We start from the raw sequence: 114,190 nt of genomic DNA on the forward strand, positions 1-114,190 counted from the left end.
TCAACATTCTCGCCAGAAAGCTGGCCAGGATCGCTTGGGGCGTCTTCAAGAGCGGCCGGGACTTTGACCCGGCCATGCTGAAAGTGGGTCAAACCTGCTTCCAGCAGGCTTGACCACGAACATAGGATCTCGGCTCTACAGCAAGCAGGTCCCGCGAGCAGATCACTCCGCGCCATGCGTGGATGCATGCGTGCCAACCGAGGTTGGCACCTGCCTGAGGCGGTGGCCGTGGACGCCGGGGCATCACGCCCCGGATTCATCGGGCTTCACCCGGAACCACGCCGCGTACAACGCCGGCAGGAACACCAGGGTCAGCACCGTACCGACGATCAGGCCACCCATGATCGAGATCGCCATCGAGCCATAGAATGCGCTGCGCGACAGCGGAATCATCGCCAGCACGGCTGCCAGTGCGGTCAGCACGATCGGGCGGAAGCGGCGCACCGTGGCATCGATGATCGAATGCCAGCGGTCATGCCCGGCATCGATGTCCTGCTGGATCTGGTCGATCAGGATCACCGAGTTGCGCATGATCATGCCGGCCAGTGCGATCGTGCCCAGCAGCGCGACGAAGCCGAACGGCGCCCGGAACAGCAGCAGGAACAGCGTCGCGCCGATGATGCCCAGCGGCGCGGTCACCAGCACCATCGCTGCACGCGAGAAGCTGCGCAGCTGCAGCATCAGCAGCGTGGCCACCACCACCAGGAACAGCGGCATGCCGGCCTTGATTGAGTTCTGGCCACGCGCCGAATCCTCCACGGTACCGCCGGTTTCCAGCAGGTAACCACTGGGCAGCTCGGCACGGATGCCGTCCAGTGTGGGCAGGATCTGATGCACCACGTCCAGCGCCTGCATGCCATCACTGATGTCGGCGCGCACGGTCACCGTCGGCAACCGGTTGCGGTGCCAGATGATGCCGTCCTCGAAGCCGTACTCCATCGTCGCCACCTGCGACAGTGTGATGCTGCCACCGTTGGCGGTGGGCATCGACAGGCTGGACAGCAGCTCCAGCTGGTTGCGCTCATCGGCCGGCCCGCGCAGCAGCATCTCGATCTGGCGATTGCCCTCGCGATACACGCTTACCGATTGCCCGGCCAACGAACTGGACAGGAACTGGCTGACCTGGGCGCTGCTCACGCCCAGCGCGCGGGCGCGCTCCTGGTCGACCACCAGGCGCACCACCTTGCTCGGCTCGCTCCAGTCCAGGTTGACGTTCATCACGTGCGGGTTCTCCCGCACCTTGGCCTCGACCTGGCGCGCGATCGCCTGCACCTTCTCGATGTGCTCGCCGGAGATGCGCATCTGCACCGGATAGCCGACCGGCGGGCCGTTCTCCAGGCGGGTCACGCGCATCTGCACGTCCGGGAACTTCGGGATCACCTCGTGCAGCAGCCAGTCGCGGGTGCTTTCACGCGACGTGATGTCCTTGGCCAGCACCACGAACTGGGCGAAGTTGGTCGCCGGCAGCTGCTGGTCCAGCGGCAGGTAGAAGCGCGGCGAACCGGTGCCCACATAGGACACGTAGTTGGCAATGCCCTCGCGGCTGGACAGCAGCTTCTCCAGCTTCTCGGCCTGGGCCTGGGTCGAGCGCAGCGAGGCGCCCTCGGCCAGCTCGATGTCCACCATCAGTTCCGGCCGGGTCGAGTCCGGGAAGAACTGCTGCGGCACGAAGCGGAACATCATCAGCGAGAACACGAACAGGCCGATGGTCGCCGCGATCACCCACCAGCGATGCCGCAGGCAGGTATCGAGGAAGCGACGGAAGCTACGATAGAACGGGCGCTGGTACGGATCGTGGTCGTGCCCGTGCTGCGGCGGCGCGATCAGATTGGCCAGCGCCGGATAGCGGTCGGCCCACTGCTGGCGCTTGGCGTGCCAGCGCGCGGACAGGCTGCCCGGCTTCGGCGGCTGCGGATTGAACAGGTCCGGCAGCATCTTGTCGCCCAGGTAAGGGATGAACAGCACCGCTGCGATCCACGACACCACCAGCGCGATGGTCACCACCTGGAACAGCGAGCGGGTGTATTCACCGGTACTCGATGCCGCAGTGGCAATGGGCAGGAAGCCGGCCGCGGTGATCAGGGTGCCGGTCAGCATCGGGAACGCGGTCGACTCCCAGGCGAAACTGGCGGCGCGCAGGCGGTCGTAGCCCTGCTCCATCTTGGTGGCCATCATCTCCACCGCGATGATCGCATCGTCCACCAGCAGGCCCAGCGCCAGCACCAGTGCACCCAGCGAGATCTTGTGCAGGCCGATGTCGAAGTAGTGCATGACGAAGAAGGTCATCGCCAGCACCAGCGGAATGGTCACGCCCACCACCAGGCCGGTGCGCAGGCCCAGCGAGAAGAAGCTGACCAGCAGCACGATCACCACCGCCTCGGTCAGCACCTGCACGAACTCGCCGACCGACTCTTCCACCGATTGCGGCTGGTCGGACACCTTGCGCAGCTGCATGCCGGCCGGCAGGGTCTTCTGCAGGCGCTCGAACTCGGCATCGAGGTTGGCGCCGAGCTTGAGGATGTCACCGCCATCCTTCATCGCCACCGCCAAGCCGATCGCCTCTTCGCCCATGAAGCGCATCTTCGGCGACGCCGGATCGGCGAAGCCGCGCTTGACCTCGGCGATGTCGCCCAGGTGCACGGTGCGGTCGCCGGCGCGGATCGGGAACTGGCGGATCGCTTCGATGTCGTTGAACTGGCCGGTCACCCGCAGCTGCACGCGATCGGTGGCGGTCTCGAAGAAGCTGGTGCCGGTCACCGCATTCTGGTCGGCCAGCGCCTGCTGCACCTGCTGCATCGACACACCCAGCGTTGCCAGCCGGGTGTTGGACAGTTCGATCCACACCTTCTCGTCCTGCAGGCCGACCAGGTCGATCTTGCCGACATCGGGTACGCGCTGCAGTTCCAGCTGGATGCGGTCGGCGTAGTCGCGCATCACTGCGTAGTCGAAGCCCTTGCCGGTCAACGCATAGATGTTCCCGTAGGTGTCGCCGAACTCATCGTTGAAGAACGGGCCGACGATCTCGCGCGGCAGCGTCGGGCGGATGTCTCCCACGCGCTTGCGCACCTGGTACCACAGGTCCGGGATCTGCTTGGAACGCAGGCTGTCGCGCGCCATGAAGATGATCTGCGATTCGCCCGGGCGCGAGTACGAGCGGATGAACTCGTACTCGCCGGTATTCATCAGCGCCTTCTCGAGCGGCTCGGTCACCTGCCGCGAGACCTGCTCGGCGGTCGCCCCCGGCCACAATGTGCGCACCACCATCGCCTTGAAGGTGAACGGCGGGTCCTCGGACTGGCCCAGGTGCTTGTACGACCATGCGCCGATCAGCGCGAAGGCCAGCATCGCAAACAGCACCAGCGGGCGGTTGGACAACGCCCACTCGGAAAGATTGAAGCGGCGCACCGGCTTACTCCCTGGCCTTGGCGGCAGCGGCCGGCGTAGCCGGCTTCAGCACGGGACGGTTCTGCCGGTCCACGGCGATCACCGGCTGACCGGCCCGCAGCAGGTGGCCACCCGCAGCAACCACCCAGTCACCCCCGCTCACGCCCGACAGTACCGGTACCGTCTCGCTGCCAAACGCACCGGTGGTAACCGTTGCGGCCTTCAGCGTGCTGTTGGCCGGATCGACCACCCACACGCTGGCGGCACCATTGGCACCGCGCTGCAGCGCGCCGAGCGGCAGCTGCAGGGTGCCGTGGCGGCCGGCGCTGCTGTAGACGCGGGCACTCTGGCCCAGTTCGACGTCGGCCAGCGTATCGGCGGGCAGGCTCACCCGGGTCGCATAGGTGCGTGCCTGCGGATCGGCAGCGGCGGCGATCTCCCGGATCGTGCCCGGCAGGCGCTGGCCGGGGCGGTTCCACAACTCCACCTCGACCGGCTGGCCCACCGCATAGTCGCGGATGGTGGCCTCGGGCAGGTCGATCAGCACTTCGCGGCCACCGTCGGCGGCCAGGTTGAAAATGGTCTGCCCGGCGGACACCACCTGCCCGGCCTCGGCCTCGCGGCTGGCGATCACACCGTCGGCCGGCGCACGCAGCTGTGCGTAGCCGGCCTGGTTGCGCAGCACATCAAGGTTGGCGCGAGCGGCATTGGCCTGGCCCTGCGCGGCCTTGAACGCGGCGGACTGCTGGTCCAGCTGCGAGCGGCTGACCAGCTGCTGGTCGGCCAGCACCTGGTAACGCTTGAGGTCATCGCGGGCGCGCACCAGATCGGCTTCGGCTGCCGCCAGCTGTGCCTGCGAGGCACGGGCCTGCAGCGCGAAGTCGGCCACGTCCAGCTCGGCCAGCACGTCGCCCTTCTTCACCCGTTGCCCGGCATCGACGTGGCGCTTGACCAGGTTGCCGCCAACGCGGAACGACAGCGGACTTTCCTGTCGCGCACGCACCGTACCCGGGAACGCCGCCGGCGCCTGCCCGGCCTGCTCGCCGGGGTGAACCACCAGTACCGGCACGGCCGCCGCCGGCGCCTGTTCCTGCCCCGAACAGGCTGCCAGCGCAGCCATCCACACCATACCGCCCATCCAGCGCACGATCTTCATCGGTCAACGTCCTGAAAACGCAGGGTTGCAACTTAAGGAGGGAGCCGCGACTGCCGGCCCAATTTAATAAACCGGTCGGTATAGTATAAATATCGAACCGCTTGGTCTAGTATTGTCGCGATGAGTTCTCCCACTTCCCGCAAGCCGTCGGCCAAGCCCGCTGCCAAGGCCGCCGGACCCGGGCGCCCCAAGGACCTCGGCAAGCGCGCGGCGATCCTTGAAGCAGCCAAGGCACTGTTCATCGAACAGGGGTATACCGGCGTGAGCATGGACACCATCGCCGCTCAGGCCGGCGTCTCGAAGCTGACTGTGTACAGCCACTTCGGCGACAAGGAAACGCTGTTCTCCGAGGCGGTGCAGTCAAAGTGCATTGAAATGCTGCCCGACGCGTTGTTCGTAGCCGACGCGGACGGCCCGCTGCGCGACCAGCTGATCGGCATCGGTCTGGCCTTCTTTGAACTGATCACCTCCGACGCGGCGATCTCGATCCAGCGCATGATGATGGCGCCGGAGACCGACGAACGCCTGCGCGCGCTGTTCTGGAAAGCCGGCCCCGAGCGTACCTGCGAGGCGCTGGCCGATTTCCTGCGCGCCCGCGCCGAGCGCGGCGAACTGGATATCCCCGACTGTGCTCTGGCCGGCGAGCAGTTCCTGACCCTGGTCAAGGGCGAAGTGCACATGCATATGATGTGCGGCATGCCACTGTCACCCGTGGAATGCGACCCTCTTGCCCACGTGACCGCCAGCATCGACTTCTTCCTGCGCGCCTACGCGCCGCGAGGGGCCGGACCGGCTGAATAACCAAAACTGAACGAACCGGAGGTCGCGATGACTTCCGGCACTGCGACCCCGGCCCCCGGCAGCTGATGCTCTGGGCGCGCCGCCGGCCTCCGGCACCGGTAAAATGGCCGGCCCACTGCGCTGGATTTGAACCTCATGACGATTGATTACGCCCACGCCCGCGAACTGATGGTGGAACAGCAGATCCGTCCCTGGGACGTGCTGGACATCAAGGTGCTCGACGTCCTGGCCCGCCTGCCGCGCGAGGCCTTTGTCGCCGACGCACACCGGGCACTGGCCTACGCCGATGTCGAACTGCCGATCGGCCACGGCCAGAAGATGATGAAGCCGGTCATCGAGGGCCGTACCCTGCAGGCACTGGACCTGCAGCCGGGTGACGAAGTACTGGAAATCGGCACGGGCAGCGGCTTCCTGTCGGCCTGCATCGGCGCGCTGGCGCGCGATGTGCTGAGCCTGGAAATCGACCCGGAGCTGGCCGCCGCTGCGCGTGCCCGCCTGGACGCCTCCGGCCTGGGCAGCAACGTCCGCGTGGAAGTGGCCGATGCCCTGTCCTGGCAGACCGAACGCCGCTTTGACGTGATCTGTGTCACTGGTGCGGTCGACGTGGTGCCGTCACAGTTCGCCTCGTGGCTGCGTCCGGGTGGCCGCCTGTTCGTGATCCACGGCCGCTCGCCGGCGATGGAGGCCCTGCTGGTCAAGGCCGACGGCAGCTCCGAGTCCCTGTTCGAGACCGATATCGATTACCTGCGTGGTGCCGCCCCGGCCCCCCAGTTCCACCTCTGAGTCCAAGGAAGCCGCAATGATCCGCCGATCCCTCGCTGTTGCGCTGGCCACTGCCCTGCTGCCGTTGTCCGCCCATGCCGCCGACCTGCTGCAGGTCTACGAAATGGCCCGCAACGGCGATCCGCAGCTGTCGGCCGCCGAATCGACCCGGCTGTACGACAAGGAAGGCGCCGTGCAGGCGCGTGCCGCCCTGCTGCCGCAGATCAACGGCCAGGCCGCGCTGAACCGCACGCGCAGCGAGCCGAACGCCGACGCCAACTCCGGCTCGTTCACCAACAAGCGCCGCACCTACACGATCGACGGCAGCCAGACGCTGTTCAACTGGACCCAGATCAACAACCTGCGCTCGCAGCGTGAGCTGAGCAAGGCGGCGGACTTCACCCTCGAATCGGCCAACGACAACCTGATCGTGCGCACCTCGGCGGCCTACTTCAACGTGCTGGTGGCGATCGAATCGCTGAACGCCGCACAGACCAATGAAGCGGCCGCGAAGAAGCAGTTCGACTTCGCCGACAAGCGCCTGGAAGTGGGCCTGGCGCCGATCACCGACGTGCACGAAGCACGCGCCCAGTACGACCAGGCGCGCGCCAACACCATCATTGCGCAGAACACCCTGGCCGATAACTACCAGGCCCTGACCGAACTGACCGGCCAGCCGGTGACCAACCTGCGTGGCCTGCCGACGGACTTCCGCCCGGAAGTGCCGGCCAACCGCGGCAACATTGACGAGCTGGTGCAGCAGGCCACCACCCAGAATCCGGCGCTGAAGGCGCAGGAGCTGAAGGTCAGTGCCGCCGAAGCCGGCGTGCAGGCTGCCCGTGGTGGTCATTACCCGACCCTGTCGCTGGGCGGCAGCTGGGGCAAGAGCGCCACCTGGGGCGACAGCACCGGTGCCGGATCGCTGTCGCCGGATGCGCGCACCAACAGCATCGGCCTGACCTTGAGCGTGCCGATCTTCTCCGGTGGTGCCACCCAGTCCGGCGTGCGCCAGGCGCTGGCGCAGCGTGACATCGCCCAGGACGGCTACGAGCAGCAGAAGCGTGCCCTGGATCGCAATACCCGCAATGCCTACCAGACCCTGGTGCAGGGCATCAGCGAGGTGGAAGCGCGCCGCCTGGCGGTGGTCTCGGCGCAGAGCGCGTACGACGCTTCGCAGGTCGGCCTGGAAGTCGGTACCCGTACCGTGCTGGATGTGATCCAGAACCAGCGCATCCTGTTCTCGGCGCAGCTGGACTATGCCCAGGCCCGCTACACCTTCCTGCAGAACCGCCTGCTGCTGAGCCAGTCGCTGGGTGCGCTGGACGTGGCCGAACTGCAGGACGTCAATCGACTGCTGACCCAGGACGCGGGCAACCCGGCCACGACCACGCACTGAGTCGTCGCCCCTGCAACGAAAAAGCCACCCGCGAGGGTGGCTTTTTTGCAGGTGGTGCATCCACGCGCTCGTCCCCGGCGTGGCCCCACGAACCGTCAGCCCGGCCATGCGCGCAGGCGTTCCAACGCCGCAAGCACGCACAGCGCGGCTGCCAAGGGGGCCAGCATCGACATCATCAGCCCGCAGCCGGCTGCGCCTTGCCGGGTGTCATCCCGACGCCGCAGCACCGCCAGGCACAGCGCCGCCATCACCACCAGCGTCGCTGGACCCGGCAGCGCCGGCAAGGTGCCCTGCGGCAGCCACAGCACCAGCATCACCGCCGGCAGCCCAACCACCATTGCGCTCAGGCGCGTGCGGGATCGTCCCGCCGCGTCAGCTGCGCGGAGCCACAACGATGTGGCCAACCGGACGGCCAGCATCAGCAGTACCAACTGCAGGGCGGCCAGGCCCGCTGCACCGGCCAGGGGCAACAATGGCAGCATCCACTGCAGCTGGGGATGCACCTGCAGCGCCACGGCCAGTGGCCGGGTACTGGCGAGCGCGGAGAACTCGACCAGCCCGGCCTGCAATGCTGCCAGCACGATCAGCAGCAGCATCGCCAGCAACGAGACCAGCGCCAGCACCGCCGGCTGCCACATCGCGCCCTGGCGGCGCAGCGCAGGAAAGCCCAGTGCCAGGCCCACGCTGGCAAATATGCCCAGCAGCGGCACCGCAGCCGCCAGCACCCCCCCCAGCCCGAAGCGATATGGCGCCGTCGCCGGAGGCAGCCAGGGAACCCAATGCCCGTAGTGCACGTGACGCGCCGCCAGCGCCAGCAGCAGCACCCCCACACCGATCTTCACCGTCAGCAGCGCACAAGCCGCCAGGGCCACACCCCGCGGCGGCAGCAACGCGAGCGCGGTCAACATCAGCAGACCCACGGCCGCCGCTACCTGCACGGGCAGCCAGTCGTTGGCATGGAGGCCTCCGGTAGCCAGCACGGCATGTACATGGCGGGCCATGGACTGTGCCGCGCCCGCCGTGGTCGCCATCAGCTCAAGCAACAGGATCGCGCCCAGAACGACGGCCACCCGTGGCCCCCAGCTGGCGGCCAGCAGCCCGTACAGGCCATTGGCCACCGGCAGTCGCAGCACCAGATCCTGCAGGCAGCACAGCACCAGGCCAGCCCCCAGTGCGGCCAGCAACAGGCTCAGCACGATGGCGGGGCCCGCCTGTGCCGCCGTGTGCTGGCCCACCAGCGCGATCACACTGCCGCCCACCAGCAGCGTCAGTGCCACCACAGCCAGGTGGTCCATCCCCAAGCGCGCCCCACCGGTGCCGTCCCTGCCCCTGTCGCCGTCCATCGCAAGTTCCCTTGATATCCGCCCAAGCGCGGTCGACAGCAGGCTGGCAGCCTGCGTCGTCCTGCGGAATCGGAATCGGTGCTGCGTGCGCCACGATGTGATGGCAGGCACGCTGCCATCGGCAGGGTCGGTCCAGCAACGACAGAAAAATCGTCGCTAAGCAGAATTGATGAAGTTGATCACGACAACGCTGCGCAGCGCCGCCGACGCAGCAACGCCGGGATCACTCGCGCGGTGGTGGCAGATGCGGTGCGACCAGCGCAAGCGTGCGCTGCAGCGCGCCACGGCCATTGCTGACCAACGTGCAACCCGCACGCGCCATGTCTTCGCGGGCCTGCGCATCTTCAAGCAGATGCTGCAGCAGGTCGCCCACCGCCTGCGCATCTTCGCCGATCAGCAGCGCACCGGCCTCGCGCATGCGCCGGGAGATTTCCGCGAAGTTGTGCAGGTGCGGGCCGGTCACCGCCGCGGTTCCCATCGCAGCGGGCTCCAGCAGGTTGTGGCCACCGATGGCCTGCAGGCTGCCGCCGACGAAGGCGACCTGGGCGCAGGCGTAGAACGGCATCAGCTCGCCGAGGGTATCGATGACGAACACGTCTGTGGCGGCGTGCGGCCACTGGTCCACGCGGCGGGTCGCCACGCTCCAGCCCTGTTCGCGCGCCAGCGCTTCCACCTTCGCGAAACGTTCGGGATGGCGCGGTGCCCACAGCAGCAGCAGATCCGGATGCTGCTGGCGCAGGCGCCGGTGCAGGTCGATCACCGCCTGTTCTTCGCCATCATGGGTACTGGCGGCGATCCATACCGGGCGCGCGCCCGGCACCCGTGCATGGAACTGTTCGACGAAGCCCTGCACGTCCGGCGTGGTGATGTCGAACTTCAGGTTGCCCAGTGCCTGCACCTGGCCGGGCTCCGCCCCCAGCTGCACGAAGCGCTCGGCATCGTCCTGCGACTGCGCGGCCACGCAGGTGACGGTGCGCAGGGCGCGGCGGATCAATGCGGCCAGCAGCCGGTAGCCGCGCAGCGAACGCGCCGACAACCGGGCATTGAGGATGTAGACCGGAACACCACGGTCACGGCAGCCGAACAGCATGTTCGGCCACAACTCGGTTTCCAGGATCAGCGCCAGGCTGGGCTGGAAATGGCCGAGGAAGCGGTTGACGCTGCCCGGCACGTCGTACGGCAGGTAGACATGGTCCAGCGCGTCGCCCCAGAGCGCACGCACGCGCTCGGAGCCGGTCGGAGTGATGGTGGTGATGACCCAGCGGATGTCCGGGCGCTGCTGGCGAAGGGCATTGACCAGCGGCGCGGCGGCATTGACCTCGCCCACCGAGACCGCGTGCAGCCACACCCGCGGCTGGCCGGTCGGCTGCGGATAGGAGGCGTAGCGTTCGTCCCAGCGCCGGAAGTACTCACGGACCCGGAAGCCGCGCCAGACCAGGTGGTACACGGTGATCGGCAGCAGGATGTAGAGCACGACCGAGTACAGGCCGCGCAGGATCCATTCGACAGGGTCTTTACGCATGCGGCAAGGATACGGGAGCCCCCCGGGAAAGACACGCGGCCGCCTTGGTAGAATGGCCCCATGTCAGATGCCTCCACCGCCGTCCGCCCGTCGCTGCGCGATCCGCGCAACTGGCCGATGTTCGCCGCCATGCTCGGCGCCTTCGCCATCGCCCGCCTGCCGTGGATGCTGCAGCGCGCGCTGGGCCGGGGCGTCGGCTGGATCACCTGGCGCCTGCTCGGCAGCCGCCGCCGCGCCGCCGAGGTCAACCTGCAGCTGTGCTTCCCCGAGAAGGACGAAGCGTGGCGGCAGCGCCTGGTGCGCGACAGTTTCGATGCGCTGGGCGTCGGCGTGTTCGAGTGCATCCGCGCCTGGTGGGGCAGCATCGACAGCATCCGCCCGCAGGTACGGATCGAAGGCCTGGAACACCTGCGGCAGATGCAGGCCGAAGGCCGCGGCGTCCTGCTGGTCTCCGGCCACTTCATGACCCTGGAAATGTGCGGCCGCCTGCTGTGCGACTACGTCGATCTTTCAGGCATGTACCGCAAGCACAAGAACCCGGTGTACGAGTGGGCGGTGAAGTTCGGCCGCCTGCGCTATGCCAAGGCGATGTTCGCCAACGAGGACATCCGCGCGACCGTGCGCCACCTGAAGAAGGGCGGCTTCCTCTGGTACGCGCCAGACCAGGACATGCGGGGCAAGGACACCGTGTTCGTGCCGTTCTTCGGCCACACCGCTTCGACCATCACCGCCACCCATCAGTTGGCACGCATGACCGGCTGTGCGGTGATTCCGTACTTCCACCGTCGCGAAGGCGGAAAGTACTTCCTGAAGATCGGCGCGCCGCTGGAGAACTTCCCCAGCGAGGATGTGGAAGCCGATACCACCCGGGTCAACCAGGCCATCGAAGCGATGGTGCGAGAGGCTCCCGACCAGTACCTGTGGATCCACCGCCGCTTCAAGCGCCAGCCGGGCGGCCGGAGCGATTTCTACAAATAGCCGGATGCGGTGGAAGGGCCGGCGTCCTCGCGGTAGTCGCCAACCTTGGTTGGCGCCGGATGAACCGAGGCCGGTCCCGGGGAGCCCACCAAGGTTGGCAACTACTGCATCGGCGGAGATTCGTCCGATTCGCGGGCCAGCAGACTGCCGGCGAACAGGGCCGCCAGCAGCACGGTCAGGCCGCCCCAGAACGCGGAATAGAACGCCAGGTGCGTATTGAGCGGGAACACCGTGACCGCCAGCGCCAGCATCGCCGGTCGGGCCCGATCACGCGCAGCCGCCGGAGCATAGCGCCAGGCCCGCCAGGCCTGCGCCACCGCCGCCAACCACAGCAGCAGGCCCAGAACGCCGGTCTCGGCAAGGATTTCCAGCACGATCTGGTGGGCGTGCAACGCCGGTTGGTTGCCCCACACGGCGGGGCCCTCATCTGACACGCAGGCCGGATACGCATCGCGGAAGCCGCGCGCACCGACACCGTTGACCGGATGCCCCTCGATCATGCACACCGCCGCGGTCCAGATGCGCGCGCGGCCCGAAAGCGCCTCGTCAACGCCCTGCCCGTCTTCGTTCCATGCCTGTGCCGTGCGCGCAACACGCTCGCGCAGCTGCGGCACGCCCGCTGTCAGTGCGGCCGTGCCCAGCGCTGCCACCAGGGCCAGCAGCAGCAGCCGCTTCCAGCCGAACTGGCGCACGCCGCTGTAGGCCAGCACCAGCACAAAGGTGATCCACGAGGCGCGCGAGCCTGCCAGCAGCAGCACGCATCCCAGTGCGGCAGCGGCCAGCAACCACCCTGCATTGCCGAAACGCCGTGCCATCGGCAGCAGCAGGAACGGTGACAGGCTGGCCAGCACCTGGCCGAATTTCAGATTGCAGGGCCCAAGCGCGCCACTGAGGCGGTCGGCCAGTGCGGCTTCGTCGGCCGGGCACAACGCGTGGCCACTCACGGCCAGCTTCAGGTGTTCCAGCGACCAGAACCACGGGCTGGTGCCAGCCAGCGCCTGCACCAGCGCATCCAGCGTCCACGCGCCGGTGATCAGCGCCAGGCCACCGAAGGTCAGGCGCCGCCGTTCCGGCGTGGCCACCGCGATCGCCACCAGCCACATGAAGGGCAGGTAGCGCAGTCCGGCGGCCGCCTTGGTCCACGAGGCCGAAGGGTCGATCGCATCGATGGCCGAAAACGCCTGCGGCAGCCAGTAGCCGAGGAACAGGATCGAGGTCAGCGCCCACGCCGCCGTGCTCAACAGGTGCGGGCGGCGCTGCAGCCGGCGCATCACCATGCGCGCGGCAGCATAGAGCGCGCCAAGGCCCAGCACGGTTTCGGCAATGCCCGGCAGCGGCCACATCGCCACGTACGCCAGCACCCACCAGGGCGCCCAGCGCCCGGCACGGTCGTCGCGCACGATGGCAGCGGGGTCAGCCGGCGAGATCGGCATAGAGGCGGAGGGTATCGCGCTGCATGGCCTGCAGGGTAAACGGGATGCGGGTCGGCAGGGACGGCGGCTGCGCCAGCAGGGCCAGCGCACGTTCACCCAGCGCGCGCGCGTCGCCGAGCGGCACCGCACCGTTGGGCTGCAGCTGCTGCAGCAGTTCGCCGACGCCACCATGGTCCCAACCCAGCACCGGGCGGCCGACCGACAGCGCCTCGACCACGGTGCGGCCAAAGGCTTCCGGCTTGTCCGACAGCTGCAGCACCAGATCGCTGGCGGCGTAGGCCTGGGCGATGCGGACGGTAGGCGTGCTGATCTGTACGGCCTCGGCCACGCCCAGTACCGCGGCCTGGCGGCGCAGGTCAGCCACGTAGGCCTCGCGCCCGGGTTCGTCGGTGCCCAGCATCCACAGCTGGGCAGGCACGCCGGCGGCACGCACGTCGGCCAGCAGCTGCAGCGCGTGGGCGTGCCCCTTCAGCCGGGTGCCGCGCCCCGGCAGCAGCAGCAGCGGGCCTTCGACCTGGGCCAGCCACGGGTAGTCGGCCGCCAGGGCCAGCCGCGGGCGGCGGTCGGCGCGCGCCACGCGCGGGAACTGGCCGACATCCACACCCCGCGGTATGACCTGCAGGTTGTCTTCCGGCACCGTCGGGTAATGGCGCTGCACGTAGGCGCGCACGGTGTTGGAGACGCAGATCACGCGTTCGCCACTGGTCATCACCGCGCTGTAGCGGCTGGGCGAGTTCAACCCGTGCACGGTGGTCACCCAATGCGGGCGCTGTGCGGCGGGCATGGCGCGGATCGCGTACAGGCCCAACCAGGCCGGCAGCCGCGAACGGGCATGCACGATGTCCGCGCCCACTTCGGCAAACAGCCGACGCAGGGTCGGCAGATGGCGCAGGGTCAGCACCGACTTCCGGCCGATGTCCAGGGAGAGGTGCTCGGCACCGCTGTCCAGCAGCGGCTGCACCAGGCGGCCACCGGCAGACACCACCAGCGCGCGATGGCCGGCGGCAACCAGGGCCGCAGCGATTTCCAGGGTCGAGCGCTCGACACCACCGGAGTGCAGCGCCGGCAGCAACTGCACCACGGTCAATCGGCGCATCGAAGGGGCCGCCGTTTAGTCGGCCAGCACGAACACGGAACCGCAGTACGGGCACTGCGCTTCGCCGTTGGGCTCGTCTTCGATCGGCAGGTACACGCGCGGATGCGAGTTCCACAGCGCCATTTCCGGGGTCGGGCAGCTCAACGGCAGATCGCTGCGGTGCACGGTGTAGCGCTTCTCGGCGTTGGCGGGCGCGGTGGCGGTATGGCTCATGGCGGATTCGGTGAACGGGTTGCGAGGCCCGTGATTCTAGCATCTGGGCCGCAACGACATTGCGCCGCAACGGGCCTCTACGCGCTCCTGCGAAGGTCGCGTAGCTGCGCGCGGCACGCGGCGCGATGGCCGCCACGGGAATTCTGCGGCTGTTCCGGCAGGTGGGCTCGCCAGAATCGGCTCCAGCGATATTTCCCGCATTTGGATCGAACTAAATGGCACTTGCCAGCGCGCGGCGGCTGTTGCAGGATCGGGCCAGGTCGCACCCCGACCCACCCAATCCAACCCGATCGCATGGCCCGCCCCCACCGGACCGGCATCGCCTCTTCCACTGCCAGCCTGGCGGGCGGAGCGATGCTGTCCGTGGTATCCGCCGATGCGGGTTCGCCCGCCGCCAGCCCTTCCGGGAGACCCTTGCATGACCCTGTCCGATCCGCGCCGCGCCCTGCTTCCGCTCGCCCTGGCCCTGGCCTGTGCGACCCCTGCGATGCCGGTGCTGGCGCAGGGGCTGCAGACCTCGTTCGAACCGGGCGAACCTGCCCCGGCGCAGGCCACCGGTGCGCTTCAGGTCACGATCGGCAATGGACCGGCCGCGCCCTACGCCGCCAAGCGCAACGCCGGCTACAGCGGCCTGCATGCGCTGCGCTACAGCAGCGAAGGCGGCAGCGCGCGGCGCGAACTGTTCAAGGCCGACCTGCCCATCGAGGCCGATACCACGCTGTCGTGGCTGGTGCTGCCGGAAATCGTCGGCAAGGACACCGTCGCCTCGACCTATGTATCGCTGGACCTGCTGCTGGATGATGGCAGCCGCGTTTCGGCCGGTGCGGCACGCGACCAGCATGGCGTGGCGATCGGCGCGCGCGCGCAGGGCGAATCGAAGACGCTGTACCCGCAGCAGTGGGCCCGCAAGGCGGTGCGGCTGGGCGACGTGCCCACGCTGAAGGGCCGCCGCGTGGTGGCGATCGAGCTGGAGGTGGCCAGTGCCGAGGGCGCGCCGGTCTCTGGCTGGATTGATGACGTGCGCCTGGATACCCAACCGCGGCAGCGGCCGCAGCGCGTCTCCGACTGGGTGCTGACCACCCGCGGCACCCAGGCCAACGGCACCTTCTCGCGCGGCAACAATTTCCCGGCCACGGCGGTGCCGCACGGGTTCAACTTCTGGACCCCGGTGACCGACGCCGGCGCACTGAACTGGCTGTACCGCTGGAACGAACAGAACGATGCGCAGAACCGCCCACAGCTGCAGGCGCTGGCACTCAGCCACCAGCCCAGCCCGTGGATGGGCGACCGCCAGACCTTCCAGGTGATGCCCTCGGCCAGCCGTGGCGTGCCGGAGGCCGACCGCAGCAAGCGCGCGCTGTCGTTCGACCGCCGTCATGAAAGCGCGCGCCCGTACCGCTACGACGTGCGCTTCGACAATGGCATCGCTGCTGCCATCGCACCGACCGACCATGCCGCGCTGTTCCGCTTCGAGTTCCCCGAGGGCGGTGACGCCAACCTGCTGTTCGACAATGTCGATGCGCGTGGCGGCCTGACCCTGGACACGGCCACGCAGACCCTCAGCGGCTATACCGATACGCGCAGCGGCCTGTCCAACGGCGCCAGCCGCATGTACGTGGTGGCCAGCTTCGACAAGCCGTGGCGCAGCAGCGGCCGCCTCGAGACCGGCCGCCCGACCGGTTACATCAAGTTCGATGCCGGCAGCGACCGGCAGGTGACGATGCGCATCGCCACCTCGCTGATCTCGCTGGAACAGGCGCGTCACAACCTGGCGCTGGAAATCTCCGCCGCCGACACGCTGGAAAGCGTGGCCGGCCGTGCGCAGGATGCATGGGACGCGCGCCTGGCCCGCTTCGACATCGGCGATGCCAGTGACGACCAGAAGACCACGCTGTACTCCAGCCTGTACCGGCTGTACCTGTACCCCAACTCCGGCCACGAGAATGCCGGCAGCGCGGCCGCGCCTGACTGGCGCTACGCCAACCAGGCCAGCGCCAGCGACGACAACACCGAGGGCAGCGCGAACCGCAGCTTCACTGGCGTGCGCGATGGCAAGGTGTTCGTCAACAACGGCTTCTGGGACACCTTCCGCACCACTTGGCCGGCCTATGCACTGTTCACGCCGGACGATGCCGGGCAGATGGTGCAGGGCTTCATCGAGCAGTACCGAGCCGGTGGCTGGATCGCACGCTGGTCGTCGCCGGGCTACGCCGACCTGATGGTCGGCACCAGTTCGGACGTGGCCTTCGCCGATGCGTGGCTGAAGGGCATCGGCGGCTTCGATCCGGCCGAGGCCTACGCCGCCGCGCTGAAGAACGCGACCGTGGTCCCCCCCGACCGCCATGTCGGCCGCAAGGGCATGGACCGTTCGACCTTCCGTGGCTACGCCAGCGCGGACGTGCACGAAGGCATGTCGTGGACGATGGAAGGCGCACTGAATGACTTCGGCATCGCCAACATGGCCGAGGCCCTGGCCAGGCGCGCGACCACGCCGGCCGCACGCGAGCGCTACAGCACCGAGGCCGACTACTTCCGCCATCGCGCCGCCAGCTACGCGACGATGTTCGATCCGGCCGCCGGCTTCTTCCAGGGCCGCAAGGCCGATGGCCAGTGGCGCGTGGACGCCAGGGCCTACGACCCGCGCGTGTGGGGCCACGACTACACCGAATCCAATGGCTGGACCTTCGCCTTCACCGCCGTCCACGATGGCGAAGGACTCGCCGCGCTCTATGGTGGCCGTGACAAGCTGGCAGCGAAGCTGGATACCTTCTTCTCCACGCCGGAAACCGCCGACCCCGCGTTTGCCGGATCCTACGGCGGCACCATCCACGAGATGACCGAAGCGCGCGATGTGCGCATGGGCATGTACGCGCACAGCAACCAGCCGGCGCACCACATCCCATGGATGTACCTGTACGCCGGGCAGCCGTGGAAGACCCAGCAGCACGTGCGCGAGATCCTGTCGCGGCTGTACGTCGGCAGCGAGATCGGCCAGGGCTATCCGGGCGACGAGGACAACGGCGAGACCTCCGCGTGGTACGTGCTGGCCTCGCTGGGCCTGTACCCGCTGCGCATGGGCGCCCCGGAGTACGTGATCGGTTCACCGGCATTCGAACATGCGAGGGTGGAACTGCAGGGCGGCGCGGTGCTGGCCGTGAACGCGGCCAACAACTCACGCGAGAACGTCTACGTGCAGTCGCTGAAGATCAATGGCAAGCCGTGGACGAAGACCTGGGTGCCGCACGAGCTGATCGCCAAGGGCGCGACGCTGGACTTCGTGATGGGGCCGCAGCCGTCGCGCTGGGGCAGCGGCGTGGATGACGTGCCGCGCTCGCTGACCGCGCGGGGCCAGCGCCCGCAGCTGCTGCACGACCTGCTCGGCAGTGGCGCCAAGGCGACGCTGGCCGATGGCCGCGCCCTGCCGGCGCTGGTCGATGACGATGCGGCCACCACCGTCGGCCTGGGCGGCGGCGCAACCATCGCACTGACCGGCCTGGGCGACGGCGCGCCGACCATGTATACGCTCACCAGCGGTGACGGCCGCATCCAGGGCGGCGAATGGACGCTGGAAGCGCGCAGTGGCAACGGCCGCTGGATGGTGATCGACCAGCGCAGCGGCGAAGCGTTCGAGTCTGCCCGCCAGACCCGACCGTTCCGCATCGCCAAACCCGGTCGTTACAGCGAGTATCGGCTGCGCCTGGCCGCACCGGGCCGGCTGCCGCTGGCGGAGATCGAACTGTTGGCGCCCAGCGCCGTACAATGAGCCCCATGCGCTACCGTCTGCTGCCTCTGGCCCTTGTTGCCCTTTCCTTCTCCAGCTTCGGCCAGACCCAGGCCTTTGATGCGCAGCTGACCCGCGACGGCGTGACGCTGAACTACCAGGACGCCCGTGGCGCCCTGGCCGCGCCGCAGCGCAAGCGGATCATCGATACGTTCTACTTCGCCTACCTGCGCGAACGTGCGGACTTCCACCCGGCCGCGCCGTCGATGGTGCGCATCGTGATCGACCCGGACTACACCGGGATCGCCTTCGTCGGTGACAAGGACCAGGCCGCAACGATCACCATCAACCCGGGTTGGCTGGCGCAGCACCCCAACGACATCGACCTGGTCACCCATGAGGCCATGCACATCGTGCAGGGCTATCCGGGCTATGGCGACGCACGGGTGCCGGGTTGGCTGGTGGAGGGCATCGCCGACTACGCACGCGACCGCTACGGCATGGACAATGCCGCTGCGGGCTGGGCACTGCCGGGCAAGGTCGAGAAGGGGCAGAACTTCGACAGCGGCTACCGTGTCACCGGTGCGTTCCTGAAATGGGCCGACGCCGAACATCCGGGCCTGGTGCTGGCACTGGACAAGGCCCTGCGCGACGGCCGCTATGCACCGGCGCTGTGGCAGAAGCACACCGGCAAGGCACTGCCGGCGCTGTGGGCGCAGTACGCCAAGCCGCGTTCCGACGCTCCGCCGCCGGCCCCTGCACGCCGCGGCAAGCGGCGCTGACGCCCCCGCTGTCGCCGGCGCCTCAGCGCGACTGCACGAAACCGGCGTACAGCGCGAACAGCTGCTGGAAGTACCGCCGCGCCACTCGACTGCGCATGACACCCTCGCCGATGGGAAGTTGGTCGGGCCCAGGGTGGGAAGGCCGGTCCGGTCCCTTCCCACGGCCGGGCCGCGTGGGCGTATTGGGCCGCAGCGGCGTTGCAGGGAAATGACCGGGCGGCGTAGCGCGTGTGGCACAGACCGGAGTAGGACCGGCCGCTGGCCGGCTGCCGTCGTGTATCTGAACACGATTGGGGTTGCCGGCCAGCGGCCGGCACTACCCGTTTCCGCTGCGCGGAAACAAAAACGCGCCCCGTGGGGCGCGTTTCCGCAGCTGTCGCTGGAAAGAAGGCTTATGCCTTCTTTTCCGCTTCCAGCTGCTTCCTGATCTGCGCATCGACCGCCGCAATGGCGGTCATGTTCAGGATCCGGCGCGAGGTCGCGCTGGTGGTCAGGATGTGCACCGGCTTGTTCACGCCCATCAGGATCGGGCCGATCGCCACGCCGTCGGTGAACACGCGCACCAGGTTGTAGGCGATGTTGGCCGCTTCCAGGTTCGGCAGCACGAACAGGTTGGCGCGGCCCTGCAGGGTCGAGCCCGGCAGCAGCTTCTGGCGCAGCGCTTCATCCCATGCGGTGTCGCCCTGCATTTCGCCATCCACGTTCAGGCGCGGGTTGCGCTTGAGCAGCAGCTCGCGCACCTGGCGCATCTTCAGCGCATCCTTCGAATCATGGCTGCCGAAGTTGGAGTGCGACAGCAGCGCCACCTTCGGCTCGATGCCGAACAGCTTCATGCGATAGGCCGCCTGCAGGGTCGCCTCGCACAGCTGCTCGGCGGTCGGATCTTCCTGCACGTGGGTATCGACGAAGAAGAACACGCCCTGCTGGTTGATCACGCCGGTCATCGCCGAGGTCGAGGTGACCTTCGGCTCCAGCGGCAGCACGCTGCGCACGTAGCCCAGCTTCTTGTGGAAGCGGCCGACGATGCCGGTCAGCATCGCATCGGCTTCGCCACGGGCGACCATCACCGCTGCGATCAGGGTCGGGCGCGAACGCATCAGGTTCTTCGCCGCAGCCACGGTCACGCCACGGCGCCCGGTCAGGCCGTGGTAGTACTGCCAGTATTCGTTGAAGCGCGGGTCGTCGTTGATGTTGGTGACTTCAACGTTCTCGCCGATCTTCAGGCGCAGGCCGAGGCGCTCGATGCGCGACTCGATCACTTCCGGGCGGCCGATCAGGATCGGATGCGCCAGGCCGTCATCGACCACGTTCTGCACCGCCTGTAGCACCACTTCCTCTTCGCCCTCGGCGTACACCACGCGCTGCTTGTCGCTGCGGGCGCGGTCGTACACCGGCTTCATCATCAGGCTGGTGCGGTAGACGAACTGGGCCAGCTTGTCGCGGTAGGCGCCCATGTCCTCGATCGGGCGCGAAGCCACGCCCGAATCCATCGCGGCCTGGGCCACGGCGGCCGACAGTTCCACCAGCAGGCGGCGGTCGAACGGGCGCGGGATCAGGTATTCACGGCCGAAGCTCGGGGTCTCACCGCCGTAGGCCGAGCCCATGTCGGTGGCCGCGCGGCGCGCCAGCGCGGCGATGGCGCGCACGCAGGCGATCTTCATTTCCTCGTTGATCGCGGTGGCGCCCACGTCCAGCGCACCACGGAACAGGTACGGGAAGCACAGCACGTTGTTGACCTGGTTCGGGTAGTCCGAACGGCCGGTGCCGATGATCGCGTCCGGACGCGCGGCGCGCGCCACCTCCGGCATGATTTCCGGGGTCGGGTTGGCCAGCGCGAAGATCACCGGGTCCGGCGCCATGGTCTTGACCATGTCGGCGGTCAGGATGCCCGGTGCCGACAGGCCCAGGAAGATGTCCGCGCCGTCGACGATCTCGGCCAGGGTGCGCTTGTCGGTGTCGCGCGCATAGCGCTGCTTTTCCGGGTCCAGGTCGGTACGACCGGTGTGGATCACGCCCTCGCGGTCGAAGGCCAGGATGTTCTCCGGCTTCAGGCCCAGCTGGACCAGCATGTTCACGCAGGAAATGCCGGCCGCGCCCATGCCCGTGGTCGCCAGCTTCACTTCCTCGATCTTCTTGCCGGTGATCGCCATCGCGTTGAGCACGGCCGCGCCGACGATGATCGCCGTGCCGTGCTGGTCGTCATGGAACACCGGGATCTTCATGCGCTCGCGCAGCTTGCGCTCGACCACGAAGCACTCCGGCGCCTTGATGTCTTCCAGGTTGATGCCGCCGAAGGTCGGTTCCAGCGAGGCGATGATGTCGACCAGCTTGTCCGGGTCGGTTTCATCCACCTCGATGTCGAACACATCGATGCCGGCGAACTTCTGGAACAGCACGCCCTTGCCTTCCATCACCGGCTTGCCGGCCAGCGCGCCGATGTTGCCCAGGCCCAGCACCGCGGTGCCGTTGGAGATCACCGCCACCAGGTTGCCGCGGGCGGTCAGCTCGCTGGCCTGCTGCGGGTCGGCCTTGATCGCTTCACAGGCATACGCCACGCCCGGCGAATACGCCAGCGACAGGTCGCGCTGGGTCAGCATGGGCTTGGTAGCGGAAACCTTGATCTTTCCCGGCGGGGACATCCGGTGGTAATCGAGGGCGGCCTGTTTGAAATCTTCGTTGGACATCGATGTGGGTTACATGAATGGGCAGAAGGGACAGGGGATCATACCCCCGTTGGAGCGTCTGGACCTGTCGCTATCCTGTCGCAACCATGCTGCGACCGCACAATTCCGTACCGTATGCGACGGGAGCCCAGACCAGCATCGGCGCTGCCCATGACAGCCATGGGACGCCCTGAAACGCCGCGGGGCCGTACCACTGACGTGACCGGCCCCGCGGTACCACACACCTGGATCAGCCCTTGGCCGGCAGCGCCTCGGGCAGCGCATCGACCGGCGGCGGCAGTTCGCTCTCGCGGCCATCCAGCGCCAGCTGCAGGCGGTTGCGGTCCAGCGCGCCTTCCCAGCGCGAGACCACCACGGTGGCCACCGCATTGCCGATGAAATTGGTCAGCGAGCGGCATTCGCTCATGAAGCGGTCCACGCCCAGGATCAGCGCCATGCCAGCCACCGGCACCTCCGGCACCACCGCCAGGGTGGCGGCCAGGGTGATGAAGCCGGCGCCGGTGACGCCGGCCGCGCCCTTGGAGCTGAGCATGGCGACCAGCAGCAGCGCGATCTGGTGGCCCAGGGTCAGTTCGGTGTTGGTGGCCTGGGCGATGAACAGCGCCGCCAGGGTCATGTAGATGTTGGTGCCGTCCAGGTTGAACGAGTAGCCGGTCGGGACCACCAGGCCCACCACCGACTTGCTGCAGCCGGCGCGTTCCATCTTCTCCATCAGCGACGGCAGCGCCGACTCCGACGAGGACGTGCCAAGCACCAGCAGCAGTTCGGCCTTCAGGTAGCGCGCCAGCTTGAACACCGAGAAGCCGCACAGGCGGCAGACCACACCGAGGATCACCGCCACGAACAGGAAGGCGGTGAGGTAGAACGAGCCGACCAGCCAGGCCAGGTTGATCAGCGAACCGACGCCGTACTTGCCGATGGTGAAGGCGATCGCACCAAAGGCGCCGATCGGGGCGGCCTTCATCAGGATATGCACCAGCTTGAACACCGGGGCGACCAGCGCCTCCAGGAAATTCAGCACCGGCTTGCCCTTCTCGCCCACCATCGCCAGCGCGATGCCGAACAGCACGGCCACGAACAGCACCTGCAGGATGTTGCCATCGACAAAGGCACTGAGCAGCGTCTTCGGAATAATGTCCATCAGGAAGCCGACCAGGGTCAGGTCATGCGACTTCTCGACGTAGCTGTGCACTGCAGTCTGGTCCAGCTCGGCCGGGTTGATGTTCATGCCCGCGCCGGGCTGCACCACGTGCGCCACGATCATGCCGACGATCAGCGCCAGCGTGGAGAAGAACAGGAAGTACGCCATCGCCTTGGCGAACACGCGGCCCACCGTGCGCAGGTGGGTCATGCTGGCGATGCCGGTGACGATGGTGAGGAAGATCACCGGCGCGATGATCATCTTCACCAGGTTGATGAAGGCATCGCCGAGCGGCTTCATCTTCTCGCCAACCAGCGGTTCGTAGTGGCCGAGGATGGCACCCAGGACGATCGCCACGATCACCTGGAAGTACAGCTGGCGATAGATCGGCAACGGCTTTGCAGGCACCGCTGCTGCGGTCGGGATGTGCATGGCGGACTCCGGAAGGGGCGTTTTCAGGCACGTACGGTCCCGGGACTGCACGGGAACCGTTACCGTGGAAACTGATCGCAGGTCCTGTACAGCACGCACAGGGGTGCGACCAATGGACGCCTTTGTACGCGCCAGGCACGCCGGCGCAGATAACCTATTGGTACTAGCCCCCCGGTTCAGGTGGCACAGGTGCCTACACTGGCGCCGCACCGCCCAGAAACGGGAAGGCCGGTGGCCCGGGCTGAACGGCTGGGCATGTCCCTGCGAAAGTTTCGGCCCCTGCGGCCGTTGATGTCCTGTCCACACGCAATCTGAGAGAGCCGCACCCAACATGCGCCCGAATCCCACCTTGCTGGCCCTGTCGCTGGCCGCCCTACCCGCCTTCGCTTCGGCTGCGGATTTCGACAACTGGCCGACCAGGTACACCTTCGGGGATGGCACCGAACTGGCGGCCACCGCCAACATCGCCTACGACTACAACGACTTTTCCTCGGCCAGTGGCCTCGAGGACGACGACGCCGTGCGCCGCAAGGAATTCGGTGCGACGCTGAAGAAGAAGGGCGTGTACGACGCGATGGTCTACTACGACTTCCAGGCCGATACCTGGCTGGACGTGTTCGTGCGCTTCGAGAGCAAGGCCTTCTTCGGCCGCGACATCGGCCGCTTCCGCTTCGGCTACATGAAGACCCCGGTCGGCCTGGACGCGAACACGTCCTCGCGTGCCGGCAGCTTCCTGGAAACCTCGCTGCCGGTGCAGGCCTTCTACGAAGGTCGCCGTACCGGTGTGGAATGGGTGCTGGAGCGCCCGCAGTACCTGCTGCAGGCCGGCGCCTATGGCGGCAAGGACCTGCAGGGCGACAACCCCGGCACCACCCAGGCGGTGCGTGCGGTGTGGACGCCGGTGAAGGCACCGGGTGACGTTATCCACCTGGGCCTGGCCTACTCGCAGGAGAACCCACGCGGCTACAGCGATGGCCGCGACGTGCACCACGAGGCCAGCGCCCGCCTGCGCGCGCGCCCGGAAGCCGGCCTGACCGACATCCGCTACGTCGATTCCGGCGCGCTGGTCACCGCCGACCAGATCCGCCGCACCGGCCTGGAAGGCATCTGGATCCACGGCCCGTTCTCGCTGCAGGCCGAAGCGCTGCGCGCGACGGTCACCCGCCATGACGGCAAGCCCGACTTCACCGGCAGCGGCCAGTACGCGATGGCCAGCTGGGTGCTGACCGGCGAATCGCGCCCGTACAACGCTGGCGCGGTGGCCAACATCAAGCCGGCGCACAACTACGGTGCAGTGGAACTGGTGGCGCGCTACAGCCGCCTGGACCTCGACGATGGCGACATCCTCGGTGGCCGCCAGCACGACCTGACGTTGGGCGCGAACTGGTACCTGACCAGCCACTTCAAGTTCCAGGCCAACTACGTGAAGGTCGACGCCAGCCGTCGTGGCGTGCACAGCACGCCGGAGATCTTCGAACTGCGCGCGCAGATGCACTTCTGACCCCTTCCACGTCAGACCCCGGCGGGCGTGCACGCCACGCCCGCCGGCCCTGCGTAGACTGCCGCCATGTACTGGCTCAGCCGCCACCGGATGCTGTTGCTGACGATCCTGGTGATGGTCGGTGGCACCGTGCTGTGCGCGGTCGCCGCTGGCCATTACGCCTGGCGGCGCGCGCTCGGCGACGAAAGCAGCCAGGTGCAACGCCAGCTGCAGCTGTATGGCCAGGGCCTGCAACAGCGCATCGACCGCTTCGGCACCTTGCCGCAGGTCATGGCGCTGGATCCGGATCTGCTGCACGCACTGCGTGTGCCGCCCTCGCCCGGCGAACGGCAGCGACTGAACCTCAAGCTGCAACGTGCCAATGAAGTCACCCGGGCCTCGACCCTGACGCTGGTCGGCCACGATGGTGTGGCGGTGGCAGCCAGCAACTGGGACCAGCCGACCAGCAACGTCGGCGAGAACTACAGCTACCGTCCTTATTACCGCCAAGCCCTCGCCCAGGGCCGTGGCCGCTTCTACGGCATCGGCATGACCACCGGCGTGCCCGGCTATTACCTTTCGCAGGCCATTGAGGATGACGGCAAGCGGCTCGGCGTGGTGGTGATCAAGGTCGAGCTGTCCGCGCTGGAACAGGAGTGGTTGAGCAGCCCGGACGTGGTGCTGGCCAGCGACGACCATGACGTCGTGTTCCTGGCCAACCGGGACAGCTGGCGCTACCGGCTGCTGCGTCCGCTGCGTGCCGGTGAGCGCCGCGAAATGCTCGATGCTCGTCAGTACGCCGACCGTGCCCTGCAGCCCTTGCGTGCACGTACCGAAGACGTGCTGTCCGATGGCGGCCGCATGGTGCGGCTGCTGGATCCTGCGCTGCCGCAGCCGATGCTGTGGCAAAGCCTGCCGCTGCCCGCCGAGGGCTGGAACCTGCACCTGCTGCACGACGCCAGCGCCGCTACTGCTGCCGGTCGCGCGGCGGCACTGACCGGCGGTGCCGCGTGGCTGGCCCTGGGCTTCCTGGTGCTGTTCGTGCAGCAGCGCAGGCGCCTGGCCAAGCATCGCCTGCGCAGCCGCCGCGAACTGGAAACCCTGCTCAAGCAGCACGCACAGGAACTGCGCACCGCACAGGATGGCCTGCTGCAGGCCGCCACCGATGCCGACAGCGGCCTCAGCCGCAGCCTCGAACACCTGCCACAGGGTGTGGTGGTGATCGACCGGGAACTGCGCCTGGTCGCGTGGAATTCGCGCTACCTGGAGCTGTTCCGCTTCCCCGTGGACCTGGTGCGCGTTGGCCGGCCGATCGAGGAACTGTTCCGCTTCAACGCGCGCCGTGGCCTGCTCGGTCCCGGCCCGGTGGACGAGGCCATCGAGCGCCGCCTGAACCACCTGCGCAGTGGCCGCCCGCATATGCGCGAGAGCGAGAAGGACGACGGCACGGTGCTGGAGATCCGCGGCAACCCGCTGCCCGACGGCGGCTTCGTCACCAGCTATGCCGACATCACCAGCTACAAGAACGCGGCGCGCGAACTGCGCTCGCTGGCCGATGCGCTGGAACACCGCATCGCCGAGCGCACCCGCGACCTGGACGAAGCACGCCGCGAAGCCGAGCAGGCCAACCGCTACAAGACGCGATTCGTCGCCTCGGCCGTGCACGACCTGCTGCAGCCGCTCAACGCGGCGCGCATGTTCGTCTCGGTGCTGCGCGGCAAGCTGGGCGACCCGGCGCAGCAGCAGACTGCGGACCACATCGATGCTGCACTGGCCGCGCAGGATGCGATCCTCAATAGTCTGCTGGATATCGCGCGCCTGGAATCCGGCAGCCTGCCGACCCGAGTGCAGGCGTTCCGGCTCGGGCCTTTGCTGCAGACGCTGGCGCGCGAATTCGGCATCGCCGCACAGTCGCGTGGCCTGGTGGTCGATTGGGTCGATACCAATGCGGTGGTGGTCAGCGATGAAGCCCTGCTGCGCCGGATCCTGCAGAACTTCCTGTCCAACGCGCTGCGCTACAGCGAACGCGGCCGCGTGCTGCTCGGCTGCCGTCGCCGTGAAGGCATGCTGTGGATCGAGGTGCACGACCAGGGCCCCGGCATTCCCGACGCGTTGCAGGGCGAGATCTTCGAGGAGTTCCGCCGCCTGCACGACGGCCAGCAGCGCGGCGCCGGCCTTGGCCTGGCCATCGTCGATCGCATAGGCCGCCTGCTTGGGCATCCGATCCGGCTGCGCTCGCAGCTGGGCCAGGGCAGCGTGTTCGCGGTGGGCGTGCCGTTCGGCGAAGCCAGCGCGATTCCCGCTACTGCTCCTGTGCCGGTGCTGGTGCAGGAACCGGCGGCGGACAACCCGCTTCGCGGTCGCCGGGTGTGGGTGATCGACGACGATCCGCACGTGTGCGCGGCCAGCCGCGCGCTGCTGGAGCGCTGGGGCTGCGAGGTGGCGCTGGCCGACGGCCCACCAGCGGCGCTGCTGATGGCGGCAACAGGCGCGGTACCGGAGCTGGTGCTGCTGGACGTGCGCATGGGCGATCACCACGGGCCGGTGCTGTACGAGACCTTGGCCGAACGGTGGCAGACCCGCCCGCCGGTGGTACTGGTCACTGCCGAGCGCGATGCGGGATTGCGTGAGATGGCCGCCGAGCGCGGCTGGGGAATGATGGCCAAGCCGGTGAAGCCGCCGGCGCTGCGGGCGCTGATGAGTCAGTTGCTGATCCGGCATCGCGGGTAGTTTCCAGCCAACGGCGCAGCCCCTCGTGGGTGGCTACGCAAAGCAGTTCAGCGGTGGGGCCGGGTAGATGGGCTGCACAGGGGACGCTGCAAGTACGTCCCTGTAAGCTCGGTCGCCGCAACCATGCGGCTCACGCCCCTGCGCAGCCCATCTACCCGGCCACGGACACGTTCCGTGCACGTCCACCCCGGAGAAGAAAAAAGATCAAAAGCGGGTCGCGCGCTGCGCTTGCTCGTGTAGAGCCGAGTCCGTGCTCGGCCTCGCGGACCGGCCGCAAAGCAGCCGAGCGTGGGCTCGGCTCTACAACAGGCCGCCTGCCAGGCTGCCTTTGCTTTTGATCTTCTTTTCTCTTCCGTGGGTGAGGAACACCCGGAATCTGTCAGCGGCCGGGTGGGTGGGTAGTGCGGGGTGTCCGCGGCATGGATGCCGCGGCCAAGCCCCCAAGGACGGGTTTACGGCGTCCCCGCACTACCCACCCACCCGGCCAGCCCTCAGCAATCCGGCTTTCCACGACCAACCAGACACCACCCACGAGGGGCTGCGCCGTTGGCTGGAAACTACAACCCGATGCCGGCGTCGCCTTCAGGCTCCAGCGCCTTCACCAGCACCGCGGCCTGGGTGCGGCTATGGCACTCGAGTTTTTTCAGGATGGCGGTGACATGCACCTTCACCGTGTTCTCCGCCAGCCCCAGCGTGTAGGCGATCTGCTTGTTGAGCAGGCCATCGGCCAGGCACAGCAGCACGCGGAACTGCTGCGGGGTCAGCTGGGCCAGGCGGCTGGCCAGCAGCGCATCGGCCTCCGAGCGCTCGGCGGCCATCGCCGGGAACCACAGGCCGCCGTCGAGCACTGCCTGCACGGCCTCGCCGATGGTCTCGGCCGGGGCCGACTTCGGGATGAAACCGGCCGCGCCGAACTGCTGGGCGCGGCGGATCACCCGCGGATGGTCGTTGGACGAGAGGATCACCACCGGGATGTCCGGATGCGAACCGCGCACGTGCAGCAGCGCGGAAAAACCGTGGGCGCCTGGCATGGTCAGGTCGAGCAGCACCAGGTCCACGTCCGGCTGTGCGTCGAGCGCCTCAGCCAATGCCTCGGCACTGGCCACCTCGCGCACCTGCGCCAGCGGCAGGCTCTGCCGCAAGGACTGCACCACCGCCGAACGCAGCAGCGGGTGGTCATCGGCGATCAGGATGGTGTATTCGCTCATGCCGCCATTGTACGGGCAGGTCGCCGCCTCAGCGCCCGGCCGGCTCGACGCTGCTGCGCCAGGCATCGAGGAACTGGCGACGCTTGAGCGCGTCCAGGTACACCAGCAGGCCCGGGCCGAGCTGGATCGGGCGGCGGCTGCGGCCGGGTGCATCGTCGCCCCGTGCGTTGCCGGTCACGATCGGCATCAGCCGCGCCTCGCGCGACAGCACCTGCTGGCCGCGTGGCGACAGCAGGTAGTCGAGGAAGCGCCGCGCTTCTTCGGGGTGCAGGCCGGTGCGCGGGATCACCGCGGTGCGCAGCACCACCAGCGTGTAGTCCTCAGGCTCGATGATGGCCAGTGGCGCGCCGGCATCGACACGTGCCTGCGCGTAGGAGCCGAGCACGTTGTAGACCAGCGACAGTTGGCCACTGGCCACCTGGTCCAGCAGCACGCCAGTACGCTCCTCGCGCACCACGTCGTTGTCGCCGAGCGCGCCCAGCAGCGCACCGGCGATGCTGCCGCGCTGCGCGTCCTGGGTCGCCAGCAGGTAGCCGACACTGCTGCGCTCGATGTCATAGGTGCCGACCCTGCCGCGCAGCGGTGCACCTTCCGCACGCAGCCGGTCGAGCAGCTGGCGCCGCGTGTGCGGCACCTTCGCCACCGGTAGTGCGCGGGTGTTGTAGACCATCACCACCGGCTCGTAGCTGATGCCGAATGCTTCGTTGCGCCATTGCGCCCACGCCGGCAGCGCGGCAGTCTGCGCCGAGCGGTGCGGCAGTGCGTGGCCATCGTTGACCAGCTTGGTCTGCAGGTCCATGCCGCTGGAGATCAGCAGGTCCGGTGATGCCGGCCCGCCGCGGTCGTGCAGGTACCGCGCGTACAGGTCCTGGGTGATGATGTCCTCGTACACCACTTCGGTGCCGGGGTGCAGGCGCTGGTAGTCGGCGATCACCACCGCGAACACTTCGATGTCGGTAGTGCCGTGGATGCGCAGCTGCGCCGTGGCCGCCCCCTTCGCAGGGAAGCGGCGCACGTCGCCCGGCGCGGCCAGCACCGGCAGGGCCAGCAGCAGGGCAACGGCCGTGGCAAACAGGCGGATCATGGACTGCTCCGTGGCAAGCGGATGGTGGCGATAAGCCCGCCCTGCGGGCGGTTGCTGAGGTCGATGCGGCCGCCATGGCTGTCGACCACGCGCTTGACGATGGCCAGGCCCAGCCCGGCACCGCCAGATGGCGCGCCCTCGCCACGCGCGAAGCGCTCGAACACGCGCTCGGCATCGGCCGCAGCGATGCCAGCGCCATGGTCGGCGATGGTCAGCACGGCCTGCCCGCCCTCCACGGTCAACGCGATCTGCAACGGGCCATCACCGCCATACTTCATTGCGTTGTCCACCAGGTTCTTGATCGCCTCGCGCAGCAGCAGCGCGTCGCCATGCACCTGCACCGGCTCGGCGGTCATCGCCAACTGCACGCGCGGTGCCGGGCCAGCCTGCGGCAGTGCTTCATGCAACGCCTGGTGCACCGTCTCGGCCAGGTCCACCGCCGCAAAGCGCTGCAGGTGCGAACGATGGATCACGCTGGCATCGCTGAGCAGCTGGTTGAGCAGCCGGCTCATGTGCGTGGCGTTGCGCTCGATCGCCTGCAGGCTGCGCCGCATGTCCTCTGGATCATCGTCATCCAGCGCCAGCTGCGCCTGCGCGCGCAGCGCGGCCAGCGGCGTGCGCATCTGGTGTGCGGCCTCGGCCATGAACGCGCGTAGTGTCTCGTTGCTGCTGGACAGGCGTTCCATGAAGCGGTTCAGCGCAGCCACCATCTGGTCCATCTCGCGCGGCACGCGGGCATCCAGCGGCTTCAGGTCGGACGGTTCCCGTCGCGACAGCTCGCGCTCCACCCGCACCAGCGGCCGGAATGCGCGATGCACGCCGAACGCCACCAGCGCCAGCAGCAGCCCGGACAGCACGCCGATCGCCAGCAACGCGCGGTTGACCATGTCCTGCGCGACCGCTTCACGCGCACGCCGGGTCTGACCGACCTGGACCTGCACCTCGCCCTGCGCCGAGGCGGCGGCGAAGCTGCGGCTGACCACCACGAAGCGCACGGTCTCGCCGCTGTAGGTGGCATCGAACAGCTGCGGCTGGGTACCGGGCCGGCGCGGCGGTGCCGGCAGGTCACCGTAGCCGGTGATCAGGGTGCCGCGGCTGTCGGCCACGCGATAGAACACGCGGTCCTCGGGCGCCATCGCCAGCAGGTCCAGCGCCGCATACGGCAGATCCACCTGCCACTGTCCATCGACCAGCGCCACCGAATCGGCGATGGACAGCGCCGAGGACACCAGCAGGTGATCGTAGGAACGGTTGGCGGCACGCTGGCCGTAATCGCGTGCGGCGAACAGCAGGGCCACCGCGAACACTGCCAGCAGCACGCCGAGATAGAGCAGCAGCGTGCGCCGCAGCGAACCCGGCGCCGCAGTCGCAGCGCGCACGTCAGCCATCGGCGTCGGCATCGGTATCGCTGGCTTCCAGCAGATAGCCAACGCCGCGCACCGTAGTGATGCGCAGCGGCGCGCCCGCCAGCTTCTTTCTCAGGCGGCCAACATACAACTCAATGGCATTCGGGCCCGCTTCGTCATCGAAACCGAACAGGCCGTTGCCGATCTCATCCTTGCCGACGACGTGGCCGAGGCGCCCGACCAGGATCTCCAGCAGGCGGTACTCACGGTTGGGCAGTTCGATCGGTTCGCCGTCGAGGCTGACCCGGTGCGCAGCGTTGTCGAACTGGAAGCCGCCGATCTGCACTACTTCGCTGGCCTGCCCGCGTGCACGCCGCAGCAGCACGCGGCAGCGCGCTTCGAACTCGCGGAAATCGAACGGCTTGCCGAGGTAGTCGTCGGCGCCGACGTCCAGCGCCTGCACGCGATCTTCAATGCCATCACGCGCGGTCAGCATCAGCACCGGCGTGCTGTCGCCGCGCTCGCGCATGCCGGCCAGCACGCGCAGGCCATCGAGCTTGGGCAGGCCGATGTCCAGCACCACCAGGTCGAAGCTCTGGTAGCGCAGCACGCTGGCGGCGGCCAGGCCATCAGCCTGCCAGTCCACGGCGTGCCCGCTACGGCGCATCCGGCGGATGATCGCATCGGCCAGATCCGGGTTGTCTTCGACCAGCAGCAGGCGCATGGGCACACGGGTGGGAGGGGAACCGAATGCTACCGCATGCCGCCGCCGAGCTCGCCGGGCACGGCGCGGCGAGATCGCCGGCACGCTTTTCGCTGCACCGCACAAACCGCTGACAGGACGATGACAGCTACGGCAACCCAGACTGCGGCCGCGCACCGTCCGGTGCCCACGATTGCCGCGCGCCTGGCGCGCACCTGGGAGGGTTTGTGGAATTCACGTTTGCCTGGCGGCGTCCTGCCGCCATGATGGCGCTGGCTGCCCTGTCGGCGCCGGCCTACGCCGCCGAAGACGACCGTCCGGTCACCGCCACCCTCGGTGGTCGCCTGCACCTGGATTTCGCCACCTTCGACAACGACAACCGCGGTACCCCGAACAAGGACGACACCGAGATCCGCCGCGCGTGGCTTGATGTGTCGGGCAAGTTCTTCGTGGTCGACTACAAGCTGGAAGCCGACTTCTCCGGCGACCGCGTCGAGGCCAAGGACGTGTACCTGGCACGCAGCTTCGGCAAGGCCGGCAAGCTGACCGTGGGCCAGTTCAAGCAGTACTTCTCGCTGGATGACCGTACCAGCTCCAACTACGGCAGCTTCCTGGAGCGCGGCAACGCCGGCACCACGCTGGCGCCGCTGTATCGCCTGGGTGCGTCCTGGCAGGCCAATCCGGGTGACTTTACCTGGGCGGCCAGCATCTACAGCCTGGAGAGCATCGACGCCTGGCAGGTGAAGGGCCGCGCAGCGGGGGGGCGCGTCACCTGGGCGCCCTCGCCCAGCGACGGTGACGTGCTGCACCTGGGCCTGTCGCTGGCCCGCGAGGCCTACGACAACCCGGGTGCCAACGGCGTGCCCGGCCTGCGCATCCGCCCGCGCCCGGCCGGCCATCTGTCCGACAACAGCCGCCTGACCCTGGTCGACTTCTCCGCCGGCCGCGATACCGACGTCAACAAGTGGTCGCTGGAATACGCGCAGGTGCGCGGCCCGCTGTCATGGCAGGGCGAGTTCAGTGGCGCCACCTTCGATGATGGCGCCCAACGCGGCGACGTGATGGCGGCCTACGGCATGCTCAGCTGGTTCGTCACCGGCGAAAGCCGTGCCTACGACCGCAAGACCGGCCGCTTCGCACGGGTCAAGGACATCCGCCACAAGGCTGGGGCCTTCGAAGTGGCGCTGCGCTACGACCAGATGTGGGGCGCGCAGCACCTCGATGGCGCGCCGGACCTGCGCCGTGGCAGCACTGAAGCGTGGACGCTGGGTGGCAACTGGTACCTGCGCGACAACCTGCGCTTCATGCTCAACGTGATCGAAAGCCGCAATCGCGACCGCCTGGCCGGGGTCACGGTGGACCGCACGCGCGCGGTCACCGGCCGCCTGCAGTACGACTTCTAAGCCAGCTGTCCCGGGCAAACCGCCCGACCCCCTTCCACTCCCCCACATCCTGTTTTCGCAAGGAGTCCGCAGATGATGCTGAGCATCCTCGGCTTTGGCATGGTCATTACGTTCATGTACTTGATCATGAGCAAGCGGTTGTCGCCGCTGGTGGCCCTGATCACCATCCCCATCCTGTTCGCGCTGATCGGCGGCTTCGGCGCCGGCATCGACGAGATGATGCTGGAGGGCATCAAGAAGATCGCGCCGACCGGCGTGATGCTGATGTTCGCCATCCTCTACTTCGGGGTGATGATCGACGCCGGCCTGTTCGATCCGCTGGTACGGGTGATCCTGCGCTTCGTCAAGGGCGACCCGATGAAGATCGTGCTTGGCACTGCGGTGCTGGCGATGCTGATCTCGCTCGATGGCGACGGCTCGACCACCTACATGATCACCGTCTCGGCGATGCTGCCGCTGTACCAGCGCCTCGGCATGAACGCGCTGAACATGACCTGCGTGACCATCTTGGCCGGCGGCGTGATGAACCTGACCCCGTGGGGCGGCCCGACCGCACGCGCGGCCACCGCGCTGCACGTGGACCCGGCCGATGTGTTCGTGCCGCTGATCCCGTCGATGGTGATCGCCTGTGCCGGCGTGCTGCTGCTGGCCTGGTACCTGGGCCTGAAGGAACGCCGTCGCCTCGGCGTGGTGACCCTGCCCAAGGGCGGCAGCTGGATGGACAACAGCGTGTCCGACGACAGCAACCCGCTGCCGACCGTGGAAGACGCCGAGGACATCAAGCGTCCGAAGCTGCTGTGGGTCAACCTGGCCCTGACCGTGGCGCTGATGACCGCGCTGATCATCGGCGTGCTGCCGATGCCGGTGCTGTTCATGGTCGGCTTCGCCATCGCCCTGGTGATCAACTACCCGAACCTGGCCGAGCAGCGCCGCCGCGTGGTCAACCATGCCGGCAACGTGCTGTCGGTGGTGTCGCTGATCTTCGCCGCGGGCATCTTCACCGGCATCCTCAACAACACCGGCATGGTCGAAGCGATGTCGCACAGCTTCCTGGCGGTGATTCCGGAGTCGTGGGGCCCGTACCTGGCGGTGATCACCGCGGTGGCGTCGATGCCGTTCACCTTCTTCATGTCCAACGACGCGTTCTACTTCGGCGTGCTGCCGATCCTGTCCGAGGCCGCCGGCAACTACGGCATCACCCCGGTTGAAATGGCGCGCGCCTCGCTGGCCGGCCAGCCGGTGCACCTGCTCAGCCCGCTGGTGCCGTCGACCTACCTGCTGGTGGGCCTGGCCAAGGTCGAATTCGCCGACCACCAGAAGTTCACCCTGAAGTGGGCCATCGCCATCTCGATGCTGCTGATGATCGGCAGCCTGCTGTTCGGCCTGTACCCCCTCGCCGCCTGACCCTTTGCCTAGGAGCCTTCTGCAATGACGCTTCGAATCGCTTACGTCACCAGTGGAATGGGCAGTGTCGGTACTGCCATCTGCCAGAGCCTGGCCCGCAGCGGCCACACCGTGGTCGCCGGCTGCGCGCCCAATTCGCCGCGCAAGGCCAACTGGCTGCGCGAGCAGCGCGAACAGGGCTTCGACTTCATCGCCTCCGAAGGCAACGCCACCGACTGGGCCTCGACCAGCGCCGCGTTCGCCAAGGTCCGTGCAGAAGTCGGCGAGGTGGACGTGCTGGTCAACAACTCCGGTGGCAGCCGCGACCTGCTGTTCCGGCAGATGACGGTGGAAGACTGGAACGCGGTGATCGCCTCCAATCTCAATGCGCTGTTCAACCTGACCAAGCAGGTGGTCGACGGCATGGCCACGCGGGGCTGGGGCCGCATCATCAATATCGGCTCGGTCAGCGCCCACAAGGGCCAGATCGGCCAGGTGAACTACGCCACCGCCAAGGCCGCGATGCACGGTTTCAGCCGTGCGCTGGCCGCTGAAGTGGCTTCGCGCGGCGTCACCGTCAACACGCTGTCGCCGGGCTACATCGCCAGCCAGGCGATCAGCAGTTTCCCGCCGGATGTACTGGATCGACTGGCGGCTTCGGTGCCGGTGCGCCGCCTGGGTCGCCCCGAGGAAGTGGCCGGCCTGTGCGCGTGGCTGGCCTCGGATGAAGCCTCGTACGTGACCGGTGCCGACTATCCGGTCAACGGTGGCCTGTACATGGGTTGAGCCCTCCCCCACGGAGTGCGCGGGGCCGGTGAACCTTCGCTCGCGAGGAGGATCCGGCCCCTTTTTTACCTGGTTGCAGGACGCGCACGGGGGCCTGCATCGTTCGTTGGTTTTTCGTAAAGAAGGTTTCATGTTCCGTTCGCATAGTGAACCTGCACCGCGCACGCGTGCCGGTGATCACTCCCCATGCAACGGACCACCATGCAGACCCGACACCTGACGATCGCCGTGGCGATCGCGCTCTCCGCCGCCTCCAGCGCCCATGCCGCCACGGCCGCCGATACTGGCGCCAGCACCGATGCCGCGCTGAGCGCGCAGACGCTGGATACCGTCTCCGTGATCGGCCAGGGCGAGACCCGCCAGGTGCAGCGCATCACCACCGTCGACAAGCAGGTGCTGCCGCCGGGCACCAGCGGCCAGAAGATCCTCGACCGCCTGCCGGGCGTGTCGGTGCAGTCCAACGACGCCTTCGGTGCCAACGAAGAATCGCAGACCATCAGCCTGCGCGGCTTCGACAAGAGCCGCCTCGGCTATACGTTGGACGGCATCCCGCTGGGCGACAACAGCTACGGCAACTACAACGGCCTGAGCATTGCCCGCGCGATCATCGCCGAGAACCTGGCCGGCGCTGAGCTGTCGCAGGGCATCGGTTCGCTGGGCGTGGCTTCGACCAGCAACCTGGGCGGCACCCTCCAGTACTTCTCGATGGATCCGTCCACCGAATTCGGCGGCCGCGCCAGCGTCACCGTGGGTGACAACAACCAGCGCCGCGGCTACCTGCGCGTGGATACCGGCGACATCAATGGTTTCTCGGCCTACGTGTCCGGCGTGCACCAGGACCAGGACATGTGGGCCGCGCCGTACCAGAACCAGACCACCCGCCAGTTCAACGCCAAGGCCGTGTGGAACGTCGGCGACCACCGCTTCGGTGCGTTCGTGGCGACCTCGCGCGCCAGCCAGGCCAACTACGCCTACCTGTCCAAGGACATGCTGGCACGTGGCCTGGGCTACGACTGGAACATCTATGCGCCGGACTGGGATCGCGCTGTCGCTGCCGCGTACTGCGCACCGGGCACCTACAACAAGGCACGCTGCAAGTTCAGCGGCGGCGTCAACAGCATCGACGATGCCTACTACCAGAGCCGCGCGCTGCGCGACGACAACCTCTATTCGGTCGATGCCGACCTGCGCCTGGGCGAGCGGGGCCGCCTGAAGCTGCTGGCCTACCACCACGACAACCGTGGCCAGGGCCACTGGTGGGCACCGGGCCAGCCGTCCTACCCGGGTACCGACAGGATGCTGCCGATCTCGATCCGCAGCACCAACTACACGATCAACCGCGATGGTCTGACCGCCGCGCTGTCGTGGACGGTGGGTATCCACGAACTGGAGGCCGGCCTGTGGTACGAGCAGAACGACCATAACGTGTCGCGCAACTTCTACTACATCAGCGGCCCGTTCCTGGACGACCTGTACCTGAAGAACCCGGACCGCCTGCTGTTCAACCAGGACTTCGACATCCGCACGCGCCAGTTCTACGTGCAGGACCGCATGCGCTTCCTCGACCAGCGCCTGACCGTCGACGTGGGCATCAAGAGCCCGAACACCCGCATGCGCGCCACCGCCCAGCCGGGCGTGGAAACCAGCATCGCCTCGGGCACGCTGACCGCCAAGAAGTCGGTGCTGCCGCAGGTGGGCCTGGGCTTCAAGCTCAACGCCAACAATGAGCTGTTCGCCTCGTACGCCGAGAACATCGCCGCCTTCGTCGGTGGCGGCAGCGGTGGCCCGTTGCAGGTGTCGCCGGAATCGTTCGCGGCCAGCGCCGGGCTGGAGCCGGAGAAGTCCAAGAGCCTGGAAGCCGGCTTCCGTACCTTCGGCGAGAAGTACCAGGCGTCGATCGCGGCCTACAACGTGAAATTCGACAACCGCCTGCTGTCGCTGAACCCGTGCTCGAGCATCGAGGTCGGCACGCGTCCGGAGTGCGTGACGCGCTTCATCAACGTCGGTTCGGTGAAGAGCCATGGTGCGGAGCTGACCTTCATCCTCAAGCCGATCGACGGCCTGCAGTGGTACAACGCGCTGTCCTGGAACAAGACCACCTACGAGGATGACTACACCTCGGGCGGCGCGATCGTGCCGGTGGCGGGCAAGATCACGGTGGATACGCCGCAGCGCATGGCCTCCAGCGAAATCAGCTGGAACCGCGATGGCTTCTTCGCCAGCCTGCGTGCCAAGTACACCGGCAAGCGCTACTACACCTACACCAACGACCAGTCGGTGCCGGGCGTGACCACCTTCGACGCTGGTGCAGGCTACGACTTCGGCCCCGGCCTGGGCCTGCGCAACGTGCGGGTGTCGTTGAACGCGACCAACCTGACCAACAAGCGCTACGCCGGCCAGCTGAGTTCGTTCGCACCGACCGATCCGAAGGGCACGCGCTATGCGATCCATGCGAGCGCGCCGCGGCAGCTGTTCATGACGGTGGCGGCGGAGTTCTAAGTCAGAAGCGGGCGCTGCGGCGCGTTGATTGTTCCTGCATGGCGCGGGTAGGCAGGCCCATGCAGGACACGCCGTAAACCCATCCATGGGGGCTCGATCGGCGCATCCATGCGCCTCACGGTCCTGCATGGGCCTGCCTACCCCCGCTGGACACTTCCCCGCGCCGGCGCGGAGCAATGGAAAGCAAGAGCAAAATCAAAGAGCCGGGCAATGCCCGGCTCTTTGCTTTTCAAGCGCAATCCCTCTGGTGGACCTGCTACCGCGCCCGCAGGAATCTGTCTGGAGGAGGCGGGGCACCCTGGCCAGGACCGTTGGCGCCATGAATGGCGCCATCGAGCACCATGGATGGGCTTTTGCGTGTCCTGGCCAGGGTGCCCCGCCTCCTCCCCACCGATAGCAGGCAGGCGCTGGAGGATCCGCCAACGCCTTTCATTCCGGCGCCAGCTGGTCCATCCGTATCCGGTTGGCAAACAGCGAGAACGCCAGCATGCCGGCCAGGCCGTTCGCCCGGCTCACCCAATGCGGCAGCCAGCGCGGCGGCTTCAGCACACCCGCTTCGAACAGTGGCGCGAACGCAATCGCATCGGTCAGGCTCATCTTGCCGGCAAACAACCAGCGGCAGACCTGCAGGCGGTCCTCGGCCAGCATGTGCCGGAAGAACGTATGCACCGACACCAGGCCGCGCAGGTACACCGTGTCCTTGGTGAAGGCCAGGCCGCCGCTCGGTGGCACGCCGCGGAACACGCGCTGCGCCGAGGCGAAGCTCTCTTCCGGGTTCTGCCCGGCATCGCAGAAATAGCGGAACACTTCGATGAAGTCGGCGCCTTCGCGTGCCATCGCGATCGCTTCGGTACGCAGGCTGATGCGCTTGAGGCGCTCGATGTCGATGCTGCCGGTGATCTGCTCGGCAAACGTCGCCAGCCCTTCCTGGGTTGCCGTCACCCGTGGCGAGGACAACGCCAGGCTGGGCAACACCGGTTGTTCGCGGCCGTTCAATGCGGTCAGCGAGTGCACCAGCGCTTCATGGTGGAACAGCTGCGCGCGGTCATAGGCGCTGAAGCGCGCACTGGTACGCAGACGGATGCGGGTCGGGCCGGCAGCCGCCTTGGACACCAGCTCCGGGTCCAGCTGTACCTGGATGATGCGCGATTCGAAGAAAGCATCCAGGTCGTTCTGCAACTGCAGTTGCAGGGCAATGGCCGAGACCGGCACCTGCTCTTCCGGTGCCAGCAGTTCGTGGTCCAGTTCGGCGGCAATCTGGATGAAGTGGCGCGCCGCGTCGCGCGTGCTCGGGCCATTGCCCGGCAGTGGCTGCTCGGGCGCGCCGAACAGCTGCACCGAACAGGTATCGACGGCGGCGGTGCCCAGCCCCTCAAGCAGCTGCGCGGCCAGGTCCCAGCTCTGTGCCGACTGCCGCACGTAGTGGCCCAGCGGATGGCTGTCATCGCAGTCGGCAGCGATCGCGGCCAGGGCGCGGCGCTCTTCGCTGAAGTCGAGCCGAGGGTAATCCACCTTCGGCAGCACCGGCTGGCCACGTGCCACGCTGTCCAGGAACGGTGCCTGCAGCGTGGCCGGCCAGCTGGTCAGCCCCAGCAGGCGGATGCCTCCCACGGCCTCGACCAGGCGCGCATCGAGCGCTGCATGGTGGGCCACCTCACGGTCCAGCGTCGCGGTCGGTTCCATGCGCGGACTATAGCGCCCTGCCGTATCCGGCGCAGTGCGCCGCCGCCCGAGCATTGGCTCGGGCGCTACAAGGTGTGCCGGGATACAACCGTTGTAGAGCCGAGCCCACGCTCGGCTGCACTGTCAGCGCCGACGCGGCTTGGCGGCCGGGCGGAATTGCTGGCCTTTGCCCTTCCTGCCGCCACGTTCCTGCGCGGTCTCGGCCTGGCGTACCGCCAGTTTGGCGGCAGCGGCAGCCACTTCTTCCTTCAGCTTGAAGTAGTTCAGCAGCCGGCTCTCTTCGATCTCGCCAGCGTCGATCGCTGCACGAACAGCGCAGCCCGGTTCCTGCTGATGCTTGCAGTCGTTGAAACGGCACTGCGTGGCCAGCGCTTCGATGTCGGCGAAGCCACCTTCGGACAGCGTTTCTTCGCCGGTCGGCTTCAGCTCGCGCATGCCGGGGGTGTCGATCAGGCAGGCGCCCATCGGCAGCGGCATCAGCGCGCGATGGGTGGTGGTGTGGCGGCCGCGCGAATCGTTCGCGCGCACCGCGTTGGTCTTCATCCGCTGCTCGCCGAGCAGGGTGTTGGTCAGCGTGGATTTGCCGGCACCGGAGGAGCCCACCAGCACCACCGTGCGGCCCGGGCCCAGCCACGGTTGCAGCACCGCCACGCTGTCGGCATCCAGGCCGTTGATTGCATGCAGCGCGATGCCCTGCATCTCCAGCTCTTCCAGCACCGCCAGCGCATCCTCGCTGTACTCGGTCTGGTCGGCCTTGGTCAGCACCACCACCGGTTCTGCACCACCACCGCCGACCAGCAGCAGGTAGCGCTCGATGCGGCGCGGATTGAAGTCGGCATCCAGGCCACAGACGATGAACACCGTGTCGATGTTGGCCGCGATCACCTGCTGGTGGTAGTGCTCGCCGGCGGCGCCACGCTTGATCGCGGTGCGGCGTGGCAGCAGCGCGACAATGCGGATGCCGTCCAGCAGCACCCAGTCGCCCACTGCAGGCCGCTCGTGGCTGGGGAAGCGCGGGCGCTGCCATTCCGGCAGTGACTCGGCCTTGATCGCCGCATCCGGGCCATCAGCCACCACGTAGTGGGTGCGGTGCTGTTCGATCACCCGCGCCGGGCGGGCCTGCGGGTGCGCGGCCATCACGGCCTGCCAGTCGGCCTGCTGCGCCGGGCCCGGCCAGGGCCAGCCGATGGTCTGCAGGGCGATGAAATCGGGGGTCTGGGTCATCGCCGCCATTCTACCTGTGACGGCCCCCGGCCAGCCCAGCAATGGCAAGCCCGGAGCCGTTGCCATGCATTGCAGCAATTCCGGTAGGATGGAATCCCCATGCCTCTTGACGGCCCAGCCTCATGTCCACCATCTCGCCCAAGCCCCTGGCCATCCGCGAGCGCCTTTCCGAAGTGCGCTACGAGATCCGCGGAGAACTGGCCCGGCGAGCGCGGGAGCTGGAGGCGCAGGGCCGCAAGCTGATCAAGCTCAACATCGGCAACCCGGGCAACTTCGGTTTCCGCGCACCCGAGCACCTGCAGCGCGCGATCGCCGACGACATGGGCCGCACCGACCCGTACACCCACCAGCAGGGCCTGCCGGTGGCGCGTGAAGCCATCGCCGATTACTACGCCCGCCGCGGCGCACCGGATGCACACCCGGACCGCGTGTTCGTCGGCAACGGTGTCAGCGAGCTGATCGACCTGTCGCTGCGCGCACTGCTCAATCCCGGCGATGAGGTGCTGGTGCCGTCGCCGGACTACCCGCTGTGGTCGGCCTCCACCATCCTCAACGATGGCCGACCGGTGTACTACCGCTGCGCCGCCGAAAACGGCTTCCAGCCGGACCCGAGCGAGATCGAGACACTGGTGTCGTCACGCACCCGCGCCATCGTGCTGATCAACCCGAACAATCCCAGCGGCGCCAGCTACCCGCGCGAACTGCTGGAGCGCGTGGTCGAGATCGCACGACGCCACAACCTGCTGTTGCTGGTCGATGAGATCTACGACCAGATCCTGTACGACGATGCGGTGTTCCAGCCGGTCGCGCCGCTGGCCGGCGACCATCCGTGCCTGACCTTCAGCGGCCTGAGCAAGGTGCACCGTGCCTGCGGCTGGCGCGTGGGCTGGGCCCACCTCAGCGGCGACGACGCGCGCCTGGGCGACTTCCGCGCCGCGCTGGACCTGCTGGGCGCGCTGCGCCTGTGCGCCAACGTGCCGGGCCAGTACGCCATCGAGGCCGCAGTGAACGGCCCGGACACCATCTCCGAACTGTGCACCCCGGGCGGCCGCCTGTATGAAACCCGCCGCGCGGTGATCGACGCCTGCGAAGCCAGCGAGCACCTGTCGCTGGTCGCGCCGGCCGGTGCGCTGTATGCGTTCCCGGCCGTGGTCGGTGCCGCTGCCAAGGGCTTTGACGACCACGACTTCGCGCTGGACCTGATGAACAACGAAGGCGTGCTGGTGGTACCGGGTTCCAGCTTCAACGTGCCCTACCGCCATCATTTCCGCGTGACCCTGTTGCCGGAAGCCTCGGCGATGCGCGATGTGTTCGCCCGCATCGACCGCGTGCTGGCCCGGCGTGCCGAGGACGCGACCAAGGTCGTGCCGCTGAAGCCGCGCCGTTCGGTGGCCTGAGCGGTGGCGCTGTCCTACCTGGCGCTGGGCGACTCGTACACCGTCGGAGAAGCCGTTGCCGTCGACGGTCGCTGGCCGCACCAGCTGGCCGCCGCCCTGCGTGCGCAGGATGTGGCGCTGGCCGACCCACAGACCATCGCCACCACCGGCTGGACCACCGACGAGCTGGACGCCGGCATTGATGCAGCCGCACCCCAGGGCCCGTTCGATTTCGTCAGCCTGCTGATCGGCGTCAACAACCAGTACCGCGGCCGGCCGCTGGACGAGTACCGCGTACAGTTCCAGGCCCTGCTGCAGCGGGCGATCGGCTTTGCCGGTGGCCGCCCCGGGCGTGTGCTGGTGCTGTCCTTCCCCGACTGGGGCGCGACGCCGTTCGGTGCCGGCAGCGGCCGCGACCTGGCCACCATCGAGATCGAGACCGACGAGTTCAACGCAGCTGCCGAGGTGATCAGCGCCCAGCAGGGCGTGGTCTTCGTCGACATCACCGACATCAGCCGTGACCAGGGCGGCAACCCGGCAATGATCGCCGAAGACGGCCTGCACCCGTCGGCGCAGATGTACGCACTGTGGAGCGCGCGCGCGCTGCCGGTCGCCGCACACCTGCTCGGTGCAACGGACTGACACGATGGATGGTACGCCACGGAACGGCCCGCCCCTGCCCTGCACACCGCTGACCGCCCCGCAGGCCCGCGCGATCGCCGAAGCGTTCCGCCCGGCACGGGCCTGGGGCAGCCGTCGCGACTACTACTACGCCCGCGGCAAGCTCGGCAGCGACCCGCTGTATGACGGCGTGCTGCAGCATCTGCCCGACGACGGGCAACCACTGCTGGACCTGGGCTGCGGGCTGGGCCTGTTCGCCCATGTGCTGCGCCAGCGCGGCGGCACCCACCCCTACCTCGGCGTGGACGTGGATGCCGGCAAGATCATCCGTGCCCAGCGTGCCGCCACCGGCCTGCACGCTGTGCGCTTCGACTGCCTGGACGTGCAGGCGCCACTGCCGGCTCAGCCTGGACACGTCCTGTTGCTGGATGTGCTGCAGTACCTGGACGCGGGCCCACAACTGGCATTGCTGCGTGCGGCCAGCGCGCGGGTGGCCGCCGGCGGCCGCCTGCTGCTGCGCACGCCGCTGGCCACCGGCGATGGTCGCGACCGCACCACGCGGGTGGCGGACCGACTGGCCTGGCTGGTCGGCTGGATGGGCACGCGGCCGCGCCACTACCCCGACCCGCACGTGCTGCAAGCGACACTGGCCGAGGCCGGATTGCAGGTGACGGCGCCGCGTCCCCTGCATGGGCGCACGCCGTTCAACAGCTGGTTGCTGGTGGCCGAACGCCCCGCGCTGTGATGGCGGGCCCCTCCGGTGCTGCGCACTGCCCGAGCATCGGCTCGGGCGCTACAGTAGCGCGCCCCTTGTAGAGCCGAGCCCATGCTCGGCTGCTCTACATCACCAGGGCCGGCGTTATGGGGCCGGCAGCCGCGCTTTCAGCCCGCGCTCGTCCAGTGCCTGCAGCACGCCCTCGATGATCACCAGATTGTGGCCGTGGGCGGCCCCCTCATGCAGCAGCACGATGGCCCCCGGGCGCAGATCCGGCAGCAGGCGGTCGAGCACCCCCTGCGCCGTGCAACCGATACCGTCGAAGCCGCGCGCGCTCCAGCCGACCCGGACCAGGCCCAGCCGCTGCAGCACCGGCGCCACGAACGGATTGGTCATGCCCACCACCGAGCGGTACCAGCGCACCGGGCGACCGCCTACCGCCTGCAGCGCGTGCTGGCAGCCCTCGATCTCGGCACGCATCGCCGCCGGGCCCAGCCGCCAGAAGCGCGCCTGCGGATGGCTGTGGCTGTGGTTGCCCAGGTCGTGGCCGCGGCGCAGGATCTCCTGCACCAGTTCCGGCTGCGCCAGCGCGCGCTCGCCCACCAGGAAAAAGGTGGCATGGGCCTGGTGGCGGTCCAGCAGATCGAGCACGGCACGGGTTTCCGGGCCAGGACCGTCATCAATGGTCAACCAGACGCTGTTGCCGGGATCAGGCATCCGGCTCAGCACCGGCGCATAGAAGCGGCTGTTGGGCAGGAACACCGGCACCATGAACAGTGCGTGGCTGGCCACCATCAGCGGCAGCCCCCAGTGCCAGCCCGCCAGGGCCCAGACCAGGATCACCAGCAGCTGCGACGCCACCAGCCAGGGCAGCCAGCGCCAGGGCCGGGTCGGGATGCGATGCAATGTTCCTGCGTTGCTCATCCCCCATGATGCCATGAGGGGTAGAATCGATGGTTCGAATTCCCGGAACCCCGACGTCCATGTCCCTCGATCCCGCCCTGCGTTCGCGCATCGAATCCATCCTCAACGCCAACCGCGTCGTGCTGTTCATGAAGGGCCAGCCGTCGATGCCGCAGTGCGGTTTCTCGGCCAAGGCCGTGGGCGCCCTGCAGGACCTGGGCGTCGAGTTCGCCCACGTCAACGTGCTGGCCGACCAGGAAATCCGTGAAGGCATCAAGGCCTATGGCGACTGGCCGACCATCCCGCAGCTGTACATCGACGGCGAACTGGTCGGCGGCAGCGACATCGTGCTGCAGATGGCCGCCAGCGGCGAGCTGAGCAGCGTGCTGGGCCTGGCCGCGCCGGACCGTACCCCGCCGAGCATCACCGTCACCCCGGCGGCCGTGGAAATGCTCAAGGGCGCGCTGGCCGATGCCCCGGGCGCGGCCCTGCAGCTGTCCATCGACGCCGGTTTCCAGCCGAACTTCCAGCTCGCCCCGCACGACGAAGGCGCCATCGCCGCCGAGTCCAACGGCCTGCGCGTGCAGTTCGACCTGGCCAGCGCCCGTCGCGCCAACGGCATCACCATCGACTGGGTGGACGACATCCGCGGCAAGGGCCTGGCCATCGACAACCCGAATGCGCCCAAGCCGGTGCAGGAAATCAGCGTGCGCGATGCCGACGACCTGGTGCGTGCCGGCAACATCACCCTGGTCGACGTGCGCCCGGCCGACGAACGTGAAATCGCCGCCGTCGGCGTGCCGTTCAAGACCTTCGACGGCAACGGCCGTGCCGCGCTGGAAGCCCTGCCGAAGGACACCGCACTGGCCTTCATGTGCCACCACGGTGGCCGCAGCGCGCAGGCCGCCGAGCAGTTCCGCGCCCTGGGCTTCACCAAGGTGTTCAACGTCACCGGCGGCATCAACGCCTGGTCGGAAGACGTCGACAACGGCGTGCCGAAGTACTGATTGACGGCGCGGGGTCAGAGCCCTTTCCTGCGGAAAGCGGATCTGACCCCCGAGAAAAGGGGACGGAGGGGATTAAGTCGTTTATGCCACAAACGACTTAATCCCCTCCGTCCCCTTTTCTCAGCCGGCGAATCCGCCTTCGGCCAGGTAGTCCAGTTCCTCCGGCGAGGGAATGCGCCCCAGCACGGCGTTGCGGTGCGGGAAACGGCCGAAGCGGCGGATGATGTCGCGGTGCAGCTCGGCGTACTGCAGGTATTCCTTGTCGCCCAGCACATCGAACATCGCCACCGAACGGTCCTGGTCCAACGGGTCCTCGGAGTGCTCGAACGGCAGGTAGATGAAGGCGCGCAGCTTCGGCACCAGCTGCAGGTCCAGGCCTTCCTCGATGGCGCGCATGGCGTAGTGCCGGGCCAGGCCATCGGTGGCATAGGAATGGGCAGTACCGCGGAAGCAGTTGCGCGGGAACTGGTCCAGCAGCAGCATCAGCGCCAGTGCGCCCTCGGCACTGCCCAGCCAGTGTTCACGCCCGCGCGAAGCGGCGGCGAAATGCTCATCCAGGAACAACTGGCGGAACTGCGCGTCGAACGCATCATCGCGGGCGAACCACTTCGCAGGGCCCGCCTCTTTCCAGAATTCCACCACTTGCGCGGCAACGTCCATCACCTACTCCCCAGGGCCGGCGCGCCGCGCCAGGCCATCATCATCATTCGTCGAAGCGCAGGTGGCGGACCGACTTGCCGTTGCGCCGGATAAGCTTAAGCGCCTCGATACCGATCTGGATATGGTTTTCCACGAACTGGGAGCTGACCTTGGCATCGGAGGCCTCGGTCTTGACCCCGTCGGGGATCATCGGCTGGTCCGAGACCAGCAGCAGCGCGCCACTGGGAATGTGGTTGGCGAAACCGGCCGCGAACACGGTGGCGGTTTCCATGTCGATGGCCATGCAGCGCATCGCCCGCAGCCGCTCCTTGAAGGCCTCGTCGTGCTCCCAGACCCGGCGGTTGGTGGTGTAGACGGTACCGGTCCAGTAGTCGTGGCCGAGGTCGCGGATCATGGTCGAGACTGCACGCTGCAGCGCAAACGCCGGCAAGGCTGGCACTTCCGGCGGCAGGTAGTCGCCCGACGTACCCTCGCCGCGGATCGCCGCGATCGGCAGCACCAGGTCACCCAGCTGGTTCTTGCGCTTGAGGCCACCGCACTTGCCCAGGAACAGCACCGCCTTGGGCATCACCGCCGACAGCAGGTCCATGATGATGGCGGCATTGGGGCTGCCCATGCCGAAGTTGATCATGGTGATGCCATCGATGGTGGCGCTGGCCATCGGCCGGTCAAGGCCGATGATGGGCGCACCGGTCAGCTCGGAAAAGGTGTGCAGGTAGCCGCCGAAGTTGGTCAGCAGGATGTGCTGGCCGAACTGGTCCAGCGGCACGCCGGTGTAGCGCGGCAGCCAGTTGTCGACGATTTCCTGCTTGCTCTTCATGGGCGGTCCGGTACGGCGTGGGGGCCGCCATTGTAGGCGTGCACAGGCCGACTCACACCTGGTCCAGCAACGAAGAAGGGCGGCCCTGCGGCCGCCCTCCTGGTTTCCCTGCGGTCACCGCTGGCTTAGAAGCGCACCGACCAGCGCAGGTTGGCACTGTGGTCACGGCTTTCGTCGCCATACTGGCCGCTATAGCCCAGCTCCAGCTGCTGGCGTGCGGTCAACCATGCCGACAGCCCCAGTTCGGCCACCACCGTCCTGTCAGCCATCGGGGCACCGCTGACCACGAAGCTGTCGCTGCCGGTGGCAAAGGCGAAGCGGGCCGCCGGGTCGTGATCCCCGCTGGCATGGCGGTACCCCACGCCACCGCGCAGGTGCAGCCAGCTGTCCTGCTGGAACGAAGCCTTCAGGCCCTTGTCAAAACGCAGGCCAGCCGTGGCCACGGTGGTACGCAGATCGTCCACCTCACCCTGCAGTGCAGCCGCACCGCCGCGTTCGTTGACGCGCTTCATGTCCACTTCCACACGTGCGAGCTGCAGGTAAGGCTCAAGCCCCGCCTCGCGGCCGCCGAAGCGATAGCTCGCCTCGACGAACGCCTGGCGGGTGCGGCCGTCATAGCGTGCCGCCAGCGTATCGCTGTAACCGGAGAAGGCCAGCTCGCGGGTGCTCTTTACCTCATGCTCGCTCCAGGCCAGGCCACCACGCAGGCCGAAGGCGCCCCAGTCGTGACTGGCATAGGCCCCCAGGTGCGTATTGTCGACCTTGGCACGCGCACGGCGTCCTTCCTGCTGCTTGGCATCGGTACGGCCGGTACCGGCCAGCACGCCCACCTGCCAGCCGTTGATCTCGCGGTCCACGCCTACCAGCAGGCCGCTGCTGTTGGCTTCGGTGCGTGCGGTATTGCCATTGCCGTCCAGCGTGGTGCTGCCACCGATGGCCTGTACCCAGACCCCCGTGGCGGCGTCGCCGTCTGCTCCCGGCGCGCGTACGCCGACACGGCGCGTCAGTGCGGCATCACGCACGTAACGGCTGCCCTCGACCAGGGCCATCGCGGTGGCCGCATGCAGCTCGCCGCTGAGGCCGTCCAGTGCAGCGCCTACCTGTTGAGGGAACAGCAGGGTCAGTGGGCGCGGCAGGCCCTGGTTGACCGCCAGCCGGTCGGCCACAGTGGCCACCGCGCGCTGGTTGTCGGTACTGGCGGCACTGGCGAGCGGATTGCCACGGGTAACTTCAATGCGCGCGCCACCGGTGCCATAGGACAGCCCGAATTTCAGGAACGGCGAGAACGCACTGAAGTCGGTGGTGGCGAACTGGCCACGGATTCCGCCGTCGGCACGGATGAAGTTGAACTGCTCACCCAGGTAATAGGTGCCCGCCTCCGGCAGGGCGATCAGGGTGCCGCCCAGGGTGGCGGTACCGGTGACGCGCAACTGGTCACTGTGCCCGCCCGGGGCCAGCTCGGCCTGGTACACACCGGTGGCGGTCTGCACATAGTCGCCGTTGATGGTCAGCGTGCCGATCGAGTTGCCCGGTGCAACGATACCGGCCACGGTGGTATCGCCCAGCTGGCCGATGCCCTTCAGCGTGCCGTTCGGGCCAACGAGGGTGTGACCACCGGTCTGCGTGCCGTTGAACGACAGCACGCCGCCGTTGACGGTCAGGTCGGAGCCTGCGAGTACCCCGCCTGCATTCACACGGCTGTTGCCCAGGCTGGTCCACGCGCTGTTTTCCAGCCTTCCGTTCAATTCGAACGTCCCCTGCGCGGCAACCGAGGTATGGGCGCCGCGCTGCACACCGTCGAAGATGACCACGCCACCGTCGACGTTCAGGTCGGAGCCATCCAGCACACCGCGTGCGTTGATATGGCTGGCGCCCCCCTGACTGTTCAGCGCAGTGTTCTTCAACGTGCCATTGAGCAGGAAGCTGCCGCCGGCCACGTCCACCGCTCCGGTGAGCGTATTGACGCCATCCAGTTCCAGCACGCCCTCGCGCACCAGCGCACCGTTGAAGCTGTTGTCGCCGCTCAAGCGCAGCCAGCCGATGCCGCTCTTGGTCAGCTTGCCGGGGCCGCCGATGTCGTTGGTCCAGTTGTCCCAGGCATCGCCTTCCCACACTTTCAGGCCACCGGCACGCTGGTTCATCACCACGTTGGTGTCCACGCGCAGCGAACCGTAACCCTCGATGGCCTTGGCCAGGTTCAACAGGCCCCAACCGTAGACGTCGTCGATGCCGGGCGCGCCCAGATCCGTGGTCGTGGTCAGCAGCACATCGCGCACCTGAGCGCTGTCCAGATAGGGGAAGCGTTCAAACAGCAGGCCCAGCGCGCCGGTGACGTGGGGCGCGGCCATGGACGTTCCACTCAGCAGTGCATAGCCATAGGTAGGCACGCGCTGCTGGATGTCCAGGCTGACATTGCCGTTGGCGTCGATGCCGACGCTGCCGGCCAGGCTGGAATCATCACCATAGGCGGTCGATACGATGTCCGAACCCGGTGCGGCAAGGCACCAGTTGGCACTCAGGCCGCACCTGTTGGAGCGATTGCTCAGGGTCAGATTGGTACCGACGTTGACCACGCTCAACCAGTACGGCTCGATGTCGGCGAATGCGCGCGGCAGCGTGGCGTAGAGGCCGGCGATGGGGCTCTGCGCAGGCGTCGGAATGACCGAACTGGTATTGCCGGCCGCCCACACCTGGATCATCCCGCGCGCACGCGATCCGTCGGCAAAGGTGTTCAGGTACTGGCGGTCGTCCGGGTCGTTGTAGATCGCGTCCATGTCCGTCGCTGTCGTCGGTTCCGTGACCAGGCCCCAGCTATGGTTGATGGCACGCACGCCCTGCGCGTTCATCTGGGCATAGAGGTCCTGGAAGGCGCTGACTTTCGGGCCGATCGCGCCCAGCGTCACGACCGAGTAGCCGGTCGCCGTGCGCTGCCACTCGCGGATGCTGTCGGAGAACAGCCGGCCAACGGTCAGGTCCGAACCGAAGGACACACCGTGCATGCCGCTTCCGTCCCGGTTCGCCGCGATGGTGCCGGCAACGTGCGTGCCATGGATCTCGAACTGCATCCCCGGCTGCACATAGGGGCCCGACTCGATGATCCTGCGGATGTTGTCGGGCACGTTGGCGTTGTACCCGACATAGCTGATCTGGACGTCATCGCCATCACTGGCGAAGCAGGCCGCCGGCCCACGCACTGCGGTGGTGTTGGTGCAGCGCGTGCCGTCAGCCATCAGATCGGCGATGCGGATGCTGCGGTTGTCCTTGCCGGCGAATTCCGGATGGTCCAGACCCGTGCCACTGTCGAATACGCCCAGGCGGATGCCCGCACCGGTCAGCCCGCGCGCATAGGCCACGTCGGCATTGATCGCAGCCAGGCCCCAGTCGAGTTCGAATTCACTGGTACGCCAGCTCGCAGCGTCGCCGGGCTTGCCCATGACCGGCTCCGCGGAAGCACCGGCGCTGGGAGCCAGCGCCGCCACCGGAATCGCTACCGAGGGAGCGATCATCGCGGGAGCGGAGGCGCTCACCCCGCTTTGCGCGGCGAACGCCGACTGCAGGCTGCGCTGCAGCTGGTAACCGGCCAGGGCGTCGTCACTGTCCTGGGCCAGTACCGGCAGTGCGGTGGCCACCAGCAACGAACCGACAATGGCCGACGCCAGCGGCGAGGGGAGGAAGGAACGGCGCGAAACGGTCGAACGGCGGAGCTTTGCAGCAGTCATCGGTTGCGTCCTTGATTCCATGAGAGGTACGGGCCCGGCTCCCTCGTTGGAGCAGGTGCGTAAGCTGGTGACACAGGTCAGCGCAAGACGTAATCAGCCCATTGCTTCATCCAACGTTAATATTTCCTTCACAAATCCTCCATCAGAAAATTCCTACCCCCCACGCCCCTGTCCAAGGTCACTTGGCAAGCCACACCGGCCCCGGCTAGCGTCGGTGGATTCATGTTTCTGGCGAGGGGAACTGCATGGCATCGACGTTGTTGCGCACCGGGGTGGCACTGGCGCTGGTTTCATTGAGCACGGCACCGGCGGTGGGCGCCTCGCGCTTCGTCGCCGATCCCTACCCCAGCACCTACCAGGCACACCCCGATGCACCGGTGCTGATCCAGAACGCCACCGTGCTGACCGGCACCGGCCAGCGCCTGGACAACGCCGACGTGCTGCTGCGCGAGGGCCGCATCGTTGCCGTCGGCCGCCAGCTGCAGGCCGATGCCGGTGTCACCCGCATCGATGCGCAGCGCAAGTGGGTCACACCCGGCCTGATCGACGTGCACTCGCACCTGGGCGTGTACCCCAGCCCGGGCGTCGGCGCGCACAGCGACGGCAACGAGATGACCGCGCCGGTCACCGCCAACGTCTGGGCCGAGCACTCGGTGTGGCCGCAGGACCCGGGTTTCGCCACCGCACTGGCCGGCGGCGTGACCAGCATGCAGGTGCTGCCGGGCTCGGCCAACCTGGTCGGTGGTCGTGGTGTGACCCTGAAGAACGTCCCCGCCATCACCTACCAGGCGATGAAGTTTCCCGGCGCACCGTGGGGACTGAAGATGGCCTGCGGCGAGAACCCGAAGCGGGTGTACGGCGGAGGCAAGGGCGTCGCTCCGGCCACGCGGATGGGCAACGTTGCCGGTTACCGCGCCGCCTTCATCGATGCCGCCGACTACATCGCCAAGAACAAACCGAAGCCGGCCAAGCGCAGGAGCTGGTTCGGCAGCGACAAGGGCGACAGCGCCGGTGATGCTGGCGGCAAGCGCGATCTCAAGCTGGACACGCTGGCCGGTGCGATCGAGGGCGACATCCGCGTGCATATCCATTGCTACCGCGCCGACGAGATGGCCACCATGCTCGACCTGGCCAAGGAATTCGGCTTCAAGGTGGCCGCCTTCCACCACGGCGTGGAGGCCTACAAGCTGGCCGACCGGCTGGCCGCCGACGGCGTCTGCGGTGCACTCTGGGCCGATTGGTGGGGCTTCAAAATGGAAGCCTTCGACGGTATTCCGGAGAACATCGCGCTGGTCGACCGGCCGAAGAACAGCTGCGCCATCGTCCATTCCGATTCACCCGAAGGCATCCAGCGCCTGAACCAGGAAGCGGCCAAGGTGATCGCCGCCGCGCGCCGCGCCCACATGCCGGAGATCCCCCCCGAGCACGCCATCACCTGGATGACTGCCAACGCCGCCAAGGCGCTGGGCATCGAACGCCAGACCGGCACTCTGGAGGCGGGCAAGATGGCCGACGTGGTGGTGTGGAACGGCAACCCCTTCAGCTCGTACGCGCTGGCCGAGCAGGTCTTCATCGACGGCCGCCGCCTGTACGACCGCAGCGCACCTGCGGCCACGCCACGTTCCGACTTCCAGCTTGGCCAGGAGGTGCACTGATGGGCGCGTTGAACAAGCGTCGCCGGGCATGGCTCGGCGCTACGGTCATGGTGCTGGCCTGCCTCTCCGCATCCGCGCAGGCGCAGGACCTGCTGGTGCGCAACGCGACCGTGCATACCGCCAGCACGCGCGGCAGCCTGAAGCACGCCGATGTGCTGGTGCAGGGCGGGATCATCCGCGCAGTCGGCAGCGGGCTGTCCGCCCCGGCCGGGGCCAGCGTGGTCGAGGCCGATGGCCGCCCGCTGACACCGGCGCTGTTCGGGGGCATCACCGAGATCGGCATCGAAGAGGTCTCCGGTGAAGCGAGCACGGTCGACAGCACGTTGAAGATCGGCGAACAACCGTTGCGCCCCGAGTTCGATGTCACCCTGGCGTACAACCCGGCCTCGGTGCTGATCCCGGTGGCACGCCTGGACGGCATCGGCTTCACCGCCCTGGGGGCGGCCACCGGCGGCGGCTTCGTTGCAGGCCAGGGTGGCGTGATGCGGCTGGACGGCAGCGCCGATCCCCTCGGGCCGCGCGCGCTGTTCCTGCGCCTGGGGTCGGCCGCAGTGGAGCTGACCGGGCAGTCGCGTGCAGCGCAATGGATGCTGCTGCAGCAGATGGTGGACGAGGCGCGTGGCCAGGTTGCCGCGGACTCACCGCACGCGCTGCTGACGCCGGCCGGGCGCCGCACGCTCAGCCGCTACCTGGCCGGGCACGGCCGCATCGTGGTGGAGGTGGACCGCGCGGCGGACATTCGCCAGCTGCTGCGCTGGGCCGCCCGCGAAAAGGTGAAGATCGCCATCGCCGGTGGCAGCGAAGCCTGGCAGCTGGCGCCGGAGCTGGCCGCCGCACAGGTACCGGTGTTCGTCGATGTGTTGTCCAACCTGCCGGCCAGCTTCGACCAGATCGGCGCCACGCTGGAAAATGCGGCACGCCTGCAACGTTCCGGCGTGGCGGTCTCGTTCCTGCAGCGTGGCGACGCCTCGCACAACGCCCGCAAGATGCGCCAGCTGGCCGGCAATGCCGTGGCCAATGGCCTGCCCTGGGCCGACGGCCTGGCCGGCCTGACCCGGGTACCGGCGCAGGCGTTCGGCGTGGCCGACCAGATCGGCAGCATCGAGCCGGGCAAGCGTGCCGACCTGGTGCTGTGGGAGGGCGACCCGCTGGACGTGGCGCACTATGCCGAGCAGGTCTGGCTGGGCGGCCGGGCGATGCCGATGCGCTCGCGCCAGACCGAACTGCGCGACCGCTACCTGCAGCGCAACGCGCAGCCCTGACCTCCAGTTATCCAAGGAAACCTGCATGGCCACCCTGCGCTGGTACTTCGACTTCGTCTCGCCCTATTCCTACCTGCACTGGCAGAAGTTGAAGCAGCTGTCCCGGTTTGCCCAGATCCAGACGGTGCCGATTGCTTTCGGTGCCGTGCTGCATCACCTTGGCAACCTCGGGCCGGCCGAGATTCCGGCCAAGCGCCGCTTCATGTACCGCCAGCTGCTGTGGACCGCCCAGGCCGAGGGCACACCGCTGCGGTTCCCGCCGGGCCACCCGTTCAACCCGTTGTCGGCGCTGCGCCTGTGCCTGGCTGCCGGTGCCAGCGTGCAGGCGGTGGACGTGCTGTTCGACTGGATCTGGCGCGACGGCAATGCCGCCGATAGCGCCGAGGCCCTGCGCGAACCGGCCGCCCGGCTCGGTATCGACGATGTCGCCAGCGCCATCGCCGACCCGGCAGTCAAGGAACAGCTGCGGCGCAACACCGAGGCCGCCATCGCCGCTGGCGTGTTCGGCGTACCGACCCTGGCCATCGATGACGAACTGTTCTGGGGCAACGACGCCCATCCGTTGATGGCGGCAGTGCTGGACGACCCCGACCTGCTGCGGCAGCCCGAATGGCAGCGCCTGGCCGAACTCCCGGTGGCCGTGCAGCGCAGTCGCTGAACAGGGGTGACGCGTTTCCCTCGCGCGCCACGCCAAAATTTGAGATAGATTTCACGTTTCCGAACTACAACCGCCCTGGAGGGGGAGCCGCGGATGCGCATCGGAATCGTCGTCGACTCGGCCTGCGACCTGCCGCAGGACTTCATCGCCGAGCACAACATCGTGCTGCTGCCGATCACCGTCCGCATCGGCGAAGCCGTGCTGGCCGATCATCGCGATGAGCAGGCCACCCTGAGTTTCCTGCACGCGCATGTGGCCGAGCACGGTGCCGAGGCGGAGACCATCCCCTTCAGCGTCAACCAGATCCGCGACCTGTTCCTGCAGCAGCTGGTGATCGATTACGACCACGTGTTCTGCATGACCATCACCAAGACCCGCAGCCCGATCCACGACAACGCGCTGCAGGCCAGCTTCGCCATCCTCAACGATTACAAGCCAGTGCGGCAGGCAGCGGGCTACAACTCGCCGTTCGCGCTGCGCGTGCTCGACACCCAGAACCTGTTCGCTGCGCAGGCCGTGACCGCAGTGGAGGCGGTTCGCCTGCGTGACACTGGTGCCAGCGTGCAGCAGATCCGCGAACGGCTGGAAGAACTGGCCGGCAACGTGCACGGCTACATGATTACCCGCGACCTGTACTACATGCGCGCGCGTGCACGACACAAGGGCGACCGCAGCGTCGGCCTGCTCAGCGCCGCCCTGGGCAGCGCGCTGGACATCAAGCCGGTGCTGCACGGCTACCGTGGCCAGACCGGGCCGGTAGCCAAGATCAAGGGCTTCGACAGTGCCGTGCAGAAGCTGTTCGCGGTGGTCGGCCAGCGCGTACGTGCCGGGCTGATGACGCCGACGGTGTGCGTCAGCTACGGCGGTGAGCTCGACGAGCTGCGCAGCCTGCCCGGCTATGCACAGATGAAGGAGGTCTGCGCCGGCCATGGCGTGACCGTGTACGAATCGGTGATGAGCCTGACCGGCATGGTCAATGTCGGCAAGGGTGCGGTCACCGTGGGTTTCGCCGATGGGCCACATCGGTTCGAGTGATGCCCCCCACGCGGCGCGAATCTGCACATCGATTCCACCGCGATTGTGCCAGTCTTGCCGCACTTCAAGGAGAACACCATGCCTGCGCAGTACCACATCAGCCTGCCCGATCCGTCCAAGGCCCGCGGCAACGACCCTGACCTGTCCTTCCATTCGCAGGGCGCGGCCGGTTTCGCCGAAGAGCTGCAGGACGCCCTGCGCAGCGGCACGCTGTTCGAGCGCTGGAAGGCCAAGCAGCCCGACCCGGATGCGGTGGAACCGCAGTGGGGCGTGACCGATCCGGAGGCCACCGTGACCGGCGAGCAGAAGGACCTGCGCATCAACCTGGTCGCCACCACCCGCATCGACAGTGACGTGTTCAAGCAGCGCCTGCGCCTGCTGGCCGGCAGCCATTGGGAACTGCGCGACGTGCGTTGAGGCCCTCTACCCCGCCGGGCACGGCGCGGCGCTAACGTGCCCGTGTCGTGATCGACCCGGTGCGGATGACCATGCTCGGGTAGACGCCAACCTTGGTTGGGGCTTGCACAAACGACTGCCAACCAAGGTTGGCAATTACCGAACCGCCGATACCATCCAGCGATATCCTGCCGGCCGCTGCCCAGCGGATGGGCGGCACCCCCAACAGGCTGGTCCTGTACGACCAGCGGCGAGCCGGATTGGCGTGGCCGAACAGGATGAGGCGGTTTTGCGGCAATGGGCAGCAGCGCGTGACGGGCGGGTCTGCTCAGCAGTCCATCGTTCCGTGCGTGCTGCCCTCGTCGTCCAGCACGTGCGCATGCAGGATCACCTGGTTGCGGCCGGCACGCTTGGCGGCATAGAGGCCGGCATCGGCGTCTGCCAGCAACTGATCGGCACTGGCCAGCGCCGGCGGATGCAGGTAACCCACGCCGACGCTGATGCTGACCGGGCCTTCCGGCAATGGCAGCGCTTCGACCGCTTCGCGCAGCCGTTCGGCCAGCGCCAGCACCCCCGACAACGGGCTTCCAGGCACAATGACGGCGAATTCTTCACCGCCATAACGCGCAACGCTGTCACCACCGCGACCGGCTATGGCCTTCAGCACCCCGGCCACCGCCTGCAGGCAACGATCACCGGCCGGATGGCCGTGCTGGTCGTTGAAGGCCTTGAAGTGGTCGATATCCACCAGCAGCAGGCCCAGCTCGGTGCCGCTGCGCCGCGCGCGATTCCATTCGGAGGTCAGCCGCGCGTCGAACTCGCGGCGATTGGCCACGCCGGTGAGGCCATCCTGCCGCGCCAGTTGATCCAATGCTGCCTGGCGTTCCAGAAGATCGGTCTGCAGCAGGACGCTGCGCAGGCCGAAGCCGAGCGTGGCCACCACGAAACCCGCCACTGCCAGCGGTCGGGCATGGTCGACCACCAGAGTACCCACCACCAGCAGCAGCAAGGGCAGGATCATCGGCCCGGCAGCCTGCACCGTGCGCGACAGCCGCGGATGCGGCACTGCGCCCGTGACGGGCGCCCGGTCCAACGCCAGCACCGCCACCAGCAGGAACGGCAGGTCGATCAACAGATCATTGAAGGCTCCGAATGCATCTTCCGAGGTGTAATGGTTGATGTAGTAAGCCACCAGCAGATAAGCCAGTGCGTACAGCGCCAGCACCCGGAAGAAACCGCGCCGCTCGGGGACGTCACCGGCCAGCCAGCGCACCACCGCAAAGCCAGCGATGCACAGGTTCTGGATGTCGAACATACGCTGCATGTTCGACATCGCATGGGCATCGACATCGATGCGGGCGGCAAACGATTCGGTATGCACGAAGAACAGCACGCCCAGCAGCGCGGCCATTGCCGCATCGATCAGGCTGATGCCCGACCGCTCGCGGCGTGCGCGCGCCAGGATGAACACCAGTGGCACGCCGTACAGTACGTACAACAGCAGGCTGGCGTGGGGAGTGAAATCGGCCCGCCCGGCGCCCAGCGCGTCGATCATGTTGAACGCCATGCCGCCGGCCCACAGCAGCAGCGCCAATGCCATGGCCCGCCACCCCAGCGCCGCGCGGTCGCGGCGGGCCCGCCACAGGCAGGCCACCGCAGCCAGCAACGGGGCGCCGGTCAGAAAGACGAAGGAGCCCGCCCCGGCGGGACCGGGCCACAGGGCCAGCACCAGCCCATGGCACAGCACATACAGCAGCGCCAGCACTACCGGCATGCATCCCCCCGATCCGCAAGGCCGTCTGAGCGCACGATAGCGCGCCGGCACGCCACAGCGGCGTGATCCACTGCGGCAAAACGACACTCCGCGTGCGTCGCCATTGCCGGCCAGCGGCCGGCACTACCGGAAAGCCCTCAAGCGTGCAGGGCGCGGGCGTGGTGGGCCAGCACGCCGCAGCGGCGTGATTCGTTGCGGCAAAACGACAGTCTGCATGCATCGCCATGGTAGTGCCGGCCGCTAGCCGGCAATCCCAGGGAATCGCAGGGCTGCGGTTGCCGGCCAGCGGCCGGCACTACCGGAACGCTCTCAGGCGTGCAGGGCGCGGGCGTGGTGGGCGATGTGCTCACCGATGAAGCTGGCGATGAAGTAGTAGCTGTGGTCGTAGCCGGGCTGCAGGCGCAGGGTCAGTGGATGACCGGCGGCCGCGCAGGCCTCCTGCAGGCGCTGCGGCTGCAGCTGGGTCTGCAGGAACTCGTCCGCCTCGCCCTGGTCGACCAGCAATGGCAGGCGCTCGCTGGCCGCCTCCAGCAGCGCGCACGTATCCCACTGCGCCCAGTCGGCCGGATTGTCGCCCAGATAAGCCGTGAACGCCTTCTGCCCCCACGGTACGTGGCTGGGCGCGACGATCGGCGAGAACGCCGACACACTGCGGTAGCGCCCCGGGTTGCGCAGCGCGATCACCAGCGCACCGTGGCCGCCCATTGAATGGCCGCTGACAGCACGCGCGCCGGTGACCGGAAAATTCGCTTCGATCAGCGCCGGCAGCTCCTGCGCCACATAGTCGTGCATGCGGTAGTGCTTCGCCCACGGTGCACGGGTGGCGTTGAGGTAGAACCCTGCGCCCTTGCCGAGGTCGTAGCCTTCGGCATCGGCCACATCATCGCCGCGCGGGCTGGTATCCGGCGCGACGATGATTACGCCGTGCTCGGCTGCATAGCGCTGCGCACCGGCCTTGGTGATGAAATTCTGCTCGGTGCAGGTCAGGCCGCTCAGCCAGTACAGCACTGGCAGTGGCTGCACTTCCGCCTGCGGCGGCAGGTACACGGCGAACTGCATGTCGCAGCCCAGCGTGGTCGAACGATGGCGGTAGACGTCCTGCCAGCCGCCGAAACAGGCGCGGTGTTCAATGCGTTCCATGGTGCTCTCCTGCGTGCCGGCGTCAGCCGTCACGTGTGTTGATCAACTCATCCAGCTGCGACAGCAGGCGCAGAAGCGATTCGACGCCAGGCTGGCCACCCAGATTGCGGTACGCCGCCACCGCCACGTCGCTGCGCGGTGGCCATTGGCCGTCGGCGCGGGCTTCGTGCAGGCGCGGCAGGAATACCTGCGCAAGCCACTGCTCGAACGGCATGCCATCGTCGCTGCCGAAGGCTGAAGTCACCGCACGCGGTGGCCCCACCTCGCCGTCGACCCAGCCCAGCGCACGCAACGCCTGCTCGATCGGGTCGACCAGGGCCGCGCGCGGGTCTTCCGCACGCGGCCTGCGAAGGGCGTCGAACCAGCCCACGCCGCCGCTCAGTAGTGGACCACCGAACGGATCGACTTGCCTTCATGCATCAGGTCGAAGGCGTCGTTGATCCTGTCCAGGTCCATGGTATGGGTGACGAACGGGGCCAGTTCGATATCGCCCTTCATCGCGTCTTCCACCATGCCCGGCAGCTGGCTGCGGCCCTTCACGCCACCGAAGGCGGTGCCCATCCACTTGCGCCCGGTCACCAGCTGGAACGGGCGGGTGGAGATCTCCTGCCCGGCACCGGCCACGCCGATCACCACGCTCTGGCCCCAGCCACGGTGCGCGCATTCCAGCGCCGCGCGCATCACGTTGACGTTGCCGATGCACTCGAAGCTGTGGTCCACGCCCCAGGTGGTCATCTCGACGATGACCTGCTGGATCGGCGTGTCGAAGTCCTTCGGGTTGACGCAGTCGGTGGCGCCGAATTCGCGCGCCAGTTCGAACTTGGACGGATTGGTGTCCACCGCGATGATGCGGCCGGCCTTGGCCTGGCGCGCACCCTGGATCACCGCCAGGCCGATGCCACCAAGGCCGAACACCGCCACGCTGTCGCCCTCCTGCACCTTGGCGGTGTTGTGCACCGCGCCGATGCCGGTGGTGACGCCGCAGCCGAGCAGGCAGACGTGTTCCGGGTTGGCGTCCGGATTGATCTTCGCCAGCGAGACTTCGGCCACAACGGTGTACTCGCTGAAGGTCGAGCAGCCCATGTAGTGATACAGCGGCTCGCCGTTGTAGCTGAAGCGGCTGGTGCCATCGGGCATCACGCCCTTGCCCTGGGTGGCGCGCACCGACACGCACAGGTTGGTCTTGCCGCTCTTGCAGAACAGGCATTCGCCGCACTCGGCGGTGTACAGCGGAATCACGTGGTCGCCCGGCTTGACGCTGGTCACGCCCTCGCCCACTTCCACCACGATGCCCGCGCCTTCATGGCCCAGCACCACCGGGAACAGGCCTTCCGGATCATCGCCGGACAGGGTGAACGCATCGGTGTGGCAGACACCGGTGTGGGTGATCTTCACCAGCACTTCGCCCTTCTTCGGCGGGGCGACGTCGATCTCGACGATCTGCAGCGGCTGGCCGGGACCAAAGGCGACGGCGGCACGGGACTTCATGGTGGCTTCTCCAGAGACGGGCAATGACAGGATGGGCGGCGCAATGTTGCGCCGTCGTCTATTTCAGGTACGAGCGGATCAACGCGCTCATGTCGCGCACGCGTTCGGCGCGTTGTTCGTCGGAGGCGGCGGGCTGGCCGAATTCCTCGCGCAGATGGGCCTCCATCACCTCGGACATCAGGCCGTTGACCGCACCACGGATGGCGGCGATCTGCTGCAGCACCGGCCCGCAGTCGGCGCCGGCTTCCAGCGCACGGTCCAACGCATCGCACTGGCCGCGGATGCGGCGCACGCGGGCCAGGACCTTCTTCTTTTCTTCGGGGGAGTGCGGCATGGCGGGCCAGCTCGGAACTATACTGGGGGATAGTATATATGCAAAAACAGAAGGGTTGGCGCAATAGGCTGCTTGGCAGCTCTACGCCGGGTGCCTGCAGAAACCAGATGCAGCCACCGCGCTGTCCTAGATGCACGTCATCCGCCGCGAGCTGGCCCAGCTGCCGCCATGCCATCTGGTCGTTCGATGATAGGTAGCTGGAGCACGACCGATGGCGGCGCTCCGGCCTACCGGATTCAGGCATCCTCGCGCACGTAGGCGAACGACTCGTCCAAACGCTCGAAACCGATCACTTCAGCGACGATGGCCTGTGCGTCGTCGTCGCTGATGTTTCCTTCCTCAATATCGTCAACGCGGGCGAACAGCCGCTGCAACGCCGCGAACTGGTCGCCGCGCAGGAACGACTGGTGGCTCTGCAGCCAGCGCTGCAGGTTGCTGGCCAGCTCGCCGTGCGACAGCAGCGTATACGGCGCTTGGTAGTCGGCAACCGCTTCAACCATCTTGCGGAACAGGAAATCCTGGTAGTTGGCGGCCAGCACATCGGCACGATCATCGTCATGCCACACCAGCACGACGGGCGGCTCGGCAGAACCGGGCGCGTTGCTCCAGAAGCAGTAGCTGTCGCCGCCGCCGGTCCGCGCAAACGGCAGGAGCTGCAGGTCGGGACGCAGGGGATTGTAATGATCCTCGGCGGTCAGCTCCTGCCACGCTTCGAGCAGCTCATCGTGTTCCAGTGGTTCGTATTCCTGCGCGTACAGCAGCACCGGCGGATCCGCCTGCAGCGTCGGGAACACCACCTCGGACCATTCCGGATGCGGACTGCCCCAGCTCAACCGGCCTGCTGCCTGCAGCTGCTTGAACAAAGGGGGGAAGGCCTGGCCGGTGGCCTGTTCGATGTCGGATAGTGCGCTCATGGAAGTCCTTGTCGATAGAGGTCGCCCAGCTTGCCCGAATCCGCGCAGGAGATGAACCGGCCGCAGCAGGTGGCGGGACTAGACTGCAATCACCGGATGCAGGAAATCACTGCCATGAACGCCACTGCCCGCAACTTCATCGTCAACATCGACGTGCCCGACCTGGCCGCCGCCGAAACGTTCTACCTGGCCGCGTTTGGATTGCGCATCGGTCGTCGGCTCGGTACCGGCGCGGTGGAACTGCTCGGCGGGCCAACACCGCTCTACCTGTTGCAGAACGAGGCTGGCAGCGCCGCCACCGAAGACGGCGACGTGCGTGACTACGAGCGCCACTGGACCCCGCTGCACCTGGACTGGGTGGTGGAGGACATTGATGCCGCGTTGATGCGTGCGGTCGCGGCCGGGGCGATGCTCGAGCAACCGGTGCGCGAGCGCCGCTGGGGCCGTATCGCCGTGCTGGCCGATCCGTTCGGGCACGGCTTCTGCCTGATCCAGTTCAGTGGCGAAGGCTACGACGCGCTGGTCGAATGAATTGCCGGCTGCTTTGCGGGCGCCAATCACGCATGGCGCGGATCTACTGATCCGCTTCAAGCAACGCGTGGCGGCTGTCATTCGGGAGTAGATCCACGCCATGCGTGGATGCGAACCACCGCACCTCACTCCCGCAGCATGTCCACGAACGCGCGCAGCGCACCGGGCATCTGCCGCTGCTTCGGGTAGTACAGCGCGAACCCGGCGAACGGCTCGCTCCAGTCTTCCAGTACCGCCACCATCTGCCCCGATTCGATATACGGCCGCGCGGTGTCTTCCAGCACGTAGGCCAGGCCGATGCCATCAAGCACTGCACCGACCACGGTGCCCTGCTCGCTCAACGTGAGCCGGCCCGGCACGTCGATTTCCAGCGCCTGCCCGCTACGCTCGAACTGCCATTTGTACAGATGCCCGCTGGCAAAGCGGAAGCGGATGCACTCATGCGAGGCCAGGTCGCGCGGATGCTGGGGCGCCGGATGCCGCCGCAGGTAATCCGGCGAGCCGACGATCAGCCCACGCAGCGGCGGCCCCATCGGCACCGCCACCATGTCCTCGGGCACGAATTCGTGCAGGCGCACGCCCGCGTCGTAGCCCTCGGCGACGATATCGACCAGCCCATCATTTTCGGTCAGCTCGACGCGCACATCAGGATGGGCATGCAGGAAGCGCGCCAGCCGAGGCCGCAGCTGGGTCGCCACCGCCGCCCGGGTGGCGTTGATGCGCAGCAGGCCGGCCGGGGCGGCGCGGAAGTGGTTCATTTCTTCCAGCGCGTCATGCACCTGCCCCAGCGCGGGCTGCAGGCGTTCCAGCAGGCGCTGCCCGGCCTCGGTCAGGGCCACGCTGCGGGTGGTGCGATGGAACAGGCCCACGCCCAACCGTTCCTCCAGCGCGCGGATCGCATAGCTCACCGCCGAGGTCGACAACGCCAGCTCGGCACCGGCGCGGCGGAAGCTGCGGTGGCGGGCAACCGCCGCGAACGCGGCCAGGTGGGAAAGGTTGTCAGTGGCCATGATTGTGCAGTTTTACTTGATGAATCATGCCGATATCCACGCTTCTTGCCATTGGGAACGCGGCGTATTGTAAAGCGCCTTTCGATAAACCCTGCCAAGGATTCCCCCATGTCCCTCGCCCGTGGTTACGCCGCCCATTCCCATACCGCCCCGCTGGTCCCCTTTGAGTTCGAACGCCGTGCGGTCGGTCCCGACGATGTGCGCATCGAGATCCTCTACAGCGGCATCTGCCACTCCGACCTGCACCAGGCCCGCGATGACTGGGGTGGCTCGATCTACCCGATGGTGCCGGGCCACGAGATCATCGGCCGCGTCACCGAGGTCGGCAGCAACGTCACCCGCTTCAAGGTCGGCGACCACGCCGGCGTGGGTTGCATGGTCGACTCCTGCCGCCACTGCGACGCCTGCCAGCACGACCTGGAGCAGTACTGCGCCGAGGGCGCGACCTGGACCTACAACGGCCGTGAACGCGAAACCGGCGCACCGACCTACGGCGGCTATTCCGACCACGTGGTGGTCGAGCAGCGCTTCGTGGTGAAGGTGTCCGACACCCTCGACCTGAAGGCGGCCGCACCGCTGCTGTGCGCCGGCATCACCACGTGGTCGCCGCTGCGCCATTGGAAGGTCGGCCCGGGCCAGAAGGTCGGCGTGATCGGCCTCGGCGGCCTGGGCCACATGGGCGTGAAGTTCGCCAAGGCGCTCGGTGCGCACGTGGTGATGATCACCACCACCCCGGAAAAGGGCGCCGATGCCAAGCGCCTGGGCGCCGATGAGGTGCTGGTCTCGCGCGATGCGGCGCAGATGAAGGCGCACGCCGGCAGCTTCGACTTCCTGCTCAATACCATCCCGGTCAGCCATGACACCAATCCGTACATGGGCCTGCTCAAGCGCGAAGCCACCATGTGCCTGGTGGGCGTGCTGACCGAACTGGACCCGCCGCTGACCGGCGGCAGCGTGATCTTCGGCCGCAAGCACCTGACCGGCTCGGCGATCGGCGGCATGGCCGAAACCCAGGAAATGATGGACTTCTGTGCCGAGCACGGCATCGTCAGCGATGTGGAGATGATCGACATCAGGAACGTCAACGAAGCCTGGGAGCGCATGGCGAAGAACGATGTGCGCTACCGCTTCGTGATCGACATGGCGACGTTGAAGAACGTGGCCTGAGCCAGGACGGATCTGGAAATGAAAAACCCCGGCAATGCCGGGGTTTTTCTTTTGGGTAGTGCCGGCCGCTGGCCGGCAACCCCGCATGACGATCAATACGCGAACTCGCGGAACACCGGATCGACGTCGCCATGCCAGCGGCCATGGAACAGCGCCAGCTTGCGCTCGGCCGGGGTCAGGCCGGATTCGACGATCTCCTGCAGCACGTCCAGGAACTTGCTCTCGTCCTGGCCGTCGGCATTGCGCGCCGCACGGCGCTTGAGGCCTTCCACGGAAATCCTGACCGCTTCCCGGGCCAGGTCGCGCACCGTGCCGTTGCGGAACGGCAGGTTCATTGCATGCTTCGGCACGCCGTCACGCAGCGCATGGCGCTCGTCCAGGGTGAAGTCACGCACCAGGTCCCAGGCAGCATCCAGCGCAGTGTCGTCGTACAGCAGGCCCACCCAGAACGCCGGCAGCGCACATAGGCGGCTCCACGGGCCACCATCGGCGCCGCGCATTTCCAGGTACTTCTTCAGGCGCACTTCCGGGAACGCGGTGGTCATGTGGTCCGACCAGTCGCGCAGGGTCGGCAACGCGCCCGGCAGCACCGGCAGCTTGCCCTGCATGAAGTCGCGGAAGCTCTGCCCGCTGGCGTCGTGGTAGATGCCGTCGCGGTAGGAGAAATACATCGGTACGTCGAGCAGGTAATCGACATAGCGCTCGTAACCGAAGCCCTCCTCGAACACGAAGTCGAGCATGCCGGTGCGGTCGGCGTCGGTGTCGGTCCAGATGTGCGAGCGATAGCTCAGGTAGCCGTTCGGCTTGCCTTCGGTGAACGGCGAATCGGCGAACAGTGCGGTGGCGATCGGCTGCAGCGCCAGCGACACGCGGAACTTCTTCACCATGTCCGCCTCGGTGGCGTAGTCCAGGTTCACCTGCACCGTGCAGGTGCGGGTCATCATGTCCAGGCCCAGCGAGCCGACCTTGGGCATGTACGCGCGCATGATCTTGTAGCGCCCCTTCGGCATCCACGGCATTTCATCGCGCTTCCACTTCGGCTGGAAGCCCATGCCGAGGAAACCCAGCTGCAGTTCGCCGGCCACCTGCGCCACTTCGTTGAGGTGGGTGCCAGTCTCCACGCAGGTCTGGTGGATGGTCTCCAGCGCCGCGCCGGACAGTTCCAGCTGGCCAGCCGGTTCCAGCGTCACCGAGGCACCGTCGCGCAGCAGCGCGATCGTGTTGCCGTTTTCCTGCACCGGCTCCCAGCCGAAGCGGACCAGGCCGTTGAGCAGTGCTTCGATGCCGCGCTCCCCCTCGAAGGTCGGCGGGCGCAGGTCATCCAGACGGAACCCGAACTTCTCGTGCTCGGTGCCGATGCGCCACTGCGCGCGGGGCTTCTCGCCGGAGGCGATCACCTCCACCAGCTGCGAGCGGTCGGTAATGGGGGTATCGGCGACGTGGCTGGGGCTCGACAAGGGGAAAGCTCGCTGGACGGTGGCGGGGGATGTGGGGCTCGCGGCCTTCCATCGCAAGGGCGCACTATAGCGTGGCACCCCGTTGCGTCATGCGACGGTGACGGGTTTCAGCATCCTACCGACGCCCTCTTGACCCTCGTACACTCAACGTCATGAGCCGCCATTCACGACACCCCGAACTGCACCGCTCCGAGCGCGTCGGCTGGCTGCGTGCCGCCGTGCTGGGCGCCAACGATGGCATCGTCTCGGTGGCCGGCCTGGTGGTTGGCGTGGCTGCCGGCGGTGCCTCCGCTGCGACCATCCTTGCCACCGGCGTGGCCGGCACCGTGGCCGGCGCAATGTCGATGGCTGCCGGCGAGTACGTCTCGGTACAGACCCAGGCCGACACCGAAGACGCAGACCTGGCAATGGAAAAGCGCGAGCTGCGCGATAATCCGCACAGCGAGCTGGAGGAGCTGGCTGCGATCTACCGCCACCGCGGCCTGGAGCCTGCATTGGCACGGCAGGTGGCCGAACAGCTCACCGCCCATGATGCGCTGGGTGCCCACGCCCGCGACGAACTGGGCATCACCGATACCCTGCGCGCCCGCCCGCTGCAGGCAGCATTGGCCTCGGCCGGTGCGTTCACCTGCGGCGCGGCGCTGCCGGTGCTGACCGCCCTGCTCGCGCCGGTCGACAGGGTGGCACTGATGACCACGGCCAGTACCCTGCTCGGCCTGTGCCTGACCGGCGCAGTGGCGGCCAGGGCCGGCGGCGCACCGCCGGTTCGCGGCGCGATCCGGGTGATGTTCTGGGGCGCATTGGCGATGGCCGCGGCGGCCGGTGTCGGTCGCCTGTTCGGTGCCCACGTGTCATGACCGCCATGCTGCCACCGGCCACCGCACTGCTGGCCGAGATGGCCAGCCTGGCCGGCTGCGCACGCGCCGAAGGTTATGCGTGCATTACCGCTCGGCGCGAACATGGCGCCAGCTCGGTGGAGATTCCACAACCACAGTTCGCGATCCTGCTGGAAGGCCGCAAGCAGGTGCGTACCGCGCACCAGTCGCTGGAGTTCATCCCCGGCGACATCCTGCTGCTGACCCAGCGCTGCCGCATTGATGTGGTCAATACCCCCGACCCACGCAGTGGCCGTTACCTCAGCGCCATCGTGCCGCTGTGTGCCGAAGTGCTGGCGGCCGCACGCACGCTGTGGAGCGGAGAGCTTCCCGCCGCCGGTCATGCGATGGCGCGACTGCCGTTGATCGATCATGGCGCGGTGCTGCGCCAGTGGCGGCAATCGCTGCAGGACGGCCGTTACAGCGAAGCGCGGCTGGCCCTGGCCTCGTTGGTACTGACCCTGTGTCGGCAGGGCCACGGCAACCTGCTGCTGCCGCAGGCGCCGAGCCTGGGCGAACAGATCCGCGACCGCATCGCCGCCGAACCGGCTCGCGACTGGCAATCGCGTGATGTGGAAGCGCTGTTCGCGCTGAGCGGCGCGACCCTGCGCCGTCGGCTCGCCGCCGAGGACACCAGCCTGCGCCAGCTGCTCACCGAGGCCCGGCTGGCGCATGGCATGCAGCTGCTCTACACCACCGACCTGCCGCTGAAGACCGTGGCCGCACGCGCGGGCTACCGCTCTGCGGCCAGTTTCAGCAAGCGCTTCGCCGAGCAGTACGGGCTGGCTCCCACAGATATTTGAGGGGGTTCGGCAGGGCTTGCAGCCCTGCACCTGCAGAGGCAACGGCAACAGCGAAAGCAACAGCAACAGCAACAGCGGGCTATCCGTGGGATGGCGGGGCGGTGTGGGTGGGCAGGACCGTTGGCGCCATGGATGGCGCCATCGAGCCCCCATGGATGGGTTTACGGCGTGTCCTGCCCACCCACACCGCCCCACCTCTGACAGATCTTCGCGACTGTTGGTAGGTGTCGACCTTGGTCGACACATCTGTCAGATATCGAAATCGATCTGGGGTCAGATCCGTTTTCCTCCGGAAAACGGATCTGACCCAAAGAGAATTTCCAACAGATCGCGGAAAACTGTCGAAGGCGGGGTGGGTCCGGTTGCGGGAGTGTCCGCGGCATGGATGCCGCGGCCAAGCCCCCAGGGATGGGTTTACGGCGTCTCCCGCAACCGGACCCACCCCGCCATCCCACGGATAGCCCGCTGTTGCTGTTGCTGTTGCTGTTGCTGTTGCTGTTGCTTCGGCTGCGGCCGTTGCCTCTGCGGGTGCAGGGCGCAGCCCTGCAGCCCCCCCCCTGAGCATTCCACGCAGTGGTTTGAGCGCCGCGCACACGCCGGCCACGGCACGCTATGCGGCAACGGAATCGTCCGTCGCCCACCGAGAACCATCATGACCCTGCGCCACCTGCCGCTGCGCACCGCCCTGCTGCTGGCCCTGTCCGCCCTGCCACTGGCCGCGCTGGCCGAAGCCACCTCGCCCGCCCCCACCCGACAGGTACCGGGCGTCTACCACCAGCGCGTCGGCGCCTTGCAGGTCACCGCCCTGTTCGATGGCGTGGTCGCGCTGGGCCGGCAGGAAGTGGTGGACGTGCCGCCCACCCTGGTCAGCCGCCTGCTGGAAGGCCGCTACGTGCCCGAAGACAGGAAGGGCCTGCAGACCGCGATCAACGCGTTCCTGATCCGGCAGGGCAACCACCTGACCCTGGTCGATACCGGCACCGCGCAGTGCTTCGGCCCCGGCCTGGGCCAGGTGCTGGGCAACCTGCGCGCCTCCGGCGTGGATCCGGCCGAGGTGGACGAGGTGCTGCTGACCCACGCCCATCCGGACCACCTGTGCGGCGTACTCGACGCGCAGGGCAAGCCGGCCTACCCGAATGCCACGGTGTGGCTGTCCAGGGCCGATGCCGATTACTGGCTCAACCCGGCCAGCGAGGCCACCGCGCCGAAGGGCGTGCGCTTCGCCTTCCCGCTGGCGCGCAATGCGGTAGCCCCGTACCAGGCCAGCGGCCACCTGCGCACGTTCAACCCTGGCGATGCCCTGCCCGGCGGTGCGGTGGCAATGGACACCCATGGCCACACCCCCGGCCACGTCTCCTACCGGTTCGACAGCCAGGGCCAGTCATTGCTGGTGTGGGGCGACGTGCTGCACTTCCACGCGGTGCAGTTCGCGCACCCGGAGGCCGCGTTCGAGGCCGATTCGGACCGCAAGGCGGCCATCGCCAGCCGTCGGGGGCTGCTGCAGCAGGCCACCGCCAACGGCTGGTGGGTGGCCGGTGCGCACCTGCCGTTCCCGGGCCTGGGCCATGTGCGCAGCGAAGGCCAGGCCTATGCCTGGGTGCCGGCGGAGTATTCGCCGCTGAAATGAGGTGCCGAGCGCGGTCGGTGAGGCTGCCGGCCAGCGGCCGGCACCACCAGGAAGCAGATCGGTAGCGCCCGGCTGCCAGCCGGGCGACCGGAAATCCCTTATTCCAGCCCCAGCCAGCCGCCGATCACGGCGCGGGCTTCGTCCACGCCGGTACGGTCTTCGCCGGAGAACACCTGCACGCTGACGCTGTCACCGTAGGCCGATTGCAGCTCCTTGCGCACCTTCTGCAAGGACTGCATCTGCTGGCTGCGGCTGAGCTTGTCGGCCTTGGTCAGCAGGGCGTGCGCCGGCAGGCCGCGCTGCACGGCATAGGACAGCATCTGCCGGTCGTAGTCCTTCAGCGGATGACGGATGTCCATCACCACCACCAGCCCCTTCAGGGCCTCGCGGGTGCGGAAGTACTTGTCGATGAAGGCCTGCCAGTGCGCCTGCAGGTCCAGCGGCACCTTGGCGTAGCCGTAACCGGGCAGGTCGACCAGATGCGCCTCCGGGGTGACCTGGAAGAACACCAGCTGCTGGGTACGGCCGGGGGTCTTGGAGACACGCGCCAGGGCGTTCTGGCGGGTCAGCGCGTTGAGCGCACTGGACTTGCCGGCGTTGGAGCGGCCGGCGAAGGCCACTTCGGCCCCTTCGTCGGGCGGCAGCTGCCGCACGTTATGGGCCGAAAGGTGGTAACGGGCGCGTTCGATGAGCAATGACATGTGCCTAGGATCGCATGTTGCGGCGCCGCGCGCCCGTGCCGGCGGCCTTTGCGGGCATTTTGCTGCACTGCTGCGTTGACCGTGCGCGGAAACGGCGTTGATAATCCGGGCGATGCCGGCGGCCACCGCCCGGCCCGGTCCATACGGAGCTTCAGCATGCGCCACGCTCGCGTTCTTGCCGTATCCGCCCTTGCCACTGCTGTAGTCGTTGCCGCTGCTGCGTTCGCGCAGACCACGTTGACCCCGCTGCCCGACAATGGGCCGATCAACACCGCCTCGCTGGAGGTGGATTTCAGCAAGACCCACTGGGGCGATGCCAAGGCCGGCCAGGCCAAGGCCTCGGCCTGCGCGGCCTGTCATGGCGTCGACGGCAATTCCACGGTGGAGATGTATCCGTCCATTGCCGGCCAGAGCGAACGCTACGTGGCCCAGCAGATGGCCCTGATCGCCAATGGCCAGCGCAGTTCCGGCGCGGCGGTGGCGATGGTGCCGTTCGTGCAGAACCTCACCCCACAGGACATGCGTGATATCGGCGCCTACTTCGCCACGCAGAAGGCCAACGCCGGCATCGCCGATGACACGGCGGTCACCGAGGGCCCCTACAAGGGCATGAAGTTCTACGAGATCGGCCAGCAGCTGTACCGCGGCGGCGATGCCAAGCGTGGCCTGCCGGCCTGCATGGCCTGCCATGGCCCCAGCGGTGCCGGCAATCCCGGCCCGGCCTATCCGCATCTCGGTGGCCAGCACGCCAGCTATGTCGCGCGCCGCCTGCAGGAGTACCAGGCCGGCCAGACCAACGAGACCGACAAGGCGCACTTCCAGATCATGGCAACGGTCGCGCAGAAGCTCAGCGAGCAGGAGGTGCAGGCGCTGTCGAGCTACCTGCAGGGCCTGCACAACAAGGCCGACGATGTGGCCACCACGGCCACGCCAACACAACCGGCTGCCGCCCCCTGACCACCACTGGTCGGCCCGGGCCGCGACGTCGGCCCACGGCTGCGGTATGTTTCCTTCACGCCGGCGGCTGCGCCGGCGTTGCTTTTTTCAACGGAGATGCGTGTCGATGAGGTTGATTTCCCGCCTGCTGTTGTCCGTGCTGGTGCTGCTGCCGCTGGCAGCCTGCGCCGCCACCCCCGCCAATGCCCCGCTGGTCGAGGGCAAAGACTACGAGCGCATCGCCCAGCCGGGCCCGTTCCAGCCGCTGGCCGGCAAGATCGAGGTGGTCGAAGTCTTCGGCTACACCTGCCCGCACTGCGCCCATTTCGAACCGCAGCTGGAAGCCTGGGCGGCCAAGTTGCCGGCCGACGTGCGCTTCACCCCGGTCCCGGCGGCCTTCGGCGGTGCCTGGGATGCCTGGGCCCTGGCCTACTACGCCGCCGAGGAAGTCGGCGTGGCCAAGCGCAGCCATGCCGCCGTGTTCAAGGCCCTGCACGAACAGGGTTCGCTGCCGATGCAGAACGTCTCGGCCGATGAGCTCGCCACCTTCTACAAGGCCTACGGCGTGACCCCGGACCGCTACATCCAGGCCCTGCGCGGCGATGCCGTGCAGAAGAAGGTCGAGGCCGCGCGCGCGTTCGTCCAGCGCACCAAGATTCCGGGCACCCCGGCCATCATCATCAATGGCCAGTACCTGGTGCGCGGCAACAGCTTCGACGACCAGCTGCGCATTGCCTCCGCACTGATCGCGCAGGCGCGCGCCGCCCGCGGCCGCTGAACCAACACCCACCACCGACACGGCGTTGTCGCCGCCGCGTGTCATCATTTCCCCTTGGCCGGCGCCTGCCGCCGGCCCCACCTTTCCAGATGCTGGAGACGTTTCCATGAAGATCCGTTACGCCCTCGCCCTCGCAGCGCTGCTGCCGATCCTGGCCGCCTGCAAGGCCGACGACGGCAGCACCAACACCACCGCGGCCCCCGCCGAACCGGCAGCAACCCCGGCAACCACCACCGAACCGGCTGCCGCGCCGGCGGCGGGCAGCGAAGGCGCCGCACCGGCTGCCGCTGAAGGCGAGAAGGCCCCGGCCGAAGCAACTCCGGCCGCCGCGCCGGCCCCGACCACCGCCGCACTGACCGGCCCGGCTCCGGTGGAAGGCGCCGACTACCAGGTGATCCCGAACGGCCAGCCGTTCCAGCCGGCCGCCGGCAAGATCGAAGTGACCGAGATCTTCGGCTACGTCTGCCCGGCCTGCGCCGCGTTCCAGCCGCTGGTCGGCCCGTGGAAGGCCGGCCTGCCCAGCGACGTGAACTTCGTCTACGTGCCGGCCATGTTCGGCGGCACCTGGGATGACTACGCCCGTGCCTTCTACGCCGCGCAGACCCTGGGCGTGCAGGAGAAGACGCACGAAGCGCTGTACGCCGCCATCCACTCGCAGAAGACCCTGAAGGGCGAGCGCGGCCGTGACTCGGTGGAAGACATCGCCAAGTTCTACGCCGCCTACGGCGTCGATCCGAAGCAGTTCGCGGCCACCATGGGCAGCTTCGCGGTGAATGCCAAGACCAACTCGGCCAAGCAGTTCGCCCAGCGCAGCCAGATCAGCGGCACCCCGTCGATCATCGTCAACGGCAAGTACCTGGTGAAGGGCAAGAGCTTCCCGGACATGCTGCGCATCGCCGATCACCTGATCGCCCGCGAACGCGGTGCGGCCCAGGCTCACTGATCCAAGAGAAGCATTTCCCGGCCGTGAATTCCCCCCGTACACGGACCCTGCGCTTGCTGACGGCCAACATCCAGGCCGGCTCAAGTACCCGCCGTTACAGCGACTATGTGACCCGCAGCTGGTCACATGCGCTGCCGGCGGGTCGCAAGCGCAGCAGCCTGGACGCGATCGCCACCCTGGCGCGCGACCATGACATCGTCGGCCTGCAGGAGGCCGACCCGGGCAGCCTGCGCTCGGGCTTCACCAACCAGACCCACTATTTGGCCCAGCGCGCCGGCTTCAATTACTGGAGCCACCAGCCGAACCGGCGCATGGGTGGGGTCGCCTCCAGCGCCAACGGCCTGCTGAGCAGGCTGGAACCGGTTGAAGTGCAGGATCACGCCCTGCCCGGCCGCATCGGCGGGCGCGGCGTGCTGCTGGCCAAGTTCGGCGACGGTGCCGACGGCTTGGCGGTAGCGGTCGCCCATCTGTCATTGGGCGCAGGCTCGCGGATGTCGCAGCTGGGCTTCATCGCCGAGCTGCTGTCCGACCACCCCAACGCGGTGCTGATGGGCGACTTCAACTGCCTGGCAGAACGCCCGGAAATGCAGGTGCTGTACCAGAAGACCCGGCTGCAGCCGCCCGGTTGCATCGTGCCGACCTTCCCAAGCTGGCGCCCGGACCGCGCCATCGACCACATCCTGGTCAGCAGTGGCCTGCAGACCCGTACCGTGGAAGCCATACCGGCCGCGTTCTCCGATCATCTCGCACTGGCAATGCAGATCGACGTCCCGGCCGACGCCCTGCGCTGAACCGCCCCCCTGGTAGGTGCGGACCGTTGGTCCGCACGCTTCGCGCCGGCCGCCGCCTGGCGCCCCCTAAATCAGGGCATGAACGACTTAATCCCCTCCGTCCCCTTTTTTCAGGCGGTGGCCGACGCCTTCAACCCCCGCGCCGTCATCGTGCTGCCCACCGAGGCCAGCACCGTGCAGCCGATCGCCAGCCACTGCAGCCCGTGCAGGTGTTCGTGCAGCAGCAGCATCGCCCACAGCGCGGCCACCGCCGGTTCCATGCTGATCAGGATGCCGAAGGTCTCCTTCGGCAGGCGCTTGAGCGCCATCATCTCCAGCGACATCGGAATCGCACTGGACACCAGTGCAATCAGCAGGCCGGCTGCCAGGATCTCCGGATCGAGCAGCGCGGCACCGGCATGCACCACGCCCACCGGCACCACCACCAGCGAAGCCGCCAGCAGCCCCAGCGACACCGAATGCCCGGCGTGCAGGTGGCCGGCACGCTTGCCGAACACGATGTACAGGCCCCAGCACGCCGCTGCGCCCATGGCATACAGCACGCCGGCCGGATCCAGCGCCGGTCCACCGCCGATCGGCAGCAGCAGCAACAGCCCCACCGCCGCGCAGCCCACCCAGAGGAAATCGATCGGGCGTCGTGAGGACAGCATCGCCACCGTCAGCGGCCCGGTGAACTCGATGGCCACCGCGATGCCGAAGGGAATCGTACGCAGGGCCATGTAGAACAGCAGGTTCATCAGGCCCAGGGTGAGCCCGTAGCGCAGGATGGTGATCGCATCCACGCGGCGGGTCTTCCAGCGCCACGGCCGCCAGAACAGCAGCAGCAACAGCGCCGAGAAGCCCACGCGCAGCGCACTGGTGCCCTGGGCGCCGATCAGCGGGAACAGGTGTTTGGCGTAGGAGGTGCCGATGGCCAGCGAGGTGACCGAGCCGAGCACCGCCAGCGCCGGCAACATCGGCGCAAGTCGTGAGGTCTGCATGGGCAAAGTCTATTGCGCCGGCGCCGAGCACTTGGCTCAATTGACAGCCTGTTCGTGCAACTTCTGCTCGCCATGGCCACCGCCCCCGTGCTCGACAGCTTCGACCGCGCCATCCTCGACCTGCTGCAGCGGGACAACACCCTGCCGCAGCGCGAGATCGCCGAGGCCGTGCACCTGTCCACCCCGGCCGTGCAACGCCGCATCAAGCGCCTGCAGGACAGCGGCGTGATCGCGGCCAATGTGGCGGTGGTTGCCGCAGCAAAGGTCGGGCGGCCCCTCACCATCATCGTCGAGGTGCGCGTGGTCAGCGAGCTGCGTGAACGCGTGGCGCCGTTCAAGCGCCGCGTGCAGGACGACCCGGCGGTGCAGCAGTGCTACTCGATCACCGGCGATGGCGATTTCCTGCTGTTGCTTTCGGCCGCGTCGATGGAGGAGTACGAAGCGATCACCGAGCGCCTGTTCGGTGGCGATGACAACATCGAGCGCTTCCGCACCTCGGTGGCACTGGGAACGTTGAAGCGCAGTTTCGAAGTGCCGCTGGCTCCGGTTCTGTAGCGCTGAGCCATGCTCGACTGCGCCTTGACCGCAAAGCAACAGCCGCCGAGCATGGCTCGGCGCTACAGTCGGAGACCATGAACACATCGCCTTCCCCCGCCCGTCGCCTGCGCCGCTGGCTGCTGCGCGGCCTGTGGCTGGCCATCGCGATCATTGCCGCGATGACGCTGTGGAACAGCCCATGGGCCGCTGCACCGAAACTGCTGTGGACACTCTCGCGGATGCCGCCGGCCACGCAACTGGCGGTGCCGGTGGACGGCGTGCGGCCACGCCAGATCGCCGACACCTTCGGCGCACCACGTGGCCGTGACCGCTCCCACGCCGGCATCGACATCTTCGCCAAGCGCGGCACCGCGGTGCGCAGCGTCACTGCCGGCGTCATCGCGGACGTCAGCGAGCGCGGCCTCGGCGGCCGCCAGGTGTGGGTGATCGGGCCCGGGCGCGAACGTTACTACTACGCCCATCTGGACGACTGGGCCGAGGGCCTGGCGCGCGGCCAGGTGGTCCAGGCCGGCGACCTGCTCGGGCATGTAGGCGACAGCGGCAATGCCAAGGGCACGCCGCCCCACCTGCACTGGGGCATCTACGGCGCCGATGGCGCGCGCGATCCGCTGCCGCTCCTGCGCTGAACGCCATGTGCTGCGTCGAGCCCTGCGTGAGCGCCTTCGTCGTTCATGATTTGTAAATAGGAATAGTTCGTATTACCATTCCTTTCGTTTCCGGTGGTGCCAGGACGGCCTGCCCGCCCGTTTCCCACCCGTAGCGCCTCGCCTTCTGGATGCCGGCCGAGCGCGCGTGCTCGTCCAGGACCCCCATGAACCGTTCCGCCCTCCGTATCCCGCAGCCGCAGCGGCTGTCCGTTGCCGTGCTCGTTGCACTCTGCGTCGTGGCCCCGGCCGCCTTCGCCGACACCGCCGCCGACCCCACCACGCTCGACAAAGTGGTGGTCAAGGGCGAACGCGCCGAAGGCTATTCGGTGCGCCGTACCTCGGCCGGCACCCGCTTCGACCTGGCACCGCGCGAGATCCCGCAGTCGGTCAGCATCATCAGCCACCAGCGCATCGAAGATCAGAACCTGGACGACATCATCGACGTGCTGGCCAACACTACCGGCGTGACCAGCACCCAGTCCGACAGCGAGCGCACCGAGTTCTACGCGCGTGGCTTCTACATCGATGCCTACCAGTTCGATGGCCTGCCCACGCAGATGGTGCAGAACTGGAGCTATGGTGATTCCGGCCTGGACCTGGCGCTGTACGACCGCGTGGAAGTGGTGCGCGGCGCCACCGGCCTGCTCAGCGGCGCCGGCAATCCGTCCGCATCGGTCAACCTGATCCGCAAGCACGCCGACAGCGCCGAGCTGGCCGGCAGCGTGTCGGTGAACGTGGGCAGCTGGGGCCGCACCCGCACCACGGTGGACGTGGGCAGCGCACTCAACGCCAGCGGCACCGTGCGCGGCCGCGTGATCGGCAGCTACCTGGACACCGACGGCCAGATGGACCGCTACAACCAGCGCAAGACGCTGGGCTATGCGGTGATCGATGCCGACCTGACCCCGGACACGCAGCTGAGCGTGGGCTACGACTACCAGCAGAAGCGCGCCAATGGCGCGACCTGGGGTGGTTTCCCGATGCTGTATTCGGATGGCTCGCGCACCGGCTACGACGAATCGTTCAACGCCAGCCCGGAGTGGACCTATTGGGACACCACCAGCAAGCGGGCCTTCGCCACCCTGCAACACGCCTTCAGCAACGGCTGGAAGTTCAAGGTCGGCGCCACCCACGACGAGACCAAGGCCGACGACAAGCTGTTCTACCCGGCATACAACGACTGGACAACGGGCGAATCGAACTTCGACCGGACCACCGGCGCGGGCATCTCGCCATCCGCGGGCTTCTACAACACTGAGCGCAAGGTCACCGGCGTTGATGGCTACATTGACGGCCCGTTCCAGCTGTTCGGCCGCGAGCACCAGCTGATGGCCGGCCTCAGCTACAACAAGCGCGAGTACGCCAACTACGGCGACTACCAGGTCGGTGGCCCGGGCCAGACCTGGGATCCGTTCGCCAGCTATCTGAACTGGACGGGCAAGATCGGTGAGCCGAACTGGAACCCGCTGGCCCTGGCCAGCGAGGGCACCATCACGCAGAAGGCTGGTTACGCGGCCGCGCGCCTGTCACTGGCCGACCCGCTTAAGCTGATCATCGGCGCACGCTATACCGACTGGAAGAGCGAAGGCGAAGGCGCCGACCGCGCGCACAAGGTCACCACGCCGTATGCCGGCCTGGTGTTCGACATCAACGACACCTACTCGACCTACGCCAGCTACACCGAGATCTTCCAGCCGCAGACGCTGAAGGACCGCAACGGCAGCTACCTCGATCCGGTCGACGGCAAGAGCTACGAAGTGGGCGTCAAGGGCGCGTGGTTCGACAACCGCCTGAACGCCTCGCTGGCGGTGTTCCGCATCGAGCAGGACAACGTCGGCCAGGCCACCGGTGAGCCGGTGCAGGGCAGCCAGAACGAGTTCGCCTACCGCGCCGCGCGTGGCACCGTCAGCCGTGGCTTCGAGTTCGAAGTGAACGGCGAACTGGCCCCGGGCTGGAATGCGACCTTCGGTGCTTCGCGCTATGTGGCCAAGGACATCAACGGCGCCGACATCAACACCAACCTGCCGCAGACCGCGCTGAAACTGTTCACCAGCTACACCCCGCAGTCGCTGCAGGCGCTGACCGTCGGCGGCGGCGCCAACTGGCAGAACCGCATCTACTACCCGGTGCCGGCCTACGGCCGCATCGAACAGAGCGGCTACGCGCTGGTCAGTGCCTTCCTGCGCTACCGCATCTCGCCGGAGTTCAGCGTGCAGGCCAACCTCAACAACCTGCTGGACAAGAAGTACCTGTCGCAGATCAACGGCTACGGTGCCTACGGCGATGGCCGCAATGGCTCGCTGACGTTCACCTGGGCGTTCTGATCAGACGCGGGGTACGTCCACCCCGTAACGGTAGAGCCGAGCCCATGCTCGGCTCAGAGAATCAGCCGAGCGCGGGCTCGGCGCTCCATCCGCAAGGCAGCGCCGGAACTGGCCGGCGCTGCCACCCTCACATCAGAACCGCAGGTCCGCGCGCAGGTACCAGTAACGGCCACGCGGGATGTCGTAGGTCGAGGCGTCATACCCGTTCAACGAGCACGACAGGCAGATCGGCGGATCCTTGTCGAACACATTGTTCAGGCCCGCGGTCAGCTGCAGCCCCTTCATCCAGTCGATCTTGTAGCCCACCTGCATGTCGTGGAAGGTGGTGGCCGAGAGCGTGTTGGTGCCGGCGGCCGGGTTGCTGCACACCGGGAAGGCCACGGCATCGCCGCAGTTCTCGGTCAGCTCGGAGATGTGCCGCACCGTCCAGTTCGCACTCCAGCGGTCCATCGTCCAGGCGATGCTGGCGTTGCTGGTCCACTCCGGAATGGAGCTGTCGGCCACTTCCACGCCCGGCTTCTGCGGCTGCTTCTGCCCGGCCGCACCGGTGGCTTCGTAACGACCGACGAACGTGTTCTTCCAGGCCAGCTTGAACTGGCCGACCGAGGTCTGCGGCAAGGTCCAGAACAGGTCCACGTCCCAGCCGTCGGTCTTGATCGAGCCCAGATTGGTCAGGCGGTTGTTGAAGCTGCTGACCGCACCCGTGCTGGCGCGGGTGATGCCATCGCAGTACACCGGGTCGAGCGTGTCCACGCACAGGTCCAGCTGGGTCTGCGCGTTGATGGCCTGGATCGCACCATCGATGGCGTGGCGGTAGAAGGTCACTTCCACGTCGAAGCGCTCCGACCACGAGGCGTTGTTTCCGAACCACGGGCTCCACACGAAGCCGGTGCTGAAGCTGCGCGAGCGCTCCGGTTCCAGATCACGATTGCCGCCGGTGGTCACCGAGATCTGCGAGTTGGCCTGCTGGAAGCCGGCCGGCACGCCCAGCGCGGCACAATTGGCGGCACTGCCGCGCGGCGGCGTACCGCCCAGGCCCACCGAGCACGGATCGAACAGCTGCAGGTCCGCGCGTGCGGCCGAGCCATACAGTTCGCCGATGGACGGTGCGCGGAAACCCTCGGCGTAGGTGGTACGCAGCACGAAGTCATCGGTCACCTGCCAGCGCAGGCCGTACTTGGGCGTGAACTCGCCACCGAAAGTGGAGTAGTCCGAATAGCGGCCGGCCAGGCTCAGGTCCAGCTTCTTGCCGAACGAGGAGTCGGCGAAGATCGGAACGCTCAACTCCAGGTAGGCCTCGTTGACGTCGTAGGAACCGGAGGTCGGCTGCGACGGCACGCCGTTGTAGTGGCCGATCACCGTCAGCGGATCGGGCTGGTAGGCGCCCTTGTACTTGCGGTACTCGAAGCCGGTGGCGAAGGACACCGGACCGGCCGGCAGCGAGAACAGCTCGCTGGACAGGTTGGCGGTGAACAGGCTCAGTTCGTTCTGGCTGCGGTCGCGCACCACCGGCTGGATCCACTTCAGCATGTCCGGGGTGATCGAACCGGCGCCACCGAAGATGTTCAACGGCACGCAGCCAGGCGTGGCCGCGCACACCGCGGGATCGCCCAGCGCCATGTTCACCTTGTAGATGTCATAGCTGCCGTAGTTGGTCTGCTCGGCCTTGTTCTTGCTGTACATGCCGTTGACGTCCCAGTACCAGCTGCGGTCGGCGGCATGGAAGTCACCGACCAGGCCGGTGGCGAAGTAGGTGGTGTCCACTTTCTGCTTGAACACGCGCGCACCGCCCTCCACCGGGCGACGACCGATCAGGCTCATGTTGTCGCCGGAGACGAGATCGAAGCCGAACGGGTTGTACGGGTTCAGGCGCGAGACCACGATATTGTCGGCCAACGGATTGCCGGTGGCGCCATCGGGGCCGAAGAACAGCGGCTCGGGGCCGGCCTGGTTGGTCGACTCGCGGCGGTTGCCCAGCGCCTTGATGTACCACTGCACGTTGTCGGTGATGTCAAAGCGGAACTGGCCGAACAGGCCTTTGCGCTCCGACGGCGTCAGCACCATGTTGTATTCGGCGAAGTTGAAGCGGTCGGCGGTGGTAAAGCAGTGATAGTCATCCGTGCGGCTGCAGCCGGCACTGCCGTCGTACCGCGGATTGCTCACGCCGGTATTGGGCACGATGTTCTGCACCGCACCGGTGTTCGGGTCGGTGAACATGAAACGGCCCTGCGGAATACCACCGCTGCCGAACGCCAGGCCGGTACCGGGAATCGGGAAGCGTGACTGCTCGCGATCCTTGGCGAATACCGGGTCCTGCTTGGTCCAGCTGGCGCCCAGGAACAGGCTGAAGCGATCGCCACTCTTGCCCCAGGCCAGGTCCACGCCCTTCTGGGTGCCGTCGCCCTTGCTGTACTCGCCGTAGTTCAGCGTCACCTGCCCACCATCGAAATCGCGGCGGGTGATGATGTTGACCACGCCGGCGATGGCATCGGAGCCGTACAGCGACGAAGCACCGTCCTCCAGCACCTCGATGCGCTCGACGATCGCCAGCGGAATGGTGTTGAGGTCGGTGGCCGAGCCCACACCGGACGCCGACGATTCATTGACCCAGCGGATGCCGTCGACCAGCACCAGCACGCGCTTGGCACCCAGGTGGCGCAGATCGACCTGCGCCGAGCCGGCACCCACGCCACTGCCATCGGGCGGGAAACCGAAGTTGCCCGACGAGTTGAACTTGGCGTTGAGCGCAGAGCCGGAACCGGTGAGCTGCTGCAGCACTTCGCCGATCGAGGTCAGGCCGGTGCGTTCGATGTCGCCACGGGTCAGGGTCTGGATCGGGACCTGGCCCTCGACTTCAGCGCGCTTGATGCGGGTACCGGTGACTTCCACCGCGTCGAGGTTGGTGGTGGATTGTGCAGCGGCACCCAGGGGTGCCAAGGCCATCACGCACAGCGCGACGGCAACCGCCAACGGGCGGTGGTGCAGGTGATTCATTCGCTCTCTCTCCAAAGGAATGTCGGGACAAGGACTGCCGCGCTCCCCCCTGCATGGCGGCAGCGTCTCCTTTGTAAACAAGCGGTAAAAATCAAGGCGTGACGATCGACACTCTTTCACGCGGACTTGACGCAATTGACGGCCATTTGCGTCAGATGAGGGCCATTTAGAACCGGACGGTACTGTTCACCGCCCTTCGCGGTGATGTCGGTGGCGACAGCGCGCGCCGAGATCCGCCACGGCTCATCAAGGGGCCTTGTCGATGCCGACGCTAGTGGCCGGGCGCTTCGACGCGCAGCCCATGCTGGCTGACGGCCAGCAGCACGCGCGCCATATCTTCATAGTCGGTGTCATCGGTGGTCGCCAGATGCACCGAGGAGCGATGCTGCTGCGGCATCTGCTGCGCCTGCACCAGGTGCCGCTGCAACGCGGAAGCGTCCAGCGGCTGGCCCTTCCAGAACATCGCGCCCGCCGCGTCGATGCGCAGGTTGATCGGCTGGGGTGAAGACGCCGGCCACGGCGGGTACGCGGTGCGCTGCTGGAACGCCAGGAGTCCGGTTGCCTGCGCCATCGGCAGCGTGGTGATCACCAGCGCCAGCAACACCAGCAGCACATCCACCAGCGGTGCCAGATTGGGGGTGGCCATCAGTGAAGTCGCGCGCTCTGTCCCGTATCGCATCCCACGTTCCTTCGCAGCAGGAGCGGCCTGTCGATGGCAGGCCGCCCGTTGCCGGACTCAGCGCACGAAGGCGATGCGCTCCATGCCGGTGGCCTCGGCCGCAGCCAATATCCGCGCCATGCCTTCGTACTCGGCCGACGGATCGGCGGCGATGCGCAGTTCCGGCAGGTTGCCGGCATGTTCTCCGGCCTGCGCCTGCAGGCGCGCCTGCAGATCGCCGATGGCCATCGGCTGGCCATCCCAGCTCAGCTGGTTCGAGGCATCCAGGCGCAGCTCGATCGGCGGGGGCGGTTCGGGGCGATCGACCACGCGATCGGTGGCCTGTGGCAACTGAATGGCAATCGGCCGGGCCACGATCGGCGCGGTCACGATGAAGATGATCAACAGCACCAGCATCACATCCACCAGTGGCGTGACATTGATGTCCGCCAGCGGGCCGCTTCTTCCTGCGCTACTGAACGCCATGTGCCGCTCCCTGCAGCCGGGCCGTTCGCCCAGGGCCGACGTTACGACGCCTGCGCCCGCCTGCGGCAGGGGCCTGTGCGGAGTCATTCAGCTGTCGTTGCCGACGCCGGGCGTGCACGCAATGCGAAACTGAATTCAGCCATTGCCCGCTATGCTGCCCGCCATGACCCGACGCACTTCGACCGCCCTGTCCCTGCTGCCCTTGGCCACCACGCTGCTGATCGGTTGCGCCAATGCCCAGTCCCTCGACGCCCAGAACGCGCAACTGAAAGCCGCGATCGCAGCCGCCGAACGCGGCCAGTTCGATCCTGGCCAGGCCGCGGCGCTCAGCCGTCACCCGGCCTATGGCTGGCTGGAGTACGCCAACCTGCGCCGCAACATCGACGCCGTCGACACGGCGCAGGCCCAGGCCTTCCTCAAGCGCTACGACGGCCAGGCCGTGGCCAACACGTTCCGCAGCGTGTGGCTGCCCTCGCTCGCCCGCCGCCAGGACTGGCCGACCCTGCTGGCCAACTGGGCGCCCACTGACAACACCGGACTGCGCTGTGCGCAGCTGACCGCGCGCCAGGTGACGGGCAAGGTCGATCCGCAGTGGATCAGTGAAGCGCAGGACCTGTGGCGCAAGAACGGCAAGTCGCTACCGGACGGCTGTGATGCCGTTTTTGCCGTGCTGCAGGCACAGGGTGGCCTGAGCGACGCCCTGCGCTGGGAACGCATCGATGCCGCCGCCGACGCGCAGCAGCCCGCCGTGATGCGCAGCGCGGCCCGCGGCCTGCCCGCCACCGACCTGGCGCTGGCGAACACTTACGCCGCCTTTGTCGACAAGCCCAACGCCAGCGCGTTGAACTGGCCGCGCAACGAGCGCAGCCGGCGCATCGCCACCGATGGCCTGGCCAAGCTGGCCAAGGCCGATCCCGGCGCCACCGAGCAGCAGCTGCCGCAGTACGCCCAGGCGCTCGGCCTGAGTGCCGACCAGCAGGGCCAGGTGCTGTACCAGATCGCGCTGTGGACAGTGGCCTCCTACCTGCCCGATTCGGCACGCCGCCTCAACGCGGTACCCGAATCGGCCTACGACGAGCGCCTGCACGAATGGCGCGTGCGCGAAGCGATGTCGCGCGGCGACTGGCCGGCAGCGCTGGCCGCGATCCGCAAGATGGGCAGCAAGCAGCGCAGCGACCCACGCTGGCGCTACTTCGAAGGCCGCATGCTGGAGAAGACCGGCCAGGCCCAGCAGGCGCAGCCGCTGTTCCGCGAAGCCGCGCGCGCGCCGACCTTCCACGGCTTCCTCGCCGCCGACAAGCTGCAGCAGGGCTACACCCTGTGCCCGTGGAAGCCGAACGACAGCGCGCAGGCACAGGCAGCGGTCGCGCGCGACCCGGCCATCCAGCGCGCGATGGCGCTGTACCAGATCGACCGCGCCGGTTGGGCCGTGGCCGAATGGAACAGCGCGCTGTCGCGCTTCGATGACACCCAGCGCCGCCTCGCCGTGCGCGTGGCGCAGGACAATGGCTGGTTCGACCGCGCCGTGTTCGCGCTCGGCAAGCAGCCGCAGGAACAGCGCCTGTACGACCTGCGCTTCCCGCTGCATCACGACGCCACCATCCGCCGCGAATCGGCGCGCAACGCGATCGACCCGGCCTGGGTGGCGGCGGAGATCCGCGCCGAGAGTACCTTCACTCCGCGTGCGCGCTCGCCTGCCAACGCCATGGGCCTGATGCAGGTGCTGCCGGCCACTGGCGCCAGCGTGGCCAAGTCGATCGGCCTGACCGGCTACGGCGGCGCCGACAGCCTGTACGACCCGGACACCAACATCGCGATCGGCACCGCCTACCTGCGCCAGCTGATGAACAAGTACGACGGCCTGCCGTACGTGACCATCGCCGCCTACAACGCGGGGCCGACGCCGACAGCACGCTGGCAGAGCCAACGCCCGGGCTTCGATCCGGATCTGTGGATCGAGACCATCAGCTACAAGGAAACCCGCGAGTACGTCGCCCGCGTGCTGGCCTTCAGCGTGATCTACGACTGGCGCCTCAATGGCGATGCGCTGCCGCTGAGCGACCGCCTGATGGGCCGCCTGGTGGACAAGCGCAAGCGCTTCAGCTGCGCGGCCGACGCCGAGCAGGGCGGCGATTGACCGCAACACGGTACTGCCGGCTGCTGGCCGGCCTTCCCCGGTGTCCACGCCCTGGGGAGGGAAACGATGAGCCTGCTGGTCTGGATCAGGCTGGCCGCTGTATCGGTAGTGTCGGCCGCTGGCCGGCAGCTTCGGGGTGACTGCGGTTGCCGGCCAGCGGCCGGCACTACCGGTGCATCTGCGCCGGGCATGCGATGATCCCAGCCATGAAGATCTATCTTGTCGGCGGCGCCGTGCGTGACCGCCTGCTGCAGCGACCTGCCGGCGACCATGACTGGGTGGTGGTCGGTGCCACGCCCGCGCAGATGGAAGCGCAGGGCTACACCGCCGTGGGCCGCGATTTCCCGGTATTCCTGCACCCGGAGACCGGCGAGGAATACGCACTGGCGCGCACCGAGCGCAAATCCGGCCGTGGCTACCGCGGCTTCGTGGTCGATGCCGATCCGGCGGTGACGCTGGAAGAAGACCTGCAGCGCCGCGACTTCACCCTCAACGCGATTGCCTGTGACGAAGATACCGGCACGCTGGTGGATCCCTATGGCGGTGTGCGTGATATCGAGCAACGCGTGCTGCGCCATGTCGGCCCTGCGTTCGTGGAAGATCCGCTGCGCGTGCTGCGCGCGGCGCGCTTCATGGCGCGCTTCGCGCCACTGGGCTTCACCGTCGCCGACGAGACCATGGCGCTGATGCGCGAGGTCGCCGACAGTGGCGAGCTGGACGCGCTGGTGCCCGAACGCGTCTGGCAGGAGCTGCGCAAGGCGCTGGTCAGTGAGCGGCCCTCCGCCTTCCTGCGCACGCTGCACGATGCGCATGCCCTGGGCCCGATCCTGCCCGAGCTGGAAGCGCTGTACGGCGTGCCGCAGCGTGCCGAATTCCACCCCGAAGTCGATACCGGCATCCACCAGGAAATGGTCAGCGACATGGCCGCGAAGCTGGCCCCCGGCGATGACCTGGTCGGCTTCGCAGCCCTCACCCACGATCTCGGCAAGGGCCTGACCCCGCCGGAGGAATGGCCGCGCCACATCATGCACGAGCAGCGCGGCATCAAGCCGTTGAAGGCCTTGTGCGCACGATTGAAGATTCCCGCCGAGCACCAGCAGCTGGCCGAAGCAGTCTGCCGCGAGCACTTGAACGTGCACCGCATCGACGAACTGCGCGATGCCACTGTGCTGGAACTGCTGGGCCGCTGTGATGCGCTGCGCCGGCCGGAACGGGTGGCCCGCATCGCACTGTGCTGCGAGGCCGACAAGCGCGGCCGGCTCGGCTTCGAGGACGCCGACTACCCGCAGGGCGAAACGCTCAAGCGCCTGCACCAGGCGGCGCTGTCAGTGCAGGCGCGGGACCTGGATACCACGCATCTGAAGGGCCCGGCCATCGGTGAAGCACTGGCCAAGGCACGGGTGAAAGCCATCGCCGCCGCCCGCTGAAGCACCTGGTAGTGCCGGCTGCTGGCCGGCACCTATCACCCGTCTATCGACGACGCTTGCGCGAGAAGTGGTCGACAGCATGAGCACCCAACATGATGGGTTGCATCAAGAGGAACAGCCATCCACCCAGCCGGAGCGTCTCCACCGGATTGAACCGGGTGATGAACGCAGCTGCCAGAGTCAAACCCACAAGAAGGCCGATCTCATAGACCCACAGCGATCGGTTAGAACGCTTGCCCACGATGCTCCTCCCCATTGAATAGGACGCGCTTGCAAGCCATCGCAGCCGTCCTGCACCACGGGTAGTGCCGGCCGTTGGCCGGCAACCACGCAATCGCTGGATTCAGTGCGCCATGCCGCGGGTAATCGCCGCCGCACGCTGCTTCAGCTGGGCCACGGCATCGGGAATCATCTCCATGCCCACGTCCAGGCCCGGGTTCAGGACCAGGCCGACGCCGTCGCCGATACCGGCCAGCAGCGCGTGCACCGCGATCGGCATGGCATGCGCAAACTGCGGCAGCTGCTCGTGCCACAGGCCGGCACGCTCCGGCGCGGTGAACACCGCGAACATCGGCTCGCCGCTCTCGCTGGTCAGCACCAGCGGCGAGATGCTTTCGTCCCAGGCGCCATCCTCACCAATGGCCTTGTCCAGCAGCACGAACGCCGTCGAAGTCAGCAGGCCATCGAGGAACTGCGCTGCGGTCAGCGTGCCGTCCTGGGCCTGCAGCAGGCGCACCTCGAGGTCGTTGAGGGGTTCGAACGGGGTGTCGTGGTCCATGGTCGGTTCCGGTACGTGGTTGCAGGCTGCAACTTTAGCAGGCCGGGCACGAGGCACGGCAGCGCCTCGGCAGGGACACCGGCTTCAGCGGCCGATGAGGCTTTCCGCGGGAATGCCCAGGTTGCGGTGAAGCTTCCGGATCATTTCCAGAGTCAGACCGCGCTTGCGATTCAACACCTCATAGACACGGTTGAGCTGGCCGATGGACGGCACCAGATCCTTCACGGTCAGACCGCCCTGCTCCATGCGGAAGCGGATTGCGTCGATGGGATCTGGCGGTTCGATCGGGAAGTGCTTCGCTTCGTAGGCTTCAACCAGCGTTACGAGAATTTCGAATCGATCGCCCTCCTCGCTGCCCGGCTCCGGCTCGTTGTCCACGTAGGCCGAAATCTCGCGCAGCGCATTTTCGTAGTCGTTTTCCGTACGGATGGGCTGGATGTTCATAGAAGCTCCACAGTGTCGGCGTCGATCCGGTCGTACTCGGCGTGGGTGCCAATGAACTTGATGTAGACCACCTGAAACCTGTAACTCACAGCGACGATGAGCCGGTAGCTGTTGCCCTTTATGTTGAACACCACACGACTGTTCGCCACGAAACTTGCGCTTGCATAACGTTGGCGTACGTCGTGCGGCGTGTCCCATACGGCGTGCCTGACTTCGTCGTACCAGGACCTGAGCACTGCTTCCGAATCAGGGTGACGTTCCCAGAATCGTTTCAGCGTCGCCAAAGCAACCACCTTCATCCGTACATCCTAGTCCCAATATGGGACATAAGCAACCGTTTCATCTTCATCAGCGGCCGATATAGCCGTGCCGCCATAGCCAGCCCAGCGCGGCCAACCCGGCCACCCCCACCAGCATCAACGGCAGGCCGAAGCGGTGCCGCCACGGGATCGGCACCCCACCGAGCTGCTGGTCCATGGTCTCGGTATCGAGCACCCAGCCGTGCTCGCACCGGGTACAGGCCAGCTCGTAGCGGCGCTGGTAGGTGAACCCGAACAGCAGGTCGATGCGCGCCATCTTGTAGCGCAGCTGCGGAGCGAACTCGGTTTCCGTCTGGCAGCGCAGGCAGTGGTGCGCTTCGGTGGGGCCGACGATCAGCACCCGTTCCTGTTGGCCGATCAGGATCATGTCCGGTTGCCCCGGCAGGTGGGCTGGGCCAGCAGCCAGGCCTGGGCGGCGGCCACGGTGGCGGCATCACCCTCAGTAAGCTGGTCGGGCTCGATCTTCAAGCCATCGCCACGATCATTGCGGTCCCGCATCACGCTGGTGGTCAGCAGCAGCGCGCTGCCATCAGCCAGCGGCCGCATCACGTTGGCGGTGGACAGCCCCGAGGTGGGCTGGCCGAAACTGCGCGTCTGCGGCCGACCGCGGAAGGAAAGTACGGTGGCCTCTCCGGAGCTGGCAGTGCGCGGCCCGGTCAGCACGGCGACGGGCGCGCCCGGATGCTTGAGCAGATAGCCGGGCCCACCAAGATCGATCCGCACGCGATCGCCAAGACGCACGCTGGACGAGGTCAGCTGCCAGAGCGACGGTCCATCTGCGGCAGCGAAGGAACCCACGTTCTCGTCGGCGCTGGGCGTGACGCGCAACAGCGGCGCCACGCCCAGCAGCATAGGCCACATGTTGCCACCGGTGTTGCCGCGCAGATCGACAATCCAGCCGCAGCGGCTGCCGTTGTCCTGATCATCGATGATCGCCTGCCAGCGCTTGGCACGCTCCTTCATCTGCTGGTGCGCCGTCGGGCCCTGCATGACACCGTAGCCCTCGATCTCCACCCGGCCGATGCGCGGGTCAAGTGCTTCGGCCGGGGCCGTCGTTGCTTTCTGGGCCGCTGTTGCTGCGCCATTGGCGCGCGCCAGGCGTTCTGCCTTCGCCTGCAGCTGCTTTGCGCTGATCCAAGCCCCGTGCCCGCCGGAACTGCGGCCGATGGCCTGCCGGAGCACCGCGCGAGCCTCAGCCGGGTCGTTCTGCGCCGCCTTCAGGCGCATGCGGATGGCCCGCCAGTCCACGCGGTCGCGGTACAGCGATTCCTTCTCCAGCATGTCCAGCAACTGGGCCTGTGCCTGTGCTGTCGGCAGGTCGATGGCGTCTGGTGCCACGGCCTGTGCGGTGGTGCAGAACAGGGCGCCCAGTGCAGTGGCCATCACGCGGAGATCAATAGACATTCGACGTTCCTTCGTCGTGAGCAGGTACCGCAGCATACGCGCTTGCCGCCGTCGTTGTGTGTCGGCTTTGGCACTCCCCATGCGGGGCGTGATTTACAACTTTGCTCATGTCGTTGCTCGAGTGAAAGCGCGAAGGTGGCTGCGCCAACGTACTTTGCGCTGGCCGGGATTGGCGTCCTGAATCAAACATCGAAGCGATCGATTTGCCGCATCAACGGCAATCGCGACAATGCACCGGCTTGCCCATGGTGGGCGGTGCGTGGGGATCCTCGTGATCCGTCGGCTTTTTCGCTTTGATTTTGACCGGCACGCCAACCCGCACCGCCCGCCACCTTGCGCTTCACAGGTGGCCTTGCCTCGTGAGGTTGCCGCCATGAACACGCCCTACTCCGCCTATCCACGCCTGCAGGCGCTGCTCGGCACTGCATTGCCCGGCCTGCAGCTGTCCAATGCCGCCGCCGAAGCGTTGGAAGATGCACTCGCCGAAGCCAACGAACAGGCGCCGCCCTCCGCGTTCTTCGCGCGGTTGCGCGGCATCGCACACAACCACGGAGCCGACGGCCAGGCGTGGCGCGAGCGGCAACTCAGCGAGGCGCGCGGCCGGGAACTGGCCGAGGCGACGCGCTGCCTTGCCGCATTGTCCGCGTGCGGCGGCGTGTTGCTGGCCGCACAGTCGGCGCGCGAGATGGAGGATGCGTCCGTACAGTGTCCGCCGCAGGTGGAGGAAGGCCTGCTGCATGCGGTGGTGGTGTTGGCCGATCATGCCGGGGCGTTGGTGGAACCGGATGCGTGCGCACCGCTGTTGTAGAGCCGAGCCTATGCTCGGCTGCGCGGAGGTCATGGCGCCGGTGGATTCGTGCCGACCAAGGTCGGCACCTACCAGAGCAACGTCATGGCGCCGTTGGATCTGTGCCGACCAAGGTCGACACCCACCAGAGCGGGTCATGACCTCTGCACCGCGCGCTACCAGTCCGCGCGCAGGCCGATGTTGCCTTCGATGACGCGGCGCTTCTCGTTGCGGTCGCCGCCCAGCTCCCGCGTGTAGTCGGCCACGGCATAGGCGCTGATGGTGCGGTTGAAGCGCCCGACCACACCCACGCCGGCTTCCAGCGCGCGCGAGCGCTGCGAATTGACGATCACGTCGCCGTCGAAACGGATGCGGTCTTCGCCGGAACGCCCGTGCCAGTAGTTGAGCTTGAAATACGGCTGCCAGCCGTTGTCGGCCAGCTGGTAGTCGCCGGCCAGGCGCAGGCCGATGCGGCCGGTCCAGTCATTGTCGTTGTCGAAGCGCACGCTCGATACTTCATCGCGACGGTCGTCCAGCGCGGTGCGCTGCCAGATCACCTGCAGCTGCGGTTCCAGCCACCATGCGGACTGACCGACATGCAGCAGCGGCTTGCCGGCCTCCACCGACACGCTGGTGCCGTCGCCGCTCAGGCCGAAGCCGAGCCCGCGCGAGGAACGCACGCGGCCGTCGTAGCGGCTCTGCATCGCCACGGCGTCGATGTAGGCGCCGCTGCTGTCGGTGAAGGTCCAGTACAGGCCCACGTGCTTGTCGTCCAAACGGTTCTGGCCCACCTGCACATTCTCCCAGCCCAGTGCCAGGCCGGTGGTCTTGCCCTGCGCACGGGTGCGGCCGACGAACACGCCGATCTGGTTGCGATGGCTATCAGACGCCGCAGCCCATACGTCGATGCCGGCCTGCAGGCCCATCACATCGCCATCGAAGCCCGGCTGCGCATCCCCCTTCCAGTGGATCTCGCTGCTCTGCCCCACCAACCGGCCCCAGGCGGTGCGGAATGCGCCCTGGTTGTAAAGCAGGCGCTGTTCGCCCTGCCGCTCGTGGAAGGTACCGAGGCTGGCCAGCGAGGTCTCGCGCAGCAGCGGCGGCACCACCGTGTAGGCGGCGGTTTCCACGCGGTACAGCGGTACCACCGCACCTTCGGCCGGCCGTGCACCCGGCGTCGGCGGTGCACCGGTACCGGGCAATGCACCGCCGGCCACGGGCACGTCCGGCACCGCCGGATCGCTGGGCGGTGCCACCGGCGCCGGTTCCGGCGGTGGTGGTGGTGGTGCGGTCTCGCCTGCGGTCAGGTCCGGATCGGTGGCGCCTTCCGGCGGCGGCGGCGGTGCCGGGGTAATCGGGGGCGGTGGTGCCACCGGCGGCGTCAGCGGCGGTGGCGTGGCGCTGCCACCACCGTTGGGTGCCGGCGTCGGGCCGGTCACCAGCGTCGAGCGCAGGTACCAGTTCTCGCTGGTGCCGGCACTGACACCGCCCTTGAACAGGAAGTACTCGTAGGCGCCGGCCGCGACCGGTGCGAACAGCGAGAACGCGCCCGGCGCGGTGCGGCCACCATTCAAGGCCTGCACCACCAGGATGCCGTCGGCCAGCGTGGCCGCGCCGCTGCCGCCGGCATTGAGCACGCCGATGCCGGTGGTACCGGTGGCGGTACCGCCGTCGATCACCAAGCGGTCGCTGGGGGAGTTGTCCGCGCCCAGCACGGTACGCAGGTACAGGCCCCCGCCGTCACCGCGGTAGTTGCCACGCACGGTGAACACGTCGCCTGCGCCGGTACCGGTCAGGTCGATGCGCCCGGCATTGACCATCTCCACCAGTGCACCACTGTTGAACGGACGGATGGCATGGCCGCCACTGCCTGCATAGACCGTACTGGTGTCATCCACCGTCAGCGTGCCGGTGCCGGTACTGCTGTCGCCCAGCACCAGATCGCCATCGAAGGTCAGCTCGGTGCTGTTGGCCAGGCGGATCGACTCCCAGTTCTGGAAACGGCCCACGCCTGCGGTCTTGACGTTGCTCAGGCTGAGCTGGTCGAAGCCACTGCCACCGTCGAACAGCGGCACCGCACCGAGGTTGCCCTGGTTGAGGTTGCCGAGGTTGGCGACGTCGTTGTCCGGGCCCATGTCGATCGCGCCGTAGACAATGCCACCGCCGCTCCAGTTGAAGGTGTCATCGCCGGTACTGAGCAGTACCTGCCCGCGCACGGTGCCGTCGGTGATGGTCACGCTGTCGTTGCCGCCGCTGACGCTGATGTTGCCGCCGATGTAGGCCGTGCCAGAAATGATGATGGTGTCGGTGTCGAAGCCGGTCACCACGTTGCCGTCCACGGTACCGCCAGACTGGTCCCACAGGTTCTTGTCCAGCTTCATGTTGACGCGGCCGATGCGGCCAGCGGTCATCCACGCCTGGTCGCCATCCTCGAACGCGCCGACGATGCGGCCACCGCTCATGCGGAAGGTATCGATGTTGTCGCCCTGCTGCAGCGCGCCGATCGTGCCGCCACTCATGACGAAATCATCGCGGCCACTGCCCTGCGCCACCACGCCGGTGACGGTGCCGCCGGTGACGGTCATCTGGTCATCGCCACTGCCCTGGTCAACGCTGTCGATGGTGCCATTGCCCAGCAGCAGCACATCGTTGCCATCCCCTTGAAGGACGCCGCCGCTGATGCTGCCGGCCTGCATCTCGAGGCGGTCGTTGCCCGAATCGAATTGCACGCCGGTGCGCCCGCTGATCGTTCCGCGGTTGACCAGCACGCTGTCACCTGCGCCGACGAACTGCAGCGCGGTGTTGTTGCCGGTGCTGATGCTGCCCGGATTCTCGACACGGCTGCCGCCACCGAGCTGGACCGCCACACCTCCCACCGAACTGATCGTGCCTTGGTTGGTCAACAGGTGGCCACTTGCACCGACCAGGGTAACGGACGACGCCCCACCGCTCTGCTGCAACTGGGCACCGCTGGCGACGTTGACGGTGATGCCCGCTTCGCCGCTGGCTGTGATGGGCACCGTCTGCGGATTCGGCGCGTTGGCATCGCAGGTGACCGTCTGGCCGGCGACCGGCGCGACGGTGCTGCAGCCGGCCCAGGCGACGCTGGCGGTCAACAGCACCATGGACGGGACAGCCAGTGCCTGAAGCACGGAAACGGTGAGGCGGCGCGGACGGAAAGCGCGCGGGACGGCACGGGTCATACAGTTCTCCTGGACAGGGAATCAGGAACTGCAAATGCACGCTGCTGCGTGTGCAGTCTGCCGTGATGTGAACCGTTTCGATAGGTGAACTTGCGTGCCGAAAATCACACTTCGGATGCGAAATCGCCGGGGCCTCACGCCCATGTGATGTAGCTGAAATCGTTCATATTTTCTGGGCATCGGGGGCCGCGCGCAGAGCATCCACGCATGGCGTGTGGATGCCGTTGGCGGATCGGGTCAGAGCCCTTTCCTGCGGAAAGGGATCCGCCCCGGAGCCGTCAAATCTTCAGATAGATCTTCCGCCGGTCCAGCCACCACGCCACGCCCCACCACAGCGCGACGAATGCCAGCGCCTGCAGCATCGATGCCAGCTCGAGCGCCTGCGGCATCGCGGCGGCAAGCTGCTGCCAGATCCAGTTCCAGGCACCGCTGACCATCAACGCCACCGACATCACCGAGGCCCCCAGATACGCGGTGATCGCATTGACGCCGAAGCGCCGGCCCAGCGCCGGCCATCCCTTCAGGTCGATCAGCACGTGGCCCAGCCACAGCGCCAGCGCGGCCAGGCCGCCGGTCCACAGCACGTAACTGGGCGTCCACAGCTGCTTGTTCAACGGCAGCACCCCGGCCAGCAACAGGCCCAGCACGGCGGTCGCCACGCCCAGCCCGGCCAGGGCCGTCGAACGCCCGCTGCGCAGCAGGGCACCGGCCAACAGGCCGAGCACGGTACTGGCCAGTGCACCCAGCGTGCTCAGCAATCCTTCCGGGTCATGGCCGAGGCCGGTATCGGCATGCCATTGATAGATCCAAGGTGCGAACAGCGTGGTGTCCAGACGGCTGGCCGGGTTGGTCCACGGCGTCAGGTCGCCCATGCCGAGCAGCAGCATCGTGTACCCCACCAGCAATCCAACAAGCACGCCGGCCTGCATGCGCGGCCGTGCATACACCGCCAGCACGCCCACCAATGCCGCGCACACGGCGATCCGTTGCAGCACGCCCCAGATGCGGAAGTGATGGGTATGCAGTGCCCACCAGATCAGCAGGTGCAGCAGCGCACCGGCCACCAGGATGCGCAGCGCGCGCTCCAGTACGCCGCGCACCAACGCAGGCCGCGCCGCCGCATCCTGCGCACGCGGTGCCACGCTGAAGGCCATCGACACGCCCACCAGGAACAGGAAGAACGGGAACACCAGATCGGTCGGCGTACAGCCATGCCATTCCGAATGGCGCAGCGGTGCGAACACCGCACTCCAGTCGCCGGGGTTGTTGACCAGCAGCATCGCCGCCACGGTGATGCCGCGCAGGGCATCGATCGAGCCCAGACGGCGTGGCGGCGTACTGTTCATCAGGCGGCCTCGTACTGTCCGGCAATCCAGGTACCACGCACCTGCAGGGCGTCGTCCAGCAGCACCAGGTCGGCCTGGTAGCCCTCGGCGATATGGCCCAGGCGGTCGTCGACGTTGAGGAACTGCGCCGGATAGGTCGAGGCCATGCGTGCGGCTTCGGCCAGCGGTTGGCCGAGCAGCTGTACGGTGTTGCGTACCGCCGTGGCCATGTCCAGCGCAGAACCGGCCAGCGAACCGGCGGCATTGCGCACCACGCCATCGATGGCGGTGATGGTTTCGCCATACAGCACGTAGCTGGGATCGTCGGCACCGACCGGCGGCATCGCATCGGTCACCAGCAGCAGGCGACCGCGCGGCTTGGCCGCCAGCGCCACGCGCAGGCTGGCCGGATGCACATGCACGCCATCGACGATGATGCCGATCCAGCTGTCGCGGTCTTCCAGCGCAGCGCCCACCGCGCCGGGCTCACGCCCTTGCAACGGCGACATCGCGTTGTACAGGTGGGTGAAACCGCGCACGCCCCCATCCAGGCCGGCGCGGATCTCTTCGTAGGTGCCTGCGGTGTGGCCGGCGGCGACGATCACGCCACGTTCGACCAGCGCACGGATGGTCTCCAGCGGCACGCGCTCCGGCGCCAGCGTCAGCAGCGTCACGCCATTGTCCAGCGACGCGGCCAGCGCGATCTCTTCTTCGTCCGGCACGCGGAACTTGCTGGCATCGTGCGTGCCCTTGCGCGCCGGCGCGATATAAGGCCCTTCCAGATGGATGCCGATCACCCCCGGCACGCCCTGCGCGATCGCATCGCGCATCGCACCGATGGCTTCGCGCATCACGCCCACGTCATCGCTGATCAGCGTGGGCAGCATCGCGGTGGTACCGAAACGACGGTGGGCCTGCGCGATGGTGCGCAGCGCCGCCACGTCCGGCGTGTTGTTGAACAGTGCGCCGCCACCGCCATTGACCTGCACGTCGATGAAGCCGGGCAGCAGCCAGCCGCCGCCCAGATCCACCTGCTTGGCAGCGTGGCCCAGCTGCGGTGCGGCGTCGGGCAACAGCGCGGTGATGCGGCCGTCCTCGATCACCACCGCCAGATCGTCGCGGAACTCATCGCCTGCCAGGATGCGGGCATTGCGCAGCACGGTTGCCATCACACCGTCTCCGTAACCTTGTTCAGGTGCGGCGGCAGATCCGGGTTGAAGCCACGGCGCAGCGCCAGCGCGTTGATCGCGCGATAGAAGCTCTGCACGGTCAGCAGCGGTGCGCACAGCGGGTGCGGCGCGGGCGCCACCGGCAGGTTCCCGCCGGCACCGGCCAGCCACACCTGTGCACCGCGCGCGGTGAATTCTTCGACAACAGCACGGGTACCGGCGCCGGTCTCGTCGGGCTGGGCAAAGGCCAGTACCGGGAAACCACGGTCGACCAGTGCCATCGGGCCGTGCTTGACCTCGGCCGAGCTGTAGGCTTCGGCGTGCAGGCTGCAGGTTTCCTTGAACTTCAGCGCCGCTTCCTGCGCCGCACCCAGGCCAAGGCCACGGCCGAGCACGAACAGGTTGGTGGCCTCGATCAGGCCTTCGGTCACCGCGCTCCAGTCGCACTGCCAGGCTTCACGCATCGCGTCCGGCAGCAGGTCCAGCGCGTTGCGCAGGCTGCTGTCCTGCTTCCAGTAGGCGGCCAGCTGCAGCAGTGCAGCCAGCGAGGCCAGGTAGCTCTTGGTCGCCGCCACGCTCTTTTCGGCACCGGCATGCAGCGGAATGACCGTGTCGGCCAGCTGCGCCAGCGGCGAATCCTCGACGTTGACCAGCGCGATCACGCGTGCGCCAGCGGCCTTGGCCGCCTCGGCGTTGCGCAGCAGGTCCGGGCTCTTGCCCGACTGCGAAATGACGATGAACAGCGCACCGCGCAGCTGCAGCGGTGCGGCATAGACCGACCCCACCGACGGCGAGGCCGACGCAACCACCAGGCCCAGCTGTGTTTCCAGCAGGTACTTGCCGTAGGTGGCGGCATGGTCGGAGCTGCCGCGTGCACAGGTGACCACGAACGGCGGCGGCGCCGCGCGCAGGCTGGCGGCCAGGGTTTCCATGGTGGCGTGGTTGCGCGAGAACTGGCGGGCAACCACGTCGGCCGCTTCGGCGGCCTCGGCGAACATCAGGGTGGACGTGGGGTCTGACAGCGACATGGCAGGCTCAGGCAGGATCGGAAGGAAGGGGGCGTGCGCCGGCCGGGCGCATCGGCGCGGTCGAGCCGCGCACCACCAGCTGCGGCACGAAGCCCTGGTTGTGCAGCGGTGCCGGCGCATCGTCGTAGGCGTCGCTGCGCAGTTGTGCGATCAGCAGGCGCGCGGCATGACGGGCGATGTCCTCGGTGGCCTGCTTGGCGGTGGTCAGCGGCGGCCACGACTGGCGCGAGAACGGGCTGTCCTCGAAACCGGCGATGGACAGGTCGTACGGCACGTTCATGCCGGCCGACTTGGCGGCGGCCAGCACACCGGCAGCGATTTCGTCGTTGGAACCGAAGATGGCGGTGGGCGGTTCGCGCAGCGCCAGCAGGCGGCGCGCCCCACGGAAACCATCGTCGAAGGTGTAATCACCCTGCACCACCAGGTGCTTGTCCACGGTCATGCCGTAGTCCTTCAGCGCGGCTTCGTAACCGGCGTAGCGTTCGCCCGAGGAGCGGTGCGAGCTGCCGCCCCAGAGGAAGCCGATGCGCTGGTGGCCCAGCTGGATCAGGTGCTCGGTGATCTCGTAGGCCGCCTCGCGGTCGTCGACGAACACGCAGGCGCCGTCGGCCGGGTCTTCAGTGGCGGCGATGATGCGCACCAGCTTGATGCCACGCGCGGTCAGCGCCTGGATCAGGTCGCGGCGCTCGGACATCGGCGCGGTCAGCACCAGCCCGGCCAGGCGCGAGCGCTGCACCCAGTCGGCCAGTTCATCGGCCAGCAACGGCGAGCTCGAATCACAGGGATGGATCTGCAGGCCGAAGCCGGTCTCGCGGCACGCGGCCAGCACGCCGTTCTGCACGCCGATGATGTGGTACGGGTTCGGGTTGTCGTAGACCAGCCCGATCACGAAGGTGGTGCCGCTGCGCAGGTTGCGCGCGGACGGATCGGGCTCGTAGTCGAGCTCGGCGATGGCACGCAGCACCCGGGCACGGGTGGCCTGCATCACCGAGGGCTCGTTGTTGATCACCCGTGAGACCGTCTTCAGCGAGACCTTGGCCTTCTCCGCAACGTCCTTGATGGTCGCTCTGCGCATGGGTTTTCCCTGGGGTTGGCTGCCGTCCATCATCGCCGATCAGGCCTTGTCCTGCGGCAGCCCGGCACGATGGCCGATCACCGAGTAGAACAGGATGTACAGGTAGCACGGCACCATCAGCAGCACGAACACCAGCTGGAAGTCGATGTGCTGCTTGAGCACGGCGAACAGCTGCGGAATGATCGCGCCGCCGGCGATGCCCATCACCAGCAGGGCCGAGCCGGTCTCGGTGAAGCGGCCCAGGCCGCGGATCGCCAGCGGGAAGATGGCCGGCCACATCATGGCGTTGGCAAAGCCCAGCAGCGCCACGAAGCCCACCGAGACGTAGCCGTGCGTAGCCCAGGCGCCCAGGCAGAACACCACGCCCATCACTGCCGAAATGGTCAGGTAGCGCGACTGCGAGACCAGGCCGGGGATCGCCAGCAGGCCGACCACGTAGCCGGCCAACATCGCACCCAGCGTCAGCGAGGTGAACATCTTGGTCTGGTCCAGCGGCAAGCCGAAACCGTGGCCGTAGGTGCCGATCGCATCACCAGCCATGACCTCCACGCCTACGTACACGAACAGGCACAGCACGCCCAGCCACAGATGCGGGAACTGGAAGATGCTGCGGCGCTCGGCGGTTCCTGGTGCACCTGACGGCGTTGCATTGGCTTCGGAGGACTTGATCTCCGGCAGAGGCGAGAACAGCACGGCCACCGCCAGCACCACCAGCAGCGCGGCCATCGCCAGGTACGGCGCATGGATCTTGGCGGCGAATTCGTTGAGCAGCGCGACCTTGGTGACCGCGTCGGCGGCCTGCACCTGCTTGTCCAGGTCGCCGATGCCATGCAGCACCAGGGTGCCGATCAGCACCGGCGCCAGCATGCCGGCGATCTTGTTGCAGATGCCCATCAGCGCGATGCGGCGTGCCGCAGTTTCAATCGGGCCGAGGATGGAGATGTAGGGGTTGATCGCGGTCTGCAGCAGCGCCAGGCCGCTACCGATCACGAACAGGCCGCCGAGCGCGCCCGGGTACCAGCGCTGGGTGGCGAATTCACCGAACAGCGCGGCACCACCGGCCATCACCAGCAGGCTCAGGCTCAGGCCCTTCTTCATGCCGGTGCGGCGAAGGATCCAGGACGCCGGCAGGGCCAGGAAGAAATAGGACAGGTAAAACACCATCAGCACCAGGAAGGCGCCGACCTCGCTGAGTTCGAAGGCCAACTTGACGAAGGTGATCAGCGGGCCGTTGAGCCAGGTGAAGAAGCCGATCAGGAAGAACAACACGCCAACGATGGCGATGGAGGTGGCCACGTTCGGGCGCGCGCTTGCAGCGGGGACGGCGGACATCAGGAGGGCTCCTGCGGCGACGGCCGCAGAACGCGGCGTCGGAGAGTGGCTGGGAACAACGTTGTCACATTCTTTCGATGGACAACGGCGGTTTGTCAACTTCCATGCACGCCTGCATGACCCTTGTGCTGCACTGCGCAAGCCCACGGCGGTGCGCCCCGATGAATGCGCGGCAGGCCTAGCGCCCCGTGCGCCAATGGTTCCCACGTGAAACCCGCACTCACATCATGTAAACGTTTACGGCATACCGCATTCGTTGCGACGCAGCAACGAAAGTGTCACGAACTCGTTGACATCGTTGTCAGCGCAGTTACAGACTCCGCCCCAGTGCCGCCCCCGATCCCCGGGCCGGCCCCACCTGCAGCAGGAGCCCGCGTGACCGCCAGCCACCCCGCCCCGTCGCATGTCCTGTCCCGCGTCGCGCCCTCGTTCCTGGCCGCCGACGTCGGTGGCACCCATGTGCGCGTGGCCCGGGTCCAGGCCAGCGGTGACGCTGCCCATCCAGTGCAGGTGCTGGAGTACCGCAAGTACCGCAATGCCGACCATGCCGGCCTCAGCGCGATCCTGTCCGACTTCCTGGGCGAAGGCCCGCGGCCCACGCATTGCGTGGTCGCCAGCGCCGGCTATGCCCGCGAAGACGGCACGGTGATCACTGCCAACCTGCCGTGGCCGCTGTCGGCGCGCCAGGTGGAAGCCGATGTCGGCCTGCAGCGGGTCTACATCGTCAACGATTTCGAAGCGGTGGCCTACGCCGCCGCGCAGGTGGACGCCAGCGGCGTGCTGCACCTGTGCGGACCGGAAACTGCCGCACGCGGCCCGACCCTGGTGGTCGGCCCCGGTACCGGTCTGGGCGCCGCGCTGTGGATCCCCACCGCGCACGGCCCGGTGGTGCTGCCCACCGAAGCCGGCCAGCCGACCCTGGCGGCCAGCACCGAACTGGAAATGGCCATCGTCCGCTACATGCAGCGCGACCGCGCGCACGTGTCGATCGAGCATGCGATCTCCGGCCCCGGCCTGATGAACCTGTACCGTGCGGTGTGTGCACTGCAAGGGCAGGCGCCGACCCTGGCAAGCCCCGACGCAGTCACCGCTGCGGCCATGGCCGACAGTGATGCGCATGCGCGCCAGGCGCTGGACGTGTTCTGTGGCCTGCTCGGCAGCACCATCGGCGACATGGCCCTGTTCTACGGCGCCCACGGTGGCGTCTACCTGGCCGGCGGCATCCTGCCGCAGATCCGCGAATACCTGCACGCCAGCACCTTCGTCGAACGCTACCTGCAGAAGGGGCCGATGGGCGAAGCGCTGGCACGCATCCCGGTGAAGGTCGTCGAACACGGCCAGCTGGGCGTGGTCGGCGCTGCCAGCTGGTACCTGCAGCAATCGGCCGCCTGACACCGCAACAGGCTTCAACGCAATCGCAGCACGCAGTACGTGGCACGCCAACGCACGGGACTTCGCCGCCGCCCCGCGCATGTCATCGCAACCGTAACCGAACACCGCCGCCGGCACCCAATCGAGTGATGAGGAGAGACATCATGAACACCCGCAAGACCCTGCTTTCGGCCGCCATCGTCAGCTGCATCGCCTTCAGTGCGCACGCGCAGCAGGCGGCCCCGACCGCCACCGATCTGGACACCGTGACCGTTACCGGCATCCGTGGCTCGATGGAAAAATCGCTGGACACCAAGCGCGAAGCCAATGCGCGCGTGGAAGTGGTCACCGCCGAAGACGTGGGCAAGCTGCCCGCGCACAACGTTGCCGATACCCTGCAGCGCCTGCCGGGCGTCAACATCAGCTCGTCCAGCGCCGACGAGGGCGGCTTCGATGAAGCCGACCGTGTCAGCCTGCGCGGCACCAGCCCGAGCCTGACCCAGACCCTGATCAACGGTCACACCGTCGGCTCGGCCGACTGGTTCGTGCTCAGCCAGGGCAACAACGTCGGCCGCAGCGTCAGCTACTCGCTGCTGCCGTCGGAACTGGTCAGCTCGGTGGAAGTGAACAAGTCCTCGCAGGCCAAGCTGCAGGACGGCGGCACCACCGGCACCGTCAACATCATCACCCGCAAGCCGCTGGAGTTCTCCAAGCCGTTCACCGCGGAAGGCTCCATCGGTGCGGTGCGTTCGGACCTGGCCAAATCGACCGATCCGCAGTACTCGGCATTGTTCAATTACAAGAACGACGAAGGCACCTTCGGCGTGATGGTGCAGGGCTTCAGCCAGAAGCGCGAACTGCGCCGTGAAGCTCAGGAAATCCCGGGTGGCTTCTTCAAGATCGGCGCAAACGATCCGGTCGCCAGCACCAATCCGGACCTGATCGGCGTCAACGTTCCGGGCCTGCTGGGTTCGACCCTGTTCGAACAGACCCGCGAGCGCAAGGGCGGCCTGGTCTCGCTGCAGTTCAAGCCGAGTGACAGCCTCACCCTGGGCCTGAACGGTTTCAGCTCCGAACTGAAGGCGAACAACTACAACCGCAACTTCATGATGTTCGGCAACAACTTCGCCAAGTCGCAGGCGCCCAATCCGGGCTATGTGGTCAAGGACGGCGTGCTGACCAACGCCACCTATGCAGGCGTGCCGGGCACCAACTACGCGGTGTACGACATGATCTACCGCGAGTCGAAGGCCAAGTCGAGCTATGTCACCTTCGATGCCGACTGGCAGATCAGCGACAGCCTGACCGCCACGTTCCAGGCCGGCAGCACCAAGGGCACCGGTGAGACGCCGCGCCAGTACATCGCCGAAGTGACCCTGGCCGGCGGCGGTGGCGCCAGCTGGGCCACCCACGGCAATGGCTCGCCGATCGACTGGAACGTAGGCGGCGACATCTCGCCCAACGGCGTGACCAGCTTCGGCACCTGGGGCAACCAGCAGGTCACCGCTGAAGACAAGGAGAAGTGGGCCACGCTCGACTTCAACCAGTACTTCAACGATGGCGGCGTGCTGAGCTCGATCGACTTCGGCCTGCGTTTCGCCGACCACAAGCGCGAAGCACTGTCGCCGGAAGGCGCAACGCCGGGTGACATCTGGAGCGCGCTGAAGAACGGCGCGACGGCCAACTATCCCAGCGGCTTTGCCGGTGACATCGGCGGCACCTTCCCGCGCAACCTCTGGTACTTCACCCCGGGCGCGCTGAAGGACGCGGTGACCAACAACTCCACCTGGCTGGCCGGCAATGATGGCCCGACCGGTCGCCACAACTACGGCGCCGAGTGGAAGGTGAAGGAAAAGAACTTCGCCGGCTACGTGCAGGCCAACTTCCGCGGCGACTGGTGGAGCGGCAACGTCGGCCTGCGCTACGTCAACATCAAGCAGGACATCGACACCTACAACGCCGTCAGCAAGGCCGCAGATGCCGATGTCAGCAGCCTGTTCGGCATGTGGGAGCGCCTGGCCTTCCAGAACAAGCGCAACCGTGTTCTGCCCAGCGCCAACATCAAGTTCGACCTGGACGACTCGCTGGTGCTGCGCGTCGCCGCCTCGCAGACCCAGACCCTGCCGGACTACTCGGCACTGGGTGCCTCCTCGTACGGTTCGGACCTGAACCGCACCGGCGGCGGTGGCAATCCGAACCTCAAGCCGACCCTGTCGACCAACCTGGACGCCAACCTGGAGTGGTACTTCATGCCGCGCGGTCTGCTGTCGGTGGGCGCGTACCACATGAAGCTGAAGGACTACATCGCCTTCGACGTGGTCTCGCGCCAGCTGTACAGCGAACTGACCAACCAGCTTGAGACCTACCAGATCTCCACCCCGATCAATGCCGACGGCAAGGTCACCGGCGTGGAAGTGGCGTACGAGCAGCCGATCGGCGAGTACTTCGGCATCAATGCCAACTACACCTACGCCAACGGCACCACCTCGCATACCTGGTCGGATGGCTCGCACAACCTGCTGGGCACCTCGAAGAACACCTACAACGTGGGTGCCTACTTCGAGAACGAGCGCTTCGGTGCCCGGGTCAGCTACACCCGCCGTTCCTCGTTCCTGATCAGCCTGTCCGGTACCAATCCGTACTACCAGGATGACTTCGGCACGCTGTCGGCATCGCTGAGCTACAAGGCCACCGATTGGCTGAGCATCAGCCTGGATGGCCTGAACCTCAACAACCCGACCTACAAGTACTACCAGACCGCGGCCATCCCGACCTCGTTCTACAGCAACGGTCGCCAGTACTACCTCAACTTCCGCTTCAAGTACTGATCCAGCGGCAGCAACATCGCCGAGTCGTGCACGCACGCCGGGCCTGGGTCATTCCGGGCCCGGCGTTTTTCATGTATAGCGTTCATCGCACCGTTCCAAGGAGTCGTACCGATGGTCAAGCCTTCCCGCGCCCGGATGCGCAGCGCACTGCTGCTGGGCAGCCTGCTCGCGATGTTGCCGGCACTGCCGGCACTTGCCGCCGACCCCACGCCGGCCGCTGAGGCACCCGGCCCGCAGCTGCGTGCCGGCAGCCTGATGCTGATTCCCGCCCCGGCCACGGTGCAGCGCGGCCAGGGCAGCGGCATCACCGTACGCGCCGATACCGCGCTGCAGGCCGAAGGCGAAGCCGCGCAGCGGGTCGCCACCCAGTTCGCCGACCTGCTGGCGCGCAGCGGCGGTCCGCGCCTTACGCCTGCCCAGGGCAAGGCGGCAGGCAAGTCGGGCAGCATCCGCTTCGAGATCATCCCGACCTTCCGCGACAGCGGTGAGAGCTACACGCTGGAAAGCACCGCACAGGGCGTAGTGGTACAGGCCGGCAACGAAACCGGCCTGTTCTATGGCGCAACCACCCTCGCCCAGCTCGCCACCGGCGGCAGCAACGGCGTGCTGCCAGCGGTGCAGATCCAGGACGCGCCACGCTTCAGCTGGCGCGGTTTCATGCTCGACTCGGCGCGGCATTTCCAGAGCCTGGACGAGATCAAGCGCGTGCTCGATGCCATGGCCGCGCACAAACTCAATACCTTCCACTGGCACCTGACCGACGACCAGGGCTGGCGCATGGAGATCAAGCGCTACCCGAAGCTGACCGACGTGGGCAGCTGCCGCCTGCCGGCCGGTGATGGCGGCGCCGACCCGGTCACTGGCCAGGAGCATCCGTATTGCGGCTTCTACACGCAGGAGCAGATCCGCGAAGTGATTGCCTATGCCGCAAAGCTGCATATCCAGGTGATTCCGGAAATCGATGTGCCGGGGCACGCGACCGCAGCGATTGCCGCGTACCCGGAACTGGGTTCGATCAATACCCCGCTGAAGCCGATCAGCGAATGGGGCGTATTCCCGAACCTGTTCAACGTCGAAGACAGCACTGTCACCTTCCTCGAAAACGTGCTGGAAGAGGTGATTGCGCTGTTCCCGGCCAAGTACGTGCACGTCGGCGGCGACGAGGCGGTCAAGGACCAGTGGGAAGCCTCCAGGCAGGTCCAGCAGCGCATGCGTGCGCTGGGCATCAAGGATGAAATGGCCATGCAGAGCCACATCATCAAGCGCCTGGAGACCTTCCTGGAGGAACACGACCGGCGCCTGATCGGCTGGGATGAGATCCTCGAAGGTGGGTTGCCGCCACAGGCCACGGTGATGTCGTGGCAGGGCACCGAAGGTGGCCTGGCCGCGGCCCGTGCCGGCCATGACGTGGTCATGTCGCCGGTGGGCTACCTGTACCTGGACTACCTGCAGACGGCCTCGCCGAATGAACCTCCCGGCCGCCCGACCCAGGTCAACCTCGGCAAGCTGTACAACTTCGAGCCCGTGCCGGCCGAGCTGGCCGATGACAAGCGCCAGCACATTCTCGGCCTGCAGGCCAACATGTTCACCGAACACACGCGCACCTACGCGCGCCTGCAGCACAACCTGTTCCCGCGCCTGGCCGCAGTGGCCGAGACCGGCTGGAGCACGCCGGAACATCGCGACTTCCGCGATTTCCTCGCGCGCCTGCCCGCGCAGCTGCAACGCTACCGCGCCTGGGGTCTGGCCTACGCGCAGACCCCGTTCGAAGTGGGCGTGGACTACACCGACGATCGCGCGAAGAACTCCGTGACCGTGTCGCTGGTCAACCCGCTGGGCTATGAGGTGCGCTACAGCACCGATGGCCAGCCGGTGACGGCGCAGTCGCCGCTGTACCAGCAGCCGCTGACCGCGCAGCTGCCCGCTACCGTGCAGGCCGCCGCGTTCTACCAGGGCCAGATGCTGGCGGCGAAGCCGACGGTCGCGGCGTTCAGCGCACAATCGCTGCTCAGCCGCCGCAGCGATGAACTGCTCAGCTGCGTGGGCAAGAAGGGTCTGGTGCTGCGCCTGGAAGACGATGGCCCGCGCGAGGGAACGCGTGCGGTGTTCAACGTCGACATTTTCCAGCCCTGCTGGCGCTGGCCGCAGGTACAGCTTGACGGCATCGGCAGTGTGGAAGTCCGCGCGGGGCGTATTCCGTACTACTTCCAGCTGGCCCACGACGAACCCAAGCGTCGCTACGAAAAGGCCAAGCGCGCGCATGGCGAGATGCAGGTACGCCGTGGCGACTGCAGCGGCAAGGTGCTGGCCGAAGTGCCGCTGCCGGCCAAGCCGGATGCCGATGGCTTCGTGACCCTGCGTGCGGCGCTGCCGAAGGGTACGCAGGGCACGGGTGACCTGTGCATCAACTTCACCGGCGATACACGCCCGGCGATGTGGGTGCTGGATGAGGTCACGCTGGGGAAGTAACCACAAGCCTGTCCTGGCGCAATCCATCCACGCATGGCGTGGATCTACTGTAGAGCCGAGCCCATGCTCGGCTGCCTTTCGGGAGGAAGCCGAGCATGGGCTCGGCTCTACAGGAAACCTTATCCCCGCCAGCGCAGCAGCAGATCGCGCAGCGGTGTGTACGCGATGCCCATGCCGGCCAGCACACCGATCGTGTTGGCGAGCGCATCCATCGGATCAGCCATGCGGTTGCGGGTCAGCGCGCCCTGGGCGAACTCGATGCCGATGCCCATCAGCACCAGCCCCACGCCCACCCACAGCAGCGAGCGCCCCGGCCGGAACAGCTGTACTGCGCTGCTGGCCAGAATGAAGTAAGCGAGGAAGTGTTCGCCCTTGTCGTCGTTTTCCGGCAGCGCGATCGGCGGCGGCGGGATCAGGCAGGCCACGATCACCAGCACCACCGCCAATGTCCAAAGCGCGGTCCACAGCCGCGGCCGCCGCAGCGGCTTGATCAGCGGCAGCGCATCGCTCACAGGCGCCAGCTCAGGTCACCCAGCTCGAAGGCGGGCTCGAAGTCGACGCCGCGCTGCAGGCCGATCGCCTGGAAGCGCTCCCCCATCTCGGTCGGCAGGGTCAGCTTCTTCACCTGGTCACGCAGCTGGATGCGGCCGACCTCATCCGTACGCTCTTCGGCCAGCAGCAGCACCTGGTCCAGGCCGTTGCCGAGCAGGAAACTGGCCTGACTGCAGTACCCGGCCAGCTCGAAACCACCGTGCATGCCCGCCTCGGCCATCGCGGTGAAATCCACCGACGCGGTGATGTCCTGCAAGCCCGGCCAACGGTGCACGTCGTTGTGCACGTGGTGGCGGTAGAACGCGCGCACCGTGCCATCATCACGGTCGTGCTGGTAGAACTCGCTGCGGCTGTAGCCGTAGTCGACGAACAGCATCGCGCCGCGCTGCAGGCCGCCAGCCACTGCCTGCAGCCAGTACGGCAGCTGCGGCAGCACCTCGGAGCGGTAACCGTCGGCAAAGGGCTTTTCCAGGTAGCGCTCGATGTGGCGCACCGCACCGTTGAGCAGGATGTCAGCCGGCTGCGCGCCACGGATGAAGTTGCCTTCGCCATCAAGCTCGACGGTTTCCTCGTAGACCTCGCCGTCCCGGATCAGGAAGCGCGGGGTCGGCAGCGCGTCGATCACCTCGTTGGCGAACACCACGCCCTCCCAGTCCTCTTCGAACGGACGGTCGATCCACTCCACGCGCACGGCCAGCTCGGCCGGCAGGTTCTGCTGCAGGCGCTGCTGCTGGCGCTCGCGCAGATCGGCACTCGGTTCGAGGATGGCATAGCGCGACGGCAGCGCATCCAGTTCGGCCAGGCGCAGCAGCACGGCCTCGGCGAAGGCGCCGGTGCCGCCCCCCAGCTCCAGCATGCGCGCCTGCGCGCCGAGCTGGGCGAACACCGGCGCCAGCGCATTGGCCACGCTGCCGGCGAACAGGCTGCCGAGCTCGGGTGCGGTAGTGAAGTCGCCGCTGCCACCGAACTTGCTGGCGCCGGCGCTGTAATAGCCCCAGCCGGGGGCATACAGGCACAGTTCCATGAAGCGGGAAAACGGCATCGCCCCGCCCTGCGCAAGGATTTCGGCGCGCAGGGCGGCCGCCAGCTGGTCGCTGTGGGCCAGGGCATCGGCTTCGGGCAGGGGGAAGGTGGGCTGCATGGCGTCTTCGAATGCGGTGACAATGGTGCACAGGATAGCCGAGCCTTGGAGGACCCTCGATGAGCGATACCCACCCCGTGGTCCTGATCACCGGCAGCGCGCGCCGGATCGGTGCGGCCATCGCCCGCCAGTTCCACGCCTGTGGCTGGTCGGTGGTACTGCATGCCAACACCTCCAGCGCCGAACTGCAGCAGGCCGCGTTCGATTTCGACAATGTGCGGCCGGGCAGCGTGCTTGCGCTGCAGGCCGACCTGCGTGACGCCGACGCCCTGCCCGACCTGGTGGAACAGGCCGTTACCCACTTCGGACGCCTGGACGCGCTGGTCAACAACGCCTCCAACTTCTATGCCACCCCGCTCGGCCAGGTCACCGCCGAGGCGATGGACGAGCTGTATGCGGTCAATGCGCGCGCGCCGCTGTTGCTGTCGCAGGCGGCGGCACCCTACCTGCGCCGCCAGCAGGGCTGCATCGTCAACCTCACCGACCTGCACGGCACCGATCCGATGCGCGACCACATCGCCTACACCATGGCCAAGGCCGCGCTGGAGATGGCCACCCGTTCGTTGGCGCTGGAGCTGGCGCCGAAGGTGCGGGTCAATGCGGTGGCGCCCGGCGCGATCCTGTGGCCGGAACAGGGCAAGGACGATTTCGCCCGCGAGGCCCTGCTGGCGCGCACGCCGCTGGCGCGGATCGGTACGGTCGAGGAGATTGCCGAAGCGGTGTACTGGCTGGTGGCCGAAGCCAGCTTCGTGACCGGCCATACCCTGCGCGTGGATGGCGGTCGCACGGTCAGTTGAGGTAGTGCCGGCCGCTGGCCGGCAACCGCCATCATTCCAGGTCAACCACCTCGAACGCCTCGCCAAACTGCGCGTGCGCGCGCCACAGCGTGGCCAGGTCCAGCCTGCTGACCGGATCGATGAAGTCCGGCGCGATGTCGGCCAGCGGCTTCAGCACGAAGGCATGCTTCAGTTCGGGACGGGGAATGCGCAGGTGGCCGGGGCCTTCCACCACCAGGTCGCCGTAGAACACCACGTCGATATCCAGGGTCCGGTCGGAGAAGCGCGGCCCGCTACGGTCGCGGCCGTGCGCGTCTTCCAGCGCATGCAGCCAGTCGTCCAGTTCCTGCAGCGGCAAGTCAGTCTCGATCGCCACCGCGTTGTTGAGGAAGGCCGGGCCGTCGAAGCCGACCGCGGCGGTACGGTAGGCCGGCGAGACCTGCAGCGCGCCGAAGCGCTCGCGCAGGGCCGTCACCGCGGCGTGGAGGTAGCGGCGGGGCTGGACGTTGCTGCCCAGGCTCAGGAGCACGGTGGTCATGCGGTTCAGGTGACGGCACTTGGGGAGGCGTGGACATGCCGTCGTCACGGCGGCCTGCCTACAATCCGGGACGCACATGATAGGGCACCGACATGACCTATTGCGTTGGAATCGAGGTGGACGAGGGCCTGGTCTTCGCTGCCGACACCCGGACCAATGCCTCGCTGGACGATGTGCGCGTGCATCGCAAGCTGCACGTGTTCGAGTATCCCGGCCAGGCAGCCTACGTGCTGATGGCGGCTGGCAACCTGGCCACCACCCAGCTGCTGGTGTCGCGCCTGGGCCGCGACGCCGCAGAGCGGCGCGTGCCCAACCTGCGCGACATGACCCACCTGTTCGAAGCCGCCGCGTATGTGGGTCAGCTGCTGGTGGACAGCCAGGTGCACAGCAGCCACAGCGAACACGGCCATGACGGGGTCAACACCCAGGCCACGCTGATCTTCGGCGGCCAGATCGCCGGCGAGCGGCCCGGGCTGTACATGATCTACCCGCTCGGCAACGCCATTGCCGCCTCGCCGGAGACGCCCTACCTGCAGATCGGCGAGTCCAAGTACGGCAAGCCGATCCTCGACCGTATCCTCAGCCCGGCCACGCATTTGGAGGATGCAGCGCGTACGGCGATCGTGTCGCTCGATTCCACCATCCGCTCCAATCTGTCGGTGGGCCTGCCGATCGATCTGGCGCTGCTGCGCGACGGCGAACTGCGCATCGGCCAGCAGCTGCGGCTGGGCGCGGATTCCACGCTGTATGCCGACATCCACCAGAACTGGTCGCGGCGGCTGGAACAGGCGGTAGACGCCCTGCCGCGCTTCCCCTGGGAAACCCTGGACCGGTAGTGCCGGCCGCTGGCCGGCAACCGCATTGACCCCACCGCACGGGATGCCGGCCAGCGGCCGGCACTACCGCGAGATCAGCCCAGCGCTTCGGCCACCGCGCGGAAGACCAGATTCATCTGCTGCGGCTGGAACAGGCGGTGGACGCCCTGCCGCGCTTCCCTTGGGAAACCCTGGACCGGTAGTGCCGGCCGCTGGCCGGCAACCGCATTGATTCCACCGCACGGGATGCCGGCCAGCGGCCGGCACTACCGCGACATCAGCCCAGCGCTTCGGCCACCGCGCGGAAGACCAGATTCATCTGCTGCGGCTGGAACAGGCGGTGGACGCCCTGCCACGCTTCCCCTGGAAAACCCTGGACCGGTAGTGCCGGCCGCTGGCCGGCAAGCGCATTGATCCCACCGCACGGGATGCCGGCCAGCGGCCGGCACTACCGCGAGATCAGCCCAGCGCTTCGGCCACCGCGCGGAACACCTGCTGCATCTGCAGCGGCTTGCGCAGCACATGCACCTCCACGCCGGCCGGGAAGGCATCGGCAGGCACCGCCACCGCCGCGTCCTCCAGCACCAGCGCCGGGCCGCGATAGCCCAGCGCGGCCATCTCGCCCAGCAGCTGGCTGGCCGGCAGCAGCTTTGAGCCGGCGTCGGCAATCACCAGCGCCGGCATCGCCTCCTGCTGCATCCAGCGCAGCGCCGCCGGGCCATCGGAGGCCAGCTGCAGCTGATACCCCTGGCTGGACAGCGCGTTGCCGAGCAGCGACAGGCGCGTGGCTTCGCCGTCGACCACCAGGATCGACTGGCCGCTGCCCAGGGCCACCAGCTGCTCGATCGGCTCGCTGCCGTCGCTGGCTTCGTGCATCGGCAAGCGCAGCTCGAAGCAGGTGCCCTGCCCCGGTTGGCTGCTGACATGGATGCTGCCGCCGGCGCCTTCGACGATGCGCTTGCAGGAAATCAGGCCCAGGCCGGTGCCATCGGCCTTGGTGGTGAAGAACGGATTGAACAGGTGCGACAGCGTATCCGCATCCATGCCGATGCCTTCATCGGCCACGCAGATGCGCATCCAGTCCACGCCATCGCGCTGCCCGGCATGGCTGGCGGTCAGGCTCAGGCGGCCACCATTCGGCATCGCCTGGATTGCGTTGAGCGCCAGGTTCAGCATTACCTGCTGCAGTTCGGTGTAGTTGGCGTCGACCGCCAAGCCTTCGTCCTGCACCTGCAGTTCCAGGCGCACGGCATCGGGCACGTTGCTGCGCAACAGCAGCGCCACCGCATCGAACAGGCCGTCGATCTCGATGCGCTCGCTCGGCTTGCGCGAACCACGCACGAACGACAGCATCGACTCGGCCATCTCATGGCCGCGGCGGCCACACTCGGCGATGACGTCGGCCAGGTGGTGCAGCTGCGGATCCTCGGTACGGGCCTTCAGCAGGTCCGGCATGATCAGCAACGGCTGCAGGATGTTGCGCAGGTCGTGGCTGAGCCCGGCGGCGAGCAGCGACAGGCTTTCCAGCCGCTGCGCGCGCATCAGTTCGGTTTCCACCCGCGCGCGCTCGACCGCACTACGTGCATCGCGGATCGCACGCGCCACCGCCGACGGCAGGCGCGCAGGCTGGTGCTTGATGATGTAGTCGTTGGCGCCTTTCTGCAGCGCCGCCACCGCATTCTCCTCACCCATCGTGCCGGAGACGAAGATGAAGGGCACCTCCGGCGAGGTCTCGCGCACGATGCGCAGCGCGTCGTCACCGGAGAACCCCGGCATGCTCAGGTCGGACAGCACGATGTCCGGCTGGAACACAGCCAGCGCCTGGCGCAGTTCCGCCTCGCTCTCGACACGCTCGAAGCGGGCCTCCAGGCCCGCGTCGAGCATCTGTTCGGACATCAGCTCGGCATCTTCCGGTGAGTCTTCCACCAGCAGGATGCGCAGCGCCCCCAGGGCGGGACCGGTCAGGGGCATGGGCTCACTCGAGTTCCGGTGCCTGGTTGATCAACGCCCAGAACTTGCCCAGGGTCTGCACCGCGCCGAAGAACTGGTCCACGTCCACCGGCTTGACCACGTAGGCGTTCACGCCCATGTCCCAGCTGCGGGCCAGGTCGCTTTCCTCGCGCGAGGACGACAGGATCACCACCGGCAGGCGCTTGAGTTCTTCGTGCTCGCGGATCTGCCGCAGCACTTCCAGGCCATCCATGCGCGGCATCTTGATGTCCAGCAGCAGCACCGCCGGCAGGCCTTCCTCGCGGTTGGCGAAGGCACCGCGACGCAGCAGGTAGTCCATCACTTCCACGCCGTCCTCGACGTGCACAATGGGATTGGCCAGACGCGCTTCTTCCAGGGCGTCGATCGCCATTTCGGCGTCCGCCGGGCTGTCTTCAGCGAGAAGGATGGTGCGCAGAGTCGTCATGCAGATGGACCTTGTTTGTCCGCGTCGGTCGCGGGGGGCAGGTAGAAGTGGAAGGTGGCGCCGACGTCCGGTTCGGCCTCGGCCCAGATACGGCCACCATGGCGGGTCAGCACGCGGCGCACGCTGGCCAGGCCAATGCCGGTCCCCGGGTAGTCACTGGCCTTGTGCAGGCGCTGGAACACACCGAACAGCTTGCCGGCGTAGGCCATGTCAAAGCCTGCACCATTGTCGCTGACCGTGAACTGATGGCCGCCGTCGGGCTGCTGCTGGTAGTCAACGCGGATCTTCGCCGGCTCGCGGTTGCCCGAGTACTTCACTGCGTTGCCGAGCAGGTTGAGCCAGACCTGGCGGATCATGTTCTCGTCGCCCACCACGATCGGCAGCGGCGCGATGCTCCACTCCACCTGGTGCGCATGGCCGCTGTTCTCGGCCTCGGCCTGCAGGTTGGAATCGAGCATGGCCCGGGTGTCGGCCACCAGCGACTGCATGTCCACCGCCTGCTGCCGCATCGCCGCGCGGCCAAGGCGCGAGTAGACCAGCAGGTCATCGATCAACGCTGCCATGCGCCGGGCCGAACTGGAAATCACGTCCAGATAGTGGAGGCTCTTGTCATCGGCCTGATCGCCGAGGTGGCGCGACAGCTTGTCGGAGAATCCGGCCACGTGGCGCAGCGGTGCGCGCAGGTCATGCGAGACCGAATAGCTGAAGGCCTCCAGCTCGCGGTTGACCTCGGATACCTGCGCAACCTTGCCTTCCAGCTGGCGGTTCAGGTCTTCGACGCGCAGCTGCACTGCGCGCTGCATGGTGACGTCGCTGATGGTCAGCAGCACCACCTCGTCATCGGTGTCGGGCAGCGGCATGCGCCGCGCGTTGAGCAGCATGTAGCGCACCATGCCGTCGACGGTGCGCTGCTCGTGCTCGAAGTCCCACAGTTCGCGACCGCGCGACAGTACGTCGGCCAGGCGCTGTCGGACCACCGGATCCTGCCATGCGTTGTCGCCAACGTTTTCCAGCAACAGGCCGTCGGCGCGCTCGTCCTGCAGGCCGTACAGCTCAGCGAATGCTGGATTGTGCAGCTGCACGCGCAGGTCGCGGTCGAGCAGCACGATCGGTTCGCGTACGGTCTGCAGCACCGACGCCGCACGTGCAGCCGAGCGCAGCGACTGCCGCTCCGCATGCAGGCGACGGCCGATCTGCCGCTGCAGCAGCCACAGCACCAGGCCGAGCAGCGCCAGCTGGATCACCAGCGAACTCCACGACACCAGTTCGGTCTGCTTGCGTTGACGCGCCGCCTGCTCGCCGCGCAGTGCCAGCAGCTTCTGCTCGCTGGCCTGCAGTTCTTCCACCAGCCCGCGGATGGGATAGCGCGTACTCAGGTCTTGCACCAGCTCGCGCTGGTCGCTGTTCGGTTCGGACCTGGCCAGCTCGCGGGCAAGTGCCATGCGGCCTTCCAGCATCGATTCGATCCGACCGATGCGGATCAGCTGGTCGGGATTGTCGCGGGTCATCCGGCCCAGTTCGGCCAGGCGCCCGGGTATTTCATCGGCCCGCGCCATGCGCTCGCGCAGGCCGGGGGCATCCACGCCCTTGGACAGGGTCAACGCGGCCGATTCAACATCGCGCACATCGGCCTGCAACTGCTGCAGTGCCACGCCCACGGCCTGGGTGTGGTTGACCCAGGCCATCGCTTGTTCGCTGTCCTGCTGCAGTTTGCGCAGGGTCAACCACGGCACCACGATGATCGCGGCGGCGGCCAGCGCCAAGGCCGGCAACCGCCAGCGGTCCCAGATGTCGTCACTGAAAACCAGCGCCATAGTCCCTCGTCAGCTCTGCCGCGACGCGTTGGCCGGGCCGAGCCCGGTTGCGGCGGAACCGGCAATATAGCGCAGGCGGTCACAACTCTGGAATTTCCAGCGCGGTCGGCTGAACGGGTTGGCAATCAGACCTGTAGGGCCGAGCCCATGCCCGGCTACCTTGAGTTCCAGCCGAGCATGGCTCGGCTCTCAAGGTCAGCGGGCGCCCCGCGCGGGGGCGCCCAACCGATTCAGCGCTTGGCGGCAGCGCTGACCTTCAATGCGGCGGCATCGACGCGGGTCACGCCCTTGATGCCCTTGGCGGTAGTGACCGCCTTGTCCTTCTCGGCCTGGGTGGCCACGGTGCCGCTCAGGCTGACTACGCCGTTCACCGTTTCCACCTTGATCTCGGTGCCCGGGACGTTGCTGCTGGTCAGCAGGTCAGCCTTCACCTTGGTGGTGATCCAGCTGTCGGTCACCGGTTCGTTGGAATCATGGCGATCAGCGTGGGTAGCCGGATGTGCGCTGGTGGTCGGCGGGCTCTTCGCGGCCGGGTCCTTGGCGAATGCGGTCGAGGAGGACAGCGCCAGGCCCAGCGTCAGGGCAGAAGCAATCAGCGTGCGAGTGGTATTGCTCATCGTGTCGTTCTCCTTCGGGATGTGCTGCCAGTCTGGACAAGCGCACGTAGAGCAGGCGTGGCGTCGCGGTCATGCCGCCGTGAATCGAAGCGTTTCCAACGGCAACGGTTCAGTTTTGGGCTGTCCGCATCCGTCGTTTACCCTGCCCTTCCCCCCTGCCGGAGCTCTGCCATGCGCCCCGACCTGCACCTGGCCCTGATCGGCTACGGCCTCGCCGGCCGCGTCTTCCATGCGCCGCTGATCCAGCACACGCCCGGCCTGGCCCTGCACAGCATCGTCAGCTCGCAGCGCGACACGTTGCTGCGCACGTTCAGCAACGTACACGTGCGTGCAACGCCACAGGACGTGTTCGACGATCCAGCCGTGGATGCGGTGGTGATCGCCACGCCGAACGAACAGCACGCGCCACTGGCGATGGCCGCGCTGGCCACCGGCAAGCACGTGCTGGTCGACAAACCCTTTGCGCTGGATGTGGCCGAGGCGGAAACGGTACTGGCCGCAGCACGCGACGCCGGCCGCATCGCCACCGTGTTCCAGAACCGGCGTTTCGATGCCGACTTCCTCACGCTGCAGGCGCTGCTGGCCGAAGGCACGCTGGGCGAGGTGGCCGAGTGCCATGCGCATTTCGACCGCTACCGGCCGCAGGTGCGCGACCGTTGGCGTGAGCGGGACGTGCCAGGCAGCGGCCTGTGGTACGACCTCGGCCCGCACCTGCTGGACCAGATGCTGGTGCTGTTCGGCTGGCCCGACGCCATCGATGCGGATCTGGCCATGCAGCGCCAAGGTGGCGCCGGCATCGACTACTTCCATGCCGTACTGCACTACCCGCGGCATCGCGCCATCGTGCATGCCGGTTCGCTGGTGGCTGCCCCTGCCCCGCACTTCAGCGTGCATGGCAGCAAGGCCAGCTGGATCAAGTACGGCCTGGATGTGCAGGAGGCCCAGCTGCGCCGCGGCGTAGCACCGGGTGCGCCCGGATGAGGCATCGATCCGCGGCATGGCGAACTGGTGCGCTGTGATGCAGAAGACAATGTTCTGCGCAGCACCGTCGACAACCTGCCCGGCGACTATCGTCGGTTGTATGCGCAGTTCGCGGCGGCGATGCACGGCGACGGCGAAGCAACGGTCAGCCCGATGCAGGCACTGCAGTTGATGCGGCTGCTGCAGGCGGGCATGGACAGCGCGCGCGAAGGGCGGCGGATCGCGTTGGACTGACCAGTAGATCCACGCCATGCGTGGATGACGTGGCAACGATCGGAGAAGGCTTTTGTAGAGTCGAGCCATGCTCGACTGGCTGCATGGGCTCTG

The 114,190-nt window shown here is 67.5% G+C and carries 92 protein-coding genes and 2 pseudogenes; 43 read left to right on the forward strand and 51 right to left on the reverse strand.

All coding sequences use genetic code 11. The features are described 5' to 3' along the window. Nucleotides 1-113, forward strand: a pseudogene (locus tag AC5P66_RS12060) (IS110 family transposase); the annotation flags it as partial. Nucleotides 114-243: 130 nt separating this feature from the next. Here AC5P66_RS12060 and AC5P66_RS12065 read toward each other — a convergent pair. After that, nucleotides 244-3,405: an efflux RND transporter permease subunit gene (locus AC5P66_RS12065; protein ID WP_049440949.1), complete on the reverse strand. Its 3,162-nt coding sequence runs from the start codon at nt 3,403-3,405 to the stop codon at nt 244-246. Between the two features lie 4 nt (nt 3,406-3,409). After that, a complete protein-coding gene (locus AC5P66_RS12070) occupies nt 3,410-4,540 on the reverse strand; it encodes an efflux RND transporter periplasmic adaptor subunit (RefSeq protein ID WP_099495281.1) in 1,131 nt (376 codons plus the stop codon). A gap of 120 nt (nt 4,541-4,660) precedes the next feature. On the opposite strand from AC5P66_RS12070, the gene AC5P66_RS12075 reads away from it, so the two are divergent. The 3 genes from AC5P66_RS12075 to AC5P66_RS12085 all read left to right on the forward strand — a co-directional run bounded on the left by AC5P66_RS12075 (nt 4,661) and on the right by AC5P66_RS12085 (nt 7,499). Further along, the gene (locus tag AC5P66_RS12075) at nt 4,661-5,341 is read left to right on the forward strand and encodes a TetR/AcrR family transcriptional regulator (RefSeq protein ID WP_049416696.1); all 681 of its coding nucleotides are present in this window, start codon (nt 4,661-4,663) and stop codon (nt 5,339-5,341) included. Between the two features lie 135 nt (nt 5,342-5,476). Continuing rightward, nucleotides 5,477-6,124, forward strand: coding sequence for a protein-L-isoaspartate O-methyltransferase family protein (locus tag AC5P66_RS12080; RefSeq protein WP_049416694.1), 648 nt, complete (start codon nt 5,477-5,479; stop codon nt 6,122-6,124). Between the two features lie 16 nt (nt 6,125-6,140). Continuing rightward, complete coding sequence (locus tag AC5P66_RS12085; protein ID WP_049416692.1) at nt 6,141-7,499, forward strand: TolC family outer membrane protein; 1,359 nt, start codon at nt 6,141-6,143, stop codon at nt 7,497-7,499. A gap of 95 nt (nt 7,500-7,594) precedes the next feature. Here AC5P66_RS12085 and AC5P66_RS12090 read toward each other — a convergent pair whose 3' ends face one another. Together AC5P66_RS12090 and waaA are read right to left on the reverse strand one after the other, a co-directional pair. Further along, nucleotides 7,595-8,794, reverse strand: coding sequence for an APC family permease (locus tag AC5P66_RS12090; protein WP_428993119.1), 1,200 nt, complete (start codon nt 8,792-8,794; stop codon nt 7,595-7,597). A 271-nt stretch (nt 8,795-9,065) separates the two neighbouring features. Continuing rightward, nucleotides 9,066-10,364: a lipid IV(A) 3-deoxy-D-manno-octulosonic acid transferase gene (waaA, locus tag AC5P66_RS12095; RefSeq protein ID WP_049416687.1), complete on the reverse strand. Its 1,299-nt coding sequence runs from the start codon at nt 10,362-10,364 to the stop codon at nt 9,066-9,068. Nucleotides 10,365-10,424: 60 nt separating this feature from the next. Here waaA and AC5P66_RS12100 point away from each other — a divergent pair, with 60 nt between their 5' ends. Next, on the forward strand, nt 10,425-11,342 hold the full coding sequence (locus tag AC5P66_RS12100; protein ID WP_099485843.1) for an LpxL/LpxP family Kdo(2)-lipid IV(A) lauroyl/palmitoleoyl acyltransferase: 918 nt from the start codon (nt 10,425-10,427) through the stop codon (nt 11,340-11,342). A 101-nt stretch (nt 11,343-11,443) separates the two neighbouring features. Here AC5P66_RS12100 and AC5P66_RS12105 read toward each other — a convergent pair whose 3' ends face one another. From AC5P66_RS12105 to AC5P66_RS12115, 3 genes are read right to left on the reverse strand one after another with little or no spacing between them, the layout of a single operon-like run. Beyond that, on the reverse strand, nt 11,444-12,775 hold the full coding sequence (locus AC5P66_RS12105; RefSeq protein WP_049440945.1) for an O-antigen ligase family protein: 1,332 nt from the start codon (nt 12,773-12,775) through the stop codon (nt 11,444-11,446). Beyond that, nucleotides 12,756-13,871, reverse strand: a complete 1,116-nt coding sequence (locus AC5P66_RS12110) for a glycosyltransferase (protein WP_494542154.1) — start codon at nt 13,869-13,871, stop codon at nt 12,756-12,758. The genes AC5P66_RS12105 and AC5P66_RS12110 overlap by 20 nt, the downstream gene beginning before the upstream one ends. Before the next feature lie 15 nt (nt 13,872-13,886). Next, nucleotides 13,887-14,084, reverse strand: a complete 198-nt coding sequence (locus tag AC5P66_RS12115; protein WP_005410967.1) for a zinc-finger domain-containing protein — start codon at nt 14,082-14,084, stop codon at nt 13,887-13,889. A 418-nt stretch (nt 14,085-14,502) separates the two neighbouring features. Here AC5P66_RS12115 and AC5P66_RS12120 point away from each other — a divergent pair, with 418 nt between their 5' ends. After that, entirely contained in the window at nt 14,503-17,847 is a 3,345-nt protein-coding gene (locus AC5P66_RS12120) for a GH92 family glycosyl hydrolase (protein WP_494542156.1), read from the forward strand. Further along, complete coding sequence (locus AC5P66_RS12125) at nt 17,844-18,587, forward strand: basic secretory protein-like protein (protein WP_099495284.1); 744 nt, start codon at nt 17,844-17,846, stop codon at nt 18,585-18,587. The genes AC5P66_RS12120 and AC5P66_RS12125 overlap by 4 nt, the downstream gene beginning before the upstream one ends. Before the next feature lie 392 nt (nt 18,588-18,979). Here AC5P66_RS12125 and AC5P66_RS12130 read toward each other — a convergent pair whose 3' ends face one another. Together AC5P66_RS12130 and AC5P66_RS12135 are read right to left on the reverse strand one after the other, a co-directional pair. Then, nucleotides 18,980-21,271, reverse strand: coding sequence for an NADP-dependent malic enzyme (locus AC5P66_RS12130; protein ID WP_005419150.1), 2,292 nt, complete (start codon nt 21,269-21,271; stop codon nt 18,980-18,982). 229 nt (nt 21,272-21,500) lie between these two features. After that, complete coding sequence (locus AC5P66_RS12135) at nt 21,501-22,844, reverse strand: dicarboxylate/amino acid:cation symporter (protein WP_099495286.1); 1,344 nt, start codon at nt 22,842-22,844, stop codon at nt 21,501-21,503. Nucleotides 22,845-23,175: 331 nt separating this feature from the next. On the opposite strand from AC5P66_RS12135, the gene AC5P66_RS12140 reads away from it, so the two are divergent. Together AC5P66_RS12140 and AC5P66_RS12145 are read left to right on the forward strand one after the other, a co-directional pair. Continuing rightward, the gene (locus tag AC5P66_RS12140) at nt 23,176-24,345 is read left to right on the forward strand and encodes an OprO/OprP family phosphate-selective porin (protein ID WP_049411689.1); all 1,170 of its coding nucleotides are present in this window, start codon (nt 23,176-23,178) and stop codon (nt 24,343-24,345) included. 66 nt (nt 24,346-24,411) lie between these two features. Next, a complete protein-coding gene (locus tag AC5P66_RS12145; protein ID WP_495216383.1) occupies nt 24,412-27,054 on the forward strand; it encodes a hybrid sensor histidine kinase/response regulator in 2,643 nt (880 codons plus the stop codon). Between the two features lie 557 nt (nt 27,055-27,611). Here the strand turns inward: AC5P66_RS12145 and AC5P66_RS12150 are convergent. Genes AC5P66_RS12150 through AC5P66_RS12165 form a run of 4 tightly spaced genes read right to left on the reverse strand, consistent with a single transcriptional unit; the run spans nt 27,612 to nt 31,416 of the window. Continuing rightward, on the reverse strand, nt 27,612-28,262 hold the full coding sequence (locus tag AC5P66_RS12150; RefSeq protein WP_049415316.1) for a response regulator: 651 nt from the start codon (nt 28,260-28,262) through the stop codon (nt 27,612-27,614). 28 nt (nt 28,263-28,290) lie between these two features. Continuing rightward, a complete protein-coding gene (locus AC5P66_RS12155) occupies nt 28,291-29,346 on the reverse strand; it encodes an ABC transporter substrate-binding protein (protein WP_049415307.1) in 1,056 nt (351 codons plus the stop codon). Next, nucleotides 29,343-30,734, reverse strand: a complete 1,392-nt coding sequence (locus tag AC5P66_RS12160) for a sensor histidine kinase (RefSeq protein ID WP_099495300.1) — start codon at nt 30,732-30,734, stop codon at nt 29,343-29,345. The genes AC5P66_RS12155 and AC5P66_RS12160 overlap by 4 nt, the downstream gene beginning before the upstream one ends. Beyond that, nucleotides 30,727-31,416, reverse strand: coding sequence for a response regulator (locus AC5P66_RS12165; protein ID WP_049415305.1), 690 nt, complete (start codon nt 31,414-31,416; stop codon nt 30,727-30,729). Before AC5P66_RS12165 ends, AC5P66_RS12160 begins: the two co-directional genes overlap by 8 nt. A gap of 242 nt (nt 31,417-31,658) precedes the next feature. Here AC5P66_RS12165 and AC5P66_RS12170 point away from each other — a divergent pair, with 242 nt between their 5' ends. The 4 genes from AC5P66_RS12170 to AC5P66_RS12185 all read left to right on the forward strand — a co-directional run bounded on the left by AC5P66_RS12170 (nt 31,659) and on the right by AC5P66_RS12185 (nt 37,466). Beyond that, a complete protein-coding gene (locus AC5P66_RS12170) occupies nt 31,659-32,798 on the forward strand; it encodes an OprO/OprP family phosphate-selective porin (RefSeq protein ID WP_049440196.1) in 1,140 nt (379 codons plus the stop codon). A gap of 75 nt (nt 32,799-32,873) precedes the next feature. Then, entirely contained in the window at nt 32,874-34,202 is a 1,329-nt protein-coding gene (locus tag AC5P66_RS12175; protein WP_005419191.1) for a CitMHS family transporter, read from the forward strand. A gap of 24 nt (nt 34,203-34,226) precedes the next feature. Then, on the forward strand, nt 34,227-34,967 hold the full coding sequence (phbB, locus tag AC5P66_RS12180; RefSeq protein ID WP_005419193.1) for an acetoacetyl-CoA reductase: 741 nt from the start codon (nt 34,227-34,229) through the stop codon (nt 34,965-34,967). Nucleotides 34,968-35,168: 201 nt separating this feature from the next. After that, complete coding sequence (locus AC5P66_RS12185) at nt 35,169-37,466, forward strand: TonB-dependent receptor (RefSeq protein WP_495216385.1); 2,298 nt, start codon at nt 35,169-35,171, stop codon at nt 37,464-37,466. A gap of 429 nt (nt 37,467-37,895) precedes the next feature. Here the strand turns inward: AC5P66_RS12185 and AC5P66_RS12190 are convergent, their stop codons facing one another. Then, a complete protein-coding gene (locus tag AC5P66_RS12190) occupies nt 37,896-39,149 on the reverse strand; it encodes a flavohemoglobin expression-modulating QEGLA motif protein (protein WP_049415295.1) in 1,254 nt (417 codons plus the stop codon). A gap of 123 nt (nt 39,150-39,272) precedes the next feature. Next, nucleotides 39,273-40,382: a ribosome small subunit-dependent GTPase A gene (gene rsgA / locus AC5P66_RS12195; RefSeq protein WP_099495291.1), complete on the reverse strand. Its 1,110-nt coding sequence runs from the start codon at nt 40,380-40,382 to the stop codon at nt 39,273-39,275. 113 nt (nt 40,383-40,495) lie between these two features. On the opposite strand from rsgA, the gene AC5P66_RS12200 reads away from it, so the two are divergent. From AC5P66_RS12200 to AC5P66_RS12210, 3 genes are read left to right on the forward strand one after another with little or no spacing between them, the layout of a single operon-like run. Further along, nucleotides 40,496-41,770 carry a pyridoxal phosphate-dependent aminotransferase gene (locus AC5P66_RS12200; protein ID WP_049438373.1) on the forward strand — a complete coding sequence of 425 codons (1,275 nt, stop codon included), beginning with the start codon at nt 40,496-40,498 and terminating at the stop codon, nt 41,768-41,770. 3 nt (nt 41,771-41,773) lie between these two features. Further along, entirely contained in the window at nt 41,774-42,391 is a 618-nt protein-coding gene (locus tag AC5P66_RS12205) for an SGNH/GDSL hydrolase family protein (protein ID WP_495216386.1), read from the forward strand. 4 nt (nt 42,392-42,395) lie between these two features. Next, nucleotides 42,396-43,115, forward strand: a complete 720-nt coding sequence (locus tag AC5P66_RS12210) for a methyltransferase domain-containing protein (protein WP_099485821.1) — start codon at nt 42,396-42,398, stop codon at nt 43,113-43,115. A 114-nt stretch (nt 43,116-43,229) separates the two neighbouring features. On the opposite strand, the gene AC5P66_RS12215 is transcribed toward AC5P66_RS12210, so the two are convergent. Then, complete coding sequence (locus AC5P66_RS12215) at nt 43,230-44,009, reverse strand: polysaccharide deacetylase family protein (RefSeq protein ID WP_049415284.1); 780 nt, start codon at nt 44,007-44,009, stop codon at nt 43,230-43,232. A gap of 59 nt (nt 44,010-44,068) precedes the next feature. On the opposite strand from AC5P66_RS12215, the gene grxD reads away from it, so the two are divergent. Then, a complete protein-coding gene (gene grxD / locus AC5P66_RS12220; protein ID WP_032956577.1) occupies nt 44,069-44,995 on the forward strand; it encodes a Grx4 family monothiol glutaredoxin in 927 nt (308 codons plus the stop codon). Between the two features lie 120 nt (nt 44,996-45,115). Here grxD and AC5P66_RS12225 read toward each other — a convergent pair whose 3' ends face one another. From AC5P66_RS12225 to AC5P66_RS12235, 3 genes are all read right to left on the reverse strand, one after another. Next, complete coding sequence (locus AC5P66_RS12225) at nt 45,116-45,655, reverse strand: DUF924 family protein (RefSeq protein WP_049415281.1); 540 nt, start codon at nt 45,653-45,655, stop codon at nt 45,116-45,118. A 43-nt stretch (nt 45,656-45,698) separates the two neighbouring features. Next, on the reverse strand, nt 45,699-46,475 hold the full coding sequence (locus tag AC5P66_RS12230; protein ID WP_049415280.1) for an AMP nucleosidase: 777 nt from the start codon (nt 46,473-46,475) through the stop codon (nt 45,699-45,701). 125 nt (nt 46,476-46,600) lie between these two features. After that, nucleotides 46,601-50,194, reverse strand: coding sequence for an autotransporter domain-containing protein (locus AC5P66_RS12235; RefSeq protein WP_495216387.1), 3,594 nt, complete (start codon nt 50,192-50,194; stop codon nt 46,601-46,603). 245 nt (nt 50,195-50,439) lie between these two features. On the opposite strand from AC5P66_RS12235, the gene AC5P66_RS12240 reads away from it, so the two are divergent. The 5 genes from AC5P66_RS12240 to AC5P66_RS12260 all read left to right on the forward strand — a co-directional run bounded on the left by AC5P66_RS12240 (nt 50,440) and on the right by AC5P66_RS12260 (nt 55,221). After that, nucleotides 50,440-51,849, forward strand: coding sequence for an amidohydrolase (locus tag AC5P66_RS12240; RefSeq protein ID WP_495216388.1), 1,410 nt, complete (start codon nt 50,440-50,442; stop codon nt 51,847-51,849). After that, a complete protein-coding gene (locus tag AC5P66_RS12245; protein WP_227854277.1) occupies nt 51,849-53,111 on the forward strand; it encodes an amidohydrolase family protein in 1,263 nt (420 codons plus the stop codon). Before AC5P66_RS12240 ends, AC5P66_RS12245 begins: the two co-directional genes overlap by 1 nt. 25 nt (nt 53,112-53,136) lie before the next feature. Further along, a complete protein-coding gene (locus tag AC5P66_RS12250) occupies nt 53,137-53,769 on the forward strand; it encodes a 2-hydroxychromene-2-carboxylate isomerase (protein ID WP_111097256.1) in 633 nt (210 codons plus the stop codon). A 93-nt stretch (nt 53,770-53,862) separates the two neighbouring features. Next, complete coding sequence (locus AC5P66_RS12255; RefSeq protein ID WP_099495296.1) at nt 53,863-54,804, forward strand: DegV family protein; 942 nt, start codon at nt 53,863-53,865, stop codon at nt 54,802-54,804. 78 nt (nt 54,805-54,882) lie between these two features. Next, nucleotides 54,883-55,221 (forward strand): hypothetical protein, encoded by a 339-nt coding sequence (locus AC5P66_RS12260; RefSeq protein WP_005410998.1) that lies wholly within the window; start codon nt 54,883-54,885, stop codon nt 55,219-55,221. Nucleotides 55,222-55,528: 307 nt separating this feature from the next. Here AC5P66_RS12260 and AC5P66_RS12265 read toward each other — a convergent pair whose 3' ends face one another. The 6 genes from AC5P66_RS12265 to AC5P66_RS12290 all read right to left on the reverse strand — a co-directional run bounded on the left by AC5P66_RS12265 (nt 55,529) and on the right by AC5P66_RS12290 (nt 60,850). Continuing rightward, complete coding sequence (locus tag AC5P66_RS12265; RefSeq protein WP_049415267.1) at nt 55,529-56,974, reverse strand: GGDEF domain-containing protein; 1,446 nt, start codon at nt 56,972-56,974, stop codon at nt 55,529-55,531. 309 nt (nt 56,975-57,283) lie between these two features. Next, complete coding sequence (fghA, locus tag AC5P66_RS12270; RefSeq protein WP_099485818.1) at nt 57,284-58,114, reverse strand: S-formylglutathione hydrolase; 831 nt, start codon at nt 58,112-58,114, stop codon at nt 57,284-57,286. 22 nt (nt 58,115-58,136) lie between these two features. Beyond that, nucleotides 58,137-58,484, reverse strand: a complete 348-nt coding sequence (locus AC5P66_RS12275; RefSeq protein ID WP_049415262.1) for a YqcC family protein — start codon at nt 58,482-58,484, stop codon at nt 58,137-58,139. An 8-nt stretch (nt 58,485-58,492) separates the two neighbouring features. After that, a complete protein-coding gene (locus tag AC5P66_RS12280) occupies nt 58,493-59,602 on the reverse strand; it encodes an S-(hydroxymethyl)glutathione dehydrogenase/class III alcohol dehydrogenase (protein ID WP_049415260.1) in 1,110 nt (369 codons plus the stop codon). A gap of 58 nt (nt 59,603-59,660) precedes the next feature. Further along, nucleotides 59,661-59,936 carry a formaldehyde-responsive transcriptional repressor FrmR gene (gene frmR, locus AC5P66_RS12285; protein ID WP_005411009.1) on the reverse strand — a complete coding sequence of 92 codons (276 nt, stop codon included), beginning with the start codon at nt 59,934-59,936 and terminating at the stop codon, nt 59,661-59,663. 236 nt (nt 59,937-60,172) lie between these two features. Beyond that, the gene (locus tag AC5P66_RS12290; protein WP_099495297.1) at nt 60,173-60,850 is read right to left on the reverse strand and encodes an SMI1/KNR4 family protein; all 678 of its coding nucleotides are present in this window, start codon (nt 60,848-60,850) and stop codon (nt 60,173-60,175) included. A gap of 114 nt (nt 60,851-60,964) precedes the next feature. Between AC5P66_RS12290 and AC5P66_RS12295 the strand changes: the two genes are divergently transcribed. Then, nucleotides 60,965-61,381 carry a VOC family protein gene (locus AC5P66_RS12295; RefSeq protein WP_049438547.1) on the forward strand — a complete coding sequence of 139 codons (417 nt, stop codon included), beginning with the start codon at nt 60,965-60,967 and terminating at the stop codon, nt 61,379-61,381. A gap of 125 nt (nt 61,382-61,506) precedes the next feature. Here AC5P66_RS12295 and AC5P66_RS12300 read toward each other — a convergent pair whose 3' ends face one another. Continuing rightward, nucleotides 61,507-62,391 (reverse strand): LysR family transcriptional regulator, encoded by an 885-nt coding sequence (locus tag AC5P66_RS12300; protein ID WP_049415256.1) that lies wholly within the window; start codon nt 62,389-62,391, stop codon nt 61,507-61,509. A 108-nt stretch (nt 62,392-62,499) separates the two neighbouring features. Between AC5P66_RS12300 and AC5P66_RS12305 the strand changes: the two genes are divergently transcribed. Next, on the forward strand, nt 62,500-63,558 hold the full coding sequence (locus tag AC5P66_RS12305) for an NAD(P)-dependent alcohol dehydrogenase (RefSeq protein WP_049415254.1): 1,059 nt from the start codon (nt 62,500-62,502) through the stop codon (nt 63,556-63,558). 92 nt (nt 63,559-63,650) lie between these two features. On the opposite strand, the gene AC5P66_RS12310 is transcribed toward AC5P66_RS12305, so the two are convergent. After that, a complete protein-coding gene (locus tag AC5P66_RS12310; RefSeq protein ID WP_099495298.1) occupies nt 63,651-65,015 on the reverse strand; it encodes a glutamate--cysteine ligase in 1,365 nt (454 codons plus the stop codon). 152 nt (nt 65,016-65,167) lie between these two features. Between AC5P66_RS12310 and AC5P66_RS12315 the strand changes: the two genes are divergently transcribed. From AC5P66_RS12315 to AC5P66_RS12325, 3 genes are all read left to right on the forward strand, one after another. Next, nucleotides 65,168-65,872 carry a VIT1/CCC1 transporter family protein gene (locus tag AC5P66_RS12315; RefSeq protein WP_049415248.1) on the forward strand — a complete coding sequence of 235 codons (705 nt, stop codon included), beginning with the start codon at nt 65,168-65,170 and terminating at the stop codon, nt 65,870-65,872. Further along, nucleotides 65,869-66,693, forward strand: a complete 825-nt coding sequence (locus AC5P66_RS12320) for a helix-turn-helix transcriptional regulator (RefSeq protein ID WP_049438546.1) — start codon at nt 65,869-65,871, stop codon at nt 66,691-66,693. The genes AC5P66_RS12315 and AC5P66_RS12320 overlap by 4 nt, the downstream gene beginning before the upstream one ends. Before the next feature lie 652 nt (nt 66,694-67,345). Then, nucleotides 67,346-68,320 carry an MBL fold metallo-hydrolase gene (locus tag AC5P66_RS12325; RefSeq protein ID WP_263467620.1) on the forward strand — a complete coding sequence of 325 codons (975 nt, stop codon included), beginning with the start codon at nt 67,346-67,348 and terminating at the stop codon, nt 68,318-68,320. Between the two features lie 98 nt (nt 68,321-68,418). Here AC5P66_RS12325 and yihA read toward each other — a convergent pair whose 3' ends face one another. Further along, nucleotides 68,419-69,021, reverse strand: a complete 603-nt coding sequence (yihA, locus tag AC5P66_RS12330) for a ribosome biogenesis GTP-binding protein YihA/YsxC (protein ID WP_049414655.1) — start codon at nt 69,019-69,021, stop codon at nt 68,419-68,421. Between the two features lie 156 nt (nt 69,022-69,177). Between yihA and AC5P66_RS12335 the strand changes: the two genes are divergently transcribed. The 4 genes from AC5P66_RS12335 to AC5P66_RS12350 all read left to right on the forward strand — a co-directional run bounded on the left by AC5P66_RS12335 (nt 69,178) and on the right by AC5P66_RS12350 (nt 72,469). Further along, nucleotides 69,178-69,978, forward strand: a complete 801-nt coding sequence (locus AC5P66_RS12335) for a c-type cytochrome (RefSeq protein ID WP_069139199.1) — start codon at nt 69,178-69,180, stop codon at nt 69,976-69,978. A gap of 106 nt (nt 69,979-70,084) precedes the next feature. Next, on the forward strand, nt 70,085-70,735 hold the full coding sequence (locus tag AC5P66_RS12340; RefSeq protein WP_263467618.1) for a thiol:disulfide interchange protein DsbA/DsbL: 651 nt from the start codon (nt 70,085-70,087) through the stop codon (nt 70,733-70,735). Nucleotides 70,736-70,841: 106 nt separating this feature from the next. Beyond that, a complete protein-coding gene (locus tag AC5P66_RS12345) occupies nt 70,842-71,678 on the forward strand; it encodes a thiol:disulfide interchange protein DsbA/DsbL (protein WP_049414651.1) in 837 nt (278 codons plus the stop codon). A gap of 53 nt (nt 71,679-71,731) precedes the next feature. Beyond that, entirely contained in the window at nt 71,732-72,469 is a 738-nt protein-coding gene (locus tag AC5P66_RS12350; RefSeq protein WP_181453911.1) for an endonuclease/exonuclease/phosphatase family protein, read from the forward strand. Between the two features lie 110 nt (nt 72,470-72,579). Here the strand turns inward: AC5P66_RS12350 and AC5P66_RS12355 are convergent, their stop codons facing one another. Then, complete coding sequence (locus AC5P66_RS12355; RefSeq protein WP_099495799.1) at nt 72,580-73,449, reverse strand: EamA family transporter; 870 nt, start codon at nt 73,447-73,449, stop codon at nt 72,580-72,582. 72 nt (nt 73,450-73,521) lie between these two features. Between AC5P66_RS12355 and AC5P66_RS12360 the strand changes: the two genes are divergently transcribed. The 3 genes from AC5P66_RS12360 to fhuE all read left to right on the forward strand — a co-directional run bounded on the left by AC5P66_RS12360 (nt 73,522) and on the right by fhuE (nt 76,978). After that, a complete protein-coding gene (locus tag AC5P66_RS12360) occupies nt 73,522-74,004 on the forward strand; it encodes an Lrp/AsnC family transcriptional regulator (RefSeq protein ID WP_049414645.1) in 483 nt (160 codons plus the stop codon). A gap of 77 nt (nt 74,005-74,081) precedes the next feature. Further along, nucleotides 74,082-74,633, forward strand: coding sequence for a M23 family metallopeptidase (locus AC5P66_RS12365; RefSeq protein WP_099495797.1), 552 nt, complete (start codon nt 74,082-74,084; stop codon nt 74,631-74,633). A 185-nt stretch (nt 74,634-74,818) separates the two neighbouring features. Continuing rightward, entirely contained in the window at nt 74,819-76,978 is a 2,160-nt protein-coding gene (gene fhuE, locus AC5P66_RS12370; protein ID WP_099495796.1) for a ferric-rhodotorulic acid/ferric-coprogen receptor FhuE, read from the forward strand. Nucleotides 76,979-77,110: 132 nt separating this feature from the next. Here the strand turns inward: fhuE and AC5P66_RS12375 are convergent, their stop codons facing one another. The 3 genes from AC5P66_RS12375 to AC5P66_RS12385 form a co-directional block, all read right to left on the reverse strand. Continuing rightward, nucleotides 77,111-79,921: a TonB-dependent receptor gene (locus tag AC5P66_RS12375; protein ID WP_414485923.1), complete on the reverse strand. Its 2,811-nt coding sequence runs from the start codon at nt 79,919-79,921 to the stop codon at nt 77,111-77,113. A 322-nt stretch (nt 79,922-80,243) separates the two neighbouring features. Further along, nucleotides 80,244-80,618 carry an ExbD/TolR family protein gene (locus AC5P66_RS12380; protein WP_111097209.1) on the reverse strand — a complete coding sequence of 125 codons (375 nt, stop codon included), beginning with the start codon at nt 80,616-80,618 and terminating at the stop codon, nt 80,244-80,246. A gap of 90 nt (nt 80,619-80,708) precedes the next feature. After that, complete coding sequence (locus tag AC5P66_RS12385) at nt 80,709-81,116, reverse strand: ExbD/TolR family protein (RefSeq protein WP_099495794.1); 408 nt, start codon at nt 81,114-81,116, stop codon at nt 80,709-80,711. A gap of 151 nt (nt 81,117-81,267) precedes the next feature. On the opposite strand from AC5P66_RS12385, the gene AC5P66_RS12390 reads away from it, so the two are divergent. After that, complete coding sequence (locus tag AC5P66_RS12390; RefSeq protein ID WP_099495793.1) at nt 81,268-83,253, forward strand: transglycosylase SLT domain-containing protein; 1,986 nt, start codon at nt 81,268-81,270, stop codon at nt 83,251-83,253. Between the two features lie 206 nt (nt 83,254-83,459). Next, nucleotides 83,460-84,680 (forward strand): multifunctional CCA addition/repair protein, encoded by a 1,221-nt coding sequence (locus AC5P66_RS12395; RefSeq protein WP_495216389.1) that lies wholly within the window; start codon nt 83,460-83,462, stop codon nt 84,678-84,680. A gap of 43 nt (nt 84,681-84,723) precedes the next feature. On the opposite strand, the gene AC5P66_RS12400 is transcribed toward AC5P66_RS12395, so the two are convergent. The 6 genes from AC5P66_RS12400 to AC5P66_RS12425 form a co-directional block, all read right to left on the reverse strand. Continuing rightward, nucleotides 84,724-84,921, reverse strand: coding sequence for a hypothetical protein (locus AC5P66_RS12400; RefSeq protein ID WP_139727662.1), 198 nt, complete (start codon nt 84,919-84,921; stop codon nt 84,724-84,726). Between the two features lie 102 nt (nt 84,922-85,023). Continuing rightward, the gene (locus AC5P66_RS12405) at nt 85,024-85,458 is read right to left on the reverse strand and encodes an SseB family protein (RefSeq protein WP_005419309.1); all 435 of its coding nucleotides are present in this window, start codon (nt 85,456-85,458) and stop codon (nt 85,024-85,026) included. A gap of 84 nt (nt 85,459-85,542) precedes the next feature. Further along, the gene (locus AC5P66_RS12410) at nt 85,543-85,902 is read right to left on the reverse strand and encodes a helix-turn-helix domain-containing protein (RefSeq protein WP_049414635.1); all 360 of its coding nucleotides are present in this window, start codon (nt 85,900-85,902) and stop codon (nt 85,543-85,545) included. Next, entirely contained in the window at nt 85,899-86,201 is a 303-nt protein-coding gene (locus tag AC5P66_RS12415) for a type II toxin-antitoxin system HigB family toxin (protein ID WP_064239187.1), read from the reverse strand. Before AC5P66_RS12415 ends, AC5P66_RS12410 begins: the two co-directional genes overlap by 4 nt. 49 nt (nt 86,202-86,250) lie before the next feature. Next, nucleotides 86,251-86,589, reverse strand: coding sequence for a hypothetical protein (locus AC5P66_RS12420; protein WP_049414632.1), 339 nt, complete (start codon nt 86,587-86,589; stop codon nt 86,251-86,253). Next, nucleotides 86,586-87,626: a S41 family peptidase gene (locus AC5P66_RS12425; RefSeq protein ID WP_049440309.1), complete on the reverse strand. Its 1,041-nt coding sequence runs from the start codon at nt 87,624-87,626 to the stop codon at nt 86,586-86,588. Before AC5P66_RS12425 ends, AC5P66_RS12420 begins: the two co-directional genes overlap by 4 nt. Nucleotides 87,627-87,999: 373 nt before the next feature. Here AC5P66_RS12425 and AC5P66_RS12430 point away from each other — a divergent pair, with 373 nt between their 5' ends. Then, a complete protein-coding gene (locus AC5P66_RS12430; protein ID WP_263467614.1) occupies nt 88,000-88,434 on the forward strand; it encodes a hypothetical protein in 435 nt (144 codons plus the stop codon). A 155-nt stretch (nt 88,435-88,589) separates the two neighbouring features. Here the strand turns inward: AC5P66_RS12430 and AC5P66_RS12435 are convergent, their stop codons facing one another. The 6 genes from AC5P66_RS12435 to AC5P66_RS12460 form a co-directional block, all read right to left on the reverse strand. Continuing rightward, nucleotides 88,590-91,616, reverse strand: a complete 3,027-nt coding sequence (locus tag AC5P66_RS12435) for an autotransporter family protein (protein ID WP_495216391.1) — start codon at nt 91,614-91,616, stop codon at nt 88,590-88,592. Between the two features lie 278 nt (nt 91,617-91,894). After that, nucleotides 91,895-92,962 carry an acyltransferase family protein gene (locus AC5P66_RS12440; RefSeq protein WP_099495788.1) on the reverse strand — a complete coding sequence of 356 codons (1,068 nt, stop codon included), beginning with the start codon at nt 92,960-92,962 and terminating at the stop codon, nt 91,895-91,897. After that, nucleotides 92,962-94,110, reverse strand: coding sequence for an N-acetylglucosamine-6-phosphate deacetylase (nagA, locus tag AC5P66_RS12445; protein ID WP_263467613.1), 1,149 nt, complete (start codon nt 94,108-94,110; stop codon nt 92,962-92,964). Before nagA ends, AC5P66_RS12440 begins: the two co-directional genes overlap by 1 nt. Then, complete coding sequence (locus tag AC5P66_RS12450) at nt 94,110-95,138, reverse strand: SIS domain-containing protein (protein ID WP_111190637.1); 1,029 nt, start codon at nt 95,136-95,138, stop codon at nt 94,110-94,112. Before AC5P66_RS12450 ends, nagA begins: the two co-directional genes overlap by 1 nt. Nucleotides 95,139-95,145: 7 nt before the next feature. Continuing rightward, the gene (locus tag AC5P66_RS12455) at nt 95,146-96,213 is read right to left on the reverse strand and encodes a LacI family DNA-binding transcriptional regulator (RefSeq protein ID WP_005411045.1); all 1,068 of its coding nucleotides are present in this window, start codon (nt 96,211-96,213) and stop codon (nt 95,146-95,148) included. A 39-nt stretch (nt 96,214-96,252) separates the two neighbouring features. Next, nucleotides 96,253-97,545, reverse strand: coding sequence for a sugar MFS transporter (locus tag AC5P66_RS12460; RefSeq protein ID WP_049414623.1), 1,293 nt, complete (start codon nt 97,543-97,545; stop codon nt 96,253-96,255). A gap of 375 nt (nt 97,546-97,920) precedes the next feature. Here AC5P66_RS12460 and AC5P66_RS12465 point away from each other — a divergent pair, with 375 nt between their 5' ends. From AC5P66_RS12465 to AC5P66_RS12475, 3 genes are all read left to right on the forward strand, one after another. Next, nucleotides 97,921-98,937 (forward strand): glucokinase family protein, encoded by a 1,017-nt coding sequence (locus AC5P66_RS12465; RefSeq protein ID WP_049414622.1) that lies wholly within the window; start codon nt 97,921-97,923, stop codon nt 98,935-98,937. Between the two features lie 143 nt (nt 98,938-99,080). Then, on the forward strand, nt 99,081-101,744 hold the full coding sequence (locus tag AC5P66_RS12470; protein WP_099496216.1) for a TonB-dependent receptor: 2,664 nt from the start codon (nt 99,081-99,083) through the stop codon (nt 101,742-101,744). Nucleotides 101,745-101,855: 111 nt separating this feature from the next. After that, nucleotides 101,856-104,213 carry a beta-N-acetylhexosaminidase gene (locus tag AC5P66_RS12475; RefSeq protein WP_099496217.1) on the forward strand — a complete coding sequence of 786 codons (2,358 nt, stop codon included), beginning with the start codon at nt 101,856-101,858 and terminating at the stop codon, nt 104,211-104,213. 119 nt (nt 104,214-104,332) lie between these two features. Here AC5P66_RS12475 and AC5P66_RS12480 read toward each other — a convergent pair whose 3' ends face one another. Further along, entirely contained in the window at nt 104,333-104,725 is a 393-nt protein-coding gene (locus AC5P66_RS12480; RefSeq protein ID WP_099496218.1) for a VanZ family protein, read from the reverse strand. Further along, a complete protein-coding gene (locus AC5P66_RS12485) occupies nt 104,722-105,906 on the reverse strand; it encodes a class I SAM-dependent methyltransferase (protein ID WP_049440323.1) in 1,185 nt (394 codons plus the stop codon). The genes AC5P66_RS12480 and AC5P66_RS12485 overlap by 4 nt, the downstream gene beginning before the upstream one ends. 59 nt (nt 105,907-105,965) lie before the next feature. Between AC5P66_RS12485 and AC5P66_RS12490 the strand changes: the two genes are divergently transcribed. Next, nucleotides 105,966-106,703, forward strand: coding sequence for a pteridine reductase (locus tag AC5P66_RS12490; RefSeq protein ID WP_005419347.1), 738 nt, complete (start codon nt 105,966-105,968; stop codon nt 106,701-106,703). 31 nt (nt 106,704-106,734) lie between these two features. On the opposite strand, the gene folK is transcribed toward AC5P66_RS12490, so the two are convergent. Next, entirely contained in the window at nt 106,735-107,220 is a 486-nt protein-coding gene (gene folK / locus AC5P66_RS12495; RefSeq protein WP_049414615.1) for a 2-amino-4-hydroxy-6-hydroxymethyldihydropteridine diphosphokinase, read from the reverse strand. Between the two features lie 92 nt (nt 107,221-107,312). Between folK and AC5P66_RS12500 the strand changes: the two genes are divergently transcribed. Beyond that, nucleotides 107,313-108,056, forward strand: coding sequence for a proteasome-type protease (locus tag AC5P66_RS12500; protein ID WP_053505139.1), 744 nt, complete (start codon nt 107,313-107,315; stop codon nt 108,054-108,056). Between the two features lie 438 nt (nt 108,057-108,494). Here the strand turns inward: AC5P66_RS12500 and AC5P66_RS12505 are convergent, their stop codons facing one another. The 4 genes from AC5P66_RS12505 to AC5P66_RS12520 all read right to left on the reverse strand — a co-directional run bounded on the left by AC5P66_RS12505 (nt 108,495) and on the right by AC5P66_RS12520 (nt 112,882). Further along, nucleotides 108,495-110,006, reverse strand: coding sequence for an ATP-binding response regulator (locus AC5P66_RS12505; protein ID WP_049410582.1), 1,512 nt, complete (start codon nt 110,004-110,006; stop codon nt 108,495-108,497). 4 nt (nt 110,007-110,010) lie between these two features. Next, nucleotides 110,011-110,451, reverse strand: coding sequence for a response regulator (locus AC5P66_RS12510; protein WP_005411057.1), 441 nt, complete (start codon nt 110,449-110,451; stop codon nt 110,011-110,013). Further along, nucleotides 110,448-112,265, reverse strand: a complete 1,818-nt coding sequence (locus AC5P66_RS12515; RefSeq protein ID WP_495216392.1) for a sensor histidine kinase — start codon at nt 112,263-112,265, stop codon at nt 110,448-110,450. The genes AC5P66_RS12510 and AC5P66_RS12515 overlap by 4 nt, the downstream gene beginning before the upstream one ends. A 230-nt stretch (nt 112,266-112,495) precedes the next feature. Continuing rightward, nucleotides 112,496-112,882 (reverse strand): BON domain-containing protein, encoded by a 387-nt coding sequence (locus AC5P66_RS12520; protein ID WP_049410577.1) that lies wholly within the window; start codon nt 112,880-112,882, stop codon nt 112,496-112,498. A gap of 171 nt (nt 112,883-113,053) precedes the next feature. Here AC5P66_RS12520 and AC5P66_RS12525 point away from each other — a divergent pair. Beyond that, nucleotides 113,054-114,097 (forward strand): annotated as a pseudogene (locus AC5P66_RS12525) (oxidoreductase). The last annotated feature ends 93 nt before the right edge of the window (nt 114,098-114,190 follow it).

This window comes from Stenotrophomonas sp. YJH_SMC_122 (assembly GCF_059369535.1).

What these genes read in the sequence shown, in the direction of transcription:
- AC5P66_RS12435 (WP_495216391.1), bottom strand. Translation starts at nt 91,616, where the DNA reads ATGACCCGTGCCGTCCCGCGCGCTTTCCGTCCGCGCCGCCTCACCGTT.
- AC5P66_RS12115 (WP_005410967.1), bottom strand. Translation starts at nt 14,084, where the DNA reads ATGAGCCATACCGCCACCGCGCCCGCCAACGCCGAGAAGCGCTACACC.
- AC5P66_RS12305 (WP_049415254.1), top strand. Translation starts at nt 62,500, where the DNA reads ATGTCCCTCGCCCGTGGTTACGCCGCCCATTCCCATACCGCCCCGCTG.
- AC5P66_RS12340 (WP_263467618.1), top strand. Translation starts at nt 70,085, where the DNA reads ATGAGGTTGATTTCCCGCCTGCTGTTGTCCGTGCTGGTGCTGCTGCCG.
- AC5P66_RS12235 (WP_495216387.1), bottom strand. Translation starts at nt 50,194, where the DNA reads ATGACTGCTGCAAAGCTCCGCCGTTCGACCGTTTCGCGCCGTTCCTTC.
- yihA (WP_049414655.1), bottom strand. Translation starts at nt 69,021, where the DNA reads ATGTCATTGCTCATCGAACGCGCCCGTTACCACCTTTCGGCCCATAAC.
- AC5P66_RS12120 (WP_494542156.1), top strand. Translation starts at nt 14,503, where the DNA reads ATGACCCTGTCCGATCCGCGCCGCGCCCTGCTTCCGCTCGCCCTGGCC.
- AC5P66_RS12260 (WP_005410998.1), top strand. Translation starts at nt 54,883, where the DNA reads ATGCCTGCGCAGTACCACATCAGCCTGCCCGATCCGTCCAAGGCCCGC.
- AC5P66_RS12520 (WP_049410577.1), bottom strand. Translation starts at nt 112,882, where the DNA reads ATGAGCAATACCACTCGCACGCTGATTGCTTCTGCCCTGACGCTGGGC.
- AC5P66_RS12295 (WP_049438547.1), top strand. Translation starts at nt 60,965, where the DNA reads ATGAACGCCACTGCCCGCAACTTCATCGTCAACATCGACGTGCCCGAC.
- AC5P66_RS12455 (WP_005411045.1), bottom strand. Translation starts at nt 96,213, where the DNA reads ATGCGCAGAGCGACCATCAAGGACGTTGCGGAGAAGGCCAAGGTCTCG.
- AC5P66_RS12190 (WP_049415295.1), bottom strand. Translation starts at nt 39,149, where the DNA reads ATGGAACCGACCGCGACGCTGGACCGTGAGGTGGCCCACCATGCAGCG.
- AC5P66_RS12315 (WP_049415248.1), top strand. Translation starts at nt 65,168, where the DNA reads ATGAGCCGCCATTCACGACACCCCGAACTGCACCGCTCCGAGCGCGTC.
- AC5P66_RS12365 (WP_099495797.1), top strand. Translation starts at nt 74,082, where the DNA reads ATGAACACATCGCCTTCCCCCGCCCGTCGCCTGCGCCGCTGGCTGCTG.
- nagA (WP_263467613.1), bottom strand. Translation starts at nt 94,110, where the DNA reads ATGGCAACCGTGCTGCGCAATGCCCGCATCCTGGCAGGCGATGAGTTC.
- AC5P66_RS12170 (WP_049440196.1), top strand. Translation starts at nt 31,659, where the DNA reads ATGATGGCGCTGGCTGCCCTGTCGGCGCCGGCCTACGCCGCCGAAGAC.
- AC5P66_RS12490 (WP_005419347.1), top strand. Translation starts at nt 105,966, where the DNA reads ATGAGCGATACCCACCCCGTGGTCCTGATCACCGGCAGCGCGCGCCGG.
- AC5P66_RS12125 (WP_099495284.1), top strand. Translation starts at nt 17,844, where the DNA reads ATGAGCCCCATGCGCTACCGTCTGCTGCCTCTGGCCCTTGTTGCCCTT.
- AC5P66_RS12130 (WP_005419150.1), bottom strand. Translation starts at nt 21,271, where the DNA reads ATGTCCAACGAAGATTTCAAACAGGCCGCCCTCGATTACCACCGGATG.
- AC5P66_RS12075 (WP_049416696.1), top strand. Translation starts at nt 4,661, where the DNA reads ATGAGTTCTCCCACTTCCCGCAAGCCGTCGGCCAAGCCCGCTGCCAAG.
- AC5P66_RS12440 (WP_099495788.1), bottom strand. Translation starts at nt 92,962, where the DNA reads ATGAACAGTACGCCGCCACGCCGTCTGGGCTCGATCGATGCCCTGCGC.
- rsgA (WP_099495291.1), bottom strand. Translation starts at nt 40,382, where the DNA reads ATGGCGGCGATGACCCAGACCCCCGATTTCATCGCCCTGCAGACCATC.
- AC5P66_RS12360 (WP_049414645.1), top strand. Translation starts at nt 73,522, where the DNA reads ATGGCCACCGCCCCCGTGCTCGACAGCTTCGACCGCGCCATCCTCGAC.
- AC5P66_RS12185 (WP_495216385.1), top strand. Translation starts at nt 35,169, where the DNA reads ATGCAGACCCGACACCTGACGATCGCCGTGGCGATCGCGCTCTCCGCC.
- frmR (WP_005411009.1), bottom strand. Translation starts at nt 59,936, where the DNA reads ATGCCGCACTCCCCCGAAGAAAAGAAGAAGGTCCTGGCCCGCGTGCGC.
- AC5P66_RS12155 (WP_049415307.1), bottom strand. Translation starts at nt 29,346, where the DNA reads ATGATCCGCCTGTTTGCCACGGCCGTTGCCCTGCTGCTGGCCCTGCCG.
- AC5P66_RS12380 (WP_111097209.1), bottom strand. Translation starts at nt 80,618, where the DNA reads ATGGCCACCCCCAATCTGGCACCGCTGGTGGATGTGCTGCTGGTGTTG.
- AC5P66_RS12385 (WP_099495794.1), bottom strand. Translation starts at nt 81,116, where the DNA reads ATGGCGTTCAGTAGCGCAGGAAGAAGCGGCCCGCTGGCGGACATCAAT.
- AC5P66_RS12255 (WP_099495296.1), top strand. Translation starts at nt 53,863, where the DNA reads ATGCGCATCGGAATCGTCGTCGACTCGGCCTGCGACCTGCCGCAGGAC.
- AC5P66_RS12230 (WP_049415280.1), bottom strand. Translation starts at nt 46,475, where the DNA reads ATGAAGAGCAAGCAGGAAATCGTCGACAACTGGCTGCCGCGCTACACC.
- AC5P66_RS12515 (WP_495216392.1), bottom strand. Translation starts at nt 112,265, where the DNA reads ATGGCGCTGGTTTTCAGTGACGACATCTGGGACCGCTGGCGGTTGCCG.
- AC5P66_RS12450 (WP_111190637.1), bottom strand. Translation starts at nt 95,138, where the DNA reads ATGTCGCTGTCAGACCCCACGTCCACCCTGATGTTCGCCGAGGCCGCC.
- AC5P66_RS12150 (WP_049415316.1), bottom strand. Translation starts at nt 28,262, where the DNA reads ATGAGCGAATACACCATCCTGATCGCCGATGACCACCCGCTGCTGCGT.
- AC5P66_RS12175 (WP_005419191.1), top strand. Translation starts at nt 32,874, where the DNA reads ATGCTGAGCATCCTCGGCTTTGGCATGGTCATTACGTTCATGTACTTG.
- AC5P66_RS12325 (WP_263467620.1), top strand. Translation starts at nt 67,346, where the DNA reads ATGACCCTGCGCCACCTGCCGCTGCGCACCGCCCTGCTGCTGGCCCTG.
- fghA (WP_099485818.1), bottom strand. Translation starts at nt 58,114, where the DNA reads ATGGAACGCATTGAACACCGCGCCTGTTTCGGCGGCTGGCAGGACGTC.
- AC5P66_RS12390 (WP_099495793.1), top strand. Translation starts at nt 81,268, where the DNA reads ATGCTGCCCGCCATGACCCGACGCACTTCGACCGCCCTGTCCCTGCTG.
- AC5P66_RS12165 (WP_049415305.1), bottom strand. Translation starts at nt 31,416, where the DNA reads ATGCGCCTGCTGCTGGTCGAAGACAACCCGGATCTGGCCGATGCGATC.
- AC5P66_RS12335 (WP_069139199.1), top strand. Translation starts at nt 69,178, where the DNA reads ATGCGCCACGCTCGCGTTCTTGCCGTATCCGCCCTTGCCACTGCTGTA.
- AC5P66_RS12430 (WP_263467614.1), top strand. Translation starts at nt 88,000, where the DNA reads ATGAACACGCCCTACTCCGCCTATCCACGCCTGCAGGCGCTGCTCGGC.
- AC5P66_RS12160 (WP_099495300.1), bottom strand. Translation starts at nt 30,734, where the DNA reads ATGGCTGACGTGCGCGCTGCGACTGCGGCGCCGGGTTCGCTGCGGCGC.
- AC5P66_RS12320 (WP_049438546.1), top strand. Translation starts at nt 65,869, where the DNA reads ATGACCGCCATGCTGCCACCGGCCACCGCACTGCTGGCCGAGATGGCC.
- phbB (WP_005419193.1), top strand. Translation starts at nt 34,227, where the DNA reads ATGACGCTTCGAATCGCTTACGTCACCAGTGGAATGGGCAGTGTCGGT.
- AC5P66_RS12265 (WP_049415267.1), bottom strand. Translation starts at nt 56,974, where the DNA reads ATGCCGGTAGTGCTGGCGCTGCTGTATGTGCTGTGCCATGGGCTGGTG.
- AC5P66_RS12425 (WP_049440309.1), bottom strand. Translation starts at nt 87,626, where the DNA reads ATGTCTATTGATCTCCGCGTGATGGCCACTGCACTGGGCGCCCTGTTC.
- AC5P66_RS12245 (WP_227854277.1), top strand. Translation starts at nt 51,849, where the DNA reads ATGGGCGCGTTGAACAAGCGTCGCCGGGCATGGCTCGGCGCTACGGTC.
- AC5P66_RS12395 (WP_495216389.1), top strand. Translation starts at nt 83,460, where the DNA reads ATGAAGATCTATCTTGTCGGCGGCGCCGTGCGTGACCGCCTGCTGCAG.
- AC5P66_RS12215 (WP_049415284.1), bottom strand. Translation starts at nt 44,009, where the DNA reads ATGAGCAACGCAGGAACATTGCATCGCATCCCGACCCGGCCCTGGCGC.
- AC5P66_RS12355 (WP_099495799.1), bottom strand. Translation starts at nt 73,449, where the DNA reads ATGCAGACCTCACGACTTGCGCCGATGTTGCCGGCGCTGGCGGTGCTC.
- AC5P66_RS12080 (WP_049416694.1), top strand. Translation starts at nt 5,477, where the DNA reads ATGACGATTGATTACGCCCACGCCCGCGAACTGATGGTGGAACAGCAG.
- AC5P66_RS12300 (WP_049415256.1), bottom strand. Translation starts at nt 62,391, where the DNA reads ATGGCCACTGACAACCTTTCCCACCTGGCCGCGTTCGCGGCGGTTGCC.
- AC5P66_RS12405 (WP_005419309.1), bottom strand. Translation starts at nt 85,458, where the DNA reads ATGGACCACGACACCCCGTTCGAACCCCTCAACGACCTCGAGGTGCGC.
- AC5P66_RS12410 (WP_049414635.1), bottom strand. Translation starts at nt 85,902, where the DNA reads ATGAACATCCAGCCCATCCGTACGGAAAACGACTACGAAAATGCGCTG.
- AC5P66_RS12485 (WP_049440323.1), bottom strand. Translation starts at nt 105,906, where the DNA reads ATGCAGCCCACCTTCCCCCTGCCCGAAGCCGATGCCCTGGCCCACAGC.
- AC5P66_RS12505 (WP_049410582.1), bottom strand. Translation starts at nt 110,006, where the DNA reads ATGCCCCTGACCGGTCCCGCCCTGGGGGCGCTGCGCATCCTGCTGGTG.
- AC5P66_RS12250 (WP_111097256.1), top strand. Translation starts at nt 53,137, where the DNA reads ATGGCCACCCTGCGCTGGTACTTCGACTTCGTCTCGCCCTATTCCTAC.
- AC5P66_RS12140 (WP_049411689.1), top strand. Translation starts at nt 23,176, where the DNA reads ATGCGCCCGAATCCCACCTTGCTGGCCCTGTCGCTGGCCGCCCTACCC.
- AC5P66_RS12110 (WP_494542154.1), bottom strand. Translation starts at nt 13,871, where the DNA reads ATGCGCCGATTGACCGTGGTGCAGTTGCTGCCGGCGCTGCACTCCGGT.
- AC5P66_RS12145 (WP_495216383.1), top strand. Translation starts at nt 24,412, where the DNA reads ATGTACTGGCTCAGCCGCCACCGGATGCTGTTGCTGACGATCCTGGTG.
- AC5P66_RS12470 (WP_099496216.1), top strand. Translation starts at nt 99,081, where the DNA reads ATGAACACCCGCAAGACCCTGCTTTCGGCCGCCATCGTCAGCTGCATC.
- fhuE (WP_099495796.1), top strand. Translation starts at nt 74,819, where the DNA reads ATGAACCGTTCCGCCCTCCGTATCCCGCAGCCGCAGCGGCTGTCCGTT.
- AC5P66_RS12085 (WP_049416692.1), top strand. Translation starts at nt 6,141, where the DNA reads ATGATCCGCCGATCCCTCGCTGTTGCGCTGGCCACTGCCCTGCTGCCG.
- AC5P66_RS12415 (WP_064239187.1), bottom strand. Translation starts at nt 86,201, where the DNA reads ATGAAGGTGGTTGCTTTGGCGACGCTGAAACGATTCTGGGAACGTCAC.
- AC5P66_RS12070 (WP_099495281.1), bottom strand. Translation starts at nt 4,540, where the DNA reads ATGAAGATCGTGCGCTGGATGGGCGGTATGGTGTGGATGGCTGCGCTG.
- AC5P66_RS12090 (WP_428993119.1), bottom strand. Translation starts at nt 8,794, where the DNA reads ATGGACCACCTGGCTGTGGTGGCACTGACGCTGCTGGTGGGCGGCAGT.
- AC5P66_RS12290 (WP_099495297.1), bottom strand. Translation starts at nt 60,850, where the DNA reads ATGAGCGCACTATCCGACATCGAACAGGCCACCGGCCAGGCCTTCCCC.
- AC5P66_RS12420 (WP_049414632.1), bottom strand. Translation starts at nt 86,589, where the DNA reads ATGATCCTGATCGGCCAACAGGAACGGGTGCTGATCGTCGGCCCCACC.
- AC5P66_RS12460 (WP_049414623.1), bottom strand. Translation starts at nt 97,545, where the DNA reads ATGTCCGCCGTCCCCGCTGCAAGCGCGCGCCCGAACGTGGCCACCTCC.
- AC5P66_RS12475 (WP_099496217.1), top strand. Translation starts at nt 101,856, where the DNA reads ATGGTCAAGCCTTCCCGCGCCCGGATGCGCAGCGCACTGCTGCTGGGC.
- folK (WP_049414615.1), bottom strand. Translation starts at nt 107,220, where the DNA reads ATGACCACCGTGCTCCTGAGCCTGGGCAGCAACGTCCAGCCCCGCCGC.
- AC5P66_RS12280 (WP_049415260.1), bottom strand. Translation starts at nt 59,602, where the DNA reads ATGAAGTCCCGTGCCGCCGTCGCCTTTGGTCCCGGCCAGCCGCTGCAG.
- AC5P66_RS12510 (WP_005411057.1), bottom strand. Translation starts at nt 110,451, where the DNA reads ATGACGACTCTGCGCACCATCCTTCTCGCTGAAGACAGCCCGGCGGAC.
- AC5P66_RS12200 (WP_049438373.1), top strand. Translation starts at nt 40,496, where the DNA reads ATGTCCACCATCTCGCCCAAGCCCCTGGCCATCCGCGAGCGCCTTTCC.
- AC5P66_RS12240 (WP_495216388.1), top strand. Translation starts at nt 50,440, where the DNA reads ATGGCATCGACGTTGTTGCGCACCGGGGTGGCACTGGCGCTGGTTTCA.
- AC5P66_RS12105 (WP_049440945.1), bottom strand. Translation starts at nt 12,775, where the DNA reads ATGCCGATCTCGCCGGCTGACCCCGCTGCCATCGTGCGCGACGACCGT.
- AC5P66_RS12210 (WP_099485821.1), top strand. Translation starts at nt 42,396, where the DNA reads ATGGATGGTACGCCACGGAACGGCCCGCCCCTGCCCTGCACACCGCTG.
- grxD (WP_032956577.1), top strand. Translation starts at nt 44,069, where the DNA reads ATGTCCCTCGATCCCGCCCTGCGTTCGCGCATCGAATCCATCCTCAAC.
- AC5P66_RS12500 (WP_053505139.1), top strand. Translation starts at nt 107,313, where the DNA reads ATGACCTATTGCGTTGGAATCGAGGTGGACGAGGGCCTGGTCTTCGCT.
- AC5P66_RS12225 (WP_049415281.1), bottom strand. Translation starts at nt 45,655, where the DNA reads ATGGACGTTGCCGCGCAAGTGGTGGAATTCTGGAAAGAGGCGGGCCCT.
- AC5P66_RS12135 (WP_099495286.1), bottom strand. Translation starts at nt 22,844, where the DNA reads ATGCACATCCCGACCGCAGCAGCGGTGCCTGCAAAGCCGTTGCCGATC.
- AC5P66_RS12100 (WP_099485843.1), top strand. Translation starts at nt 10,425, where the DNA reads ATGTCAGATGCCTCCACCGCCGTCCGCCCGTCGCTGCGCGATCCGCGC.
- AC5P66_RS12345 (WP_049414651.1), top strand. Translation starts at nt 70,842, where the DNA reads ATGAAGATCCGTTACGCCCTCGCCCTCGCAGCGCTGCTGCCGATCCTG.
- AC5P66_RS12375 (WP_414485923.1), bottom strand. Translation starts at nt 79,921, where the DNA reads ATGGCCTTGGCACCCCTGGGTGCCGCTGCACAATCCACCACCAACCTC.
- waaA (WP_049416687.1), bottom strand. Translation starts at nt 10,364, where the DNA reads ATGCGTAAAGACCCTGTCGAATGGATCCTGCGCGGCCTGTACTCGGTC.